Here is a 115,343-nt window from a genome sequence, read left to right as displayed (position 1 = left end):
AGATGAAATTGGCCGGCTTACTACCACATTCAACAAGCTGCTCGACCGGATAGAGACTGCGTTTCAAATGCAGAAAATATTTGTTGCAAATGTCTCGCACGAACTAAAAAACCCATTGACCAAAATTCGTTCGCAACTGGAAGTCAGCATGTTGAAAGAACGAAATACGGCGGATTATCAGGTAACGATACGATCGGTGCTGGAAGACATCGAGGAACTTGCGCAGCTATCGAATACACTGCTCGAACTTGCGAAAGTGAGCGAAGACCAGCGCGATCTACTGACAGAGACAGTCCGTGTAGACGAGCTACTGCTGGACTGCCGACAAAACCTGGCCGTCGCAAATCCTACCTATAACATACTATTGAATTTTGACGAGCTGCCCGAAGACGATACCTGGCTGGAACTTATCGGCAACTCTACACTGCTGAAAACTGCATTTCTGAACCTGATGGACAATGCATGCAAATTTTCGGATGATCATTTGGTGAGTGTGAGCCTGCACCCGACACGCGGGCAGTTATCTCTGGCTTTTTCGGACAATGGGAAAGGCATTCCGAAGGACGATCAGAGCCTGGTTTTCCAGCCGTTTTACAGAAGTGATAACACGGCGAGCATCAAAGGATATGGAATTGGACTATCGCTCGTGGAGCGGATTGTGAAGCTGCATAATGGGAATATTGTCATTCAATCAAATATTCCCAAAGGCACTACATTCCGGATCAATTTCTCGCGACTCTAAGCAAATTTTAACTTGATATTAACGCCATTTTAAGTATTACATGATTTATTTGTATTGTCGCAACAGAGAAGTCAGCGACTCTTCAAATAGATTTCATTTTTTGTGGTGTTAATAAGCAAACTTGGCAGGCGTTTTTCACGTCTGCCAAAGTTTTTTAGGGGGTAGCTTTCAACCTGTAAAGCTTCAAACGTAAAAAGCCTTCGACTGTAAAAAGCCCTTCGACTGCGCTCAGGGTGACAAAGGTGGTTGTCATCCTGAGCGCAGTCGAAGGGCTCTCATTAACAAGGCCTATGCCTTGTTAAACCTTCTTCCGTATCTCAATAATCTTCAACTTATTCAGCAGCTTGATTACCGGGTAGGTGGGATCAACCTCGTACCATCTTGAACCGAAGTTGATTGAATTGGGCCTTTTATGGTGATTATTCTGAAAAAGCTCCCCCATCATCAAAAAGTCGAATATCAGGGAATTTTTAGATTTGTCAGAGTTGTCGAAATTCTGATATCCGTATTTGTGTCCGCTCCAGTTTACAATTGCACCATGGATCGGGCCCATTAACAAATGGATTGGCAATAAGAAGAAGAAAACCCAGTGCATATCGAGGTAAACGTACGCCAGCACATAGAATGCAATGTACAGTAGTCCCCAACCTACTCTCGAAACCCACGAATCACCCAGTTTTTCTACGAAATTCCATTCCGGATAGTTGCGCTCGAAGCGGGTCTCTATCGCTCTCTTGCGACTCAACACGGCATTATAAATATTCTTGGTTTCCCACATCATCGTGAAGACGTTTTTGGTATGATGCGGAGAATGCGGATCCTTCTCGGTGTCGCTGAAAGCGTGGTGCATCCGGTGAAGGATTGCATATGCACGGGGGCTCAAATAAGAAGATCCCTGCGAAAGATAAGTAAGCAAATAAAAGAACCTCTCCCATGGCTTGCTCATTATGAACATCTTATGAGCAGAATAGCGGTGCAGGAAAAAGGTTTGACAGAATAAAGATAAATACCAATGTACTAAAAATACAATGAGAACAATATACATGGAACGTGGTAAATTTTAATAAAATAATTTGTACAAAAGTAAGCTCGAAAGCTTAGAAATCCGAAACTTGATAACCCAAATTTAGAAGATATTTAAATAGCGAAATTTTCACATATATACGCAAATACCGCATTACTGGATCATAAACGCATAGCTAAGCAAATTGGCACCCATTTGTAATGCCTTCCTTCTCATCTCTTCTGGATCATTGTAAACACTCTGATCTTCCCATCCGTTTCCAAGGTCGGTTTCGTAACTATAGTAACAAACCAGCCGCCCCTGCCAGATCAAACCGAAACCTTGCGGCTGCTTGCCATCGTGCTCGTGAACTTTGGGCAGCCCTTCCGGAAACACGTATTTAACACGGTAAATCTGATGGTCAAATGGCAGTTCGACGAAAGTGAGTTCAGGAAAAACTTTTTTCATTTCCCTGCGGATAAACTGATCAAGCCCATAGTTATCGTCCACATGTAAAAATCCCCCTGAGAGTAAATAATTCCTCAGGTTTTGCGCCTCGGCATCAGTGAACACCACATTTCCGTGGCCTGTCATGTGTACAAAAGGATAGGTAAAAATATCCGGGCTACCCACTTCCACCACATCCTCAGCCGGGTTGATATTCATTTTCAACTCTGTGTTACAGAACTTGATCAGGTTTGGCAAGGATGTCTTGTTTGCGTACCAATCGCCCCCGCCGCCATATTTCAACTTTGCGATTTTAAGCGAAGATTGTCCGTAAACACCGCCTGCCGCACCTAGAAGTACTAATATGAAAATCCGGAAACTCAAATAAATTCGGGGCATGTTCAAGATGATGTTTAAATTATTTGCGCCAGATTGATCGCGTGGCAACCTGCAACCGCGGCAGTTTCTGTTCGTAACCTGGTCGGACCCAGTGAAACAGACGTGAAACCATGCTCGAATGCGGTCGTTACTTCCTTCTCACTAAAGTCTCCCTCGGGGCCGATCAGCAACAAAGTACTGCTGCCTTTTTTAACCTGATTAAAAACATGTTCCACCCGGTTATGGTCCGGAACATAAGCAATCAATTTAACACTTTCGGGCGCGTTTTTTATAAACGGAACATACTTATTATTCACTGTGATCTCCGGCTTATAAAATTGCTGGGATTGTTTCATCGCGGCGGCGGCAATCCGGTTTAACCTGCCAAGATTTACGACCCGGTTAATGGTATCTGTATTTGTGTGTTCGGTAACCAGAAAATCAATCCGCTCCACCCCGATCTCCGTCATTTTCTCAACCATCCATTCATTTCGCTCGGCCTTGCGGGTGGGAGCAACCGCAATGGCTACCTGGAATTTTCTAGGCTCAATAAATGTGGTTTCGACCACCTCATAACCTACTTTTCGACCCTGCATATTAAGGATGCATTTCTGCAACCTCCCCTTCCCGTTCGTGACGTGAATAACATCGCCTGTGCCCAATCTCAAAACTTTGGAGGTGTGCCTGGCCTCTTCTTCATCCAGTTCAAAAAGGTGATCGTCGGGCTGATAAAATAAATGCATTGATATGAAAAATAAGTTCGACAAACGAAACCGTTTGCGTCAATCAAGATAGAATTAAACTGCAATTAATTCAAAATCCTGCTGCATTTACACCCCGGATAATGCAAATTGCAGAAAAACGCATTTTATAGAATTATTAAACGAAAACTTATGGTTATAGTGATTTTTTAAACCTGATTTTCACTAATTACACCGTTTTTATCCGTTTTTGGCAAAAGTTGAACCTTAACCATTTTATAAGAAAAATACATTTTTTACTGACAATACTACCACAGACACAATATTATTCTGCTGAACGTTAATTTTTATTATGTTTTATTTTTGGGAAATACATTTTTGCACTAATATTGTGCCGTTATATTAATTCGTCACCACTTTATCTAGTACTATTATGTCAAAATCCAAGCTGGAATACATTTGGTTAGATGGCTACAAGCCGACCCAAAGTTTACGCAGCAAAACCAAAATTGAAAACGATTTTAGTGGAAAATTGGAAGATTGCGCAATGTGGTCGTTTGATGGTTCATCCACTGAGCAGGCTCCGGGCGGTTCTTCTGACTGTTTGTTAAAACCTGTTTATATCATTACAGATCCACAGCGCAAGAATGGATATCTGGTAATGTGCGAGGTATTGAATGCAGACGGAACTCCACACGAATCAAATGGCCGTGCTACAATTGAAGACGGCGACAACGATTTCTGGTTCGGATTTGAGCAAGAATATTTCCTTTGGGATAATGAAACAAACAAACCGCTAGGCTTCCCAGCAAATGGTTACCCGGCGCCACAAGGCCCATACTATTGCTCGGTTGGAGCAGCTAACGCCTACGGAAGAGACATCGTGGAAGAACACCTCGATGCTTGCCTGGAAGCTGGCCTGAACGTAGAAGGTATCAATGCAGAAGTAGCAGCAGGTCAGTGGGAATTCCAGATCTTCGCAAAAGGTGCGCAAGAAGCTGGTGACCAGATCTGGCTTGGCCGTTACCTTCTTGAAAGGATCGGAGAGAAATATGGTGTATCCATCAACTGGCACTGCAAGCCACTTGGCGCGCTTGACTGGAACGGTAGCGGAATGCATGCTAACTTCTCAAACTCAACTTTGAGAACTGCCGGCAGCAAAGAAACTTTCGACAAAATCTGCGAATCTTTCCGCCCGGTTGTAAAAGAGCACATCGAAGTATATGGTGCCGACAACCACCTGCGTCTGACTGGAAAGCACGAAACTGCTTCTATCCATGATTTCAGCTACGGGGTTTCTGACCGCGGTGCTTCTATCCGTATCCCCGTAACGGTTCCTGCAAAAGGATGGAACGGATACCTGGAAGATCGTCGTCCAAACTCTGCTGCTGATCCTTACAAAGTGGCAGCTCGCATTATCAAGACTGTTAAATCTGCTATCTAATTGCAGATTTGATTATAAAACCAACAAAAAAACCACCTTCCGGTGGTTTTTTTGTTTCTATATCATTTGAGATTCAACTCAATCCTGTTCCTCACTTCCGGTGAACGAATACAAGGTCGGATCGAGCTGCACTCGGCCTGCATTGAAAACCGCTATAAATTCGTCAATTACCTTATCTGTGATTTCGGTTTTATTCAGCCCTACTTCCAGGCCGACTCCATATTCAAATTTATCGTCGGTTTCAACGTGTTCCCGGACGGTGATTTCCTCATTTTCTTCAATCTCTTCAATGAATTCCGTGAGCAGCATTTCCGCATCCTCTTCATCTTCGGGACTAATCGTATAATTTTCGGGGCGTTCGTCCTGGGAGATGTAGTGAGGCATTTCCTTTTTCAATCTTTCCAAAGCTTCGTCATAAACCAGCGTAGAATGATGTAGTCTCAGCGTGTAAATCAACGCATCGTAAATGACCTCAGCGTTCTTGTAAACACCTACAAACTGAACATGGGCATGTTCGTTGTTTTCTTCCTCGTCTTCAAATTCATCCTCGACGTGGATAAAATTTGCCCGCTCTGCTTTGCATTCCCGTCTTAGTTGTGCAATTTCTTCTGGATCGAATCCCGGATTCATAGTCTTGTTAGTTGATACCAAGCGTTAAAATGTAAAAATTATTCCAAAAATAGCATTTCGCGATATTTTGCCAAAGGCCAATCTTCATCATCGATCAGTAATTCAAGCTTATCTACGTGATATCTGATCTCATCGAAGAAATACTTCACATTTGAACCATAATACTTGGCTTTTTCAAACAGATCATCAATGTTATTTGCGGTTTTCCGGCTTTCGGTCATTTCGTGCACCAGCCTTTTGATAACCACCACATGCGACGAGATATCCCGGATGATTTCCTTAATGGGCTCGGCTTCTTCCAGCATTTCCAGGTCCGTCAGAGACCGGGCAGTTTGTGCCAGTTTGAATTGATACTTGACCACAGTCGAAACAATGTGGTTTAATGCAAGATCGCTGATCACCCGCGATTCGATCTGGATCTTCTTGACATAATTTTCCAGCTCGATCTCATAACGTGCATGCAGTTCCCTGGAATTGAGAACGCCGGTTCTTTCAAAAACAGAAATCGTTTTGTCTGTCTTATAGGCATAAAGTGCATCGTAAGTCGTGCGAATGTTGGACAATCCGCGTTCCTTGGCGAGTTCAATCCATTCTTCCGAATACCCGTTCCCTTCAAACAGGATGTTTTTGGATTCGGTAAAATACCTTTTTAAAATCTCGACGGTAGCCACTTTTTTCTCTTCTCCGGAAGCGAGCCGCTCGTCCATTTCTCTTTTGAAATCCATCAGCTGATTGGCCACAATGGTATTTAAAATGATCATGGGCGAAGCGCTGTTTTGAGAGCTTCCTACCGCGCGGTACTCAAACTTATTTCCTGTAAAACAGAAAGGCGATGTGCGGTTACGGTCGGTATTGTCCCGCTGCAAGTTTGGAATGCGTGTCAGGCCCAGCTTATAGTAGAAGTTCTCTCCTTTTTCAAGCGTGATCTCACCCTTATTTACCAGTTCTTCCAGCATAGAGGTCAAGTCATTTCCTAAAAAAACCGATACAATGGACGGCGGCGCCTCATTTGCCCCCAACCGATGCTCGTTACCAGCCGATGAAATGGACGCACGCAGCAGGTCCGCGTGATCATGCACCGCTTTCACCACATTCATTAAAAACGTCAGGAAACGCAGATTTTCCTTTGGTTTGGAAGTCGGCGCGAGCAGGTTAATGCCCGTGTCCGTCGATAACGACCAGTTGTTGTGTTTTCCACTTCCATTAATCCCGGCAAACGGTTTTTCATGAAACAGAACCTGGAAATTATGTTTGTCACCTACTTTTTGCATTAAGTCCATCAGCAATGCATTATGGTCGATGGCAAGGTTGACTTCCTCAAAAGTCGGGGCGCATTCAAACTGTCCGGGAGCTACCTCATTATGTCGCGTACGAACCGGGATACCCAGTTTTAATGCCTCAAACTCAAAATCCACCATGAATGTGTTAACCCGGGGCGAGATCGATCCGAAGTAATGGTCATCGAGCTGCTGGCCACGCGCCGGGCTGTGCCCAAAAACGGTCCGGCCAGCCATTAAAAGATCTGGTCGTGCGTAATACAATGCTTTATCGACCAAAAAATATTCCTGCTCAATGCCCAAAGTCGGCGTTACTTTGTTTACGTCACGGTTAAAAAACTGACATACGCTGGTAGCAGCTTTGTCCAGCATCACCAGCGACCTGAGCAACGGCGCTTTATAGTCGAGCGCCTCTCCATTATACGAAATAAAGACTGACGGAATGCATAGGGTTTTCCCGCCGGCACCATTATCCATTAAGAATGCAGGTGAACTGGGGTCCCAGCCGGTATAGCCGCGGGCTTCGAACGTTGCACGCAGGCCACCACTCGGAAAAGAAGAAGCATCCGGCTCCTGCTGGACCAATGCGCTTCCTTTGAATTTCTCTACGGCACGACCATCAATTGTGAGGTCGAAAAAGGAATCATGTTTTTCTGCCGTGGTGCCATTGAGCGGCTGGAACCAGTGCGTATAATGCGTCGCACCCTTCGATATCGCCCACGATTTCATAGCTGCCGAAACTTCATCCGCCACTTCGATGTCAATCGTGGACCCCGAACGGATTGCATTGGAAACTTTGGTGTATGCTTCTGCGGAAAGCAGGGTTTTCATCACATCATCACTGAATGTGTTAATGCCGTACAAGTCGGCAACCTTTTCTGCGGGAGGGGTTAAAACAGGTGAAACGCGGCTCTGGGCAATTTCAAAAGCCTTGGAACGAAAAGTCATTATTTAATCATTTATATTAATTCTCTCCAAAATTATTTATTAAAGCATAGTAACCACAATTCCACCTCACATTTTCGACATTACTTTCGTACTTAAATCGCTTCTTCACGCATTTTTCGGAACTTAGCAGCTTGCTGCTGACACCAATGCGTAAACGTTTTGATTTTATTGCCCTCCTGGCGTTAGGCTGGATTCTCATATTCCAGTTCTTCAGATTGATTTTTTTGGCATACCATTTTGATAAAGCCCGCGAACTCTCACCTTATATGTGGGTTCAAAGTGCGATGCATGGGTTACAAATGGACATTTCCTTTGCCGCATACATCAGTGTAATACCGAGTCTACTGCTGATTTTCACAGCCAAAAACTGGATTTGGTACCGAAAAACACTTCTAGTTTACAGCTGGATCATCGTCTTTCTGATTGTCGTGCTGGTGACGGTGGACCTGGAATTATTCCGGGCCTGGGGTTTCAGGATCGACGGCACATTACTTCAATATCTTACAACCCCGACCGAGGCGCTGGCTTCAATGGGTGCAGCCCCGGTAGTCCCGCTCTTATTGCTTTTTGTGGCTTTGTTTTTTTTAACAGGTAAAATCTTCGAAACAATCATTCGCAGAGGCATTGCCGCTTTCCAAAAGACGACATTTGTTTATACAATTCCCGCATTTCTAATCCTGACTGGAAGTCTGATCATTCCGATCCGCGGGGGTTTCCAGCTGGCCCCGATGAATGAGAGCGCGGTTTTTTTCAGTGACAAAAGCTTTGCCAACTATGCGGCCGTGAATGTCCCCTGGAACTATATGAGCTCCATTATCAATGCGAGCTATTCCAAAAAGAATCCATACCTCTATTTTCCCGAGAAAGATGCGCAAAAGCTCGTGTCTGACCTTTATAACCACTCGGGAACTACAAACCAACTGGCGGATTCTGCCACAAAGATCAATGTGGTTGTCATTATCTGGGAAAGTTTTACGGCAAAAGTGGCGGGCAGTTTGAGAGGTGTCGAAAACATAACCCCGCAATTTGATGGTCTGACGAAGGAAGGGATTCTTTTTACGAATATGTATGCGAGCGGCAACCGGAGCGACAAGGGTGTCGTGGCAATTTTGAGTGGCTACCCGGCGCAACCCACCAATTCGATTATCAAAATCCCTAAGAAAACAGCCTCGTTACCTTCCATTCCAAAAGAACTTCACAAAAACGGTTATCATACTGCTTTTTACTACGGAGGCGAAACTGAGTTCGCAAATATGAAATCCTACCTTTTGCAGCAGGATTTTGATAAGATTGTTGACAAAAATGATTTTGGTAAAAAAGACATGAATTCCAAATGGGGTGCGCATGATCACATTGTCCTCAACAGATTGATAAAAGATCTTGATAATCAGAAAGAACCATTTTTTTCAACCCTGTTTACATTAAGCAGCCACGAACCTTTCGAGGTGCCGATGGAAACGTTTATAAAAGGCAGTGATCCGGAACATTTGTTTATGAATGCCCACCATTATACCGACGCGTCGATTGGCGAATTTGTAAAAAAAGCGAAAACCAAACCCTGGTGGGATAATACATTGATCATCATTCTCGCAGACCACGGACATCCCCTGCCTTACACAGAGAAAACCAAACCGTCTGAATTTCATATGCCGATGCTTTGGCTCGGTGGTGTTTTGAAGAATAACAATGTGAATATCAACGCGCTGTGTTCACAAACTGACCTCGCTGCCACACTTTTGGGCCAGCTCCATTTGCCATCCAATGCATTTGAATGGAGTAATGATATTTTTGCCCCCAATCGGAAACAGTTTGCCTATTTTGCTTTTAATAATGGGTTTGGCTGGATAAAACCGGAATGCTTTTTGGTACGCGATAACCTGGGCGGCAACATCATCGAAAGACATGGAGTGTTGCAATCCGAAGAAGAAACTCTGGGAAAAGCCTATTTGCAGGCTTCGTTTACAGATTATTTGAGAAGGTGACATCGGCAGCCGGCTATCAGCAGTCTGCAAGGGTTAGCTCTAATGTTTGATATCGCACTTTATTTGACGGTACATTGCTGACGGCCGATAGCCGATAGCCTGCCAAAATTTCTTATTTTTGCGGGATATTTTGAAAAAATGAAAAAGGTCGCTTTTTATACATTAGGATGTAAACTGAACTACTCGGAAAGTTCTTCCATTGCCCGTATGTTCGAGGCAAAAGGACATTCGCGGGTTGAGTTCAATGAGAATCCTGACATATTCATCATCAACACCTGTTCCGTCACTGAAAATGCGGACAAAAAATGCCGCAAGATTGTCCGCGAGGCGCAAAAGATCAATCCGGATGGATTTGTGGCCATTATTGGTTGCTACGCACAACTGAAACCGCAGGAAATCTCTGAAATACCCGGTGTGGACGCAGTACTCGGCGCAGCAGAAAAGTTCAGGCTGGTTGACCTCATTGATACATTTGAAAAGACGCAAACCGGCCAGTTCGCGCAGGTGATCGCCTCGCATATTGACCAGGCTGTTGAGTACCATACATCTTATTCGCTGAATGACCGCACGCGTACGTTTCTGAAAGTTCAGGATGGGTGCGACTATCCGTGCGCATACTGTACCATTCCATTGGCGAGAGGTAAAAGCCGCTCAGATACCATCGCTAACATTGTAAAAGCTGCACATGAGATCGCGGCGCGGGACGTCAAAGAAATCGTTTTGACGGGCGTTAATATCGGCGACTTTGGTTTGCAAAATGGGGAAAGAAACGAAACATTTCTCGATCTGGTCAAAGCATTAGATGAAGTAGAAGGCATTTCCAGGTTCCGGATTTCGTCCATTGAGCCAAATCTGCTGACCGACGAGATCATTGAGTTTGTATCACGATCAAAAAGGTTTGTCCCACATTTTCATATTCCTCTTCAATCCGGTTCCAATAAGGTTTTAGGATTGATGAAAAGAAGGTATAAAAGAGAATTATACGCCGAAAGGGTCGCAAAAATCAAATCTTTGATGCCCGATTGCTGTATCGGCGTGGATGTAATTGTCGGACATCCGGGCGAAACGAGAGCGCTTTTTGAAGAAAGTTACCAGTTTTTAAACGAGCTGGACATTTCGTACCTGCACGTATTTACATACTCCGAAAGAGAAAATACAACCGCGCTGGCAATCAGGCCGGTTGTCCCAAAAAGCGAACGGGCAGAACGCTCTAAAATGCTGCATATTCTTTCAGAGAAGAAGAAAAGGTCTTTTTATGAGGCACAAATTGGTAAAACAGAGACTGTGCTTTTTGAAGATGAAATTCAAAACGGCCAAATGCTTGGTTTTACAGAAAACTACATTCGCGTCGCTGTCAAATACGATCCCCTGTTAATCAACGAAACAAAAGAAATCCGTTACGATCATATTAATGAAGCCGGATTTATGGAAGTAACGGAACTGGAAGAAATACTTTACGTTCACTGATCTTGCTTGGTGGGGAGGGTGTCGTTGGTGTTGTCACCAACGACGGCACAGGGTCGTTGGTGACAACACCAACGACGGCACCGAATACAAGAAAGCCCCGGAAAATTTCCGGGGCTTTCTGTTTATATATAACGTTGAGCAAATTAAGCCTCAACCAGGAATTCATCGTGCTGACTTACATCAAGACCAGCAGCCTCGTCCGACTCAGACACGCGAAGTGGCAGGATAAGGTCGGTAACCTTAAGAAGCAGGAACGAACCAGCGAAAGCAAATACAGATACACCTATCAGCGCAATCACATGGTTGATGAACAAGGTAGTTTCTCCGAATGCAAGACCTTGATCCACTACCAGTGAGTTAACACCGCTTGTAGCGAAGATACCGGTCATTAACATACCTACCATACCACCTACGCCGTGGCAAGGGAATACGTCAAGTGTATCGTCCAAAGTAGAACGGGTGCGAAGATGTGCTACGTAGTTAGAGATAATGGAAGCGACGGTTCCAATGAAAAGAGCAGCAGGGACGGTTACGAAACCGGCAGCAGGCGTAATGGCTACAAGACCTACAACCGCACCGATACAAAATCCTAATGCAGATACTTTTTTACCTTTGGCAGCGTCGAAAAGAACCCAAGCAAGACCGGCAGCACCGGCAGCCGTGTTGGTAGTAGCAAATGCAGAAACCGCGAGTGGATTGGCTGCAAGCGCAGAACCCGCATTAAATCCAAACCATCCGAACCAAAGTAAACCTGTTCCCAGAAGAACGAAAGGAATGTTTGCAGGCGGCAATACATGATCTTGCAAAAGCGACTTGCGTCTTTTCAGATAAAGGGCACCAGCAAGTGCAGCCCATCCCGCAGACATGTGAACCACCGTTCCGCCGGCAAAGTCAAGTACACCCATTTTGAAAAGGATACCGTCTGCATGCCATGTCATGTGCGCCAAAGGTGCGTAGATGAAGATGCAGAAAAGGATGATAAACAATACGTATGAACGGAAATTGACGCGCTCGGCCATTGAACCTGTAACGAGGGCCGGCGTAATCACCGCGAATTTCATTTGGAACATGGCAAATAGAGCGAAAGGAATCGTTCCCCAAAGCGGACCGTCCAATACGCCTTTGAACATAAAGTGCGTCATCGGATTTCCGATAAACCCACCGATATCGTCACCAAATGCGATACTAAAACCTACAACAACCCACAATACGCTGATCACACCCATTGCGATAAAGCTCTGGAGCATCGTGGAAATTACATTTTTGTTGTTAACCATACCCCCGTAAAAATAGGCAAGGCCCGGAGTCATCAATAGAACCAATGCAGAAGCGACAAGCAGCCACGCCGTGTCTCCTCCATTCACACCTTCAGTGACGATTTGTGTTGGTACGTTTGGAATAAAGGCGCCGAGGATGCTGATCACCAGAAGGATAATCAGTGGGATGAAATTACGTTTTTCCATTGTAGTAATTGTTATTTATAGATTAAGAAGGTATTGGTGATGTAATTAGAATTTGTAAATAAATGCTACTCCGAAAGTGGTCTGGCTGTTTTTAGTCCAGCCGCCTTCTGAATCCTGGAACTGCTGCTCCTCGCCCACTCCTGAAACTTTTGGATAAGCATCCAGGCGAAACTCCGGTTTAACCAGGATATGTCCGTCGGCCAGGCTGATGTTACCTGTAAGTGTCACAGAGTTCACTTTCGTGCCCATACCTGCCCGGGTCAGCAAGCCACGTACACCGTTATCGTTATTGAAATATTCGTAACGCGCCCCGATTCCGAAGTTGTCGGTCAAAGCAGTATTTGCATACACTGCAACTCCGCTCCATGATTCCGAATCCACCGGTCCGCCAGCTCCCTGATAATCTCCTTTTTGGCTTCCGTATGCGGCGTTAAGTCCGAGAAGAAATTTCTCAGTAATCTGAAAGCTGGTAGTAAGGTCAAAAACCTGGTAAAGTCCTTCCGGCTGTTTTCCTAAACTGTCCGTATTTGCTTCATTGCTTCCAATATAATTCAGATACACGTTCCAGTTAGAAACCGGCTGGAAGTACAACTGGCTGATGATCCCTTTCGCGCGGTTGTTATCACCCAATCCATCCACGTTGTTGACAACACCTACCATTAAGGAAGCTTTGTCCGAGAACGCGTAAGTTCCTTTCAAACCGGCGTGGTAAAATGGACCGTTGTTAAAAAGGTTGGATAACGAATAGTTGAAGTTGGCCGGGGCGTCGATCACCTCGTAACCGATATTGGTTCCGAACTGGCCTGCGGTCATTGAAAACTTATCTGTGAAGTTGTAAGTGAAGTAAGCTTGTTTAATAGCAAGTGCGGTGCTGAACAATGCGTTTCCGTAATTCCCCATGTTGGCGTTGGGGCCGAATGTCAAATCTACTACTGCTTCGGATTTACTGTTGGTGTAAACCACTTTTGTCTGAACCAAGCCCAATGAAAACTGTCCTGACTTCTGATCAAATACCCGCGCATTGGATGCACCCATGTTCGAACGGGATACAGGCTTGTTGAAATTGGCCATGTAATAGGAATCAAGATAACCGGAAAAGGCAAAAGCACCCTTTGCATCATCGTCATCAGCTTCCATAACAATTGTCGTATCAGCTTTAACGGCCTTTTTCTCCTCGCCAGACTTCGCAAAACCCAAAAAAGGAACCATCAAAGATAATACTGTGTAATAGACTTTTTTCATAATTATATTCTGTTTAAGTTTATATTACTCTCCGGCAGGAATTATGAGTCAAATATGATTCTAAAATTATATTTATCAAATATAATCCTAAGAATTTATATGAAAAAATCCAATATTCGTTCTTTTGTACTCTTTTTTATTAGATTTTAAACATAAAAACGAGCAAATGTGAATATTTGAATCAAAATTTAAATTCTGCATTAGTTAGCTTTAACAAAATATTCTATTTATATGTTAAATGTTGCTGTGAAGGAATTTATTATTATAATGACATTTTTAGTAAGGTTGGGCACAAAAAAAGCCCCGCTTTCGCAGGGCTTCAAAATCTTATTTGGTAAGCAGCTCTTATTCGCCGTGCATCCAGGCTTTCTTAGCTAACAATGTTTCTTCTTCTTCCTCGTTTTCCGGATCAGGAACGCAGCAATCTACCGGGCAAACTGCCGCACATTGAGGTTCCTCATGAAAGCCTACACATTCGGTGCATTTGTCCGATACGATATAGTAAAATTCGTCTGAAACGGGTGACTGTTTTTCTTTCCCGCTAACGACGGTACCATCACCAAAATCGACCTCGTCCAGGCTTGTTCCATCACCCCAGGTCCATTCCACCCCTCCTTCATAAATTGCAGTATTCGGGCATTCTGGCTCGCATGCCCCACAATTTATGCATTCATCGGTTATCATTATAGCCATAGTCGCCGGATTGTTTATATTTGTTGCTATTCTTCTGTTTAGAGTAACAAATATAACTATTTATAGTTTCCCGACAATCAGAAAAATAATAAGGACAGTGTTGTTATACGATATATAGTTGATTAAGAATGATATCAAGGATCCAGCGGGTTGATGCTTTTATAAATCTTGGCAAATTTATCACTGACCTTCAAAATAAGGAAGTAATCCAGGAATGGGTAGAACTGGCCAACAGCCGGAACAATTGGTTTACTCCAGAAAACGTAAGAAAATCGCTGGATGCAATCGCAACCGTATTTTTGGACCCAGCCAATCTCCGTAATTGGGCGGATCACTATCCAGAACCTCTACTGCCTAAAAAGATCGGCGTAGTAATGGCAGGCAACATTCCGGCGGTCGGTTTTCAGGATGCGATGAGTGTGCTCATGAGCGGGCATATCTTACTTGCAAAACCCAGTTCCGATGATCAGGTGCTGATTTCTGCATTATTAAAAGAGTTAGTAAACATTGAACCCGGATTCGCCTCTAGCATTCAGTTTGTGGACCGTCTCAATGATGCTGACGCCTACATCGCCACAGGAAGTGATAATACTGCACGTTATTTTCATTATTATTTTGCCAAAAAACCGAACATTATCCGTAAAAACCGGACATCCGTTGCCGTACTGACAGGCAATGAATCCGCAGAAGAACTGATGGGGCTGGGCACCGATGTACTCCAGTATTTTGGGCTTGGCTGCCGGAATGTTTCAAAGGTTTTCGTCCCGGCCGGATATGATTTTACCAAGTTCTACGAATCCATTCAGTTCATGGACACGCGTTTTTTGCATAACCACAAATACTTCAATAACTACGAGTACAATAAGTCCATTTTTCTGATTAACCGCGTCCCGCACTTCGATAATGGATTTCTGATGATCACGGAAAGTCCGGCACTTGTGTCACCGATCAGTGTACTGCATTATGAAACCTATACGGATTCAGAAGCGCTGCAAACGCAACTGGAAGCTAATGCAGAAAAGATCCAGTGTGTGATCTCCGGAGAGGGGCAAGTACCTGGCTCACTTTCTTTTGGCGAGGCTCAGAAACCGGGGCTTTTTGATTATGCGGATGGGGTGGACACCATGCAATTTCTTGCAAATCTCGATCAATAAGTCTTTCAGGAGACTTTTGAAGCCCATTTCAGGAATTCGGGAAGAATAGCGGACCAGGTTTCAGGATTGTGATGACCGTTAGGTATTTCGGTGTAAAATACATCTTTTCCCCACCCATATCCTTTTCGCTCCAGTGCGGAAATACATTCCAGCGTATCCTGAATGGAGTCGATCACACCGTCGCCATCCCGGTCGTCGTGCTCGTCGAGCGTACCACATTGAAACCAGAATTTCAGCCCGGGCTTTGCATCTGAATTCCGGATCTGGTTATGCATAATGCGATCGGAATCGCTGTAACCGTCTGTCAACGCTTTCTGCCTCCACCACAATGCACCTGAAAACACACCTGCATTTGTAAAAATCTGAGGATGGTTCCAAACCACATCCAGCGCCATTAACCCACCCAAAGAAAAACCCGCAAACGTAATGCCCGTAGTAGCCACATGGTATTCCTGCTTTAAAAATGGCAGCAATTCTCTCAACACAAATGCAGTGGTTGCATGTGCTTTGTCGCCACGCCCGGCATAGTCAGGCTTGGCTGCCACGCCATATTCAGAGATCCTGTCGGAGTTGGCGTGAATGCCTACCACCACGGCCTGAGCGATCTGCTGAGTCGACTGTAAAGTTTTTAATGTATCAGCAAGCATTAATGCGTCAAAGTCCTGACCGTCATTGAAAAGCTGCAAAGGATAGGTTTCGGAGGGATTGTAATCGATTGGAAGCAAAACAGATAATGTGACTTCCCGGTGCAGAAATGCGGATAAAATGGACCTGATCAAACTCACTTGCCTGTTGATTTTCTGAAATTCAACCCGCAAGTTATTAATTTGCTTCCTATGAATTGTTTTGTATATTTCATTTATCAAATAAAACCGCCTCCATTGGAAGAGAACCATATAAAATATTATTCTCATCACCTCGATCGGGACATTGACTTGTTGGTTTTTGGTAACTGGGGCTACCCTATCCTGCTCTTCCCGACCACGCTTGGACATTACTATCAGGCTAAGGATATGGGACTAATGGAATCCATCCGCGGTCTCGTCGAATCGGGTAAATACAAAGTCTATTGTGTGGATTCCATTGATGCCGAGTCGTGGTATGCAAAGCACATGAACCCGCAATACCGCGTGCTGAACCATATTCAGTATGACAAATTCCTGAATAACGAATTGGTACCATTTATAAGGAATGAATGCAATGTGGGCAAAATAGGCGTGGCGGGATGCAGCTTCGGCGGGTTTCACGCAACGAATTTTGCATTTAAACATCCTGAACAAGTCGCATACCTGGTCAGCATGAGCGGCGCTTTCGACATCCGGAGTTTTACCGATGGCTTTTACGACGATACGGTGTATTTCAATAACCCGATCGACTACATGCCGAACGAACAAGCCTGGCGTTTCGGTCACATGAAAATCGTCTTGGGGACTTCCGAATGGGACATTTGCCTGGACAGTAATGTAAAGATGTCGGACATTTTGAATACAAAAGGAATCGATCACTGGCTCGATATTCGCGGATGGGAAAAACACGACTGGCCGCTCTGGACCAAAATGTTCCCGGACTACCTTTCCAGAATTTTATAAACTAAAAACAAAGCGAAAACTTCAACATGAAAAAAATCGGGATTTTGTTTGGGATGGAAAATACCTTCCCGAATGCATTTATAGAGCGTGTTAACAGTAAAGGCATCGACGGAATTATAGCCGAAGCTGTCAGCATAGATAAAGTAGTGCAAGCTGCTCCTACCGAATATGCCGTCATTATTGACCGCATTTCGCAGGATGTCCCTTTTTACAGGGCATTTCTTAAAAACGCCGCGTTATCCGGCACGGCGGTAATCAATAACCCATTCTGGTGGAGTGCCGATGAAAAGTTTTTCAACAATGCATTGGCTGAAAAAATCGGAGTCCCAGTCCCAAAAACAGTTTTACTACCATCAAAAGAACGTCCTGAAAATACCTCGGAAACTTCTTTCCGGAACCTTGCTTTTCCAATGGCCTGGGAGGAAATTTTTGAATACATCGGTTTTCCGGCATACATGAAACCACATGATGGTGGCGGGTGGAAAAGTGTTTATAAGGTGGTTAATCCGCAGGATATGTGGTACAAACACGAAGAAACGGGCCAATTGGTGATGATGCTGCAGGAAGAAATCGAATTCGATGATTACGTTCGCTGCTATTGCATTGGCCAAAAAGATGTGCTGATCATGCCATATGAGCCCCGCAACCCACACCATTTGCGTTACGCCTCCGAGCTGAAAGCGACCGGCGAGGAGCGAGAAAAGTTATTGGAGACTATCAAAGATTACACTTTGAAACTGAATGTAGCGCTGGGCTACGACTTCAATACGGTTGAATTTGCAGTTCGTGACGGCATTCCGATAGCAATCGATTTTTGTAACCCGGCCCCGGACGCGGACATTTATTCAGTGGGTCGCGACAATTTTGAGTGGGTCGTGGAAGCGGCGGCAAATATGGCAATAGAACGGGCTCAAAAACAGGTTCCGGGACAAGTCAACCTGACCTGGGGTACATTTATAAACAATGCAATAGCCGCATCCGCCGCAGGCGCCCCATCGCCGCCGATCGAAACTCCGGTCGCTGCCACGCCGGCAGATCCGGCAAAAGAGGTGAAGGTAAAAGTGGTGGCACCGAAAAAAGCTGCGAAGCCGGTTGAAGCGAAGGCCCCAGTCGCTGAACCGGAACCGGTGATCCCGACCAATAAAGCGGCAGTAACCAAAGCGCCTGCCAAGAACTCCAAAATCAAAAAATCTTAACAAATCCTGATTAGCACTCACTATATGGCCACTTTCACACTTGGGATAGAGGAAGAATTTCAAACCATCGATCCCGTTACCCGCAATCTCCGCTCGCACATGTCGAAGCTTGTCGAAGATGGGAAAATTACATTAAAAGAACGTGTAAAGGCCGAAATGCACCAGGCTGTGGTGGAAGTAGGTACGAATATCTGCCATAATATTCAGGAGGCGCGGGAGGAAGTAACCTACCTTCGAAAAATGATCCTGGACCTGGCCGAAAAGCAGGATTTACAAGTCGCTGCCGCCGGGACCCATCCATTTGCGGACTGGGTGGACCAGCTCATAACGCCCGATCCGCGTTACGACGAAATTATAGACGAAATGCGTGACGTGGCGCGGGGTAACCTGATTTTTGGTCTACATGTGCATGTAGGCATCGAAAACCGGAATGAGGGAATCGAGATCATGAATGCAGTGCGCTACTTTTTGCCGCATATCTATGCATTATCAACAAATTCACCTTTCTGGTGCGGTCGGAATACCGGTTTTAAGTCATATCGGTCCAAAGTTTTTGACAAATTTCCAAGAACAGGAATCCCCGATTTCTTCTCCAGTGCGTCTGAGTACGACGAATATGTGGCGCTTTTGGTTAAGACTAAATGCATTGATAATGGGAAGAAAATCTGGTGGGACATTCGTGTTCACCCGTTTTTTAACACCATCGAGTTCCGCATGTGCGACGTACCGATGCGCACCGACGAGACGATCTGCCTCGCCGCCATTATGCAAGCATTGGTCGCCAAGATCCACAAACTGCATCGGAGCAATCTGAGTTTCAGGCCCTACCACCGCATGTTGATCAATGAAAACAAATGGCGCGCCGCACGTTATGGCATTCAGGGAAAGCTCATTGATTTTGGAAAACAAGAAGAAGTCGAATACAAATTGCTTGTAGCTGAACTACTTGAATTTATCGACGACGTGGTCGATGAACTGGATAGCCGGAAAGAGATCGACTACATTCACCAGATCCTGGAAATGGGCTCGGGCGCTGATCGCCAGCTCGCTGTTTTCGAACAAACCGGCAGTTTGAGCGCCGTGGTGGATTACATTGTACAAGAAACCAAAATCGGTCTTTAAAAAAGCAATCGCCAAAACGATCGTCTCAGAACAGAACTATTAGAGACTGAGGTTGTTATTAAACTACCTACTAATTAAAAAAGCGGAAAGCCGAAGGCTGACAGCTAAAAGCAAAAGAAAATGACACCTAACTTCAGACATTTCCGGATTGCCATTCTGGACATGTACGACGGTCTCGACAACGAAGGAATGCGTTGCATTAAGAAGATCATCACCAACTTTGGCGAAAACGAATCCGTCACCGTTGATCTCACCGTTTTTGACGTCCGTCAAAAGCTGGAAGTTCCCCGACTGGATGATTTCGACGCATATATCTCAACCGGCGGCCCCGGAAATCCTTCACCCGTTGGAGAACCGTGGGAGAAAAAGTTTTTCGGGTTTCTCGACCAGGTATTGAAGTTTAATGCAAATCGTCAGAACCGTACGAAAAAGCATTTGTTCCTGATATGCCATTCCTTTCAAATGGCCTGTATTCACTGGCAACTGGCCGGTGTGAGCAAAAGACGAAAAACCTCTTTCGGTACATTTCCTGTCCACAAGACAAGCCTGGGACGCAAAGATCCTGTGCTGGCTGCATTGAGCGATCCATTCTGGATTGTAGATTCCAGAGACTTTCAGGTAACTCAGCCTAACCAGTACATGTTTGATCAGTTGGGCGCTAAACTGCTTTGCCTCGAAAAAATACGGCCACATGTGCCTTTGGAGAGAGCTGTAATGGCGATCCGGTTTTCGAATGAAGTTATCGGTACACAATTTCATCCCGAGGCTGATGCGGAAGGCATGCTTCGATATTTTTTGCGTGAGGATAAAAAAACCAGCATCATCGCGGCACACGGAGAAGCGAAATACAATGATATGATCGCGCATTTGAACGATCCGGATAAAATCTCCATGACCGAACTGACGATTATTCCGACATTTCTAAAAACCGCTTTGAATAAAACGTTCCCTTTGGCCTATGCATAAGCAAGCCCGCGAAGCTTTCAATCAGTCATTTACAGAGGAGAAATACCAGGAATTTGTGACCTCCATGCAGCACACTTTTCCTGGTCAGCTGGATTTTCGGGTCGCAGAAACGCCGGTTTTTGTTCCAAAGGAGTTGATTACCAAAATTGCGCAGGCGTCCGGGGAGATTATTTCCACATTACTTTCACCGGATTTTAAAGAAAAAACGGAGCGCGCTGTCCCTGCCGGCCAGAACGTACCGGGGGAAAATGCTCATTCGTCTTTTCTGGCGATTGATTTTGCGATCTGTAAGGATGAAACCGGCGAACTGATACCCCAGTTAATTGAATTACAAGGTTTTCCATCCGTATTCGGTTACCAGTCTTTTCTTTCCGAATCCTTCAAAAAGTACTTTCACATTCTCGATGGATTTGAATATGTGCTGGACGGCGGAAGTGAAGCCGGCTACATCGAGAAGTTGAAGAAACTGATTCTGGCCGGTGAAGATCCCGAACAGGTAATTTTGCTGGAAATATATCCCGAGCTCCAAAAGACGAGAATTGACTTTGCCGTAACAGAAGCAATGCTGGGCGTGAAGGCGGTGTGTTACACGAAATTGATACGCGAAGGAAAAAAGCTTTTTTATGAAAAAGATGGTCGAAGAATTCAGGTTAAACGAATATATAACCGACTGATCTTTGACGATTTACAAAATTATCCGGATCTGAAAACGAGCTATCGTTTTACCGACGAAGTGGATGTTGCCTGGGTTGGTCATCCCAACTGGTTTTTCAGGATAAGTAAATTTTCAATGCCTTTTTTGAAAAGCCGGTACGTTCCGGAGACACGTTTCGTGAGCGAGTACGACGGAATGTTCCCCGCAGATCTGGAAAACTACGTTTTAAAACCACTTTTCTCCTTTGCCGGCTCGGGCGTGCAGTTAAATATTCAGGAATCTGATCTCCAAAGTTTGAAGGATCCCGAAAATTACATTCTGCAACGAAAAGTAAAATACGAACCGGTGATTCTGGCACCCGACGGACTTATCAAATGCGAGATCAGGATGATGTATGGCTGGGAGGATAATGCGGCTGAACCGGAACTGCTGATCAGTTTGAGCAGATTGAGCCGCGGCGAGATGATTGGGGTACGCTTCAACAAAGATTTTACGTGGGTCGGTGGTAGTGCCGGCTTCTTCGAGATTTAACAGATTTTTTACTTTTAATTTTAATAATACTTTTAGTTAGTATTAAATATTTAGAATGCACATTTCTCATCGGCAACATTTCTTTGACCATTTAGCTCAAACCTCTGATTACCCGCTCGCCCTGGAAATTGAAAGGGCCGAGGGCGTTTACATGTATGGCCCCGATGGGAAAACCTACATGGATTTAATTTCCGGAATCGCTGTCAGTAATGTTGGTCACCGCCACCCAAAAGTGCTCGCCGCCATTCATGAACAGCTGGAAAAACACATGCATTTGCTTGTTTACGGGGAATATGTACAGGGTAGTCAGGTAAAACTGGCGAAAGCACTGTCGCAAACCCTGGATTTGGCCTCGGCAAATCCTTCTCCCTATGGCCGTATCAACAATATTTATTTTACGAACTCCGGGACTGAGGCGGTTGAAGGTTCAATGAAACTGGCGAAAAGATTTACGGGCAGAAACGAGTTTATTTCCTGTTTTAATGCCTATCATGGAGCTACCCAAGGTGCATTGAGCCTGGCCGGTGCAGAGTTTTTTAAGAGAAATTTTCGGCCGTTACTGCCCGGAATTCAGCATATTAATCATGGATCCATTCCTGATCTTGAAAGAATTACAAATAAAACGGCTGCGGTCTTTATTGAAGTAATTGGTGGCGAATCCGGCGTTCGGGTTCCCTCGGGAGATTACCTTGTCGCATTGCGGAAACGTTGCACGGAAACCGGCGCATTGTTAATCATCGATGAAATCCAGACGGGTTTTGGGCGTACCGGAAGTTTCTGGGCGTTTGAGCAGTTCGGGATTTATCCTGATGTGTTGCTGAGTGCAAAAGGGATGGGAGGCGGAATGCCAATCGGCGCATTTATGGCTCCTCACGAACTTATGCAGGTGCTAAAATCCAACCCGATTTTGGGCCATATTACCACTTTTGGCGGCCATCCTGTAAGTTGTGCATCCGCATTTGCTACTTTGAATGTAATTATTGAGGAAAATCTGGCTGCAAAGTCGATCGAGAAAGGTAACTTGTTCAAGTCGCTGCTCGTTCATCCGGCCATTAAAGAAGTGAGAGGCGCGGGCCTCATGCTTGCCGCGGAAATGGAGTCTTTTGAAAAATTGAAAGACACCATTGACCGCTGCATTGAAAAAGGCGTGGTCACCGACTGGTTTTTGTTTTGCGACAATGCCATGCGCATTGCTCCTCCCCTGACCATTACCGAAGATCAAATTCACGAAGCTTGTTCAACCATTCTGGAAGTCCTAAATTCTTAATTATGTACCATTCGATCCAAAATGAATATCTGAAAATTTCCGTAAACGAAACCGGAGCGGAACTGTCCCGGATTCAATCCACTGTTACTGGCAAAGATTACCTGTGGGACGCGGACCCCGATGTTTGGGCCAGTCATGCACCCGTATTATTTCCAGTTATTGGCGCTATCAAAAATGGTTTTGTCAAGTATAATGGAAATGAGTATGCAGTTCCGCGTCACGGGATCGTACGGAATAATGCAAATGTGAAGCTAACTGATCAAACGGAATCCAGTCTCAGTTTTGGTTTGAAATACAGTGAGGAAACGTTGGCGATTTACCCGTTTCAGTTTGAGTTCCTGATCACGTATCAGCTTGACGGCCAACACATTCGCGTAAGTCACGAGGTGATCAATCATGGTTCGGAAGAAATGCTGTTTTCACTCGGCGCACATCCGGCTTTCAGATGTCCGCTTCATGAAGGTGAAGTTTATGAGGACTATTATCTTGAATTTGAGGCACTTGAAAACGACGCCACCTGGCTTTTGTCCAAAGACGGTTTGGTAACCAGCGAAACGCGACCTGTTCTGGAACATACGAATATCCTCCATTTGCACTCGCATCTTTTTGAAAATGATGCATTGATATTCAAACATTTAGTATCGAAACAAGTAAGTTTACGAAGTACAAAATCAGGTCAGGTTACCACTGTGCATTACCAGGATTTTCCTTATTTGGGAATTTGGGCAAAACCAAATGCACACTATGTTTGCATTGAACCTTGGCTTGGAATTGCTGATTCGGCCGATTCTGATCAGAATTTTGAAACTAAGGAAGGGATACTGAAATTAATACCCGGTGGAAAATTCAATGCCGGTTATTCGATTGAAATCCACGAATAGCCGGAGCATTTTTGAAAAGTGTATACAGATGACAGCTACACATTTTTCGAAGGCACGCACAAAAAAAGTCCCGTTTCCGGGACTTTTCAATTCTAATTATCTATCGGAGCTTTACTTAAACAGTCGCTTCAATCTGCGCATTCAATTTATCTTCCAAAGTTGTTTTAGGCACAACACCCACTACTTTGTCAACCAATTGTCCTCCTTTAAAGATCATCAATGTCGGGATGCTGCGGATACCGAATTTGGCTGGGACAGATGAATTCATATCAACATCCATTTTACCAATTACTGCTTTTCCCTCGTATTCACCAGCCAATTGCTCTACAACCGGTCCGATCATTTTACAAGGCCCACACCACTCTGCCCAAAAATCTACAAGTACCGGTTTATCGCCTTGGATAAGTTCCTCGAAGGTGCTATCGGTTATTTCAACTGCTTTTCCCATGTTAGAAAGTGTCTAATGTTGTTTTATAAATCTGAAATAATAAGGAAAATTCACATCTAAAAGTTCCGGAAAAGAGCTAATACCAATCAGTTTAAGGAGAATTTTACCCCGTGAAATCCGCTCAATACTTTAAACAGTTCATTTGTAGGTGCAACCCGGTAGCCACGCGAAAGCATTTCAACTTCTAGATGGGTTTCGGGATCAATTACCGTCATATTCACCGAGCAAGCCCCCGGGTGGCTACTGAATGTATCATTCAGTAAATGAATGAATTGTGCGTCAATCTGATCCAATGTGAGGTTAATCTTAATTTTCCGGCACATCTTCTCGCGCACTTCTGTCAATAGTGAAATCTGGCTGATCTTAAATTCAAACTGATCTTCCTGCTTCCACCTGTTCTGTACTTTTCCTTTAATATACAAAAACTGGCCGACCTGCAGGTAGTTTTTAAAACGGATATAATCCTCACCTCCCAACAACATTTCCATATTTCCCTGATAATCTTCAATTTTGAAGATCATGAAACTGCTGCCATTTCTGGACATCCGTTCCTGGGCACTGGTCACAATCCCGGCTACTGTGATCTCTTTTCCAAAATATCTTGGCGCGCGTTCACCTTCCGCAATTTCCATTACCTTTTCCAAGGTACAGTTACAAAAGTTGTCAAGCTCGACCCGGAACGTATCCAGCGGATGCCCGGAAATGTAGAACCCGACTACTTCCTGCTCATAACGCAGCTTTGCAAGATCGTCCCACGGCAAGATGTCGGCTGCTTTGGGCTTGGCTAATGTGGAATCACCTCCACTGGCCGAGCCAAATAACGATGCCTGCGCCGATGATTTTTCAGCATGATAATTATTGGCATACCGGATGAGCTTTTCGATAAAAGTTCCCTGCTCACCCTGCTCCGCTGTAAAATATTGCGCGCGATGATATTCAGTAAAACAGTCAAAACCACCCGCGTACCCCAAACTCTCCAGCGTCTTTTTATTAACAGTGCGGAGGTTAACTCGGGTCATGAAATCGAAAATGTCTTTAAATGGTCCACCGGAATTTCTCTCTTCAATAATGGATTCTACCGCCGCATCGCCACTTCCTTTTACACCCGCCAGCCCGAACCGGATCTCGCCTTTTTTATTTACGTTAAATTGCCTGTCGGATTCATTAATATCCGGGCCTAAAACGGTTATTCCCAGATTTTTACATTCCTCCATAAAGAATGTAATCTTATCGATGTTACCCAGCGAGCTCGTCAATACCGCCGCCATGTATTCGCCCGGATAATGTGCTTTCAAGTAGGCCGTCTGATAGGCTACAAATGCGTAACAGGTTGAGTGTGATTTATTAAAGGCGTAAGATGCAAATGCCTCCCAGTCTGTCCAGATTTTCTCGAGTTTTTTGGCATCCAGACCCTTTTCCGTGCCGCCTTTCATGAAATCGCCTTTCAGCTTGTTCAGCGTTTCGATCTGCTTCTTACCCATTGCCTTACGCAATGTATCGGCCTGACCTTTTGTGAAGCCGGCCAGCTTTTGTGAAAGAAGCATTACCTGTTCTTGATACACCGTAATCCCATAGGTATCAGCGAGATATTCTTCCAGCTCAGGCAAATCGTAGGTAATGTCTTCCAGACCATTCTTTCTTCGGATAAAGTTTGGAATGTAGGCAATCGGGCCCGGGCGGTACAATGCATTCATGGCGATAAGGTGCTCAAACCGGTCGGGAATGAGGTCGCGCATGTGCTTTTTCATCCCATCGGATTCGAATTGGAAAATCGCATTCGTGTCTCCACGTTGGAACAATTCAAAAACCTTCGGATCATCCAGCGGCACATCGTCGATCACAATGTCAATGTCATGATTTTGTTTGATCAACCGCAAGGCTTCCTTAATAATGGTCAGGTTTCGAAGCCCCAGAAAGTCCATTTTAATAACCCCGGCATCCTCAATGATCTTTCCCTGATACTGGGTGATCAAAAACTCGGAGTCTTTGGAAGTACTTACCGGAATGATTTCCGTCAAATCACTTGGCGCAATGATGATCCCGGCCGCATGTATACCGGTATTTCTCACCGTACCTTCCAGCCGCCTTGCCTCCTGTAAAACACTGGCCTGCAAATCCTTACCCAATGCGATTGCGCGCATTTTCTTCACATTATCCAGTTCTTCCGGGGCAATTCCTTCCTTTTTCATCAAACTCCCCTCACCTTCCAGCGGCGCCGTGAAAATCCGGTTGAGGGTCATGTTATAAGTTGGCTTATCGGGCACCAGCTTGGCGAGCATATTGGCATCGGAAAGTGGCAGGTCCATTACGCGGGCAACGTCTTTAATCGCTGATTTAGCCGCCATCGTACCATACGTAACGATCTGAGCTACCTGGTTATACCCATACTTTTTAACAACATAATCAATCACTTTCTGTCTTCCCTCGTCATCGAAATCCGTATCAATATCAGGAAGTGAAATACGGTCAGGATTCAGGAAACGCTCGAAAAGCAGATCGTACTTGATCGGGTCAATATTGGTGATCCCTGTCGCATAAGCTACCACGGAACCAGCCGCCGAACCACGCCCGGGGCCAATAAAAACGCCCATTTCTCTGCCAGCTTCGATAAAATCGGCGACGATCAGGAAGTAACCGGGGAAACCCATATTCCGGATCACATTCAGCTCAAAGTTCAGACGGTCCTCGACTTCTGCCGTGATCGTACCATATTTTTTCTTTGCACCTACAAATGAAAGGTGTTTCAAATATTCCCACTGGTTCAAGACATCGGCCGTCAACTCCTTTTTACCCGCCATTTCGGACAAAGTATGCGTTTTGAATTCGTCAGGAATCGGAAAATTGGGAAGCAGGATATCTTTTCTTAAATCCAGCGTTTTGATCTTATCAACAATTTCGTTCGTGTTGTCCAGCGATTCGGGCAAATCATGGAACAACTGCATCATTTCGCTGGTCTTCTTGAAATAAAACTGATCGTTATAAAAGGCAAACCGTGATCCTTTCGGGATACCTTTATCGTCGTCAAAATCTTTTGAGGAAGGTGTACTTTGTTTATCCCCGGTATTGATACACAGCAGGATATCATGTGCATTCCAATCCTCCTGATCCACATAATGCGAGTCATTTGAACAAATAACCTTTACATTATATTTCCTCGCAAACTTCAACAATGCCTCATTTACAATATATTGATCGCGGATGTCATGACGTTGCAGTTCAACATAAAAATCGTCGCCGAACAGATCAAGCCACCATTTAAATTCCCGCTCGCCGGCTTCTTCACCTTGCCTTAAAATTGTCTTCGGAACGGTAGCACCGATGCAGCAGGTTGTAGCGATCAATCCCTGATGATACTTGACAATCAGTTCTTTATCAATACGCGGATACTTACCATACATGCCTTCCATGTAGCCCAGCGAGCACATTTTAATCAGGTTTTTATACCCGATCTCATCTTTGGCAAGAAGCAGCTGGTGAAAACGGACATCCTTTTTGTCTTTGGTAAATTGACGTACGTGCCTGTCTTCCACCACATAAAACTCGCAGCCGACAATCGGTTTAATGCCTTGCTTGTTACCTTCCGCAACAAACTCAAACACTCCGAACATATTGCCGTGATCTGTGATCGCAACCGCCGGCATATTGTCTTCCTTGGCTTTTTTGAAAAGCTTTTTAATGTCGGCAGCACCGTCGAGAAGTGAAAATTGCGTGTGACAGTGCAGATGAGAAAATTGCATAGGGAAATTTTAAATAGGATATCCTGACTTATTTAGAAACTGAAAACACCTTACTCCTCAGTCACCTGTTCATATAGTACATAATTCATATAATCGGTAAAAGGTTTGAGCAGCTGGATACCTTTTAAAACCATTTTTCCAAAGTCTTTGGATGCCACTTCCTTATCTGTGTAGCGATGTATAAAAAAAAGCTGTTTTCGTTTCAAAAGCTCGATCTCCGGATGTTCTTTTGAATATCCTTTCGGCACTGTTTTCAGAGTATCCCCACTAATTTCAGGATAGTACCCGCGAAATTCCTTGTCTTGGATGATGGCTTTCAGTTCGTCTGCATTATAATCGATCTCCTGACGGAACCTCGCGATTTGTTCTGAAGTAGTTTCCCACATTCCACCTCCCAGAAATGTCTGATCATTTGGTTGAATATGGAGGTAGTAGTCTATTTTTCCCGAGCTTTTACCTCCCGGGCCGATTCCCGCGCTGAGGTGATTTTTATACGGAGCCTTATTTTTAGAGAACCGGATATCCCGGTTGATGCGAAGCAAACACTCTTTTACCTGCAAATTTCCCAAATCCTGAAACTTTCCTACTTCCGCAATCAGGTAACCGACCAGGCTTTCCATATCTGCTTTTGCCGCGTCATAAAGTTTTCTGTTTTCCTGGAACCAGTCCCTGTTATTATTTTCCGCTAATTGACTGAGAAAGTGAAGTGTTTTGAAATCCATTACGTTTTCTTGAAGCTATAAATATCAAATTTACTACGATTTGTGATTCAATTTAACGAATTTTGGGGATACACAGAGAAGAAAACAGCTTATAAAAGATAATAGACTGAATGTTATGAACCTACAATTCTTATCGAACGAAAAGGGCAAAAAAACCGCTGTGATAATTCCCATTGAGGATTGGAAAGAGATTCAAGCCAGGCTAAAAAAAGAAACACACGCTGACTCGCTAAGGCAATCGATTAAAGAGCTAAAACTAATGAAATCCGGAAAATTGCCTGAGCCTGATATTAACGAACTCTTTAATGATTAAAATTACTACACACCAGAATTTATGAAAGAATATAAACGCTTGTGCAAAAATTCCCGTCCCTGCCTTCCGACATTCAGCTATTAATTGTGGAGCTATCTCACAAACCTGATATGGGTCAATCTCTTGGATCACAGGCATATAAAATCCGATGGCAGGTCAAGAGCAAAGGAAAAGGAAGAAGCGGAGGAATTCGGGTAATCACTTATTATTTATCAGCAGATAACAAACTCTATTTGCTAAGTCTTTATGATAAATCGGAGAAAGAATCTATACCTTCAAAGGAATTGCGTTTGTTAATTGAGTCCATACATAACTAATTAAAAGTAGCCGAAATCCATTCGGCGTCGTATAAATGGCCAGAATTCTTACAGGCATTCAAAGTAGTGGAAGACCACATTTGGGCAACATTCTCGGGGCGATTGTACCCGGAATTGCGCTTTCTAAACAACCCGGAAATGAATCTTTCTTTTTCATAGCAGACCTCCATTCTCTTGTTTCGCTGAAAGACGGACAGGAAAGGGAAAAATTTGTGCGTGCGATCGCGGCAGCCTGGCTTGCATTCGGCTTTGATTATAAAAAAAATGTATTCTGGCGACAATCCAGGGTGCAGGAACATGCCGAGCTGGCGTGGTACCTGAACTGTTTCACACCATTCCCGATGTTGTCCAATGCGACTTCATTTAAGGAAAAGTCCGAGAAACTAGCGGATGTGAATGCGGGATTATTTACGTATCCTGTGCTGCAGGCAGCTGACATTCTGCTTTACAATGCCAACATCATCCCGGTAGGAAAAGATCAGAAGCAACATCTGGAAATGACGAAAGACATTGCCAGTCGCTTCAACTTGCTCGCCGGCGAAGACATACTAGTGCTTCCAGAGCCGCAAATAGATGAAAAGGTAATGACCATACCCGGTGTCGACGGCCAGAAAATGAGTAAATCGTATCACAACTACATTGATATTTTTCTGCCTGAGAATGAATTAAAAAAGGTAGTTAAAAAGATCGTCTCGGACTCGACGCCCCTCGAAGAGCCCAAAGACCCCGAAAGCGATATTACCTTCAAGTTGTATAGTCTCATTGCCTCAGCGGCCGAGATCGAAACCATGCGCAACAATTATCTGAACGGAGGTTACGGCTACGGTCACGCCAAACAGGCTTTGCTGGAATGCATCCTGGAAAAATTTGCGGAACCACGCCGCATTTTCAATTACTATATGGAAAACAATGCTGAGTTGGAATCCATTTTGGTTGAAGGCGAGACAAAAGCGCGCGAAATTGCACAGGAAACGATTGCGAAAGTTCGTAAAGTCCTTGGATTCAGCTCATGACCGAAACCATTGATACGCTGATCCATTCCGACCAGGAGCTTTTTCTTAGTCTGAACGGGTGGCATTATCCCTGGCTGGATACCGTCATGTACTGGATCACGTATAAATACACATGGGTACCGATGTACCTGGTTTTAATTTTTCTTTCCATTAAGCCCAATGCGAAAAAGGGACTTGGAATTCTTGTTACGGTCATTATCGCCGTGGTAATAGCCGATAAAATCACCTCGGGCATTATGAAACCCTACTTCATCCGTTTCCGGCCTTGTCATGAACCTGACCTCAAAGGAATGGTGCATCAGGTGACGGGCTGCGGGGGTTTATATGGATTTGCTTCCTCACACGCGTCTACCAGCTTTGCGGTGGCAATGACCTGGTTTGCATTACTTCGTGGCCAGGTGCGGTACATTGGAATACTCTTCTTCTGGGCCGCATTATATTCGTACAGCAGGGTTTACGTGGGCGTACATTATCCTGCGGATATCTTTGTCGGGGCTTTGGTCGGTCTGCTGACAGGCGTGATTTGCACCCAGGCTTATTACTTTTTTTTAAGAAGGTATAGTCATAATTGATTGATTTTATTTAATTTTGCGGAAATTTTAGTCTGGCCATGGGTTCATTTAATACAGTAAAAATATTCTCGGGAAGTCAGTCCGAGTATTTGGCCAAAGACATTGCCAGGTATTATGGCAAAGAGTTAGGCGGGTATACATTACGTAAGTTTAGTGACGGAGAATTATCCCCCAGCTTTGAGGAATCCATTCGCGGATGTGACGTTTTTTTGATCCAGTCCACCATGCCGCCGGCTGATAATCTTCTCGAATTGCTTTTAATGGTTGACGCGGCCCGCCGTGCCTCCGCACACTATGTTACCGTCGTACTTCCTTATTTTGGATATGCCAGACAAGATCGGAAAGACAAACCGCGTGTAGCCATTGCAGCGAAAGTAGTGGCGAACCTGCTTACATCAGTCGGAGTCGACCGTTTAATGACAATCGATTTGCACGCCGGACAGATTCAGGGCTTTTTCGACTTACCGGTTGACCATTTGGAAGGAACATCTATTTTCGTCCCTTACATCAAATCGTTAAATCTTGAAAACCTGCTCATCGCATCCCCGGATATGGGTGGCGCGGCCCGGGCCCGGAACTTTGCGAAGTTCCTGAACGTGGATATGATCCTGTGCGATAAACATAGAAAAAGAGCCAATGAGATCGCCAGCATGCAGGTAATCGGAGACGTGGAGGGAATGGATGTGGTGTTGGTCGATGACCTGATCGATACCGGCGGAACGCTTTGCAAAGCTGCGGAGTTGATATTAGATAAAGGTGCAAATACCGTTCGCGCGATCAGTACCCACGCGATTATGTCCGGTAAGGCACATGAAAACATTGCAAATTCTGTTTTGGAAGAATTAATCGTAACAGATACGATTCCTTTAAAGCAACACAATCCAAAAATTCGCGTATTGTCGGTTGCCGAGCTGTTCGCAAAAGCAATTGGCCGTATCCGTGACCATGAATCTATTAGTTCATTATTTATAAATTATCAGTAAATTTTATTTTTTTTAACTTTATTAATAAATATTCTTATGAAAACGCATGAGATTGTAGGGTTTAAAAGAGCGAATCTCGGCAAGACGGAAGCCCAGGAACTACGTTCACAAGGTTATGTTCCGTCTGTGCTGTACGGTGGAAGCGAGCAGGTACATTTTTATGCACCGGCTATGTTGTTCCGCGAATTGCTTTTCACACCGGATATTTTTAACGTTACCCTTAATATCGAGGGTACTTTATATAATGCCATCCTTCAGGAAAGACAGTTCCATCCTGTTAATGACTCGTTGATCCACGCGGATTTCCTGCAGATCATTGATGGTAAGGAAGTGAAAGTTGACGTACCGGTTAAATTGACAGGCACATCAACAGGAGTAATGAAAGGTGGTAAAATGAACCAAAAATTGCGTAAATTGCGTTTACAAGGTTTGGCTGAGAATATTCCAGACTACGTAGATGTGGACGTTACTGAACTAGATTTAGGAAAATCTGTGAAAGTAGGTGCAGTAAAGGCTGAAAATTTTGTTATATTAACAGCCGCAAGCAACCCGATTGCTTCAGTTGAGATCCCACGTGCACTTCGTGGTACTCTTAAATAAGTATTTTATTTTTCATGGCTAATAGATGCAAACGTGCCGACCTTTGGTCGGCATATTTGTTTTATAACCATTCTGAAATTTGCTGAACCAGCACTTCGTTAATGCGGACATAACTCTCATGTGTCCAGCCGCCGATATGCGGCGTCAAAACAACTTTATCTGAAGACTTTAAGTAATCGAATGACTCCTGCTGAGACGGTGTGAGCTTATTGATCTTTTCATTTTCGAGCACATCCAGGCACGCACCTTTGATCTTACCGCTTTTCAGCCCGTTTACCACGTCGGCCAGCTTCACAATCTCGCCGCGTGACAGGTTGACCAGATAAAAAGGTTTTTTAAAACCATTAATAAAATCCTCGTTGATCCATGAACGACTAGCCTCTGTTAATGGAATGTGAAGACTCATGATATCTGCTTCATTGACAATGCGTTCGAGCGTTGACTCTTCTGCAAAATCATCTCCATAGTTGTCACGGTATTTATCATACGCAAGCACTTTACAGCCAAAACCACTCAACCTTCTGGCGGTCGCAGAACCATTATTTCCGTAGCCGATCAAACCAACCGTTTTACCCATCAACTCCACTCCCCTGTTCCCTTCCCGGTTCCAAACACCATTCCTTACTTCCCGGTCGGCCTTCAAAATATTGTTGAATAATCCCAAAAGCATTCCAAGTACATGTTCCGCGACAGCATCCCGGTTTCCGGTTCCTGCATGAAAAACCTCGATTCCCAATTCCCTGGCAACTTCCAGATCAATCAGGTCCAGTCCCGCTCCTGCTCTGGCGATGAATTTTAACTTTCCGGGTTCTGGAAGCATTTCACGATCCAGATACGTTTTGCTGCGGATGATCAGCCCGTCGAAATAAGGGAGTTCAAATTTGATTTCCTGGCGGTTATATTCGGGATGATAGTCGAACTTCCAGCCCCGCTCGTCCAGCATGGTGAAAAGAGAAGGATGCATGGAGTCTGCAATCAGGATTTTCATGTGAGCAAAGGATTTTTTGTAACTTGCCGGTCAAACGTTTCGTCAAAAGTAATATAGAATTACTGAGAAGAACAGGTTCAACAGCATTTTACTACATGAGCGATCAACATAGCGATAAACCCGTAATAGGGATTACAATCGGCGATTACAATGGCATTGGGCCGGAAGTTATACTTAAAGCATTAGAAGGAAATCAGTTAGCAAAACTTTGTACGCCGATCATTTACGGTTCACTCCGGGTCCTCAATCACTACCGGAACCAGCTGGAAATGAAAGAATGGACTCTGCACGGAATCCAGAAAGCAGATCAGGTGAATCACAAATTGACCAACGTCATCACATGCTGGCATGATCATCAGACTGAGGTTGAACCCGGAAAGGTCACTGCAGAAGCCGGTCAGGGTTCTCTTGCCGCATTGAAACGCGCGGTTGAAGATTTAAAAGAAGGAAAAATCCAGGCACTTGTAACCGGGCCAATTAACAAGGATAACATTCAAAGTGAAGCATTTACATTCCCCGGGCATACGGAGTTCCTGGCTCAGGCTTTTGGAAAAGAGGATGCGCTTATGTTTATGGTTGCAGGGGAATTAAGGGTTGGAGTTTTGACCGGACACATTCCTCTGGAACAAGTACGATCACAGATCACAGCAGAAAAGCTCACCGCCAAGATCCAGCAGATATTGCAGTCGTTAAAAGGTGATTTTGGAATAAAAAAACCACGTTTAGCCGTTCTGGGGCTAAATCCGCACGCCGGGGAAAATGGTCTGCTCGGAACGGAAGAAATTGACATCATCCAGCCGGTTATCAAGACATTTAAAGAAAAGGGAAATCTGGTTGTCGGGCCTTTCCCGGCTGACGGCTTTTTTGCAGCTCAAACTTACAAGAAATATGATGCTGTGCTCGCCATGTACCACGATCAGGGGCTTATTCCATTTAAAACGCTGGCTTTCAACGAAGGTGTGAATTTTACGGCAGGACTTTCAGTCGTGCGTACCTCTCCCGACCACGGAACAGCTTATAATATTGCAGGCAAAAATCAGGCTGAGCCGGGCTCATTGTTACAAGCGATTTACCTGGCCTGTGACATTTCCCGGTTCCGGATCTTTAATGCGGAAATGGACAAAAATGCATTGGTATCCAAACCTCAGCAGTCTGAAAGTCAGCATCCGGCTAAATCGGGCGGTAAACAACGTTTCAATTAGGATAAGTTGACGATAGACCATTGACGCCGACCCTCGTCTACGATCATGGCCAATGGTCAGAAACATTCAATCAAGGAATTAAATAACATCCTCATGCTAAAATCAATGACCGGATACGGTGTATCCAACATCGAATCCGAATCAATTAATGTCACCGTTGAGATCAAGACCTTAAACTCCAAATTTCTCGACATTTATTGCCGTATTCCCCGCCAGTTCTCGGAACGGGAAATTGAAATCCGGAACCTGATCACTCAGTCGCTCGAACGCGGGAAAGTAGAATTTACATTAACTGTCCAACCGGTGGGCAAAACCGTTGCTTCCACATCCGTCAACCGGCTTTTGGTCTCCGCCTACTACCAGGACCTGGCTGCAACCGCGGCAGAACTTGCTATGGAGCCGGACAAAACCGAGTTACTGCGTATCGCATTGCAAATGCCAAATGCGTATAACAATGAAACCATTGACGACTCGGGCAAGGAAAATGACTGGTCGCAGATTAAGGTCGCGGTTATGGAAGCGTTGCGGAAGTGTACGGTTTTCAGGGAGCAGGAAGGAAAAATGACTTCTGATAAGTTTGAAGAATACATTCGTACCATTCAAACACATTTGGATGCGGTTTCAGAACAAGACAAATTGCGCATTCCGGCTGTCCGTGAAAGACTTGAAAAACAAGTCCGTGAGCTCCTTTCCGACGACAATTTCGACCCTAACCGTTTTGAGCAGGAGTTGATCTACTATGTAGAAAAATTTGATATTTCGGAGGAAAAAATACGTTTGGCAAATCACCTTACCTATTTTCTTGAAACCATGAAAACGGCTGAGAGTAATGGCAAGAAACTGAATTTTATTGCGCAGGAAATCGGTCGGGAAATCAACACGATTGGCTCGAAGGCGAATGACGTCGCCATTCAGCATCTGGTGGTGCAGATGAAAGATGAGTTGGAGAAAATCAAAGAACAAACGATGAACATCATCTGACCGAATGCCGTCACACACACTTCCAGCTTCCTTTTTTCAGCAGTACGATACAAAAACACTGGCGCAGAAGCTCCTGGGCTGCGAACTCGTTCACGATAGTCCCGATGGCGCCACCAGCGGGATTATTGTTGAAACGGAGGCTTATCTGCAGGACGATCCCGCCTGCCACGCCTACAACAAAAGGACTACAAGAACCGAACCTATGTACGGACCGCCGGGTACGATCTACATTTATCTCATTTATGGAATGTATGAATGCTTCAACATTGTCAGTAACAGAGAAGATGTGGGCGAAGCGGTCCTGATCCGGGCATTGCAGCCCACCTCGGGCACTGAACTGATGGAACAGCGCCGGCTACTCATTCCCGGAAAAGTGGAGCGGTTGAGTGTAAATAAAAAAGTCAGCCTGAAAGACCTCTGCCGCGGCCCCGGTAAACTGGTCAGGGCGATGGGGATTAACCGTGCCCAACACAATAGCCTTCATTTATCAAACAGCCCCGTTTATATAACCCCGCCGGTCGTCAGTGACTTCGAAATTGTCACTACTACGCGCATTGGCATTAATGTTGGAACCGATTTGCAGTACCGCTACTACATCAAAAACAACCTATTTGTAAGTAAGCTGGGTTAAAGGTATTTAGGTATCAGAAAAATCCATTTCCATGTTAAATAACGAACATGAATTAGAATCAATTTTTTATATTTGAACTGCATAACCCCGAATTTAACGGTACCATAAAATGTGACAATGCTTTCTGAATCTCCGGAAAGATTTCGCTCTGGTATTAACGTGATGATATGAGCGACCTCATCAAGCTTCTTTCTATTATCATCCTTGGAACTTTCCTTTCCGGCAGCCAGTGTACCTCGCCTAATCTGACTCAGTACCCTAATGACTTTGTCGAAGCCGTGCCAGGTGACGACTTCGCGGAAGACACCGTGCTCATTCTTAAATACTATCGCTACGGTGCCTCGTATCTTTTTGTAGATGCGGAAAAGTCTATGTTTTACTCCAAACATGTACTGCGACTTTCTCAAAAACATCAATGGGCAAAAGGTAAAATACTGGCATACAACCTTTTAAGTACTTATTACCTGCTTGATGGAAGTTACGATGTACTGCGGGAGCTTTCAAACGAGACCATGACTTTGTCCAAAAAGCTGAACCTGCCATTATATACAGCACATGCGAAGCGATTCATGGCAGAGAGTTATTCCGAGTACAGGCAATGGGATTCGGCGAGGATTAATTATGATCAGGCTATCGCCATTTTCACTGCGTTGGGAGCTGATAGTGCAAAAGCATTGACACTCGAAAACCTGGCCAATTCCTATCGCGAGAAAAGGAAATATGACGAAGCCAAACGATACTATGACCAATCCTATCAGATATTCACAAAACTGCATTCAGATTGGGGACGCGCTGCTGTTTTGCAGAGCCGCGGATATATGAGCGTCATATTAAACCAGTTTGCAGAAGCGGAAAAGTTTTTCGGCCAAAGTCTTGAACTTTCACGGAAGGTTAACAGCCGGTATGGCGAACTGAATACACTCAACGACCTCAGTAACACCTACCTCAAACAAGAAAAACTCGATAAATCGATTGAGGCCGGGCTGAAAGCGTTTGAATACTCCAAGATTTACCATTCCACGCAGCAGACCAACTGGGCGTTAACGACGCTTTCCAGGGCATACAAAGCTAAAAATATGCCGTTGGTTGCGCTGGAATACAATGAGCAGATTAATCACAACCGGCGGATGGTACATGATGAATACGTGAAACGCCAGTATACCATGTACCAATTGATGTACGATAACCAATTGATGGATACGGAGATACAGCAAAAAATCATTGACGAACAAAAGACGATACAAAGTTTCCTGATCGGGTTTTCTTGTCTGATCATCGCATTTGCTGCTTTTCTGTGGTTTAATAACAAAAAACTGAGACGTAAAAATGCCGAAATCGGAGAAGCATTGATACAGGGGCAAACCATTGAACGCAAACGCGTTGCAGCAGAGCTTCATGACCATTTGGGTGGAACGCTCGCATCTTTGAACTGGTATTTATATGGGATTGATAAAAAAGTCCTTTCCGAAGAAGAACGCAAGATCTACAATAGTGTCCATCAGATGGTTGGCTCGGCATATCGGGAAGTGAGGAGTCTTTCACACAACCTGATGCCCGCGGAATTGGAAGAAGATGGGCTGATTGTTGCATTAAATCGTCTGATAAGCAAATTGAATGAAAATAAAGACATTGATTTTCAGTTCAATCTCTCGGGCCTGAACAACCGGCTCAATAGTAAGATCGAATTCGAGCTTTACAGCATCGTCCTGGAACTGACCAATAACATCATCAAGCATTCGGGTGCAACAATGGCCACGGTGGATCTCAAAGAGAATCTTAAAACGATAAGTTTGGTTGTAAGTGATAATGGTAACGGCATGATCGATCCTTCAAAAGAAGGAATTGGCCTGCGGAATGTAAAAAACAGGGTCGGAAGCATTCACGGCAAAATCCACATTACCAATCAGGAACAGGAAGGTACACGGGTTGAAATGGAAATCCCGAAGAACAATATAAAGTAACAATGGATCACAGCGAAAAAGCACAGGAATTTATAACCTCATTTGAAAATTCACTTCAAGACAACACCTTCACCAAATTATCGCTCGGCAATTACAAAGGCACGGAAGCTCAGCTTAAGAATATTTATCTGAAACGGATCCTGATCAAAAAGGAGGAAAAGCTGAGTTTTACATACCGTTACAAAACCAGGGATATTGTTAAAAATTACAGTTATTCCGAAGCAAAAAATTTACTGGTTGAGCTGATTGGGAAGGATTTCCATGTAGCAACATTACAAACCGTGTCTTTTGAACTTCAATTTGAGATACATAACGGTCAGCGTATCACACTGAAAAAGAGAGAAACCGGATCGCGGGAAGCACCTTCAATGGAGCATGATAAGGTCAAAAAACGACTAATCTCTTCCAAAAATAAACGGTATCTGCACGATTTACAGATCACCGACGAATCGGGCGAAGTTTACAAAAATGCGCAGGACAAGTACCGTCAGATCAACCACTACATTGAGATCCTGAGCGGTCTGATCAAAGAAATTCCGGCACATGAAAATTTGAAAGTGGCCGATATGGGTTCAGGAAAGGGTTATCTGACATTCGCTCTTTACGATTATATACAAAATGTGCTCAATCAGCAGGTCTCCGTAACCGGCGTGGAATTCAGACCCGATCTGGTAAACTTGTGTAATGCATTTGCCGAAAATTCCGGTTTCACAGGTCTGCATTTCGAAGAAGGTACTATTGAAGATTTTGACAGTACCGGCACCGACATCCTTATCGCGCTGCATGCATGTGATACTGCAACAGACGACGCCATTTTCAAAGGCATTCAAGCCGGATCGGACCTGATCGTGGTCGCCCCCTGCTGTCACAAGCAGATCCGTCGCGAAATGGAAAAGCACAAAGTGGGAAATGACATCCAGTTTCTGACCCGGCACGGAATTTTTCTGGAAAGACAGGCAGAAATGGTTACCGATGGAATACGGGCTATGGTCCTGGAATATTTCGGTTACAAGACCAAAATATTCGAATTCATTTCGGATGCGCACACTCCTAAAAACGTCATGATCGTGGGTAGCAAGGATACGAGGAACAAAACTTCACAGTTGGAAATCCTTGAAAAGATCAAGAATGCGAAGGATTATTTTGGCATTGAATATCATCACCTTGAAAGAAAAATGGGCATTTAATTTGGTTATAAACCCTTTTTCCTCACACGGTATCTATATTTGCAACTTTTTGTGTACCCTGAATAACTGAATATGTGGAACAAAATAGCAACGTACATTATCCGTTACCGGCTGATGTGGGTTGCATTGGTGTTAGTCTCAACGGTCTTCATGGCATTCGAAGCCAGCAAAATCGAACTTTCCTACAACTTCGCGAGAATACTTCCTTCTAACGACCCCGTCGAAAAAGAATACCAGGATTTCCGAAAACTTTTTGGAGAAGATGGGAGCGTAATGGTTATCGGATGGCAGGATCCCAACCTTTTCGAAATCAATAAATTCCGCGACTGGTGCAAGCTCTCGCAAGAAATCAAGCAATCCCCGGGCATTAAAAATGTACTTTCGCTGGCTAATGTAAACCGGATCCTCCGCAACGACAGCCTTACTCAATTCGACTTCGAACCTGTTATCAAACAAATACCCGCTACCCAGGCCGAAGCCGACAGCATTAAAAAAGAAATTGCGAACCTGCCCATTTATGAGGGCCTGGTTATAAACAGCAAGACCAATGCGACACTGATCGTGGTCACTTTTAACGACAAAGAACTCAACTCAAAACGCAGACTGACGATCGTCGAGGACATTGAAAAGATGTCCCAGAAATTTGCAGAAAAATATAACACAGACCTGCATTACTCGGGTATGCCGTACATCCGGACGGTCAATATGAAGAAGATCTCGGGTGAAATGGAACTGTTCATGGGCCTCGCGGTTTTTGTGACCTTGCTTATCTTGTGGGCATTCTTTAAGTCTTTGAGGTTAACACTCTTATCTATCGTAGTAGTACTAATCGGCGTGGTGTTTTCAGTCGGGATATTGCATTTATTTGACTACAAAATCACCGCGCTCACAGGCTTGATCCCGCCTTTGCTCATTGTGATCGGCGTGCCAAACTGTGTGTTTCTGATCAACAAATACCAATCGGAGCTGATTTTGCACAACAATAAAGACGAGGCGTTACGAGAAATGATCCGGCAAATTGGTCTCTCGACATTTCTCGCAAACATGACTACTGCGATTGGTTTCGGGGTATTTTACTTTACCAATAGTATCCTTCTGGTAGAATTCGGGATTGTCGCGGCGATCAGCGTCATGGTAACTTATGTACTGTGTTTGCTATTGCTGCCGATCACGCTGCATTACATGAGCGTTCCGAAAGCCAGGCATTTGAAACACCTGGAAGGTCGCTGGGCCACTGGATTTTTAAGAAAAATAGATTACCTCGTCCACAACCGTCGCCGCGAGATTTATATGGTAATGGTTTTAATGATCATCGTTTCCGCATTTGGAATGACGAAGATCAAAACCATTGGCTACGTAGTGGACGACCTTCCAAAAAAAGATATCGTTTACACAGACCTTCGCTTTTTTGAGAAAAATTTCAATGGCGTATTGCCTTTTGAAGTAATGATCAATACCGGCAAACCAAATGGCATTTTCGCCGATCAGGCTGAGGCATTGTATAAAATAAAAGCCTTTCAGACCGAAATGGCGAAGTTTCCCGAATTCTCAAAGCCGATTTCGGTGGTGGAAGCTTCCAAATTCCTGTATCAAAGCTATCGCGGCGGAGATGCGAAATACTATGCTTTACCCGGTGTTTTGGAATTGAATAAACTCACGAATTACATTCAGGGTAAACAAGGTGCTACCGCGCAGATCAATGCATTCTTGAATGAAGATAAAAGTGTCACCCGCGTCAGCTTTCAAATGGCAGACGTTGGTTCTGAACGCATTAAGGATCTCATGAAACAGATCCGGCCCAAAGTCGACTCTATTTTTAGTCCTGAAAAATACAAAGTGAGTTTAACCGGTCACAGTCTCGTATTCCTTAAAAGCAACGATTACCTGCTGGGCAATTTGTACGAAAGCCTTTTAATCGCAATCCTCCTGATCGCCGTGGTCGGAATGGTGCTTTTCCGATCCATTCCGATTATCCTGCTATCCAAACTCCCCTGCTTGATCCCGCTGGCATTGACCGCCGGCATTATGGGATATTTTGATATTTATTTCAAACCTACTACCATCCTGATATTCAGCATTACATTCGGTATCGCCTCGGACGGCACGGTGTACTTTTTGACGCGTTACCGGGAAGAATTGCATAAAAACGGCCTCACTCCGTCACAAGCAATAACAGCTTCCCTGTTTGGCACCGGGCTAAGTATGATTTACACCGCTATCATTCTTTTCTGCGGGTTCTCCATATTCTCTGCTTCCAGCTTTGGCGGCACGGCCGCGATGGGCGTGATGGTTTCCATTACCTTGCTGGTCGCGATGTGTACCAACCTCATACTACTGCCCGCATTGCTGTTGTCCATTGCCAAAAGACAGGGAAAAAATGTAAAACCGACCTAAACAGGTTTACATTTGCCATTATCATATTCTTGTCAATTCATGAAACAATTGTTACCACTCCTGTCCCTGGGATTCCTGGGATTTGCCGCTCCTGTTTTCGCCCAAAACGACTATCAGGCAGATTCCATTTTTATCCGCAAAATATTCAATACCTCACTTTCGGAGGGTAAATCCTACGAGTGGCTCCGGCACCTCACGCAAAATGTGGGTTCCCGGCTGAGTGGCTCGGAAGGTGCTGCCAAAGCGGTAGCTTACACGAAATCGGTGATGGAGCAGGAAAAATTCAATCAGGTTTTTCTGCAAAATGTGATGGTGCCGCATTGGGTACGTGGTGCAAAAGAAAAAGCCGCCATTTACAGCAACAAAGTGAAAACAGTAGTCCCGATTGCTGCATTGGGCGGCTCGGTCGCAACTCCGAAAGGCGGGATCCGGGCAAAAGTAATTGAAGTAAAAAGCTTCCAGGAACTGCGCGAACTGGGTACTGAAAAAGTAAAAGGCAAAATCGTTTTCTTCAACCGCCCCATGGATCCTACGAAGCTTAACACATTCGAGGCTTATGCGGGCGCCGTGGAGCAGCGTGGTGCCGGTGCGAGCGAAGCGGCGAAGTTAGGCGCAGTCGGGTCGCTGGTGAGATCTATGACAACCAGGCTCGATGATGTGCCCCATACCGGCAGTATGCGATATGCAAGTGGCGCTCCTATTATACCGGCCGCGGCGATCACGACCAATGGAGCGGAACTACTAAGCAAAACCCTGAAGGAGAATCCGGATACTGAATTTTATTTTGAACAAAGCTGCGAAACGTTGCCGGACGCACCCTCTCACAACGTAATCGGAGAATTGAAAGGCTCCAAAAATCCAGCAAAATACATCGCGGTCGGCGGACATCTCGATTCCTGGGACTTCGCCCAGGGGGCGCACGACGACGGATCGGGCTGCGTGCAATCCATTGAAGCGGTCCGCATTCTGAAAACTCTGGGTTACCAGCCGAACAACACGCTCCGGGCTGTGATGTTTATGAATGAAGAAAATGGACTGAAAGGCGGCATTGCGTATGCCGATTCGGCAAAGTCAAAAAAAGAAATGCACATTGCCGCCATTGAATCCGATCGGGGTGGATTTACACCACTGGGTTTCGGTATTGTTGGCAATGCTGCGCAGAAAGCAAAGATCCAGCAATGGCAAAAGTTGTTTGCAACATACGGAATCCACGAGCTTGGGCCGGGAGGCGGCGGCGCGGACATTGGCCCACTTGCTCAGCAGGGAACAGTGTTACTTGGCCTCATCCCCGATTCGCAACGTTACTTTGACTACCACCATGCTTCCAATGATTCATTCGAGGCAGTAAGTAAACGAGAGTTGGAACTGGGTGCGGCGGCGATGGCTTCCATGTTGTACCTGATCGATAAATATGGCCTGGATTAACCAGAAACAATAACAAATGGGGCCGCTGAAAATTTTCAGCGGCCCCATTTGTTATTCCGGCGCGACGGCCGGGATTTTATCAAAAGTCTGATCCATCCATTCTTCGGGGATGTCATCTAACGCCTGTTTGAGCTTATCAGCCCATAATTGAGCGATCTGCTGCAGATCTTCCCGTTCGTAACGGTGTTCAACAATTGAGAAACTGTTCTTTTTATATAAAACCACATCAATCGGGAAGTCGACGTCATTGTTACTGACCCGCGTAGAATCAAAAGACAAAAAGCCGGCTTTCAAAGCCTGTTTCATCGTGGAGTTATCATTCAAAACCCGGTTCAGAATCGCTTTGCCCTGACCCGAATTCCCAATGATCACATACGGAGAACCTTCGTCCAGCTCCACCCAATTGCCTTCCGAATACAATAAGAAAAGCTTGTGATCGGTATCATCTTTCAGCTGCCCACCGACGATTGTATTGAGATTAAACTTAAAACCGGAACGTTCCAGGTTGGCTTTATCTTCCTCTGCCACCCGTTTGATCTGCTCGCCAAATGCATTTACAGCCTTATAAAGCTTGTTATACACCACACCTTCGCTGATCATGTCTTCAAAATAATGTACCGCTTTATCCCTCACCGAACGCAGGCCGCTCGTCATGATGAACATCGAATAGTTATCCTTTTGGGTCACATACATTTTCCTTTTTACAGTAGTACTTGTGCCTGCGGTGATCCGGGTGTCGGCAATGGCGACCAAGCCTTCTTTTACTTTTATTCCTAAACAATAAGTCATTTTTTCTTCTTTTGATAACACCGGGAAAGTGCCTGTTAAGCGCTCATTTTGACCCGATACCTACTTAAACTAGCCTCAAAAGTACCAAATCAGGCAATGAAGAAGTTAAAAAAGTCCGTTTTTCGTGATTAATTTTTAAAATTGCGTTTTGCCAAAATGACTTTTCATGACCAATACCATTCCTATTTTCCCCATTCTGGATCAGAAACTCATCACGCTTCTGAAATCGCTTGAACCAGGAGATTGGAATAAACCGACCGTGGCCAGGCAGTGGACTGTGAAAGATGTCGCGTCACATCTGCTGGATGGGAATATGCGGACGATTTCGCTTTACAGGGACCGTCACAGTATGCCTCCCGACCGCGAAATCCACTCGTATGCGGACCTCGTGGCATTTCTGAACCAGTATAATGCGGATTGGGTAAAAGCTACGAAACGATTAAGTACGGCTTTACTTATTGAGCTGCTGGAATCAACCGGCAAACAGTATTCCGAAATCATGGCCGGGCAGGATTTGCATTCGCAGGCGATTTTTCCCGTTTCGTGGGCGGGTGAAGAAACCTCTGAAAACTGGTTTCACATTGCCCGCGAATACACCGAAAAATGGCACCATCAGCAACAGATCCGTGAGGCAGTCGGCCGGCCGGGCATCATGGAACGCACACTGTATTATCCTTTCATCGAGACCTTATTGCGGGGTTTGCCCCATACTTACCGAAATACGGATGCCAAAACAGGTACCTGTATTGAAATTGGCATTAGTCTCCAAAACGAGCAACTCAATTGGTACCTGATAAAAAACCAAAGTGGCTGGCAGATTGAAAAAGCTCCGTTAGCCGGACCGAATGCAGGAATCCTCATTCCGGCGGAGATCGCATGGAAGCTTTTCACAAAAGCAATAACTTCCACGGAAGCATTCGAAACATCCAAATTGACCGGCGACCAGCAGCTTGCCCTGGTTTCTTTAAACCTGATTGCGGTCATGGCGTAAGTCGTCAGATCATTTGTCTGTTACGACGAATTGCATCTTCGATTCCAATAATTCGACATTGATTTCCAACGGTTCTTCTGACTTCATACGTTCATCGTCAGCGTGAAATTCTTTGAATTCGCAGGTTATTGTAATGTTCCTGGCTTGAATGGCGGTGAAGTCAAACTCATGTTTCTCCCCATTTGCAAGGGCCTGTAAGTAAGACTCGAACCTCGGGCGTTGCGATTCGGCAACCATTGCCACATTAAACCAGCCATCCCCGGGATCAGCATGCGGCGCGAGAACGAGATTCGGCCCGATAGACCTGATATTCATAATCTCCACCATCAGGTAATTGTCCGAATACTCTTTCCCATCGGCGACGATCCGGCAAGGTCTGGCTTCGAAGTCACCGGCAAGATCAGCGAGTTTTATCCTTGCCGTTTTAAGCTTTTCCTCCACGGTGGTACCAATGTCTTCCTCCCTCATTTTATCCATTACCTTCATCAGACGCGGGAAAATCCCATAACCAAAACCCTCCAGAAAGAAAAGGTCACCCTCCGCTCCCCGTATTTTTCCGATGTCAAACGGTTTGAGATGATGATGGTGCCACTTCTTCACGATATCTCTTACCTCGCCTCCGATTCCGAGAGCAGCAGCGATGTTGTTTGCAGTCCCGTGCGGCAGCAGCGCAACAGGAAATTGCTTATCCAAAACCCGCCTTCTCATCAATGCTTTGGCGATTCGCCGAACGGTACCATCTCCTCCCGCTACGACCAGGAAATCCGTCTCATCATTAAAATTGTCCCAACCCTCTTCCTTTACTGATGCGTAGGAGCATTCAAAACCTTCTTCTTTAATCAGCTTCGCCAATTCTTTCTTTGTAAAATCATTATCCCCCGCTGTGGGGTTGTGCAACAGGTTGACTTTTTTCATAGAAGATAACTAGGATTAAAGCGGGTGAACAAAAAACATACCAGGCATAATTTTATTAGGGTTTTCAAAAAAATTGCACAGCTTATGAAAATCCTGGTAACAAACGACGATGGAATATATAGTCCTGGAATTGCTGCACTGGCGAAAATTGCAGCAAGGTTCGGGGAAGTAAAAATTGTCGCTCCTGACGTAGAGCAATCCTCCATGGGGCACGCGATAACAGCATCCAGACCATTATCTTATAAAAAATCCCCTGTCGATTTCGGCGGAATTGAAGCATACCGGGTAAATGGGACGCCGGCCGATTGTGTTGCATTGGGGCAACATTTGTGGGACAAACCGGATGTAGTTCTTTCGGGGATCAACATGGGACCGAATCTGGGTAATGCCATGTGGCACTCCGGAACGCTTGCCGCTGCGAAACAGGCTGTTCTTTTTGGGTTAAAAGGAATTGCATTAAGCACGCCGACGGACATTGAGCCTGATTTCGACGCGCTGGATCCGTTTGTCGAAAAGACGTTGCATCTGCTTTTCAATAACCCGCATTTAAATCTCATCAATGTGAATTTCCCGCATAACCCGCAAGGTGTGCGCTGGACCCGCCAGTCGGTGAGGCTTTATGATAACAACATCGTCCCCGGCCTCGACCCCATGGGAAGGAAGCATTACTGGTTTACCGTGATCCCGCTGGAACCCGCCGAAGAAGGAACGGACCGGTGGGCAATTGAAAACCATTTTGTATCCATCACTCCGCTTCGTTTGGATCTTACCAATGAAGCTGAGCTGCTGAAAGCCCAACTGGCCTACCCGATTGAGAGTGTGACGCCACAAAACGTTAGTTGATCTAAAAAGCTAACATACCGCACTATACGAATACCGGAATCCTGTCGCACATCGGCAGGATTCTTTTTTATTGAAGTCTTTGTAGTTCAATTAAGGGGTAGAACGGCCAAAAAACAGTCTTACATGCAGACAGTCATTTTTTTCATTCCCTGAATCCAAGAAATCAGTTTATCCTCATTATGGAACAACCCAAAATTGGTAACTACCGCTGGCTTATTTGTGCATTACTCTTCTTTGCAACCACAATCAATTACATCGACAGACAGATTCTCGGATTGTTAAAACCCACACTTGAAACCGAATTTAACTGGACGGAAACCGACTACGCCAATATCGTGATGATCTTCGCGGGTTTTTACGCTGCAGGATACATCGTTTTTGGTAATATCATTGATAAAATAGGCTCGAAAATGGGCTATGCAGTATCCATTGTAATATGGAGCATTGCAGCTGTTTTACACGCATTTGTTGGCAGCACGGCAGGTTTTGCTGCGGTGAGGGCACTTTTGGGCTTAGGCGAAGCAGGTAACTTTCCGGCTGCTGTAAAAGCAACCGCCGAATGGTTCCCGAGACAGCAGCGTGCGCTCGCGACGGGTATATTCAACTCCGGCACCAGCATTGGAGCGGTTGCTGCACCCATTCTGGTTCCCTGGCTGCTCGGTGCATATGGATGGAAAGAAGCGTTTCTGATCACCGGTGCGCTGGGCTTTATCTGGCTGGTTTTCTGGTGGATATTCTATGAAATCCCGTCCCGTCATAAAAAGATCACCGCGGAAGAGTTCGCGTTTATCCATAGCGATGACGAAGATGTGGCTACCACGGACCAAACGCCGATTCACTGGACCAAGTTGCTGACCCTACGTCAATCCTGGGTTTTCATCGTTGGTAAATTCCTGACCGATCCGGTTTGGTGGTTTTTCCTATTCTGGCTGCCATCTTATTTCGCGACCACTTTTTCATTGGATCTCAAAAAGCCGAGTCTGCATTTGGCGATCGTTTATACCGCTACTACCATCGGCAGTATCGCCGGCGGGTATCTGTCATCTCACCTTATTAAAAAAGGATGGGCACCTTTGCGTGCCAGAAAAACAACCTTACTCATCGTTGCATTCGCGGTTTTACCGATCATTCTTGCCCAGTTTGCAACGGATATCTGGGTTGTAGTGGGGATTATCAGTATTGCCACCGCCGCTCACCAGGCTTGGAGCGCCAACATTTTCACCATCGTTTCCGATCTTTTTCCAAAAAGAGCGGTGAGTTCTGTGGTAGGAATCGGCGGAATGGCCGGATCTCTGGGCTCCACATTTTTCCCATTGCTCGTCGGGGCTTTGCTTGACCATTACAAACTGTTGGGTAACATTGGTGCCGGGTATAACATTTTATTCATTATCTGCGGATTAGCTTATATGGTAGCCTGGTTGATCATACATTTCCTCACCACCAATATGAAACCAGTCGAAGAATCGTTAAAGTTGAAATAATACGCGATAAATGAAAAAGTACAGTTATCCTTTCCTATTCCTTTCCATTTCGTTTACACTTTTTTATTGTAAAACAAATAAGCAAACCGTTACCAACCAGTCAACGGCTGCCGAAGTTGCTAAACAAGAAGATGCGCCAGCTGCTGCACCTGGATTATCGCCTTTTATAAAACCGGAAAACACCATTGCCAAAATGCAGGTGGAAGCAGGTTTTGAGGTGAAACTTGTCGCTTCGGAACCTCTGGTCAGCTCTCCGGTGGCTATGCAGTTTGATGACAAAGCCAGAATGTGGGTGGTAGAAATGACCGGCTACATGCCTGATACCATTGGTACGGGTGAAGAAATTCCGAACGGCAACATCGTGATCCTGGAAGACAAAAATCAGGATGGCGTTTACGACGACCGGAAAGTAATCATCGACTCATTGACACTTCCTCGCGCCATATGCCTGATTGACAACGGGATACTGGTTGCCGAACCGACCAATCTCTGGTTTTACGAAATTAAAAATGACAAGGTAGGTAAAAGAGTTTTGGTCGATCCTAAATATACCGAAGGTGGAAACGTCGAACACCAGCCAAATGGCCTTTTGCGCGCCATGGATAACTGGATTTACAATGCAAAATCAGACAAACGCTATCGCAAAGTGAGTGGCAAATGGGTGATCGAGCATACGCATTTCCGCGGACAGTGGGGAATTTGCCAGGACAATTACGGCAGACTTTACTATAATAATAATTCACAGAACCTGCTCGGCGACTATTTCCCGGCCGGTCTCGGAGCCTGGAATAAAAATCAAAGAGGTGTTGCGGGTTACAACGAGAAAGCAGTCGCCAACAACAAAGTATATCCGCTGCACCCCACGCCAGGCGTGAACCGCGGCTATATGAAAAATATCCTTGACGATAGCCTGCGTCTCAATGATTTCACAGCAGCGGCGGGCCCCGTGGTTTACAGAGGAGACTTGTTCGACAAATCGTTCCAGTTCAATGCATTTGTCCCCGAACCTTCCGCAAACCTGATCAAACGCAATATTCTTGCTGAAAACGGGTATGTGGTTAAAGGTCAGCAGGCTTACAAAGGCAGAGAGTTCCTGGCCAGTACCGATGAGCGTTTCCGCCCGGTGAGTCTTTACAATGCACCCGACGGCGCCATGTACATCCTCGATATGTACCGCGGAATTATCCAGCATAAAACCTACCTGACACCATACCTCAAAGACCAGATCGGGAAACGTGACCTTACTCAGCCACTTTCCGCCGGTCGGATTTACAAGGTTGTTCCAAAAAATACCTCTGCAAAACCAGTGCTGATCCCGGACGATGCGAATAAGCTCGTCGCCTTGCTCGGACATGCAAATGGCTGGGTCCGCGACCGAGCGCAGCAAAAGCTGGTGGATGGAAAATACAATCAAACGGTACCCGCATTGCGCGAGGCGATTAAGCAAACTGCCAATCCATTGCTGGCAATTCATGCATTGTGGACCTTAGAAGGCTTAAATTCATTGAAACCGGAAGAGGTAATGGCATGGATCGGGCAATCGTCCTGGGTTTACAAAATGCAGGGATTATCGGCCACCCCGGCAGTATTGACGCCCGGTTCGTACAAGCAATTCGCATCTGCATTTGACGGCCTGATCGACAATAACGATACGCTGGCGGCTCCATATATTGCTTTTATCAGCAAACGCATTGAGGCGATAGATACCACGGCATCGAAGAATCTACTAACCAAACTAGCGGCGAAATATCCGAACAACCGGTATGTGGCCGATGCGGTAATCAGTAATTTACAAGATCGTGAAGAACCATTTCAGAGCGAGCTACTTGCCTCGGCAGGTGACCCGAATTCCCTCCTGAACAAACAGCTGACACGCGTTGTAACAGCAGTAAAAAGTGCACAGAATAACCGGAATCCGGAGGTATTGAAAAAAGAATTTCCAAAAGGCGAAGCATTGTTCACGTCCATTTGTCAGACGTGCCATGGTCCGGACGGTGGCGGCGTGAAATCACTCGCTCCCCCATTGAACCAGTCGGAGTGGGTAACCGGCAATAAAGACAAGCTGATCTCCATTGTACTTTTTGGTCTTACCGGGCCGGTTAAAGTAAACGGTCATGTGTACCAAACCCCCGAAGTGAGTGGTGATATGCCCGGGATCGGTTATGATAAGGATATGCCCAGCGAGGACATTGCGCAGTTGCTGAGCTTCATCAGGAAATCGTGGAGAAACAATGCGGACAAGGTCACCACGGAGGAAGTTGTTAAAATGCGCACGAAACTGACCGGCAGGGAAAAGGCATTTACAGAAGCCGAGTTAAACGGCATCTGATACTGGACAGGAAATCAAAGGTAGGGGAATGTCTCACATCCGAGACACTCCCCTACCTTTGTTATAACCGGTTATGAAAGACACAGTACTCAGGGCCAGCACCACCATGTTCCGCGGAATTGCGACTGTAGTTGCCACAGGAGCCCGGGCCGGGGCGATGTTGAATATAGAGATGATTTTTGAGGGGTGAGGTGGTTTTACTCTAATCTATCCTCAATATCACCAGGAAGCAGTTGTCCAAACGTCTCCATATAAATATGATTCATTGTGGCGTACATGCCTTCTTTTCTATTTCCTACATAATTAGTTAGGTCATCAATCGTGGAATAGTGCATAGAGTTATGAAAGAAACTTCTCCAATCCTCAACTGCTTTATAGACCAATAAAAGTTGTTTGAGATTTACTTCAATTGTTTCCGTTTCTGAAATTAAATCCAATTCGATTTCTATTTCCCGGACTAGCTTTGCTCTCATAATTGTTAATTGCGTTTAAAAAATTTAGCACTTTCGTCTAGTTTCACGTTTCCGTTCAAAATATATTCGATTACGCCGGTCTGAGCATTCTTATTAGTACTTAACCTGTTAAAAGGGACTCTGAACTCTACGTAATTTCTTGCGCTGCCTTTTTTTATACCGTACTTGTCAGCCGCATCAGACGCTGATAGTGGTTTTCCATTAGCCCTTTCTGCAAATACTTTATTCTGGTAACCTTGCTCCCGTATTGATGATCGCATGTTTCGCATCAAAGAGGCAGTCGTTACCAATCTTGCAATCATAATACCGTCTCGACAGATCAATATACCCGGTCCCGACCTGCGTTTCTTTTTTCAGGAAATTATACCGGTTTGCACCATTTCTGGCTGCCTGCGCCTGAACCGGGGCATTCCGATCAATTTCCAGCACAAACGGATAATAATCCGTGTTCTGCAGAATGCGGCCGCGCTCGTCGAAAACCACCCTGACGTTCCCGATATGGTCTTTCAGATAGTAATCAAAACGAATAGTATCTTTCCTGAAAACGGCCTGACCTTCGCTTAATGCCAGTCGTTTGAACGCATTGGCCTGATTATATTCGAAAGCCCCCGCGTATTTAACCATCAGCGTATCAGCAATACGAATGTCTCACATCCGAGACACTCCCCTACCTTTGTTATAACCGGTTATTAAAGACACAATACTCACGGCCAGCACCACCATGTTCCGCGGAATTGTGACTGTAGTTGCCACAGGAGCGCGGGCCGGGGCGATGTTGAATATAGAGATGATTTTTGAGAGGTGAGGTGTTGGGTGTTAGATGTTGGATGATCTGGACGTATTTGTTCAAGGTTGAACGTTTTTTGCTATTTAAATCAGGTTTTTTCGTGTTTCCCTCACCAGAGGCTTTTTGAGCTATTTTTCGTAAATCTCAATCTCTAAATATTTAACCCCACGCTCCTCATAAAAATCCAGGACAATTTCTTTTAATAAATCTTCCTGCGTAAAAGTAATAACGCCAGATAGTAAGGCATCGAAGGAAAAATCAAAATTGAAATCATCGAAGGAGTCCAACAATAGAGATCCACAATCTTTCGAAAGTTTGGTAAATAAGTAGTACTTGGCACCCGATACCTCATTGGCTGTAATAATTTTTCTAAGCTTATCTTTTTCTTCGAATAATATTTTCGCCGAGAATTTTAAATTTTTTGCTAAATTCTTCTGGCGTATCTCGTCTGATACTTCGATAGATAATAAATCGGTAGGATCAACACGAATCACCAAGATTTTATTAAGCTCTGTCACGTACGAGGGTATGTCCTGCTTGTCAAATAGCCTCCTTCGTTTTTGCTCAAACTTTTCCATTAGTAGTCAACTTTTGATTTATCATTACCCAATCTGGGTCTACCATAATTATTCATTTTCACCTTTCCGTCGGCATCTCTTCTTACTGTACCCGCTTCCCAATGGTTTTCATTTGGATGGCTTCTATCCATGGACTGTTGTTGAACTGACTTCAATTCCTTGCCGCCTCATTTTTTAAAAATATCATAGCGATACTCGCTGCCAGACGCATTTTTCGATTGCAAATATGGCTGTTGGCTTGTTAGAATTCCTGCATCTCTCATAGCTTGACGTCTTGCCGCTCGCGATGTTTCTGCAACAAGCTCTCTCCCTGCTTTAACAAACTGCGACTCCGCACTCGAAACCACCCTGACGTTCCCGATATGGTCTTTCAGATAGTAATCAAATCGAATAGTATCTTTCCTGAAAACGGCCTGACCTTCGCTTAATGCCAGTCGTTTGAACGCATTGGCCTGATTGTATTCGAAAGCCCCGGCGTATTTAACCGTCAGCGTATCAGCAACATACGAATGTCTCACATCCGAGACACTCCCCTACCTTTGTTATAACCGGTTATGAAAGACACAATACTCACGGCCAGCACCACCATGTTCCGCAGAATTGCGACTGTAGTTGCCACAGGAGCGCGGGCCGGGGCGATGTTGAATATGGGGATGATTTTTGAGGGGTGAGGTGTGATACGCTTTTTCTATCCTTCAAAAAGCGTATCTACCAATCCTTGCAATATTTTACCTTCTTTTGTTAGATCATAATTAATGTCGAATCCAATTCTTTGCAACTCATCCATTGCCCATTCATGCACCTCGTCCACGATTTCCTTGCTTACCTCAACAAAGAAAAAGCTACCTCTCGCGCTAAATTGCAGTTTTGAATAAAGATCTTCATTCTCTGTCAAGAGACTGTTACTCAGATAATCAAACTCCTCCTTTTTAAGCTTAACTGTCATTGTTCTAATTTCTTTAAAAGATTAATTGCCCTCTTCGTTGAAGTAGGATTAGCAGAAACAATTTTGCCTGTCTGAGGATTAATAACGATCTCTCCAAATTGTCCTACAAATCTCTGACTTTGTCTCCCGGTTGCATCTGTTGCTACTCGGCCAGTTTTCAAAGGGCTTTTTAAGGCATCTAAAATAGCATTTGGTGTCACCCCCCGTTCTAATACCCGATTTATACCATGTCTAGTAAAACCAGTAACTTTCGAGCCGGTAGCGGTTTTTATTCCTTTTGTTACCTCATTGGCTATTTCCTTTCCTACTTTAACAACCTGCGACTCCGCACTCGTCTTCGAAAGCAGATTCCCCGCATTAACAGACCCCGAGCTGATACCTGCGACCAAAGCCGCGTCGCCGATTGCATTTGCCGCTTCTTGGGCTACTCCTGTGACCGAATTGTCAGCAACTTGTCTGTTAATTTGCGTCTCGAAAACTTGTTGTCCATCCTCGACCCTGTATCCAGCCCGGATATTAGAACCCAGTAGCCTTGCTCCCGTATTGATGATCGCATGTTTCGCATCAAAGAAAGCAGTCGTTACCAATCTTGCAATCAGAAAACCGTCTTTGTCCCGGCTATCCGGATACGCGCCATTTGGGTCACTCAGCAAAATCGGATTATTCCATCCGTATTGATAAACCGACTGACTTTCCTGTGATTCGGTAACCGGATCGACCTGCATAAACCTCCCCACCGCCGGATCATAGAACCGTCTCGACAGATCAATATACCCGGTCCCGACCTGCGTTTCTTTTCCCAGGAAGTTATACCGGTTCACTCCATTCCTCGCAGCCTGCGTCTGAACCGGGGCATTCCGGTCTATTTCCAGCCCAAACGGATAATAATCCGTGTTTTGCAGAATGCGGCCGCGCTCGTCGAAAACCACCCTGACGTTCCCGATATGGTCTTTCAGATAGTAATCAAAACGAATAGTATCTTTCCTGAAAACGGCCTGACCTTCGCTTAATGCCAGTCGTTTGAATGCATTGGCCTGATTGTATTCGAAAGCCCCCGCGTATTTAACCGTCAGCGTATCAGCAACATACTTGTGCTTCGTCCCGCCGGCGTCGTAATCGTAGATCAGCGTTTTACCGGCGATCGTGACGGTTTTTGGCAAATTAAGATAATTGTAAGTGAGTACCGCGCCCCGGTTGCCATCACTTGTCACATTTCCATTTGCATCGTAGCTGTAACTGTTAATCCCGCTTTTGACGCCGGTATTATTTCCGGAAGCATCCGTGACAGCCGAAAGCTGATTGCCGATATACGCATATGTCAGATTATCCACGGCGATGCCATTTCGCAGCATGGATCTGATATTTCCATTTTTGTCATAACTGATCCCGCTCTCGGTTTCCTTGTAATTGTTCAGCCCGGCGGAGGTCAACAAACGGTTAGCGCCATCATATAGAAATACCAACCCTTTCTTATATATATTTTCCGCCTTTCCACTCCACTGAATTTCACTGATATTGCCATTGGTGTAGTTGCCTCCACTTGCATACAAAAGTCCAAATGCATAGAACGATGAATCCGGCTCATTTTCCTTGGTTTTGTAATGGGTCCGGCCTTGCGTCAGCCAGTTGCGGATGTTATTTGTATAGGTTGTTCTCCGCCGGAAATTCTTCCCGTCTTCCGAATGAAACCATTTCTGTTGCAGCTCCCCCAACGCATTGTAACGTTGCGCCAACGTCACTGCGGCATGCGATTTGCCGCCGTGATCCAATTTTTCCAGCACATTCAGCAGCCGGTCGGCATGGTCATATTCGAAGGTTTTTGTAAATACGCTCGTCCCGGTAGAAACGGTTTGTTCCGTTTTTTCCTGGGCGACCACAGCGGCCAGATCGTATTTATAATTTGTAGAAACCCGCTCGATCGCGCCAGCTCCCAGATCGTGCAACTCGCGAACCATTTGAATGGGTCTGTATTCCGCATCGTAATAATGCGCGCTGGTCAGCCACATCCCTGCTGCGGTAAGCATTCTTGTGCGGGTCCCGGTTGGCAGATTTTTGGCGGAGACCAGTGCATTGGTTCCGTACGTGTTCAAATAAACCAGATTGGCCGGTTTTGGAAAGGTGTAATCATCATAGTAACTCACAACCAATGCATTGCTTTCGGCAATATTGGGCAATGTATTATTTAAACTGTATCCGATTCCCCCGGCAGTTTTGTCCTCATGATGCACCTGACTTGCATTAAAACTGGCCTGCCATGCCGCTCTCGAAGATGCGGACGTAACTTCACCTGTGAATGCTTCGCGGTTTAAAGCATCGTATTTAGTCAATCCCCACACACCTCTCGCAAGCTGCCCCGCATCCTGGGACATTACCTGCCTGTCGAAGTTGTCGTAGACGAAATTGACAACTCCGAAGCCAGGAAGCTTTTTTGCTACCATTCGCCCGCGATTATCATATTCATTTAAAAAAGCGAAATCAGCGACACTTGCATTGTCCTGATATTGAGGTTGTAGCACCGCACGGAGCTGACTATAATCGTCATAGACAAAGTAAGTGGCCAGGATTTCATTGGCCGAGGCCATTGCTTTCCGACAAACGAGCCTCCCCTGCATATCCGTAAAATCAATGCTAACCTTTCCGTTTTCATCCGTTGTTTGAATTCGGTTCAGCTTCCCCGCTGCATGATCGCCATTTGCGTTGATTGTGAGGAGGATATTGGCATTGGCGGTGTAATTGTAAAGCTTCACTTCCCCGCCAGCATTCACACCATAGCTCAGATTGGCAACGGCGCTTTTGTTGCCGGCAGCTCTTTGCGTCAAGGGCCGGTTTAATGCGGAAAGCTCAAAACCCGTTTCCGAAAACGGTCTCGCAAGATCGGTCGCATCGAGCCCGGCGGAGTTAGCAGTGAAAAAACCGGCCTGTGCGGCGACAGCACCAGCCTGAAACGCACCATTGCTTCCAGTCTCATATGGCAAAAATTGAAATGTCTGCCGCCCAAATGCATCATATGCGATGGGTTGCACCATATCAGATCCGGACGGACTTTGCCCGACCGCAACATGTTGCAGCGGCCTGCCCAGACCGTCGAGGTATTGCACCTGGATATTGACTTTACTTACATCATGCGGACTGGCGCCGGTTTGTTTGAAATTACGGGAAAGAATGTAGTTTTTGCTGCCAGTTTGCCCCAGGCAATAGATGCCCGAAAGGATTAGAAAAAGGGATAAAATATACTTCATGTAGCGTGTCGGTTTTGGATGAATAAATAAATGGCGAGTCAGCAGACTAGTTTTTTACGATCCGGTGTGTGCTCACGGAACCGTTGGACGCATTAATCTGAATGAGGTAACTGCCTGATTTCAAATGCGCGACATCCACAAACCCATTTTCCGCATTGCCCGAAAACCGGACATTGCCTTTCAGATCGTAAATCGTTACCCGACTGACCTTTTCGCCGGATTTGATATATAGCTTATCGCCGGCTACCGGATTTGGATAAACCTGAAGATCATGCTTAAAATGAAGATTTTCAATGCGGCTGTACGCAAAAGTCCCATCCGAATCGACCATTTTGAGCCGATACAAATTTTCGCCGGACATCGGGCTGAGATCTCTGAATGAATAAAGTTCAGCGTCACTGCTCTTGCCGGGGGCGGCCCCGCCGCGGGCAGCAACACTTCCTAGCCGTGTCCAGGATTTCCCGTTACTACTATGCTCAATGTCAAACCGTTCGCTGTTGGTTTCAGAAGAAGTTGACCAGTTTAAAAGCGTGGTTTGCTCGTCTTTGATCGCGACAAAACGGACGAGCGTGACAGGTAATGCGCCACCTTTTGTATCCGGTAAAAGAAAGAGGGCCGGCGGATTGACAATGCCTGTGGCTGCAATTAACTGACAGTCAACTGCCTGTCCCGCGTAATTGTAGCAGTACGAAGCGCGAACCGGGCCATTTACACTGCCCGACCGGACGTTTTTCAACCTGTTCAGTGCATCATAATCGTAGAATGTGGCTTTGCCGTCCGCGTCAGTTACGCTTTTGATACCAACCAGTGGCACATATTGAAACGACCGGGTCTGAGGCATACTCGAATTCAAACCCGTCGTTTCCGACGATACTAGATTCGCATTGCCTCCGCTGGTAAACCAGTCCAGTCCGGTAAGGATGCCATTGCGCGATGTGTGTTGCGTCAGATATCCCCGATTATTATATGCATTAAATGTGGTTTCCGTAAAAACCGGCCCGGCGACATTATTTTCAATTCTTTGCGAGGAAATGACCGACGGCACATAGATGCACGGATTCGAGATCCCCCATGTTCCCGACGCACACCCATAATCCGTTTTCGTCGCCTCAGCCGCATTTCCTTCTTTCACCGTCTGCAAAATAACGGGGCTAATGATATTCGCATTGGTCATAGTGGCGTACGCCGGAAAGTCGAACGGATAGGCGAATGTCGTTTCAACAGACTGCCCCTCGCTGTTTGTGAAAATCTTTGATTTTGGAAATAGATAATCGGCCGGATACTGATAAGTTTCAGTGGTGGAAATGCCGCCACCAGCATTTACATTTTTCACTACTTGCTTCTGTTTCAGCAGCGTCGAGCCGGTTTTGATTGTATAATCAAAAAGCTTGAAGGCATCTTTGGTGTGGCCGCAAACGAGGTGGGCAAAGGAAGGTTCACCCGAGTCTGCATCCGTTGCGAAAGGCTCGATGTATTGCGCCTGCAACGAATCCCGGAGGATCTGATCGTACTGATAGGTTTCCTTTTCAATGGTCGTGTAGTTTCCAGCAATGAAAGCCTGCGGTTCTTTGGACAGCAAATGCGAGCCTTTCCAGAAATCCACATTGGATAAATACCTCAGAACCGGATCGTTGGCAAAGGTCAGACTCGGCGTATCATACGTAAAAACCGTTTTACCCTGATTCGCATTTACATCCCCGACGTATTCGGTCGCATTCGTGTAAAGCACCGGACTGGTTTCAAAATGCGCCGAACCGTCGACGATATCCGAAGAAACTTTGACCACAAACGTGTTCTCAGCTTCGCATCCGCTAAAAATCGGAACGTGTTTATTGGCATAACCCAATGTCCAGAAACTCTCCGTCTGAAATGGATTGAGCCGGATAAAGCCGCACCCGGCACATTGCTCGCCACCGTATTGATAGCTCTTTATCTCCTGCTGCCCCTCGACCTGGTGAATGATCCGTTTCACCCGCAATCCGCCTGCATTAACAGCCGCCCCACCCCACCAGGCTTTGTTACCTTCAAATTCAAACTCGGTAGAACCCGTGGTCGGATACGTAATTTTCTTGATCACATAGTATTTTGTAGCCGTTTCATTTGCCTCGCGATTCGCCGTGCCGGAAGAATATGTGGTCTGCCCACCATTTTTAGCCGAAACCAACACTTTGAAATTGCCGGGGATCAGGCTCGCATTTGCATTCAATCCATTGTAATAGCCCCAATAATCGATGCCTTTCAGGTCCACCGGACTAATGGGAGCCGGTTGCGGAGGTTCGTTGTATTCAAAACTGTGTGTTTCAGAAATCGCACCGGCTGGCACAGCGACCCGCTCGACTTTGGTCAACTTGTAACGTTTCGTATCTCCGGCATACTGCGCCTGCGAAAACGCATGTTTTTGCACGAGGTTGTTGCTAATGTCAAACACCTCCATGGTTTTCAGCTTCGTTCCTTCGTAGGCATTCGGTATGTTTCCATTTTCGTACGTAAAAGCCACTTTTCCATTTTCCCATTCGATGGATTTCAGCAGCGAGACGTAATGCACCGAGGTTACAATGCCCTGATAAATAGTAATTTGAGGAAATGCACTTGCACCGGGCGTTACAAAACCATTCACCGACTGCGGACCATTTCCCAGGTCAAAGCTGCTGATCTTGCCCAGGTCTGTCCGTGATGCGCTCGTGTGATAAATGCCCGTGGCGTATTTCAATTCAATGTGTTCCTTCCCGCCTTGCGAAATGATGTCCGTCAGTAACCAACTGGTGGTGAATGACCTGCCTGCATTTTTCTGATCGGGAATGGTGGTTTCGATCACGTCCGTATTCGCAATCGAGCGTCCGTACCGATAGGTAACCCCTTCTTCATCCACGATTTCGAGGTGCGTCAATGTCGTGTTGAAGGATGCGGAATTGGAGGAGATCTTAACCGGCCGGTATGGGACCGTCACCGGCTTATTTGTTCCGGTGTATGTTCCATTTGCTTCAAAAAGGTTTTTGAGCAAAAATTTCCCGCCACTCGCCGGCATACTGTAATAGAAGATGTCCGGCTGCAAATCCGAGCCCGAAGCCGTTTCGTCGGCAGCGAGCTGTAATTGATAAAATCGTTTGTCCGCATCTGAGGCATTCACGGTGGTGCCGCCGAGCTGGGCGGCCGGAATGAACTTCGCCGGCGTTAATGCAAGCTCGTCCGGATCGCCCACTACCGTTCTCGAAATGCGTCCACCCGCATTCAGCGACCAGCCCAAACCGAGAATTCCGCTGTTTTCTCTCGGTTTAAATCCCGATGCATGGTATGAGATGGAGATTGGCAGTTTCAATTTCCCTGTATTCACCAGGTACAGCGGGACCGAAATGTCGGGTACGCCCGTCACATGCCCGACCGGATAATCACCATATCGCTGGAACGACGCGGATTGCGGCGAAGGCGGCGTGACCTTGGTAAAACCACTTTCCGCCTGGATCGCATTCTGTGGAGATTGCGGACGGTTGGGGATTTGGGATAATGCGGTAAAAGAAGCCGCGACGAATAGAAAGCAAAAAACAATCGGTAAACATTTTGTCATCATCAGCCTGTGGTTTACGTTAAAAATAGAATCCGCGCACATTCCGGAACCGATTTACGGTGACCGGAAATGGCGTCTGTTATTTAGACGTCAAAGGTTCGGAATGGTAACAGAAAATTTCAATGCGGCTTTTTAACGGTAATTCAGTTAACTAACGGTCGGTTTCATGCGATGTCCGGCAACAAGATCGCCGGTGAATAAGCGAGGAGCTTTTAGCTATTAGCTGTTAGCTTTTGGCTTTTACCGATTAGCTTTGTCAGAATTACTGGCAGTCGGCTATCTGCAGTCGGCTATCAGCGGTCGGTATTTGCCGTAAGCCAGATCATTCATTTTAAATCATTAAAGGCTAAAAGCTAACAGCTAAAAGCCAACAGCCAATTCCCCATGTCATTCTACCAAACCGAAGCCCCGATCACCATTACCTGCAACAAACGTCTTGCTCCGATGCTGGAAAAAGAAGTTGCTGATCTTGGGTTTAAAATTCTTGAAACGTTTGTAACCGGCGTTCGTTTGCGCGGCACCATGAACGACTGCATTCGACTCAATCTGAACCTGTACTGTGCAAGTCAGGTACTTTACAGTCTCGGGACTTTTCGCGCGCAGAATGCCAACGATGTCTACCGTTTTCTTTCAGGAATGACCTGGGAGGATATTTTGCCCGACGATGGATATTTCTCGGTGACCAGCAATGTGCAGAATGAGACGATCAACAACAACATGTTCGCCAATGTGAAGGTAAAAGACGCCATTGTCGATCGCATCCGCGATAAAAAGGGCATTCGCCCAGCCACCGGGCCGAGGCAGGATGCAGCGGTCGTACACTTGTACTGGAAAGATGAAAATGCCGAAATCTTCATCGATACATCGGGTGAATCGCTCGCGCGTCACGGCTACCGGAAGATTCCCGGCGCAGCCCCGATGCTTGAAGCGTTAGCCTCGGCCACGATCCTTTCCAGCAGGTGGGACAGGAATTCCGCATTCGTCAATCCGATGTGCGGCTCGGGTACACTCGCCATTGAGGCTGCATTGATCGCCACCAACAGCCGCCCCGGACTTTTCCGTGATAACTTCTCATTTATGCATTTCCAGGGTTATGAGGCTGATTTTTACGATACTGAGCAGATAAAACTGGAAGAGCAGATAAAGGATGTGCCTGATTTACGGATCATTGCAACCGACCACAGCGAGGAAGCGATCGTAAATGCACGCAAAAATGCAATCGCGGCTGGCGTTGCCAAAATGATCGATTTTGAGGTTTGCGATTTTACGGGAACAGAAATTCCAAAAGATCATAAAGGTGTGTTCTTCGTAAATCCTGAATACGGCGAGCGGCTGGGCGACGAGACTGAACTGGAAGAAACATACGCCCGGATCGGCGATTTTATGAAACAAAAATGTGGCGGCTATTACGGTTACATCTTCACAGGAAACCTCGATCTGGCCAAAAAAATCGGTTTGAAACCCAAACGCAGAATCGAGTTTTATACCGGTAAAATTGACTGTCGACTACTAGAGTATGAGCTTTACGAGGGTACAAGGCGGGAATTTACTCCGTTGCCCTTCCCCGAAGGCTGATCCTGTTATGTTTTCTGAAAATTCAATTTTCCGGACCTCCATTCGTTCATTACCTGGTTATCCCAACTCAACTTCCCCTGACAGTCCGGATGAAATGTTCGATTTTGCTTCTGCTTCTTATGACGGTTTGTGCTTCCTGTGATTGGCTTGGGAATAGCCCCAGCTTCGGGGACGACTTCATTACATACACGATCCGCGCCGGCGAACACGAAGTTCAAAATAACCTTAATGCGCCTTTTACGAGCAGTTCAATGCGTTTTCAGGCGCTTTTCGACAGCAGCTGCATTTACCAAAACAAACTTCCGGAAAACCAGAACGACATTAACAAGCTCTACGGCTTTTCCGATTGCAGTTCGCAGCATCAGCAAAACAGTGCACGGTTTGGATGGAATTGGCGGGAAGGCGCATTGCGCATTTACGCTTACATATATGTAAATGGACAGCGTACGGAAAAAGAATTGGGTACCGCAGAATTGAATGAGCCGACTAGCTTCAAAATCGCACTTCAGGATAACAACTACCTCTTCACTTTTCGCGGCGTAGAAACTGCAATGCCACGCCACTGTTCAGGCGGCGTGGGAATTGCATACAAGCTTCTGCCTTATTTTGGCGGCGATGAGCCAGCACCGAAAGAGATTAAAATCAAGATCCGGAATTTGTGATATTGGTATAGATCACAAAAGATTCCGGTGCTACGTGCAACGCCCCGGAGTCGATTTGCCCGGGAAGCGTTTTCTCTCCTTTCCATGTTTCATCCGAAGATGCAATCAACTTATGCCAGACGAGATGGTCGGACGGTAATGCTACTTCCTGACTGGTTTTCGAGAAATTAAGAACCGCAAAAATGTGCTGCTCACCCGAAACCCGTTGAATGCTGATCATTTGCTTTTCTTCAAAAGCTTCGACGCTCAGGGCTTCACGGTCGGTGCTATGTAATGCAGGCTGGCTTTTCCGGAGGCCAATCAGCGTTTTGTAATAAAGTAACATGGTACTATGCGGGTCCTGGTCCAGCAATTCCCATTGCACTTTTGATTCGTTGAACGTCTTTTCAGACATCGGGTCCGGCGCTTCTCCTTCCAAATGGAATGCAGCAAACTCCTGCTTTCTGCCCTTTCGCACTGCATCTGCCAGCTCGTCGTCGGTATGGCTCACGAAATACTGAAACGGATTCGGCTCAGCCCACTCCTCTCCCATAAATAGCATCGGCAGATAGGGACTTGCCAGAACTGCTCCGGCCAACAATTTCTGCATTTCAAAACTGACCAGCTGACTGGTACGCTCACCCAGCATGCGGTTTCCGACATGGTCATGATTTTGGGAAAAAACAATAAACTGCTCTCCGGGATGGCCGTCGGCTTTCACACCGAATTTGCGTTTGCGATGCTCGGAGTAGATCCCATCGAACACATACGCATCTTTATAGGATTTAGCCAGCGATGTGATCGGCTCAAAATCGGAATAATACCCGCTTCTCTGCTGTCCCGACGACACGCGCAGTGCATGGTGAAACTCGTCGATCCATTGCGCATCCATTCCATAACCACCTTTTGAAACCGGATTGATAAACCGCGTGTCGTTCAAATCCATTTCAACGATGAGGTAATGCGTCGTACCGATCTGCCGGGAAAGTGCATCGAGCCGCGTTCGGATTTCCTGCAGCAAATGTACCGGGCTGAAATCTTTGATGGCATGGACCGCATCCATCCGCAATCCGTCGATGTGAAAATCGCGGAACCACATCAGCGCGTTTTCCACGAAATACTGGCGAACACCGTCGCACCACAGATCATCGAAATTGAGCGCGTCGCCCCAGGGCGTGTGATACTTTTCTGTAAAATACGGCCCGTATTCCGCCAGGATATTGCCTTCCGGCCCCATATGATTGTAAACGACATCCAAAATCACGGCGATGCCTTTTTCATGACATGCATCTACGAGTTGCTGTAAACCTTTTGGGCCGCCGTAGGAATCCTGCACGCCATAAGGAAATACACCGTCGTATCCCCAGTTTCTCGAACCTGCAAATTGTGAAACCGGCATAATTTCGATGGCATTGATCCCCAGATCAACCAGGTAGTCCAGCTTTCCGATTACCGCCTCAAACGTACCTTCCGGGGTAAATGTACCGACGTGCAGCTCGTAAAGGATATATTCTTCAAGCGCCGGATTTTGCCAGTTTTTATCCGACCAGGAAAAGTCCCGAAGATCGACCGCCGCAGACGGACCATGAACACCGTCGGGCTGCGACAGCGACGCCGGATCTGGCAGCTTTTTATCTTTGTCAATGACATATTGGTACAAATCTCCCGGCTTCACTTCTTGCGAAGCCAGGTACCAGTAGCCGTAAAACTCCTTGTTGAGCGGCAGTTTTTTATTTTGATCTACCAAAAGTATCTCTACTTCTTCTGCCTCCGGTGCCCACACAAGAATCTGTGCTTCACCGAATTCATTAAACCTTATGCCTGGCAGCCGATGCTGTGGCAGCCGATGCTGCGCCAGCCGATGCTGCGGCAGCCGATGCTGCGGATCTTCGATGTTCATATCTTTTGTTCTTCCAGATTATGCTTAAAAACCATTATCGAGCGGCTCTCTACCCGAACGGATTCGCCGGCTTTATAAGCCTGTCCTTTTTCGCTTACCATTCCACTCGCAGTATCAATAACCTGAATCCATTTGCTTCCGTATTTTTCCGGCGGCAGAGTGTATTGCAAAGGTTCATAATGCGCATTGAAAACCATGTAGAAGCTGTCGTCGTAGATCGGCTCACCTTTGGGGTTCATATGCCGGATCCCTTTCCCATTCAGAAATACGCCCAGTGACTTGGCAAAATCGTGACTCCAGCTTTCCTCCGGCATTTCCTGACCTTCGGGTAAAAACCACGCGATGTCTTCCAGGCCGGCTCCTTTAATGGGCACGCCCCTAAACCAATGTTTGCGTCGGAACGTCGCGTGGGCTTTACAGAATGCAATCAGTTTTTGAGTGAATCCAAGCAGATCATGATCCGCCTGGTCCCAGTTGAGCCACGAGATTTCATTATCCTGGCAATAAGCATTGTTATTTCCTCCCTGCGATCTCCCCCACTCGTCGCCGGCCACCAGCATGGGCACGCCTTGTGATAAAAACAGGGTAGTCAGGAAATTGCGCTTCTGCTTATTTCTCAGCTCAATGATCTCCGGCTCGTCCGTCGGGCCTTCCGCCCCGCAGTTCCACGACCGGTTATGATCGTCGCCATCCATGTTACTTTCATTGTTGGCGAAGTTACGCTTTTCATTATACGTGACCAGGTCATTCAATGTAAAGCCGTCATGAGCGGTAATGAAATTGATGCTGGCAGTCGGATTGCGATCTTCTCCTTTATATAAATCAGAACTTCCTGTGAAACGCTCGGCGAACTCGGCAAGCATACTGTCCGCGCCCCGCCAGTAATCTCGCATGCAATCGCGGTAACGGCCGTTCCATTCAGCCCAGCCGATTGGAAACTTACCTACCTGATAGCCGTCGTCACCGATATCCCAAGGTTCGGCAATGAGTTTTACCTGCGATATGACGGGATCCTGGTGGATGATATCAAAAAAGGCACTCAGCCTGTCCACCGCGTGGAGTTCTCTTGCCAGCGTGGAGGCCAGGTCAAACCGGAAACCATCTACATGCATTTCGGTAATCCAGTAACGCAGACTGTCCATGATCAGGCGAAGAACACTTGGAAGCCTGGCATTGAGCGTATTACCTGTACCGGTGTAATCCATATAGTACCTTCCGTCCATCAGGCGGTAATATGCCATGTTGTCTACCCCCCGAAACGAGAGCGTCGGGCCCATGTGATTGCCTTCGCCGGTGTGATTGTACACGACGTCGAGGATCACTTCAATGCCCGCCTTGTGCATTTCCTTTACCATATTTTTGAATTCCTTCACCTGCTCTCCATGAGTACCCGAGCTGGAATACCGTGCATCCGGCGCGAAGAAACCAATGGAGTTGTAGCCCCAGTAATTGGTCAGGTTATTTTCTTTCAAATGCCGGTCTGCGACAAAGTGATGTACCGGCATCAGCTCAACCGCATTTATGCCAAGCTTTTTCAGATAGTTAATGGACGCAGGATGCGCCATACCGGCAAATGTACCTCTGATTTCCTCCGGAATATCGGGATGGAGATTAGTAAAACCCTTTACATGCGTCTCGTAAATGATGGTATCGTGATATGGAATCTCAGGTGCCTGCACACCTTCCCAGTCAAATTCATGATCAACGACGACGGACTTCGGAATGTAGTTGGCGCTATCCAGTTCACTGAAACTCAGGTCTTCCTCGGGATCGCCGATCACATAGCCGAACAATGCGTCATGCCACTGGATCGTCCCTGAAATCGATTTCGCATAAGGATCGATCAGTAATTTGTTATGATTGAACCGCAGACCGACGCTGGGTTCAAATGGACCATAAACACGGTAGCCATAAAGCTGGCCCGGTTTCAAACCTGGTACATACACGTGCCACACATGGTGTGAGACTTCCCGGATCTGTATTTTGACATTCTCTGTAACACTGTCCGGACTATCAAACAGACATAACTCCACACCCGTCGCATTCTCTGAGTACAGGGCAAAATTCACCCCTTTTTTATCCCAGGTGGCTCCCAATGGGTACGGCTCTCCCGGGTAAACAACGATGTTATCAAGTTTTGACTGATCTACAATTTTCTTATTGGCAATTTTTTTCATACATCCATTAATTAGTTCTCAATACCCTTTTCGCCAGCTAAAACCCTCGTTTTTGGTTTAGCTTAAAACCATTTTTACTCCCCCAAACTGGCATGAGCACACTATTTTATATAAAATTGTGCCAAACAACTTCCTCCTAAACAGGGACGCTTTTCCCGGGACTTAAGAAAAACCCCATTCCAGTAGCTTTATATGGATCATGACCTGCTTTTGAAAATTTACGCACTTCTTGAAAGAACGGAAGAAACCAATGAGAACACCGAATACGATCCTGCGGACGATCCGCTCGTGGAATCGCTCATCTCGCTGGTGAAAGCGAAAGGAAAAACCTCTATTTCAGAAGATTTTGAGACGCCGTATATTCATCCGATGATCACTGTGCAAAAGTGGGCGGCAGAGTTGAAGCAGATTGTCAGCGACTCGCTGAATGAGTACGGGCCAAGGAATTAAAACAGCCTAAATGCGCCAAAATCAGCGTTTCGGGCACGATTTTTATAGTATATTGTTCGATTTAAACGCTTTTCCTACCGGATAGTAGCCTTATTTTTAGGCGTATCTACATCCTGGTTTTACCCTACTTGCATGATTTTAATTGTAGATGACAGGCCGGAGAATATCCTTCCCTTAAAGAGAATCCTGGAACTGCATGGATTTGAGACTGATAGCGCGGAGTCTGGCGAAGAAGCACTGAAAAAAGTATTGAAAACCAATTACTCCGTAATTATTCTGGACGTGCAGATGCCCGGAATGGACGGTTTCGAGGTAGCCGAAGCGATCGGCGGTTTTAGTAAAGCAAAAGACACTCCTATCCTATTTTTATCCGCCGTTAATACCGAAAAACGGTTTATCACGAAAGGGTACAGTTCCGGCGGGATCGATTACCTCACCAAGCCCGTCGACCCGGATATACTTCTTTTAAAAGTACAGACCTTTTACAGGCTATATGAGCAGCAGCAGGAACTTCGGGTGATCCAGGAATCGCTGCGTCAGGAAATTGAGATCAGAAAACGTGCACAAGTGGAACTCGACGGCCGCATTCAGGAACTCCGGTTTATTCTTGAATCACTTCCGCAAATCGCATTTACAGTAAAAACCGATGGCCGGCTTGAATATGTGAATGAACACTGGTTCCAATATTCGGAAGATGCTGAGACATTTCCCCAGGCCCATCCCGACGATCTGGTTTTTGATCGATGGGAAGAGCATTTCAGGGAAGGTGTTGAGTTCTCCATTGAGACCAGGCTGAAACATCTGGGAACGCAGGATTACAAATATTTTCTGCTTAAAGTCATTCCGATCCTGCAAAACAATGTCATTGTTCGCTGGGTTGGCACTTTTACCGACATTCACCAGCAGAAAATGGCCCACGAGCTGCTGGAACATAAGGTCGAGATCAGGACACGAGAGCTTTTGCATAAAAACTCGGAGCTGGAAACGACCAACCACGAGTTACAGCAATTTGCCTGGGTGGTATCTCACGATCTGAAAGAACCGCTACGTAAAATCCAGACGTTCAGCCATCTGATCAAAGAAAAATATTTAAGTCAAAATGAGGAGGCCATTTCCTACCTCAACCGTTCCATTAATTCTTCGGCCAGAATGTCGAGGCTGATCAGCGATCTGCTGGATTATTCACGCTTGTCGGTGAAGGCGGATTTCCAGCCCACCGACCTGAATGCTATGATCGACGAACTTCTGGTTGACTTTGATGAAACGATCCGCGAGAAAAACGCGGTGATTACCGTTGACAAACTCCCGCTGATCGACACAATCCCGAGCCAGATCCGCCAGGTGTTCCAGAATCTGATCAGCAATGCATTGAAATTTTCCAAATCCGACGTTCCGCCGCGGATCACCATTTCGCATGAAATAGTCGACCAGAAAACCCTGACCGGAGGTTCTTCCGCAGATGGTACTTTCTGCCGGATCACGATTTCGGATAATGGGATTGGTTTTGATGAAAAATTCCTGGACCGGATTTTCGTCATTTTCCAGCGTCTCAACAACATCAGTAACTACGAAGGCACGGGGATCGGGCTGGCGATCGCGAAAAAAATAATGGACAAACATAATGGCTTAATTTCTGCACAAAGCGAGGAAAACCAGGGTACGCGGTTTATTCTGGTCTTACCTTTGGCGCAGGAAAAAATCGAAAACGAAACTCAATCTGAAAATCAGTACAACCAAGACCTATGAATAAACCTTCTAACTCGATTATACAGCAGTTACAGATCGTCTTTTCCTTCTCCATTCTACTACTTATTTTCAGCTTGCTGGCGTCGTACTACAGTGCGCAGAAGCTTATCAACAATTCGGAACTCGTAAATCACACCAACGAGGTACTGATCGAGGCGGAAAGCATCATGTCTTATATGAAAGATGCAGAAACCGGTCAGCGCGGCTTTCTGATCACAGCAGACCCCGCCTTTCTGGATCCGTACAATAATGCGTATTCAAAAACCACGACGAGCTTTAACAATCTTTCAATGCTGACGGCGGATAATCCGGCCCAGCAAAAATACCTGCGCGAGATCAAGGCATTGTACGAAGCAAAATTCGGACAAATGCAGAATATCATCGACATGTCGAAAAGAGATCCGGAGTTCAGCGGTAATACGGGAGCAAGGCTTCGTGAAATGATCCGGGGAAAAAAAATAATGGACGACCTGCGCCTGATTGTGCAGAGTGTGAAAGATGAGGAAAATGCCATTTTGGCGGCGCGCCTGGAACAGCAGCAGATCTACATTAAATATACGCCGATCCTCCTGGTTATCGCCGCGCTCGTTTCCATTCTGATCACCGTTTTCGCTTATGTCCGCATTAAGAATGACATGGATAAGCGAATTTTGCAGCAAAATCTCGAAGCCGAGAAATATGCAGAAACCGGAAAAAGAATTCTGCACATTGAACAAGTTACCCAACTTGTCGCAGACGGAGATTATTCTGTTCAGAGCCAGGACGATAAGGATGATGAGCTGGGCAGGATTTCCATCGCACTGAATTCCATGACCAAGTCCCTGGAACAAACGTTCACGGATCTTAACAATAAAAACTGGCTGCAAACCGGAAGTGTGCAGATCAGCGATGCGATCCGCGGCGAGCGGGTCCTGAAAAAGCTGGCGACGAATCTGATGGATACCATTACCGGTTACTCCGGTGCCCAACTGGGTGCCGTTTACATTCTCGACAACGATTGGAATTTTAGACTGACTGCCGCCCACGCCATTCAGGATGCGCCGGAATATTTGCTGAGCGGCGAAGGTCTGGCCGGGCAGGTGATTGAAAGTAAAAAGGTAACTGTCGTACAGGATATACCTGATAATTATCTGACTATCAAATCTTCATTGGGTGAAAGTCGTCCGCGATCGATCGTAATTTTACCTCTGACGTATGCTTATGAATGCATCGGGATCATCGAGCTGGCGTTTCTGAAAGTGCCGGACGAACTGACCATGAAATTCCTCGAGAACAACCTCGAAGCAATAGCTACCGGAGTCAATTCCGCATTGGATTACCTCAAACTTCAGAACTTCCTGGAAGAAACGCAGACGCAATCCGAAGAACTACAGACGCAGCATAATGAGCTTGAAAACCTGAATGCCGAGCTGGAAGCGCAATCTCAGAAGTTACAGGCCTCCGAGGAAGAGTTGCGGGTGCAGCAGGAAGAACTGCAGCAAACCAATGAAGAGCTGGAAGAGCGAAGCGGCTTACTGGAAGAAAAGAACATTGAGATACAAAAAAAAGCAGAAGAACTGGAACTGACCACGCGGTACAAGTCCGAGTTCCTGGCGAATATGTCGCACGAACTTCGCACGCCGCTCAATTCGATCCTGCTGCTGAGCCGGTTGCTTTCGGAAAACGACGAAAAGAACCTCAGTGAAGAGCAGATTGAATATGCTACGGTGATCCAGTCGTCGGGTAATGGGTTACTCGGCTTGATTGATGAGATCCTGGATCTTTCTAAAATCGAGGCGGGTAAAATGGAGCTGGATTATGTCAGCGTTTCGGTTAAAGAAATTGCGGAAGATATCAAATCGTTGTTTTCGCCGGTTGCACGAGAAAAAGGGCTGGAATACGGAATTGATATCCAGAAAGGTGTGCCGCCTGTTATCGAAACGGATAAAATGCGATTGGAACAAATTCTTAAAAATTTGATTTCAAATGCATTGAAATTCACCTCGCAGGGTTCGGTGAAAATTGATATCAAAATGCAGGAGGGTAATGATCGTGTGTTGTGCTTTGCGGTGCGGGATACGGGAATTGGCGTTGCGCCGGACAAACAGCAGCACATTTTCGAGGCATTTCAACAAGCCGACGGCTCCACCAAACGCAAATACGGAGGTACCGGACTGGGACTTTCCATCAGCCGCGAGCTGGTGAAATTATTGGGTGGCGAGCTCTCGCTGACCAGCGTTGTGAACGAAGGAAGTGAGTTCACTTTGTTCCTGCCCATATCCGCCGACGGTGTGGTAAGCGAGCCGGAAACCCGGAATTTTTTCAACAGCCGCCCAGAGGAAACGGAGCCGAAAAAGGAGTCAGAAACGAATCCTAAATACCTCAGCACCAACGTTCCGGAAAGCATTCCCGATGATCGCAACGAGGTGAGCGAAGGCGACAAAGCGATCCTGATCGTTGAAGATGATACGTTGTTTGCCAAAGCACTGCTCGATTACACCCGGAAACAAGGTTATAAAGGAATCGTTTCCGTTCGCGGGGACGAAGGCCTGGAACTGGCCGGAACTTACAAACCTATGGGAATTTTGCTCGATCTGCAATTACCCGTCATGAGTGGCTGGGAGGTCATCGACCGGTTGAAAGCCAACCCGGCAACGCGGCATATTCCGGTCCACATGATGTCGTCACACCGGGTAAAAAACGAGAGCCTGATGAAAGGTGCGATCGATTTTATCGACAAACCAATGGCCGCAGACAAGATGCAGGAAATTTTCAGGAAGATCGAATATGTGATCAGCAAGCAATCCAAAAAAGTGCTGATACTGGAAGATAACTCCATGCATGCTAAGGCATTGGCTTATTACCTGGGCACCTATAATATCAACTCCGAACTGAAAAGCGATATCGTTGCCGGCATCGATGCATTAAACCAGAATGAGGTGGATTGTGTGATCCTGGACATGGGTATCCCGGATAAAAAGGCTTATGAAATGCTGGAAGAGGCGAAAAAGAATCCCGGATTTGAGAATATCCCCATTATCATTTTTACGGGCAAGAGTCTTTCGATGTCGGAAGAACTTCGGATCAAGCAATATGCCGACTCCATTATCGTGAAAACGGCCCACTCCTACCAACGAATGCTCGACGAAGTGTCTTTGTTTTTGCACGTGGTAGAGGAAAACAAAAGGAATACTAATCGTCCCGAACTGAAAAAACTTGGGGGGCTGAGCGAGATCCTGAACAATAAGACGGTGTTGATCGCGGATGATGATGTGCGCAACATTTTCTCACTTTCGAAGTCATTGGAAAACTTCAAAATGAATGTGGTGACTGCATTAGACGGAAAAGAAGCATTGCAGAAGCTGGAAGAAAACCCGGAAGTGGATGTGGTACTGCTCGACATGATGATGCCCCATATGGATGGTTATGAAACGGCAAAACGCATTCGTACCAATCCCAAATGGCGTCATCTGCCGGTAATTGCCGTTACGGCAAAAGCGATGACCGGCGACCGGGAAAAATGCATCAACGCCGGCGCATCCGACTACATTACTAAGCCGGTTGACATCGATCAGCTGATGTCGCTGCTGCGCGTGTGGCTTTATGAGAAATTTTGATTTGTAAGCTAGAATATAACCACCTCGATGAGCAAGAAAAAGATCCTGATTATTGATGACGATTCAAGAAATATTTTCGCTTTAAAGGCTACCCTGAAAGCAAAGGGATTCGATTGTCTTTCCTGCCTGGGCGCGCCGGAGGCACTGGCCCTGCTCGAAACGGGGGAAGGTGTTGATGCCGTACTGATCGACATGATGATGCCGGAAATGGACGGCTACGAAGCGATTCCCAGAATTAAGGAACTGGAAAACAGGAAATACCTGCCGGTGATTGCGGTTACTGCGCAGGCTATGGTGGGTGACAAAGAAAAATGCCTCAGGGCAGGCGCAGATGATTATATTTCCAAGCCTATCGACGTTGAAAAATTACTTCGGTTATTGCATGCTATCTAGAAAAAACAATGGTTGAAGATGAAGATATCGACTTGTTACTGAATGACTTATTCGAGATTTACGGATATGATTTCACCAGCTACTCGCGCGCCTCGCTCAAACGGCGCATTGTGCGGCTATGCTCGCTCGATAAATTCCCCAGCTTTGTGGAATTGCGTTATAAGGTTCGGTCGGACCCGGATTATCTGAAGCGTTTTGTAGAAGAAATCACGGTAAATGTGACTGAAATGTTCCGTGACCCTTCTTTTTACAAATCGTTGCGTGAAGATATTCTTCCGATCCTGGGTACCAAGCCATTTATCCGCATCTGGCATGCAGGCTGTTCTACCGGCGAGGAAGTTTATTCCATGGCGATTTTATTAAAAGAGGCGAACCTGCTGAAAAAGTCTCTGCTATATGCCACTGATTTGAATCCCAGCGTATTGGAAAAAGTGCGGAAAGGTATTTTTCCGTTAAACCAGATCAAGCAATATTCCGAGAGCTACATTGCGTCAGGCGGTCGGCTGGATTTTTCTACTTACTATACCGCCAATTACGGACAAGCGAAATTTGACCAGGAACTGTCTGAGAAGATCATCATTTCTACCCATAACCTGGTGTCGGACAGCTCGTTCAATGAGTTTGACCTGATCCTTTGCCGGAATGTGCTGATTTATTTTGACAAGGATCTGCAGGACCGGGTTTTAAAATTGTTCGATGCGAGTTTGGGTACTTTGGGATATCTGGCTCTCGGGACGAAGGAAACGCTGAAATTTTCTGCGATCCAGAACAAATACAAGCAACTGAACCGCGAGAAGATATGGAAGAAAATCCAGTAAAAAATCATTGCGAAATGCTGCTGATCGGTGGTTCGGCAGGTAGTCTTGAAGTGTTGTTCAAGCTGCTTCCCATGCTCGATGCGGATCTGCCTTTTCCGCTGGTAATTGTGCTGCACCGCCGCAGTTCGGGCGATTCTTCCCTTTCGGACCTGCTATCTACCAAAACCCTCATTCCGACGCGCGAAGTAGAAGACAAAGATCCCATTGCAGCTACAAACCTGTACCTGGCACCCGCAGATTACCATTTACTGATTGAGAAAAAACAGTTCTTTTCACTCGACGACTCGGAGAAAATCAATTTCAGCCGCCCCAGTATAGACGTAACGTTTGAGTCTGCATCGGAAATTTACAAATCCGGCGTGGTGGCGATCCTGCTTTCGGGCGCGAATGAAGACGGTACCAAGGGTTTGTTATCCATTAAAAAAGCTGGTGGCCGCACCGCTGCTCAGGATCCGCAAACGGCGCAAATGCAATTCATGCCGCATTATGCGATCACTCACCATGCGGTAGACCTGATTTTAAACATTCAACAAATGGCTGAATTCATCAATCAGCTGGAATGAAATTGGTAATCGTTGATTAGTACCACAAAAGGCATTTTTGCTCCTTCCTTTTCACGCTTATTCTGGGCAACTTTGTGTAGTAAATTTCCCTGTCGGGAAAATCAGACTTCAGCACTTATCCGATTTATATCATGGCAAAGCCAAATAGATTATACAGCGTTTTATTTAATAAATGTCCGAGATGCGGCGTAGGTGATTTCTTCATTTCCAAAAGCGCATACAACTTGAAGAATTTTGATAAAATGCACAAACGCTGCCCGCATTGCGGTGAAAACCTGGTGCCCGAGCCGGGATTTTACCAGGGTGCATTATATATGAGCTACTCGTTCTATGTAGCTTTTATGGTTATTTACTTTTTGATCTTCGTTAATTTCTTCGAAGAATATCTGGACTACTTCCTGATCAGCATTATCCCGGTGTTGATCATTCTTACGCCTCTTTTTTACCGTTTGGCAAGAAGGTCCTGGCTGGCGCTTTTCATCAAGCCGGTTTCAAACGAAACGTTATCCTGACTGACGGGATTTCACGGTAGCTTTCCGTCGGAACTCCTCGGGAGTTTCGCCGGTTTCTTTGCGGAAGAACCTGGTAAAGTAAGAATTGTCGCTAAAATTCAACCGATAGGCAATCTGGGAAACACTCAGGTCCAGATTAATAAGTAACCTTTTGATTTCCAGTGCCAGCCGGTTCCGGATCACCTGACCCGCCTGTAATCCCAAATGCTCTTTACATAATGCATTGAGGTGATTCCGGGTTATATTCAATTCTTCCGCATAGTCTCCCGGAGATCGCACGGTTTCGAATTTCTGATCAACGAGTTTTTGAAATTTGGTGACAATGTTGTTCGGAACATGTACGGGATGTTCGCCGACCGATGAAGTGCTTTGCTTTAAAATGAGGAATATCTGGAGTAAGATCACTTTTATCAAATCTTTGTCCGACTGATCATTATGCAGGTTTCGATTCAGTATTCGCTCAAAAAGTGAAACAATCTCTTCCCGGTTGTTTTCCCTGATATTCAAAACACATTTGGTACCGTCTCCGCGGAAAAACGCGAACGTATCCAGGTAATCGGGCTGCAACAGAAATGACCGGAAGAATGATTCTGAAAAATTAACGACGTAACCTTCGGGAATACCTTCGAAATTCCAATCATGGACCTGGCCCGGCGCCATGAAATAAATCTGAAACGGCTCGACTGAAAAATGGGTGAAGTCAATGGTGTGGGTTCCGGCACCTTCTGTAAAAAGCACCAGATGGTAAAAGCTGTGACGATGGGGAAAAACCAGGTTTTGATGTTCCTCCAAATAATTCGAGAACCGGCTCAGCATGACTTCATCCTTACGGTAGGCTGAGAGCGGCCCGATGTCCAGTCTGGGAAAATTTGAGTGCATATTTTGAGAGTCATTCAATCGGAAACGGCAATTTAACACCTTCCCCGTAACCGGCCACTTATCTATACAATTATACCTAACTATATCTACACGGATAACAGCCGATAAATCAGTGGCTGGTTGCCGATTGCTAATGTATTGTGGCTTTTGCTGGACGGATTAGGTAGTTTAGGAATATATACTTCCCTCCGATGAACAGTGGGCTACACCTGCCTCCTCTTTTTTGAATCCCGGTAACGCATTCCAAAACCTGATGAACGAAAGCTTTGACACAACACCCTATTTACGACGCTTTCTTGCGACGAAGCGCGAGGATCAGGTATACATATCATGGAGTACACAATCGGAAAAACACATCGGATTTTTTGAACTCCAGCATAGTATCAATGGTCGAAACTGGGAACAGTTAGACCGTTTTCGATCCGACGGCGGTAAGGCTAAGGAACATAGCTTTACGCATTTGAACCCCTCGGAGGCTGACAATTTTTATCGTTTAAAACTAATCTATCATGATAAGTCCAATGGTTTCAGCCACATTGCGCACATCCATATCGAATGCGTGTCTGAGGATAATGTATATCCAAATCCGGTGGCAGACAAGCTTTTTATCCGGAATGAAGACTGGATAGGTGTTGAGAAAATAGAAATTTTACATCCTTCCGGCGAGCTGTTTTCCAATCCGCCCTACACTCAAACCATTAATCCGGTAATTCGCGAATACGACTTCCGCTACTTTTCGGAAGGCATGTACCGGGTACGCACCTTTACAACCAACGGTCAGGTCAAGACCGTCAAGGTATTGAAAAGGTAGTTTCCGGGCCCCGGTTTACTCTCTTACAAACCGCTGTATTTCAGTCTGTCCCGCAGAATTGGTGATGTGAATGGCGTAAAGTCCCGCCGATAAATGCCCCGCATCAAAACTGTATTGCCCGTCATTTGCAGAAACCGCACCTTTGGAAGAAATTAATTGCCCAAGAATGTTATAAACCTGCACCTTCCTGACCGCATTACCATCTGCCATTTTTATCGTTAAGGTACTCGAAACCGGATTGGGGTAAATAGTTATGTATCTTAGACCATCGATCTTCACACTACGGATCCTGCTGAAAGCATACGTACCATCCAGGTCCGTCATTTTCAACCGATATAAATTCTCCCCCGCTGCGGGGCTGATGTGGTTGAAACTGTAATTCCTGACTTCATCACTTTCTTTGGCTGCGCTCATGCGACCGATCACTTTCCAGGACTTACCTTCATTAAAACTATGTTCAATTTCAAAATAACTGCTGTTGATTTCGCTGCTGGTAGACCACTGGATTGCAACAAACCGTTCCTTTTTTTGAGCCATAAAACTCACTAACGTAACGGGAAGCTGAATGCAGGAAACCTCCACTTCTTCTTCGGAATTGCATCCCGTGCTATTCCCCGAAATATCTACCAGATCCGGATCGTTCGTTTTGAGGTAATTGCATATTCCAGTCACCGCACACGTTTCAAGTGCCAGATTATCCACAATGGTGAGCATCCCGCCCATTGAACTCAGTTCACTTAAACCATCCAGATTTGGCAGTAACTCATTTTCAACGATGGTTAGGCCTGCGCCAATTGTGCTCAGATTATGCAGACCATGTAACGATAACAGTGCATAATTTCCGGAAATAGACACAGAATCAGCCACCGAGGTGATGTTATCCAGGCCCGATAGATCAGTAAGCAGCTCATTTCCCTCAACGAATAAGCTGCCAACGGTTTCCAGTTTTTCCAACCCATTCAGGTTTTCCAATGAAAAGTTACCTACAACAACCAAAAGCCCGGCCGCGCCAATCGTTTCGAGATTGCCTAAACCCGCCAGGCTGGTAAGAAAGGGATTTATCAGGATTTGCAGATCACCGTCGATCGAAGTCAGGGAAGAAAGCGCTGAAATATCTTCCAATGCAAAATTGCCGGCCAGCGTAAGTCCAGGTCCACCGATAGAAGCAACGGCATTTAAGCCTTCCAAACTGACTAATCCTTCGTTAAAGAATATGTAGACACTATTTGTGATCGTGGTAACCCCGTTCAACCCCGACAAGTCCGAAAGTAATGGATTGAGAGCAAGGGTAATACTGCCAATGGAGGTCAATTTTGAGAGAGCCGTAATGCTGGTCAGACTTTCGTGCTCGATAATTACTAACCCGTCGGAGAGCGTGGCGAGATTTTCAAGGCCCGTCAAGCTTTCGAGACTGTAATTGTAATCCAGATATAGCTCGCCTTCGATGCTTTCGAGTGCATTTAACCCATTCAGCGTCACTAAGTTATCATTGGCGTAGATAGAAACGGAGTCCCCGACCGAAGTCAAACCATCCAGGCCAGTGAGATCCATAAGTCCGATATTACTGGCAATTTCCAGTTCCCCAGGCAGGGTAACGATGTTATGAAGCCCATTCAGATCGGTGAGTAAATCACAGTAACCAATACGCAACGATCCGCCGATCGTGTTGATAGTCAGCTTATTCAGCGAAGTAAGTGCATCGTTCGCGCCAATGATCAGATCGCGACCGACCGATTGCAACTGCGACAAGCCGGCGAGGGTAACCAATGCGTCGTTGTTGTCGATAATGAGATCCTGCGGCACAGTGGTAACTCCTGAGAGACCTTCGAGGCTGGATAATAACTCATTGTCATAAATCTGGATGTCGGCCCCTATAAATACGATATTTTCCAGGCCGGCGAGATTGGGTAATAATGGGTTGTCGATGATAAAAACAGATCCGCCTACGCTGGTAAGGGTACTCAATGAACTCAGGTCCGTGATATCGGCTCCTTCAATGGTCAGATCTCCCGTGAGAGCCAGGCAATCCGGATGATCCGTTAAAAAAGAATTTAAGCTGGCTTGATCTGAAAAAGTAAGATCGGTGGGGCATTCTGCGGTTGCAGCTAACGGCAAAAGTAATGCAAAGAAGCAGTAGAGTTTTTTCACAAAGAGAAAGGGTTGAGTAAACAGGAAATCTGAATAATCCAAAATTTCCTGGTAAATGTCAAACCCTTATCTCTGTAAATTTAGTTCCTGATCCTGGAAGTAATTACTCCTAAACTACATTCGCTTTCTGACCCGGTCTTTTTAAGATCAAAGCGCAGATCAGCGAAACGAGAATACCGACAGGAAGGATTTCGAAATAAGTAAAAAGAATCACCATGACCGGGTTTTTGTACATTTCCTTGTAACTCCCCATTTCAGCTACCTTTTCCTGCATTTCTGCTTCCGACGCGCCAGCTTCCTGAGCTTGCTTCAGAACGGAACTTGCGTATTTATCCATGAAATCCGGAATGAAAAAGTAATAGTCGACCAACCATACCAGCATATACACGGTTGAGGCGACCAATGCAATGTAAAGTCCGACTTTGAACGCCTGCCAGAATGTGATGAATCCGTTGTTGTACTTGTCGCGAAAGTTTTTGACACCCACAAAAATCAGGGAAAATGCCAGGATCATCGACGCATATCCGAGCACAATACTCCCATCGAAGGTCCCGCTCTGGTAACAATACGCGATTGAAAACAGCATGAATGTGGACACGATGGCACCGGAAATCAATCCGCAGATCATTATTATTCTGGTCATAGAAAAGTGAAAGGTGAAAGGTGAAAAGTGAGATGTGGAGGAAGTTTTTTGACCAGTGACCCTGGTTGATTGTCAATCGGTGATGGTCCGTCGTCGTTTAATTAGAAAGGTTAGTGGAGTAATGGCTCAAATTTGATGTTTTGGCTGCATTTCGGATTCATACTTTCGGGTGATTTCGTTTTTAATGATCGTTTTTCATACGAAAGTACCAGCCAGTCAGCGGATCAGACTCAGCCGTTTTGCTTTCTCGACGGCTTGCGTGCGGCTTTTCACTTCCAGTTTTTCAAACAACCGGGACGAATGCGTTTTAACCGTATTCAAAGAAACAAATAACCGGGATGCGATATCCTGGTTGCTGAGTCCCGCCGCGATCAGTTCCAGGACTTCCAGTTCACGTTTACTCAATCCGAACCGGGACATTTCAGCCTCATTTACACTGAAATTCCCGTCGGACATTACGCGTACTTCCTTTTCCACGATCACGGTTTTGACCTCCGGCTTAATGAGTTTCACAGCCAGCCAGATGCCGAGGCCGGTAAAGATGAGCGCCAGGACACCCGTGTAAATTTCGACGATATGATTTATGACCAGAAAGCGTAGTTCGAGCCACTTTAAAAGGAATAATAGCATCGCCAGGGAAACGCCGTAAAGCATTATCTGCCTGTTTTTTGAGAAGAAGCCGGCAACCGTTTGGATCATTGTCATGTAGTAACAGAACCAAAATTACACCTTTTTAAGTAGGTGACACACTTACTTTTTAGGATTAACTATCCTGTTAAGATCTTCACACATTTTCTTAATTCTGAAATAAGATGCAGTATTGTTTTCAGTTTTATCCAGCTCAATGATCAGTTCTCCGGGCGAAGATTCGTAATGGAACTTGGTTTTGTCGTTCAAAATGGTCGTCACGTCGAGATCACTATCTGACTTGATGTAAGTCGGTGCGATCCGGTTGTTGATAAACCGCTCTACCGCGTGGCTTTTATTCCGGGGGAATTTCGCCGAGTATTTATAAAGGTCTTCGTTGTCGACAACCTTTATACTAATGTTGTCAGAATCCCGGCAGGATTGTAGTGAGGAAAAAAGTAAGAAGCTGATCGCGATAGTTTTGATGAATTTCATGGCTAATAAATGTTTAACAAGGTACTATGCAATATACAGTAGCTACGTAGTTTTTTGGTTTACAGGATACATGAGCGGCGTAATGGCAGGATGGAGACGGTCAGACTTACCAAGTTTTGAAAACTTGGTAAGTCTGACCGTCCGATTCGTATACAAAATCGGCCGGTTCGTATAATCCTGGCGAAATCCCAAATCACCAACTTTGTATTGTTAATCGACAACAATCAAACAGAATCATGACAAGTGTATCAAAAACAAAATTAGGCAGCCAGGGCCTGGAAGTACCTCTGGAAGGATTGGGGTGCATGGGAATGACAACCCTAGCAGGAGGAAACATATACGGCACGGCCGACGAAACAGAATCCATAAAAACCATTCACCGGGCTCTCGAACTGGGCGTAAACTTCCTGGACACCGCGGACCTCTACGGCCCGCTACTCAACGAGAGACTAATCAGTAAAGCGATTGCAGGTACCCGCAACCAGTACATTATCGCCACGAAATTTGGTTTCGAAGTGAATGACGAGGAGCAATTGACCTGGCGCATTAACGGTCGGCCGGAGTATGTAAAAAAGGCCATTGACCGCTCACTTAAAAACCTCGGTACCGACTACATTGACCTGTATTATCTGCACCGCGTTGATCCGGAAACACCCATTGAAGATACCGTAGGTGCGATGTCCGAACTTGTACAATCCGGAAAAGTAAAGTACATCGGCTTATCAGAAGTTTCTGCACAAACGTTACGAAAAGCGCATGCAATTCACCCCATTACTGCTGTTCAAACCGAGTATTCGCTGTTTGAGAGAGGCGCAGAAACAAACGGCGTCGTTGACGCTTTGCACGAACTAGGCATTGGTTTTGTTTCCTATTCTCCGCTGGGCCGTGGCTTTCTGACCGGTGATATCAAATCACCGGACGATTTCGAAGCGAATGATTTTCGCAGGAACATCCCGCGTTTTCAGGGAGCTAATTTTTACAAAAACCTTGAACTGGTCAGTGAAATTCAAAAACTTGCGGCGGAAAAAGGTCTGACGCCTTCCCAACTGGCCATTGCGTGGACGATTGCGAAAGGGACGGTTCCGATACCGGGAACAAAAAGGGTTAAGTACCTGGAAGACAATGTGGCAGCTGCCAGCATTGTATTGACAACCGCGGAAATGGACCATCTCGACTCCATTGTTCCGGCAGGAACAATTTCAGGTGACCGATATGACGAAACTTCCATGGCCGGTGTAAACCTTTAATAATTAAAAAAATGAAAAAGACATCCCCAGGTCCGCTGATCATTAATTCGTTGTCGGAATATCACAAGATCATGAAATTGCCGCAGCCTGAGCACCCGCTGATCAGTGTCATCGGAATCGAATGCGCATCGGAGTTCCCGGATCTTCCAGACGACAAACTGATCCATAATTTTTACTCCATCTTCCTGAAAAAGAACATCGAAGGTTCTATTGGTTATGGACGCAAGTATTATGATTTCAGCAATGGGGTAATGGGTTTTTCATTGCCAAAACATGTCTTCGTCCTCAACCGGGACATGGACTATTCAACGATTTCGGGGTGGATGCTACTTATCCACCCCGATTTTATCCGGAATTATCCGCTCGCAAAACGCATTGCCGAGTACGGATTCTTCTCCTATGATATGAGTGAAGCGTTGCATTTGTCCGAAAAAGAGGAGACGATGATCGAACGCATCATGGAGGATATCCGCTCGGAATACCAGATGTCGATCGATGCATTCAGCCAGGATGTGATCGTTTCGCATATCGAAGTTCTCCTCAATTACTGTAATCGTTTCTACAACCGTCAATTCATTACAAGACGCCCTGCCGAGCAGGAACCGGTTGCCCGTTTCGAGGAAATTGTCTCGCAAATATTTAATAATGACGAGATTACGCACATTCCGGGCGTGAATGAAATCGCTGCGCAGATGAACGTTTCCACGCATTATCTGAGTGATATGCTGCGCTCGCTGACGGGCATGAATGCGCAACAACACATCCACAACAAACTTATAGACAAAGCCAAAGAACTTCTGCTGACGACAAACTTATCAGTCAACGAAACCGCCTACAATCTGGGTTTCGAATATCCCCAGTATTTCAACCGGTTGTTTAAAAGTAAAACGGGACTTACACCCGCCGCATTTCGGAAGGACTTTAGTGAGAATTGAGTTTTATGTTTAAATTGGCATAACAACTTGAAAAGAGCCCACTTGAAGACTTTCTTTTACGCTTTTAACGAAAAAATCCTTTCAGGCAAATTACGATGGCTAGCTCCGTTGTTTTTTGCCTTTTTGATTCATAATCAATCTCTTGCGCAGACCAAAGTCTACGAGGACTCACTTTACATTCGTGAGCATTATACTAAAATCGAGCGGATGGTGGCGATGCGTGATGGCGTGAAACTGTTTACCTCCATTTATCTACCAAAAGATATTTCAGCTTCAAAAACGTATCCCATTTTGCTGGACCGGACACCTTATAGCGTCGCACCTTACGGCGAACAGCTTTACAAAACGTCTCTCGGGCCGAGCATGCATTTCGCCAGGGATGGTTATATCATTGCTTATCAGGATGTTAGGGGAAAATATATGTCCGAAGGTGAATTTGAGGCCAACCGGCCGTTTATTCCAAATAAAAAAACGACGGCGGACATTGACGAGAGTTCGGATACTTACGATACGATTGAATGGCTGTTAAAAAATATCGACGGAAACAATGGAAAAGTAGGCAGCTGGGGTATTTCCGCACCTGGTTTCTACACCACGATGACCGCCATTGACGCGCATCCCGCATTGAAAGTAGCATCCCCGCAGGCTCCGGTTACGGACTGGTTTATGGGCGACGACAGGCATCATAATGGGGCGTTTTTCCTGATGGGCACATTCTCATTTTTATCCTCATACGGCGCGCCGCGTCCCGTTCCATCCTCCAAAGGAGCAGCTGGGTTTTCGGGATATGGAACGCCGGATTCGTATGAGTTTTACAAGAACCTGGGTCCGCTCAAAAATGTGAATGAGAAGATTTTCAAGAATCAAAACCGGATCTGGAACCAGATGATGGAAAATGAGACTTACAACGATTTTTGGAAAGCCAGAACGCCGGTACCGCACTTGAAAAACATCAAACCGGCCATGCTGGTTGTGGGTGGCTGGTTTGATCAGGAAGATTTATACGGGCCGCTGAAAACATATGCCGGAATTGAAAACAACAGTCCGAAATCCCCGAATATCCTCGTAATGGGACCATGGATTCATGGCGGCTGGGCGCGCGGAACGGGCGAGTCACTTGGAAATATTCGGTTCGGGGCGAAAACAAGCAGTTTTTACCAAAAAGACATTGAGTTTCCGTTTTTCAGTCACTACCTGAAAGACCAGCCCAATCCATCGCTACCAAAAGCGTTTATTTTCGAAACCGGCTCGAATCAATGGAAAAAATACGATCAGTGGCCGCCTAAAAATACGGTAGAAAAGAAATTGTACCTCCACCCCGACGGAACGCTCTCCTTTTCATCAACCATGACAACCATGCAAGCCGGTGCCAAACCTGATTTTCATGAGTACACGAGCGATCCGGCGAAACCTGTGCCATTTACTTCCGAGATCCGCAGTGTCCGCGGTAGTGATTTTATGTATGAAGATCAGCGTTTTGCAGCCAGCAGGCCAGATGTTCTGGTATATCAGTCAGAAGTTTTGCAGGAGGATGTGACGATTTCGGGAAATGTTTTTGCCAATTTATTCGTGTCCACAACGGGAACTGATGCTGATTTTGTGGTAAAGCTGATCGATGTGTATCCAGGCGACGCCCCGAATGACAGTCCCATTAATCCAAACATGAAAATGGGTGGATTTCAGCTGCTGATCCGTGGAGAAGTGATGCGTGCAAAATTCAGAAAAAGCTTCACAAAGCCAGAACCGCTGGTTCCCGGCAAAATCGAGCAGGTAAAATTCGATATGCAGGATGCGGCGCATTGCTTCAAAAAAGGCCATAAAATCATGGTGCAGGTACAGAGTTCATGGTTTCCGCTCGTCGACCGCAATCCGCAGAAATTCGTTAATATCTACAAAGCGGCGGAAAATGATTTCCAGATCGCCAAACACCGGATCTATTTATCGCGTGAAGCTTCGTCTTATATCGGTGTCAGAGTGGTGGAGTGACCGGCATAAATGCAAAGCAGCAAATACCGCCACACGCTACATGTAACTGTTTGGATGCAGGCAGCATTGCCAGTATTCGTAAATGACCCTGAACCTGTTTTTGAGCTCTGTAAAGCTGTTTTCCTTTTTAAAGAAACCCTGAATGGTGGACGAGTATGCAGTGTCAATAATGAGCGGATTGTCTGCGGTGGTCAGAAAAACGAAGGGAATGGATTTCCGTTTGAGGTAGTCATTTTTTTCAATGCGTTCGCGCAGTTCCAGTCCATTCATCACCGGCATATTAATATCACAAAGAATAACAAATGGCTGCTCTTTGGTTGTTTCGAGAAAAAGTAATGCTTCCAAACCATTTCCAAAAAACAAAAGCTTATTCGGAATATTCAGTTCCTCTACCACGCTCCTAATCAAAAATTGATCGTCGGCATCATCTTCAATGGAAATAATAGGCCCTTTTAGTGACATTAACTGACTTGTTGTTGAATACTGAACAAATATCGGATTAATTCACTCCAATACCAATCCGCGCCAACCGGCAGAAAATCCGTATCACGTATGTTTTATTCCTTTTTGCGTAGGCTCCCCCAGCCTTCGGCCGGCTAGCTTTGTGTCAAGTTTAAAGCCATGTTAACTAAAATAGAAATGAAAACAGTTACTTCAATGCTCACAAAAGTCAGGATCATCGCATTCATCGCATTATCCATCACACTATGGAATTGTACGGATCACGAAATGGAAACGACGCAATTTCAACTGGACGGCACGTCTGTCGCAGAATGGAAAGGTTATTTGAAAACGGGGTATTTCAATGAAGGTTCCATTGCCGTAAAAAGCGAAAGTCTGGTAATCCGGGATGGAAAGGTTCAGAGTGGTTCGTTCACGATCCCCGTTTCCTCGATTATCAATTTCAATCTGCCGACAGACGAAGTAAAACATCAGCTGGTGCACCACCTGCAAAGTCCCGATTTCTTTAATATGGTGCTCCATCCGAATGTAACATTCGAAATTTCATCCGTAGCCCCATTTTCAGGAACCGGCGAAAACGTGGTCCCAGGAGCGAATTATCAGGTGACCGGAATTCTGACGTTGTTAGGAAAATCAAATGTGATCATTTTCCCGGCAAAGATCGATGTCATCGGAGATTCGTTCAAACTGGACGGACTGGCACCATTCGACCGCACATTGTTTGGAATGAACTACGCTACCGAGCCCAATCTGCCGGATGACGCTGCTATCAAACCGGTGATCGATGTGCATTTGAAATTGTCGGGGAAGAGGAAGTGATTTGACTTGTCACCCTGACTTACTTACGTGTCACCCTGAGCGCAGTCGAAGGGGGCGTTATCCATCCGGAATAGCGCCCCTTCGACTGCGCTCAGGGTGACAAAGAAGTTACAAATTCATCCCTCCTGAAACCTCTATACGCTGCGCATTCACCCAACCCGCTTCCGGAGAACACAGGAATGCCACTACCCCGCCAATGTCGTCGGGCATTCCGACGCGGCCTAGTGCGGTAATTGAATTTATTTGTTCCTCCATTCCAGGCCGGTTGTCAAATGATGATTTTGTAAAATCGGTATGAATGATTCCTGGGGCAACTACATTCACTGTTATTCCTCTGCCACCCAACTCCTTCGCCATATACCGGCTCAGCACCTCAATACCGCCTTTCATAGCAGCATACGCGGCGTAACCCGGGGTTGTGAAACGCGCCAATCCCGTAGAAAGGTTGATGATCCGGCCCTGGTCGGCAATGTGGGGTAATGCTTTTTGAGTCAGGAAAAACACACCTTTGAAATGAATGTTCATCAGTTCGTCAAATGCATCCGCACTTGTTTCCGCGAAAGAGGCGTGAATGCCGACTCCCGCATTATTGATCAGAAAATCGAAGGTACTGCGGCCCCATTTGTCTTCCAGGCTGGTTGTTAATGTGGAGAAAAATGAGTCGAAGGATCTGACGTCCGAAGTGTCAAGTTGCAATGCGATCGCTTTCTGTCCCATTGCCTCAATTTCCGAAACGACTTCATTTGCTTCCTGTTCTTTGCTGCGGTAAATCACAATCACGTCAGTCCCTTTTCTGGCAAGTGTAAGTGCCATATTTTTGCCAAGACCTCGGCTCGATCCTGTAATTAATGCGATTTTGCTAGTTGCTTCCATCTTTTTTGTTTGTTTAAAATTGATGAAACAAAGGTATACGCTACTGTCCGACTACATTTGCCGGTTTCAAATGAAAACTTACGAAATTCAAATCTACACGCGAAATGCGCGCGGACTGAGCGACGTGTGCTTTTTGAAAAGGTTATTGAAATGAGATGGTTCGTCAAATCCAAGACTATATGCGATCTCGGATACATTCCAGTCCGTGTGTTTCAAAAGGATCTTGGATTCTTTGACAATCCGCTCGGTAATGAGTTCCGTGGTGGTTTTGCCAGTGATTTCCTTCAACACTTTATTGAGGTAGTTCACGTGGATAGACAGCTGATCGGCGTAATCTTTCGCAGACCGGAAATTCAGTTTCTGGTGCGGCGGCTCAATGGGGAATTGTCTTTCGAGCAGCTCGATGAAAAGCGAAGAAACACGCTTGTATGCGTTCGTTTCAGTAAAAAGCGAGGTCGCCGGCTGCAATTTTTGCCCGAAATGGATGAGTTCGATCACATAATTCCGGAGCAAATCATATTTATACGCATAATCGGAGTTGATCTCACGGAACATTTTATCAAATATGTGCCTGATATCGTCGATCTGCGCCGCATCCAGAAAGAAAATCGGTGTGCCGCCCGGTTTGAAAACGGGAAGTTCTTTGAGCTTGACGCCGCTGTTATCCTGGGTCAGAAAATCTTCGGAGAAAATACAGAACACGCCGGACTGATCAGAGTCCAGCGGTTCGTAATGATAGGGGATCTGCGGAGTCGCGAATAAAAGTGCATTGTGTTCAATATCAATCACCTTATCCGCATATTCCGCCCGGTTTTTACCTATTATCAGACTGATCTTATAATAAGCGCGCCGGTTATATGGCATTGTTTTCGGTTTACCATTTCGCAACAGTTCTTCCATTTTAAACAAATTAAAATGGCCGATCTCTTTCTGAACAGGCTCAGGAATAAGCTGAGAGATCTCTTTATAAAACTCCGGGACTGTGGTGATCTTCTGCATTCCGGAAAGTTACGAAATTCAATACAATACCAAATACCTGCTAGGTATATCGTACAAATGCTTCGTCTTCATAACACCATAACCAATTTTCGCCCGGCTCAGCCGAGATCACCACAGGATGACCCGTCTGATTAAAATGCTGGGTCATGTGTTTTGCTGGCGAAGTATCGCAGCATAACGTTGTGCCACAGGTCTGGCAGGTGCGCAAATGCACCCACCTTCCTCCTACTTTCGAGCATTCTTCACACACATACTCAACGGGCGTTTTCAATTCCGTTATTTCACTTATGTGTTTACAAACTTCATCCATTACACTTCACTTAAATATTGATGAACAAAACTGATTGACATGGAGCCTTCCCCCACTGCGGAAGTTACTCGGTTCATTGCGCCCGCGCGCACATCGCCTGCCGCAAAAATACCCGGTGAGCTGGTTTCCAGCAAATACGGGTCCCGGTCCACTTTCCAGATCTGCTTAAAATTGTTGTAGCCTTTCATATCGCGGCCGGTTTCGATAAAGCCTTTGCCGTTTTTAATGATTTCGAGTCCAACCCAATCCGTATACGGTTTTGCGCCGATAAAAATAAACAATGCATCCGCGGGTACCGTGCGTTCCTCGCTGGTATTGAGGTCCACTAGCCGGAGTGATTCCAAATGGTCGCTCCCCGAAGCCTCCAAAATTTCGGTACAGCCCAGGATCGTGATGTTATCGGTTCCTTTGATCTGGTCGATCAGGTAAGACGACATGGAAGAACTGAGGTCATTTTTACGGACGACTACATATACGTTTCTTGCAAATTTGGATAAATACATGGCGGCCTGCCCGGCAGAATTGCCTCCTCCGAGAACGTAAGCATCTTTGTTTCCGCAAGAAGAAGCCTCGGTACTGGCTGCGCCATAATAAATTCCTTTGCCCGTAAAATCGCTGATCCCTTTTGTTTCAAGCTTGCGGTAATCGACACCCGTCGTGATCACGACCGCTTTCGCATTGATCTCACTGTCGTCTCCTAGCACGATGGTTTTGTACTTGTCTTTGAGCTTGATCTCCTTCACGATTTGAGGCGAAACTACTTCGGTACCGAAACGCGTGGTCTGAGTGAGCGCGCGCCGGGTCAATTCTGCGCCGCTCAGCCCGGATGGAAAGCCGAGGTAATTCTCAATGCGGGAACTTGTACCAGCCTGTCCGCCAGGCGCTTTGCGCTCGATCAATAAAGTACTTAATCCTTCCGACGCGCCATAAACCGACGCGGCAAGTCCGGCTGGTCCGGCACCGATAATCACTACGTCGTAGATCTGCTGCTTGGTTTTGGCATTCAAACCGATCCTCGATGCGATATCAATCAGTGAAGGTGTTTTTAATAATGTCCCATCTTCAAAAATAACCACGGGAAAGTCGACCGGACACAAATTGTTGGTTGAAGAGATCTGCTTTCCAACCTCGCTCGATTCCACATCCAGCCAGGAATAGGGCATCAGGTTGCTTGCCAGAAAATCCTTGATTTCATGGGATTTGGGAGAAAATTGATACCCAATTATTTTAATACCTTTAAAATCCGGGCGATAATTAGCCTGCCAGTCGTGCAGAAGGTCGTCGATAGCCGGATACAATTTTTCCTCTGGCGGGTCCCAGGGTTTCATCAGGTAATAATCCAGCTTCACATCATTGATCGCCTTGATTGCGGCATCGGTGTCCGAATAAGCGGTGAGCAAGACCCGTTTTGCAAATGGGAAAAGCAGCATCGCTTTTTCCAAAAATTCGACACCCTGCATTTCGGGCATTCGCTGATCGGAAACGAAAATGGCGACTTCCTCACCTTTATTCTGAAGTTCGAGCAGACTTTCCAGCGCCTCGGCTACGGAAGTGGTGCTGAGTACCTTGTATTTATCTCGGTAATAAGATTTAAGATCGCGGCTGATCGCGCGCAAAACCTGGGGATCGTCGTCAATTGAAAATATAATGGGCAAACCCATAGAAGGAATGTGTTAAGAGTTTTAAATCAATTTAACCATTAATAGGGAAACAAACCAGAAATTCCGTTTTTCCCGGCTCAGTGTGGAGCGATACCGAGCCATTATGCTGTTTTACAATTCGCATAACTACATCGAGGCCAAGTCCGGTTCCTTTTCCGATTGCCTTCGTTGTAAAGAACGGGTCGAAGATTTTGGAACGGATCGCCTCCGGAATGCCCGGGCCATTGTCGCAAATAGAGACTTTCACAAAGTCCCGGTCGAGATAAGTACCAATCGTAAGTTCGGGGGAAGGCTGATTTTCAAGCGCATCAATCGCATTATCGATCAGGTTCGTCCAGACCTGGTTCAACTCGCCGACCATCGCTTTGATGTGAGGCAGGCTGAGGTCAAACTCTTCCTTTACCTTGATATTTCCTTTTTTCAGTTTATAATTGAGCATAGTGAGCGTGTTCCGGATGCCGTTGTGAATGTCGATCACTTCTTTTTCACCGCCTCTGTCCATGTGGGTAAAGGTTTTCACAGAACCGACCAGGTCCGCAATCCGTTTCGACGCTTCCTGAATGTCCGCCACCATGCGCTCGGTAGTGAGGCTGTTATTGATCCAGAGCAGGATCGGCGAAAAGTCATTTTTGTTGATCTTCGTTTTCAGGTCTTCGAGGTCATCTTCGGTTACGCCAAATTCCACCAGATTATCCGCAATGTCGTCGCAGCCATTCACATTGTGATCGTCAAGCCAGTCCAGGATTTCATCTTCCCGTTCCGACCTTTTCATCATTGTCAGCACCGGGCGATCGGTGTTGCTCAGGATACTGGCCATTTTATTGTTGATCAGATCTATTTCTTCGGGCGATAAGTGAATGGATATCAGCTTTTTGAAATCTTCGGGCTGCATTAATAAATGCTTTTTCAGCGAGTCCGAACCTCTCACAATGGCCGCTGCCGGATTGTTCAATTCATGCGCAAGCCCTGCTGATAGTTTCCCGAGCGCCATCATTTTCTCGTTCTGCTGTTCCAGTTCGGTAAACTCCCGGACGCGTGAAGTCATCACGATCACGAGTGCCTGGGTAAGCTCATAATGCGAAATGATGAGGTCGCGCATCTTTTCTTTCGGGAAAGTCATCAGCTGCGTAAGCTCGGTACATTGACCAAATGCCACGCCGATTTTACCCCGTGAAAAAGGAAGCATTCCTGTCACATATCCTGTATGGAATTCGGCGATTGAAAGCTTGGTATTGTTCTGGATCCGGTAAAGTTCGATTTTACCGCGGATGATTACGTGTGTGCCAGTGAGCGGGTCGCCCGGCTTTGACATGTATTCACCTTCCTGCAACTCGTAATGCGAACTTTGGTCGATCATCCATTGCAGCTGATCCTCAGGCACATCCTGAAAAACCTTGATCGCCTTCAAGTCTTTGGCACTGATATCTTTCATGAAAAGTAAAGGTTATCATTAACTCAAAACCCTAATTTCTCAAATTTTAGAGGATAATGGAGATTTTTCTGACCGAAGCTGAATAAGACGGGACTGAAGTGGCGGAAACAAACCGCAATAAACCTCAGGCTCATTGTTACAACGCCGATGGATAGATCCAAAGCTCACGGGGCTGGTTAAAGGTTAAGTTTGTTTTTGAACAATGTAATTAACGTAAAAACAAAAACTTCAACATGAAAAAACTGGTCCTACTTCTCACACTTACTGCGTTTCAGCAAGGTCTTTTCGCCCAGGGCGTGGGGATTAACACGACATCCCCTGATCCCAGCGCAGCACTGGACATTCAAAGTACGAATAAAGGGATTCTGATCCCGAAAGTCGAATTAAAGGATCTCACGGATAAAACGACGATTGCGAATCCGGCGAACGCATTAATGGTTTTCAACACCAACGCTGCTCTCAAATATGGGATCGGATATTACTACAATGGAGGAACAGCAGCCTCACCGGACTGGAAAGCGGTATCTGATATTCCAATGCCGTATAACTATGGTGGAAGCAGTACAAAACCCTTATTTCAAATCGACAATTACAATAATACAAACGTAGGCCTAATTGCGATAAAAGGTTACGGTGCCGGTAACAATACTGGAGTTTATGCTAAAAGTGATAGCCGTTTTGCACTGGAGGCTGATGGAAGAATTAAGATTTTCGGTAATGGACAAAATCCTGGCCAAGGTAAGGTATTGACAAGTAATGGGTCTGGCGAGGCTACTTGGCAAGGCGCAGTTGGATTTAGTGCTACTGGTGTACAGGGCGGCGGCCCTGAGAGTGTTCCTAGCAACACTCATTATACAGTTCCGTTTAGTTCCGTCAGATATAATTTAGACGGAAATTACAGCTTGGCGAATAGTAAATTTACAGCATCAGTAGATGGAATTTATCATTTTGACTCCCAATTAACATTATCAACGGGTGCATATAACGCCGAACTAAATCTCGTAAAGGAACGAAATGGAGAATTAACTTCTTTGGCCAGAAATTTGAATCGTAAGGAGGGATTCACAACCAGCCTTACTTTTTCTTGTGAAGTAGAATTACAGCAAGGAGATTTGATATATCTTACGATCAGACACGATTACAGCGGTTCGATTTTATTAGGCCAGCCTACCAATGAATCCTTTTTTAATGGACGGTTAGTAATTAAGTTATAGTCGGCAATATCAAGCCGCAGTCCCCGTCACCACCCGACTATAAATCTTATACTCCGGGATCACATTACCTTCTGATTCCAAACTAATTTCAACCCAATCCCGATTCATTTGATGTATGAATGCGCCGTTGCAGGATGGATATAGCGCTTTTAAAATGTCGAGTGAGTCGGGGTCGAGGTTGATTTCTTCGTGGCCCAGATCGCTTGCAAGATAATGTCCCCGGCACAAGCCAGCAGAGGTTTCGAATTCTATTTTGATTAAACTGCCGGAAATCTCCGGCTGCATTACTTCTACTACAATTTCTTCACGGAGATCTTCCGCAGTCCCCAAAGTTTCTTCCTGATCTCCCAGGATATCGATGACGGTCATTTTTATATGGGTTAAGTTTGACGTAAGCGATTAGCTGTTAGCTGTTAGCTGTTAGCTTTTTTGGCCTTTTTAGCTTTAAGCTATTTGATCCACCTATTTTGTGAAAATTAGGATAAAAACCGTTCCCGATCAGTGTTAAATGGGTTGTGATTAAAGCGGTATGATTATTTTATCTGCTCTGTTTTTATGAAAAACAATGGCAAACGGAAAAATCCATATCGGCACTTCTGGGTGGAGTTATAAGCATTGGAGGGATATTTTTTATCCAGCCGAGGTGAAGCCTGCAGACTATCTCAGCTACTATGCCGATCGATTCAAAGTTTCCGAACTAAATACCAGCTTCTACCGGCTCCCGCTGAAAAGTACCGTTACAAAATGGATCACCATGGTTCCGGAAGGCTTTTTGTTCTGCCCCAAAATGAGCAGGTACCTCAGCCATTTGAAAAAACTGCACGATCCCGAGGAACCGCTGCAACGCTTTTTTGACATTTTCGACCCGATAGAAAAACATCTGGGGCCGATCCTGGTCCAGTTACCGGCAAGTCTTCGGTTTAATCCGGAAATTATTGAGCATCTGTACCAGGTTTTTAGCGAAAAATATGCTTCGTACCGCTTCGCCATGGAGGTAAGACATGATTCCTGGTTTTCCGAAGAAAGCCTAAGTCTGATGAAAAAACACAAGGTCACACTCGTTTTCGCGCAATCCGAGCGATTTCCGTATCTGGAAGAGGTGACTGCCAAAGATATCTTTTTTCGTTTCCACGGCCCCACAGATCTTTACAGCTCTTCCTACCCGGATAGCGCCCTCGAAGAATATGCCCGGAAATTCTTCGATTGGAGTAACGAGGGACACACAATATGGGCATTTTTTAACAACGATGTAAATGGCCACGCTTTCCGCAACGCAGCAAAATTGCAGGAATACATAGACAAGTTGGCCTGAAAAAACTCATTTCAACAAACTAAATCCCAAAACCCATGAGCCTCAGTAAATACAACGAAAAACGAAAATTTGATAATACCCCTGAACCCGAAGGCGGAGAAGCAAAATCGGACGCTTTAATCTTCGTCATTCAAAAACACGACGCAAGCCGGCTGCATTACGACTTCCGCCTGGAAATGGATGGGGTGCTTAAAAGCTGGGCGGTACCAAAAGGCCCGTCTACCGATCCGTCCGTGAAACGGCTGGCGATGATGGTGGAAGATCACCCATACGATTACAAGGATTTCGAAGGCATTATTCCAGAAGGCAATTATGGTGCCGGAACGGTAATGGTTTGGGATTATGGAACTTACGAGCCTCTTGAAAAAGCGGATTCTAAAGAAGACATGGAAAAAATGCTGCTGAAAGAGCTGAAATCCGGCTCGATAAAAATCAGGTTGCATGGAAAAAAGCTTCATGGTGAATTTGCATTGGTGAAAACCCATATGGAGGAAAATTCGTGGCTGCTGATTAAGCATCGCGACAAATACGCAGACGAATCGGACATTACGGAGAAAGACCGGTCGGTTATTTCCAAAAAAACACTGAGTGGCATCGAGAAGAATCCCGAAAACATCTACGGCAAGAAAACCATTGAGCCGGGAACCACGGAAAAGGATAAAAAGGGAAGTAAGCAGCCAAAGAGTACTGCGAAAGCGAATGAAGTTTTAGAAGAAGAAGCGGAACAGAAAACCGAAGGAGACACTAAAAAAAAAACGGCGGACATCTTAAAAAAAGCAAAAAAGAGTAAGTTTCCAGAAACGCTCGTGCCGATGCTGGCAACGCTGGTCAATGAGCCTTTCGACGATCCTGGGTGGGAATATGAAGTTAAATGGGACGGTTACCGGGCGGTTGCTTACATGAATAAGGGTGAAGTTGAGATTAAATCAAGAAACAAAAAATCCTTTAATGACAAGTTCTATCCGGTCTTTCAGGATTTGTCTAAATGGGAAATAAATGCAGTTTTTGACGGCGAAATCGTAGTGATCAACGACAAGGGACATTCCGATTTTAATGCATTGCAGAATTGGCGCAGCGAGGCAGACGGACAACTCGTTTACTACGTTTTCGATATTTTGTGGTTTGACGGAAAGGACCTCACCGAACTTCCGTTGAGTGAACGAAAAGCCATTTTGCAAAGCGTGGTGACCGAGGAAAGTCCTGTGAAACTCGGATATAGCATTGCGGCCGAAGGCTCTGCGTTTTTCGACGCTGCACGCGATATGGGTCTTGAAGGTATTATTGCTAAGAAATCCGACAGTATTTATTCTCCGGGAATACGGTCGAAGGATTGGCTTAAAATAAAAATAAATAAACGGCAGGAAGTAATCGTTGTCGGTTACACCCAAAATGCCGGTTCTTCAAAACTTTTCAGCGCACTTCTGTTGGGAGCATACGATCACGGTGTGCTTCAATATGTTGGTAAAGTGGGTACAGGTTTTAAGGACAAGCAACAAAAAGAAATGCTCGCCCAGTTTAAGCCGTTCATTACCGAAAAAAGTCCGTTTGAAGAAGTGCCGGATTATAATAAACCGTCAAGGTTCCGGCCAAATCCGCCGAAAGCAAATGCGACCTGGCTGAAACCGGAACTGGTTTGTGAAGTGAGTTTTGCGGAGATCACTTCGGATGGGGTTTTTCGCCATCCGTCTTTTGAGGGAATGCGCGAGGATAAGGCTGCAAGAGATGTAGTCCGCGAAGTGGCGGCTTCTACGGAGGAGGTTATTGAGGAAACCGCGGAGGTGGTGGAAGATGTGGAAAATAGCGCAGTGAAGAAAAATGAAGTCATTAAGAAACCTTCAAAAACGAAACGCAAAACACTTCTCAACCCAAAAGAAGAAACGCAGGCGAGGAAACTGAATGGACAGGAAGTCAAATTTTCAAACCTTAGCAAAGTATATTGGCCCGACGAAAAAATCACGAAAAGGGATTTAGTCAATTACTACTATCAGGTTGCTCCATTTATGCTGCCGTACCTGGTAAAGCGGCCACTGTCGCTGAACCGTTTCCCAAATGGAATTAATGGGAAAAGCTTTTATCAAAAAGACGTTACCGGAAAAGTGCCTTCATGGATCGATACGTTCCCATATACCTCAAACGACGAGGAACAAGAAAAAAACTTCATGGTTTGCAATGATGAAGCCGGTTTGCTTTATATGGCAAACCTCGGCTGCATTGACGTAAATCCTTGGAATAGCACCACCGAAAACCCGGACAATCCCGACTGGTGCCTCCTCGATCTAGACCCCGATACAAGCAACACATTTGAGCAGGTAATCACCACCGCACAGGCGATCAAGCAGTTGCTGGATTCCATTCAGGTGGAAAGTCATTGCAAAACTTCCGGTTCTACCGGCTTGCATATTTACATCCCGCTCGGGGCGAAATACAGTTATGACCAGTGCCAGATGTTTGCGCAATGGGTTGCCAGTCAGGTACAACAGGAGCTTCCGAAGTTTACCAGCATTGAGCGGATGACGAAAAACCGGAAAGGGAAATTATACATCGATTATCTGCAAAACCGGCCAAAAGCGACGCTCGCAGCACCTTATTCGGTGAGACCAAAGCCAGGAGCGACGGTTTCGATGCCTTTGTATTGGGAAGAAGTCAAAGAAGGGTTGCAGCTGAGGGATTTCACTATCCACAATGCAATCGACCGGATTCAAGAGACGGGAGATCTGTTCAAGCCCGTGCTCGGAAAAGGAATTGACCTTGAAAAGGTAATTGCAAAAATCGATGGGATGCAGCAAGAACCTGCATGAAACCGCAGAATAACTGAATTCCACCATTAAATCACGCACTTTGTAAATACTGCTGAATAGTATTTGGTTTGTACCGGCTTAATGAAGCAGGTCAGCACACACTATACATTTTGACCTATACACACACTTACTTTTATTCCGGCTCCCCCAATTACCAATTTCCTTTTTATCTTTGAAAGCGCTCGTCTTTCAGTTCACTGATAAAACAGATTAAGCCTACATCGATTCCAATTACAACTTTTAATGCCGACATCTCAAAAAATGTTTGCTGGTATTCTGTGGCTCACTTTAATCGCAGTAATTACCTTCTTCTGGTTCTCAGTCTTTCGTTTCTCTTATAACTTCCCATACTACGACGATTTCGAAAATATCGTCAAATTCATTCACGATTACAGTCAGACGGCGAACATCCGGGCTAAGCTGGCTTTGCTATTTGAGCAGAATTTTGAGCACCGGGTTATCTTTTCCAAGTCTGTGACCTTATTACAATACTTCACGACCGGCCAGGTAAATATCAAATGGCTTATCATTCTGGGAGACCTGAGTTTGATTGGTATATTATGTTTTTTCATTCAATATCATTTCAAAAAGCAGTTATCGTTGCCTGCATTGCTCACTGTTACCTGTCTGCTTTTTCAGGTTCAACATTATGAAGACTCCATTTCCTGGGCCACTTGCGCATTGCAACACGCGCCGTGCATATTCTTTTCGCTCTGGAGCTTTTATCTCGCATTGAACCGCCGTAATCTGTATTTGAGTGGTAGCCTGGCACTTCTGGCACTTTTCACAAGTGCAAATGGATTGTCCAGCATTGCAATCTGGCTCATTATCGTCTTAGTCAATACTGCGGATCGCAGGAAAGTAGCATTACCTGCATTGCTGCTCACGGTCGTTACGCTGGTTCATATACTTACCCTGACCATTTACTCAGGTTCCGTTTTAAAGCACGCCACCAGCGACATCGGTCCAAAGTTCATATTCTTTTTATCGTTTGCCGGACAAATCGCGGATCCTAACATGATTGGCTCCATGTATCCGAGTGTCTTTCTGGGGGCATTATTTACGCTGCCGATTGTGATTGCAGGCATTGCAATTCTAACTAAAAAAACCAGGTCCATTACTTCTGTACAATGGTTTTGCGCCGCCGGTATCCTTACCTTAATGTTCGTGGATTTCCTGATTGTATTTGCCCGCGGGACCGACGCTGATGCTTATGGCTATCGAATGGACCGGTATAAAATTTACGCTGCTTTTTTTGCTGCACTGTCTATCGGTTTTTATGATGGATACTTGAACTCGCTCAAATACAGCATGCTGCCTCGCCTGGGCATTGCCGCATCGGCATTTGTATTCTGTTTGTGCTCATATTACATATATTATGGAAGCATGGTCAGCTACCAGAAAACGATCGAGGCGAATCATTATAATTTTTTGTGGAGCAAAACCATTTATTACCCGGCAATTTATTGGGATGGAGCAACCGGTGAATATATGCCTGATGCGAGCAGCACATATTTAAAGAATGCGGTTAATGCGCAAGATTTAAATCCGGCTGGCATGGAATGGGACAATCTATCCGATTCAGTAAAGGTGACGGCTTCGGAGAATAGCTCCTATATTTCACTCTCCAATGCAGACTGGCAGTCACAATACGCCCCGGAAAAGTTGTACGCGATTGCGATTGAGTCGGGCTCGCGGCAGCCACGGTATCTTTTTTCAGTGGAAAGCGAGTATCAGCGTGCGGTTAAAATATTTGTTACGACGCTTAACAAGCCACTTTCTCCGGGATTCAACTGCCGTATTTATAAAACAAAATTGAAACCCGGCAACTACGATATTTATCTTTTGCCCATAAAAAAAGGCCGGATAATCCGGCCTTATAAACTTCGAAGAATTACTGTTTAGATCAGGTTTTCTGCCATTTGCAAAAATATCACCCGTTTATAATACCCGGGATCGTACTTCACAAGTACCTGGCTTCCCTGCCTCATTGAATCGTATTTAGAATAAGATAATACCTCAGTCATTTCGGCTTCAAAATGCTCACCAGCTTCGGGTTTGATCTGAACTTTCACCTGAAACTCGGGAAGATTATTTAAATATTCCCCGGTTGGTTTGATGTTTAGAACAGTGGCACTGGCTTCAACGCCTTCTTCCAGAATTCTTTTCTTACGTTTCTCTTTTACCGTTTTTCTGATAGTTGAGAAAACCCAAAACGTAATCATGCAAATGAGGATGATTGTGACTCCGAGCGCTCTGTTATTGCTTTCCACGGTGCTGTTGTGTTTAATGTGCTCTCAAAATAAGGCAACTCAATTAGTTAAAGTGACACATCAGTTATCAAACGGTTTATAATCTTAGTGAGTGGAAATTCGGTATCCATTCCAGGCGCGATTTTTTACATTGATCGACTCAAAATAAAAGGAAGCATATGATCGAGCAGGCAAGCACTGAAACACTTTCTGAAAACAGAACTCTCTGGTGGCAGCACGGGGTGGTTTACCAAATATATCCCAGATCTTTTCAGGACTCTAATGGCGACGGAATCGGAGATCTAAAAGGCATTATCAGCAGGTTGGATTACCTGCAATGGCTCGGAATCGATTGTGTATGGCTTTCGCCCGTATATCCTTCTCCCATGGCGGATTTTGGTTATGATATTTCTGACTACCAGGGTATTCACCCATTGTTCGGAAATATGGATGATTTTGATGAACTGCTGTCGGAAGTACATAGCCGTGGAATGAAATTGCTTCTCGACCTGGTACCCAATCATACGTCCGACCAGCATCCGTGGTTTCTCGAGAGCCGGTCGTCTCGCAGTAACCCGAAACGTGACTGGTATATCTGGCAGGACGCCCGTGAAGACGGGACTTTGCCAAACAACTGGTTGAGTGTTTTTGGGGGTAATGCATGGGAATGGGACGAAATCACCGGGCAATATTACTACCATGCCTTCCTGAAAGAACAGCCGGACCTCAACTGGCGGAATCCGGAAGTACAGCAGGCAATGCTGGATGTGATGCGGTTTTGGCTGGATAAAGGTATAGATGGGTTCCGGGTGGATGTCATGTGGCATATGATCAAAGACTTACAGCTCCGCGATAATCCCCCGTCGCCGGACTCAAAATTCAATCCCGAGGATTTGATCTACGACCATTATATACCTGTTTATTCGACCGATCAACCTGAGGTTCACGACATTGTACGGATGATGAGGGATCTGACGGATGAATATGACGAACGTGTGCTGATTGGTGAAATTTATCTGCCGATCGAAAAACTGGTCACCTACTACGGTCAAGACAATCGGGGCGCACATCTGCCTTTTAACTTTCAATTGTTGACCCTGCCATGGCAGTCGCAGCAGATAGCGTTGGCGATTGATCAATACGAAGCCGCATTGCCGGCGCAGGGCTGGCCCAATTGGGTGTTGGGAAACCACGATAAGCCTCGCATTGCGAGCCGGATCGGAAAATCTCAGGCAAAAGTGGCTGCGATGATGCTTTTAACATTACGGGGAACGCCTACCATTTATTACGGGGATGAAATCGGCATGCGCGATGTGCCTATTCCAATGAATGAAATTGTTGATCCGCAAGGCCTTAATATGCCGGAACTTAATGTGAGCCGGGACCCGTCACGGACACCCATGCAATGGAGCAGTGAGATCAACGGAGGATTTTCACAGTACAAACCATGGCTTCGGCTACCTTATAACTCAGGGCGTGTGAATGTAGAAGTTCAAAAGCAGGATCCGCATTCAATGCTTCGTTTTTATACTAAGTTAATCGCATTAAGAAAGGAACATGCTGCATTGAATATCGGCACGTATACCCCGGAATATTCGGACGAGCAGCTGATCTCATATGTGAGAGAACATAGCGACAGCAAGTTTCTGGTCATCCTGAATCTCAGTCACAGACCGGGTTATTTCAGGCCGCGGAACGGAAATTATAAGGGTACCGTGGTTTTGAGTACCGAGTCGGAGCGAAATGGAATGCAGGTTGAAGACATCATCGCACTCGGCGGCGACGAAGCTCTTTTGATTAAATTAAGTTGACTAATCTCTCAGTTTTAATACATACTTATTATGCCTTCACAACTAGTTATTTCTTGTAGCCACGCATTGGCTGAGCGCAGCCTGACCGTAGCCTTCGTAGAAAGTGCGACAGCCGGCAGGATTTCCGCTGAATTTTCATTGTGTGAGGATTCAGGGAAAGTGCTGAAAGGTGGCCTCGTATGCTACGATGCCTCATTGAAAGAAAGTATCCTGCGGGTGCCGCGGGAAATGCTGGAGCGTTTTACGCCCGAAAGCGCGGAGGTTACTCAGGAACTCGCCGACAGGCTTCAGACATTCATCCCAGCCGATGTCCATATTGCATTGACCGGACTTACCACTCCCGGCGGAAGCGAAACCGAAGAAAAGCCGGTAGGAACAATATTTATCCATGCGTTTTTGAAAGGGAAATCAGTGCCCGTGCGGGAGGTGTTTACGGGGTCTGCGGAAGAAATCGTGTTAAAATCCGTAGACCGGGCGGCTCAACTGATCCTGGACGAAATTCCCTTCGGAAGGCTCATTCAGGAGGAGAGCTCCATTAACGAATGAACGTGTCTTTTCGATTTATCTTTTTCAATCAACAAACAAATTAACTAATTATGAAAAGTCTCAAAATCACCGCAAGCATCCTGGCTTTGTCGATCGGCCTGTCACTGGCGTCGTGCGGAACAGAAAAAAATGATATGGAGGGCAGTGCAGGTTCTGGAAGCGAATCTCAAACTACCCCAAATGACAGCAGCAGCGCGTCAAGCAGAACTGCAGACGGAATAGGTGAAGACAATCAGAACGATAGCCTTGGTTATCCTCCGAACCAGTCAAACCTGAATGCCGATTCAACGCGCCAGAAGCATGATAACTAGCCCAAAACGGGTTTTTGGCATATGAAAAAGGCGACCGTTTGGTCGCCTTTTTGCTTGTTGATGAAGTTGTATTTCTAATGTTGCGTATTCCAGACATCACGGAGACGCTTACATGACTATCTCATGATTGATTGTGCATGAACAATGGAAAATATTGTTCCATACCGTAAAACGCAATGCAATGAATGCGATGCCAAATTCTTGGGGAGGTTTTTGCGCCGTATAGTCGGTGCAGTACTAAACTTGAATGGGCTAACCGGTGCTCAGTTTTTTCCTTACTTTACTCAGGAATTCAGGAGAAAAGCCCAGATATGACGCGATGTAATGTTGAGCTACCCGCTGTGGAATGGTGGGATAACGGTTGAGAAAGTCCAGGTATTTTTCCACGGCTGTCGTGGAAATAGTCCGAAAAAGTCGCTCCTGCGTATGTGCCAGGTTTCTCTGGACCATGAGACGAAACATTCTTTCAAATCCCGGAACATTTGCCAATAATTGCTCTTTGCTCTCCGGGGTGAGCATGAGGAGCTCACAATCTTCAAGCGTTTCAATGTACAAATGGCTGGGCTTCTGATCCTGAAAACTGATGATATCGCTCACCCACCAGTCTTCAATCGCAAATTGCATGGTTACTTCGGCGCCGGTCCCGTCAATGAAGTAGGTGCGTATGCATCCTTTCAGGATATATGCCTCAAATTTGCATATTTCTCCTTCCAGAAGCAGAAACGTCTTTTTGGGTATTTTTTTAAATTGAAGAATTGAATTAAAAAAAGAGAGGTCGTCGGGCGCAAAATACATGCAGCGCAATGCATAATCGTTGATTTTTTCAAACATACTACCTGTCGGGTCAAATTAAGGAGCGTGGTCGCGGGATAAAATTATCCATTTTCACAATCCAGCCCGACAGAGTTACAAAGAAAAGTCTGGCCCCGTACGAGGCCAGACTTCATTTTATTTTAATATGTGGCTATTTGCCAGCTTGATTTCCTCCGACGAAATGGTATGCTGCCGGCCGGGATAAATGGCATACGTGACAAAGGCATTCATTCTTTCCAGCGTCGCAATGCTTTCTTTTACCCGTGAAACCGGAACATGTGGATCGGGGTCGCCCGTCGAGATAAACACTGGAGTACCATTGAAATCACCATCGTAATTTTTAAGGTCGGGCTCCTGCCCTATCAGTCCGCCCGTAAATGCGATGACTCCGCCATACCGTTTCGCATTTCGGGTTGTGTATTCCAAAGTGAGACAGGCTCCTTGTGAAAACCCGGCGAAATAAATATCCTTTGCATGAATTCCGGCGTATTCTATATCCGCAACAACCTGACCGATGAGGTCCAACGCAGAATCGAGCGCGGGTTGATTTTCCTGAACGGGAGCCATAAAACTGTAAGGATACCAGCTATTATTCGTGGCCTGCGGCGCAACGATCGCCATACCTCTCAGATTCAAAACCCGCTGCAATGAAACAATATCATCGGCAGAGCCTCCGCGGCCATGAAGCATCACAATTGCCTTTTTGGCTTCGGCAACCGGCGTCCCGCCGGTTATAACCTTTTTGCTATGTACATACATTGGTAAACCAATTTAAAGTGATATCTCACGATTTCAGTTCTAAAACCGGACTTAGCTTAGAACCGGAAGCACTTTTTCGATTTGCGCCCTGCGTGGTTCATATTGCGGCGGCAACATTAAACCCGAACCCAATGTTTCTACTGTTTCGTCGGTGGCAAATCCGGGATTGTCACTTGCTATTTCAAACAACACACCGCCTGGCTCACGGAAATACAAAGAATAAAAGTAATTCCGGTCGATTTTATCGGTAATCTGGTGTCCGGCTTCTGCCACTCTTTTACGGAACTCCATTAAGATATCGTCGTTCGCAACGCGGAATGCAACATGGTGAACGGAACCGCCGGCCACATGCCCGGCCCTTTCGCCCGGAACTTCCACCAGATCAACGATCGCGGCCGTTTCCACCGCATCGGTAACAAACCTGAACCGGTTAACCTGTTGCTCCACCAACCGATATCCGAATATATCTGTCAGGATTTTAGCTGTTTCCTCAATTTTATTACTGGTAATGGTGATGTGGTGAAACCCACGTGTCGCATTCTCAGCCGTTACCTCACTGGTTTCCCAGGGCGTGCGATTGTCAGCGGTTTTCGGAACAGTCAGCTCAAATTTCAGGCCGTCGCGGTCCAGGAAAGTCAGATATTCCTCGCCAAATTTTTCGGATGCTTTATTATAGGTGACCCCATTTGCTTCAAACCTTTTCAACCAAAAATCGAGACTGCCTTCTGGTACCGAGTAACCGATTTCAGTCACTTGCCTGGTACCTCTCCTGCCAGCGGGGATCTGACCTCCCCAGGGGAAAAAAGTCAGTATTGTTCCGGGGGTGCCTACTCCATCGCCGTAGTAAAAGTGATAAGTATTAGGATCATCGAAATTGACGGTTTTTTTAACCATTCTCAAACCTAATATACGGGTGTAGAAATCGTAATTTCTTTTTGCGTCACCAGCGATGGCAGTAATGTGGTGAATCCCGTTGATTGTATTTTCCATGTTCTTATCTGTTTGGTTTTTCGCTTTAACTGATACAAATGTACAGGCAGCGGATACCTCAAAGCATTGAACTAGGACAAGAAAAAGCCAAATAAAGAAATCTTACCAAATCAGAATTTTTTAAAGTAGTCGATGGGTGGACCGACTCTTTTAAAATCGTGCAATTCCCTGAAATCATCCTGCTCTTTTTCAGATTTTCCTTTCATTGCTCCTTCGGATATCGCCATAAAAAACGCTTCCATTTTGCCCGCCGGCTGAAATGTAATGATCATGCTGCCAATGCTTTCTCCCCGAAGGCATACAAATCGCCATTGGTGTCTTTGGACGAGATTTTGGTATAAAAAGTATCCCCTTCGAGTAGCGAGATACTTTTGTCGAACCGGTCTTTCCCATTGCCGACATTAAATCCCTTTTTAAGTCTGTCCGCACGCAATAATCGTCTCTCTCCGAGCAGGTTGGCGGAAAATGGGACTAGCAGCGACAGTTTCAAAAAATGAGCTCTATTCATAACAATTAGTTCGGTTGGAATTGGCTGGATGAATTTTTGATGTACTGATACGGAGAGGGGGCTGATCTAAATATAATATGCAAATGCAATGGAGACAAACTACTCTTAGTTCCCGGTATTCGCCTAAATCAGAGTTTGTTAAGCCTACTATATGCCCTTTTGACGCGACGCTGGTTTCCAGATAAGACACTTTGGCACGAAAAGAAGCCTGGATAACTTTTTGCTCCGGAAACCAAAAGCAAAACGCAATCGCTATGGATACCTTTTCGACCATGATCATCGACGCCGTTGACAAGATCAAAAACGCCGTCGTCAAAATAGATGTATATAAAACAGTGAATGGTAAAATGCGACCGGCAGGCTCTGGTTCCGGTTTTATCTTCTCGTCCGACGGATTCATTTTCACCAACAGCCACGTCGTGGACGGAGCTGAGAAAATCATGGTCAGTCTTTTGAATGAGAATGAAATTGAGGCGACATTGGTTGGGAAAGATCCGGATACCGACGTCGCGATCCTTAAAATCTATGCGCACGGATATTCCGTTGCAAAACTCGGAGATACCAGTCAGCTGCAGATCGGCCAGTTCGTTATCGCAATCGGAAACCCTTATGGTTACCAGCACACCGTTACAACCGGCGTGGTGAGTGCATTAGGCCGCACGTTGCAAACGCAGTCTGGCAGGATGGTGGACAATGTGATACAATCCGACGCAGCTTTGAACCCGGGCAATTCGGGTGGACCGATGATCAATACCGATGGCGAGGTGATCGGCGTGAATACGGCTGTGATCCAGGGCGCACAAGGTCTGAGCTTTTCGGTTGATATTAATACGGCAAAAGAAATCGCGGTTCAGATCATCCGCGACGGGAAAGTTTTCAAAGCGTATCTCGGACTTCAGTTGCAGGATGTTCCCATAAACGAAAAAGTTCGGCAGCATCACAAATTAAGCAACCGCGCAGGTATTTTCATCACGCGGATCGAACCTGACACACCTGCGTCGCGATCGCAGTTAATGGAGGGCGATATCATCGTGTCATTTAACAACAAGCCTGTCAGCAACTCCAATGAGCTGTTTAAAGTGCTTACCCACAAAGACATTTTGACCATTACTAACATTTCGGTTGTAAGACATACCGAGCTGCTGAACTTCATTATTGTACCAACTGAAAAGAAAAACTAGCCTGCTAACCGCCGCATTTAAACCCGGAATCGACATTCAAACGAAGGCAGGTTACGGATTTTATAAAGGATCGTGGAATGAAAACGGCATGAAATGGTGTTCCTTTTACAGTTTAGTACAAACCTGCTTTTATTTCTCAACAAGATGAACTGGATTACAATCAATAGTGAAGAGGACGTGGAGGAAATTTACAAATCGTCGGACTACGCCATTATTTACAAACATAGTCCGCGTTGCATGACCAGCCTGATGGCATATCGTCAGCTAAAATCCGATGTAAATGCAGTTCCTGAGGTTGATGTTCCATTGTACATCGTAGACGTCATTAATAACCGCAGCGAATCCATGGCCATTGCCAATAGCTTCCAGGTCCAGCATCAATCCCCGCAAATACTGGTCGTAAAAAACGGTGAATGCATTTACGATGCTTCTCACGAAGCGATATCACTGCGGAATACGTTAAGTGTTCTCTCCGAATAACTTTTAGATTTTAATTAACTAATTACTTGCTGATAACCAGCGAGGTAGAATTCTTTACAAATTTTTACATGGATTATATCCAAATTAATGGATTAATTCCATACATTTGAATAATCTCTTAACTACTCGGATATGGAAAATCTTCACAGTGCGATCGTTTCCAATGATATGGTTTGGTTGTGGTACTATGATGAATTCGGCGGCAAACACATCCGTGAATTGCTGGAAAAAGATGCGAGGGATTACATTGAAAATAGAAAAATCCTAACACCGGCCCCACCGGTTGAAATTGAGACTACACTCGGATCGGCGGGCAGCAATCAATAATGGGTCGTAATTGGTTCAAACTTTAACACTTCATCAGACTCAAAACGCAAACGGGCAGCCATTGGCTGCTCGTTTTGTTAATCTCAGGTTACGGTCCGTGTCGCGCATTTTGAACTCATTACCTTCGACAGTAGCCCGCATTCACACATATTGAATTCACCTTTAAGCGATCTATTCAGCCAGTTGCCTCCTTGCTCAATGGCAAGCACATACTTGCCGGTACTTAAAAAGAATCCGATTACCGCATCGGGTTTAGGATATGAGGTTTTTTAAGGACGTCTTGATTAAATATAGAAACTTGGACAAAAATTTTGGACAGATTAATAGCATTTCTACTTAGAACTTAAGTAATCACCATATTATATTTGTCAAAAGTAAAAATCCTCCGTCTTGCCTTCTAGAACTTACTTCTACAAACTATGGGTAAAACTTTCCGGCGACCCCTCGGAATTCCCATTAAATGTCAGAATTTTTCACTCGATATGCCTGATATCGATTTTTGCGCTCAGCTACAACATACCATTTAATTACCTCATTGGCCTGCCTCATATCGCGTGGGCCAGTATGGTGGTGTTGGTACTTGCCTTTCTGCTCTACTACTTTTCGAGGTACAGAAACCAGGGAGCCCGCAGTGTCCATATCACGAATGTGATCGGGTTGTGTCTTTTCACAATCAACTATTTCCTTAACTCCGGCCTCGAGGGACCCACCGACCTATTTTTTCTGCTATTCCTGCTCGTGAGCATCGGCATTAGCCCGGTTGATGAATACAAATTCTGGATTCCCGTCAACATCGGGATATTTCTTCTTTTATGCATGTTTGAATATTTCAGCCCGGAGACTTTTCCTAGTACCTACAACACCCGGTTCAGCAGGTTCATTGATCACATGTCCGCATACGTTGTCGTGGCCGCGATCACCTACTTCTGTATCGACTACATCCGGGTAGGCTATGAAAAAGAAAGAAAATCCGCTGCCGAAAAGTCGAGGGCGATTAAAGAACAGAATGAACAGATCACCAAACAAAACCAGGAACTGGAGAACCTGAATGCGGAAAAAAACAAACTAATGTCCATTGTAGCCCATGATCTGCGCTCACCGTTGGGAAGCATTCAGAATTTTCTTGAATTACTGACGCAACACGAACTGGATCCGGGACAAAAGATGGAAATAGAGAATGAGCTGCTCAATGCCACGAAAAACACGACCGCTATGCTCACCAAACTGCTGGATTGGTCCAAGTCGCAGCTTCATGGCGTCACAGCATATCCTAAACTTCTCAACCTGGCAAAACTGCTTGAACCCACGTTACAGCTGGAGAAAAACAATGCGGCCCGGAAAGACGTCACGCTGGATTATGAGTTCGATCCCTCTTTTAGCATCTATGCCGACGGTGACATGATGCAGCTGGTCATCCGGAATATCGTCGGCAATGCGATCAAATTCACGAATGCGGGCGGAAAGGTAGTGGTCAGGTCACAAGTCTCTGACAATCTATGTGTCATTAGTATTAAGGACAATGGTATCGGTATCTCTCCGGAAAAACAGGAAGCCATCTTTTCGATGAATGTACAATCTACCTATGGTACCAGAAACGAGAAAGGTGTAGGCTTGGGTCTGTTGCTATGTCTCGAATTCATTCAGGCACAAAATGGCAATATCTGGTTTGAAAGTAACAGAGATGAAGGAACCTGCTTTTTTATTTCCATTCCGACTACAGACGAAAACACTTCCCCCAGAACACTTCTCTAGATTTCTGATTAATGCTGATTATTTTTGATCAAATTAATCAATAACATGAACTTTCAGGAACGAAAGAGAGAAATACTTAATGCCATTTACAATGCAGGCAGCTTGTCCGTATTCGAGCTGGCCGATATTTTAAATGCATCCGCCGCGACGATCCGCCGCGATTTGCATGAAATTTCAGAAGAAGGATTATTGGTGCGAACGCATGGCGGCGCAATGAAACCGGAAAATACGGTATTGACCAGTTTCACCGGAAAAGCAACCGTCAACAACACACAAAAAGAAAGTATCGCCGTAAAAGCCGCAGAAACGGTCAATGACGGCGATACATTGTTTCTGGATTGCGGAAGTACGGTGTTCCTGATGTGCCGTTATTTAAAACAAAAACAAAACCTGCGAGTTATCACCAATTCCCTGCCCATTCTGGCTGAGCTGATCGACACTGCCTCCATTCAAATCAATCTGATTGGCGGCGAGCTGGACAAAACCAGAAAAGCAATTCACGGCGAAAAAGCGGTTCAGCATATCGACGGCTATCATGCGCATAAAGCTTTCATCGGCGTCGATGGGATTTCAGCAGAAAATGGTCTTACCGCCCACAGCGAACACGAATCCAGCATTACCACCGCTTTTATACGTAATGCGGGCCAGGTAGTTTTATTATGCGATTCTACCAAGATAGGAAAAGACAGCTACATCAAATTCGCCCAGCTCTCAGAAATATCGTATCTCATAACTGACCAGGATATCAGTAAAGACTACGAAAAGAAACTTTTGAAAGGTGGGTTGAAAAAGATCATTACGGCTTGAACCGTTACCTCGACTGATTCTCCGGCATTCACGCTAGATTCAACAATCTAAATGGCACAGCATACGATTTGGATTTGATAGACTATCAGCCTAAAACCCCCATTCACATCTCACATCTCACATCTCACATCTCACATCTCACATCTCACATCTCACATCTCACACCTTACCTCTCACTCAATATCCTCATATTTCCCCTGACTCAAGTCCCCCGTTTCAAAGCCTTTTTTGAACCAGTACATACGTTGTTTGGAAGTACCGTGGGTGAACGCATCCGGGACGATCCTGCCCTGCGATTCTTGCTGTAATTTATCATCACCAATGGCATTGGCTGCATTCAGAGCAGATTCTAGATCTCCCGGTTCAAGGATCTTGCTCATTTCCTGCGCGTGGTTTGCCCACACTCCTGCAAGAAAATCAGCCTGCAATTCAAGTTTGACGGACAGCTTGTTATATTCCGCTTCGCTCATTCTGCCACGTTGCTGCTGCATTTTTTCACTAAGCCCCATCAGGTTCTGAACGTGGTGACCTACTTCGTGTGCTACTACATAGGCTACCGCAAAATCACCGGGTGCATTAAACCGCTCGCGCAACTCCTCGCAAAAAGAAAGATCGATGTAAACCTTGTGATCGGCGGGACAGTAAAAAGGCCCCATCGCTGAGGATGCGCCGCCACAACCGCTTTGGGTAGCATTTTCAAAAATCTGCAATTTCGGTTTTTCGTACTGTGCGTCATTCGCCGCGTAAATATTCGTCCAAACATCCTCGGTACTACCCAGCACTGCAGAAACAAAATCAGCCGTTTTATCATCCGGGCGCGGGCCGGGAGCTCGCGTTTGAGCCTGTTCGGTGGTTTGAGAACCCTGAAGATTGTCGAGTATCACGGCCGGATCCTGACCGGTGAGTAATCCAATGGCAAGCACAATGATGGTACCAATGCCTCCCAATGCAATTTTACCGCCCCCGGACATACCGCGACGATCTTCCACATTACTACTCCTCCGTAAATCCTGCCAACGCATAGATCAGAATGTTTAGGTTTAAAAAACGTTTCTTAAACTAATATGCGAATAACATGCCACAACTAATAAACTCCCGCCGAATTATCTCAGAAATGTTACCTGTTGGATTATTTATACAAAATCTTAAATTATATTTCTGTTAAAGTGACTTATGTTTAAATGACACGGAATCCATTTTTTCTCTTTCTCATTTTTGCGTCGCTGCTTTTCTCCGCCTGCTCGCCCGAACTCCCGGAAGAGGTGGAAGTGGCGATGAGGGAACTGCCTGAAAAACTGGATTACAACCAGCACGTCAAGCCGGTACTTTCGGATAAATGCTTTGCCTGTCACGGGCCGGATAAGGCCAAACAAAAAGCCGGTTTGCGACTGGATTTGGCTGAATCTGCATTTGTAAAACAGTCAAAAGAATCGGGACGGAATGCCATTGATCCCGGAGATCTGGCTGATAGTGAGTTCTTTCACCGCATTATTTCGTCCGACCCGGAATACATGATGCCGACACCCGAATCACATCTCACACTTTCGGCACGAGAAAAAGCTATCCTCATCAAATGGATTCAGGACGGGGCAGAATACAAACCACACTGGGCATTTGTGAAACCCGGAATGATTGAGATTCCGGACATTTCACATAGCAATCTGGCCATTAATCCCATTGACCATTTTGTCTTCAAAAAGCTTGAAGATGAAAAGCTGCAACCGTCCGCACAAGCTGAAAAGGACGTTTTGCTGCGAAGACTGTCGCTGGATCTGACCGGCTTACCACCCACACTGGAAGAAACAGATGCATTCATAAAAGACAATTCCCCAAAAGCCTATGAGAAGCAGGTCGACCGCCTGCTGAACTCTCCCCATTATGGTGAAAAAATGGCCGTCGATTGGCTGGACCTTGCCCGTTTTGCAGACTCTCATGGCTATACGGTCGATCGTCTGAGGGACATGTCGCCATTTCGCGACTGGGTGATTCAGGCATTTAATAAAAATATGCGTTACGATCAGTTCGTACACTGGCAGCTTGCGGGCGATTTAATGCCAAAACCGACACGCGATATGATCATCGCGACGGCATTTAACCGCAATCACCAGCAAAATATGGAAGGTGGTATCATTGAGGAGGAGTTTCAGACCGAATATGTGGTGGATCGCACCAATACCTTTGGGGATGCGTTTCTGGGTTTGTCGGTGGGCTGCGCCAAATGTCATGATCATAAATACGATCCGGTTTCGCAAAAAAATTACTATGAGCTTTTCAGTTTTTTTAACAATGTAAAAGAAGCCGGACAAATTTCCTGGAACGATGCATTGCCTACGCCCACGCTGATGCTACCGACTGCCGCTCAGGAAAAAATGCTGGATTACATTCAGTCAAAGATCAAGTATCAGGAGAACGAATTGATTGTTACCAGGAAAAGTGCGCTGCCAGCTTTTAATCAATGGCTTAAATTCGGGAAATATCAATTTCTGACAAAACAAAACCTGCCTCAAACCGGACTTCAGGCCCATTTCACATTTGACAAAGGTTCGCTGAAAAATGCTGTAAATCCGAAACAAGGCGGCGCGATGAAACGCGAATCCGGGCAAGCTGGTGGAGAACCGGTGTTTGAAAAGTCAGATCGCGGCAACGTCATGCATTTGAACGGCGACGTTTTCCTCGACCTTTCACCCGCCGGCATTTTCAGAAAATCAGAACCTTTCACAATCGGGATTTGGGTAAATATTCCAGGTCAACTGAAAGAAGGTGTGATCCTTCATAAAAGCATTGCGGAGCGGCTTTACAATTTCAGAGGATATCATGTATACCTCAAAAATGACCGGCTGGAACTGAATATGGCGCATACCTCGCCCTCTAATGCCATTACGCGGGTTACGAAGCAACCGGTTCCAAGAAATCAATGGACACATATGACGATTTCGTACGACGGCTCCTCCAAAGCCAATGGATTTAAGTTATATCTCAATGGCAGTGAGGCTGCTATGGAAACGACTATGGATCAGCTCACGAAAGATATTCTCTTCCACACACCGTCTGAACCGGGATTACAGATCGGCGGCTGGTGGCGTGGGTTGGGTTTTAAAGACGGTAAAACCGACGATATCTCGATTTACAACCGGTTGCTAACAAATTTTGAGATCGGAATCCTGGCGGGAACGAAAACCTGGAATGCCATTGCTGACAAAGAACCCGGGCAACTTTCTCCGGCAGAAACAAGCATTTTAAAAGATTTCTATTTTTCCGCGATCGATACAAATGTTTCGAAAGTCAGGTCGGAGCTGCAAAAAATAAGAACCATACAGAGTGATTCTACGGAGCATATCCGTGAACTGATGGTCATGCAGGAAATGCCAAAACCCAAACAGGCGCATTTGCTGATCAGGGGTAATTATGATGCATTGGGCGAGAAAGTCTTTCCCGCCACGCCGGCTTCGATTCTGGCATTTCCGAAAAATCTTCCTAAAAACCGTTACGGACTTGCCCAGTGGCTTACTCATCCCGGGAACCCGCTCACAGCCCGTGTACAGGTAAACCGTTTGTGGCAAAATTTCTTCGGCACCGGCCTCGTCAAAACGACGGAAGACTTTGGAAATCAGGGAGAAATGCCCAGCCATCCCGAACTGCTCGATTGGCTGGCAGTAACTTTCAGGGAATCGGGTTGGGATATTAAAAAAATGAACAAGCTGATCGTAATGTCCGCGACGTACCGACAGGATTCCCGGACGAGCAAAGATGTACGAGACCGTGACCCTGAAAACAGGTTGTATGCACGAGGCCCGGCCAACCGGATGTCTGCGGAAATGATACGGGATAATGTATTGATGGCGAGCGGATTATTAAATAGAAAGCTGGGAGGTAAAAGTATTAAACCGTATCAACCGGATGGTCTGTGGTCGATCAATAGTAGTACTTACGTACCCGATTCCGGCGATGCCGTTTACCGTAGGAGTCTTTACATTCTTGCCAAAAGATCCGTCCCCAACCCTACCCTCTCCACTTTTGACGCTGCTTCCCGCAGTTTCTGCGTTGTTCGCAGGCAGAAAACCAATACGCCATTACAAGCTTTGGTAACATTAAATGATCCCACTTTTGTGGAAGCAGCCAAAGTCTTAGGCGAACAAATGACCCGGATAGCCGATCCAAAATCAGCAATAACGCTGGCATACCGAAAGCTGACCGGCAAAAAACCATCAGCCAAAGAGTTGGATCTGCTGGTTGATCTACAAAAAATTGAAAAAGAAAAATTTTCCAGATTTCCGGAGAAAACGCGCGGCTGGCTTTCCAGTGGTCAGTACAAAGTGACATTGAAACTGGATCCGGCACTGGTGGCCGCCAACAGTGTAGTAGCAAGTACCATTCTCAATTCAGACGCTGGTTTAACCAAAAGATAGGCTATGTCACACCATCACAACGAAGAGTTCCGGCTGCATACCCCTGAATTCAACGAGCTTCACAAAAAGCTTGACCGCCGGAGGTTTTTAACCAAAACTTCCCTGGGACTTGGTGCATTGGCAATAGGTTCATTGCTTGGTGTTGATAAAATTTATGGCTCCGCTTCCCGGCAGGCACAGCCGTCGGGCGACCTGGAAGCCGATATTTTGAAAGCTTTGCCGCACATTGCGCCAAAGGCCAAACGCGTGGTTTATCTGTTCATGGCTGGCGGGCCCTCGCAATTTGAAACATTCGACTATAAACCTAAACTGGTTAACCTGGCTGGTCAAAACCTGCCTGATTCGGTCAGGAAGGGGCAGCGGCTGACGGGAATGAGCGCCAATCAGAGCGCGCTTCCGATGGTTCCGTCCATTTATAAATTCGGCCGGCATGGGAAAAGTCAGACCTGGGTGAGTGAGCTATTACCTTACACGTCCAGCGTGGTGGACGACTTGTGCATTGTCAAATCCATTTACTCAGAAGCGATCAACCATGATCCCGCGATTACGTTTTTCCAGACCGGCAATCAGCTTCCCGGAAGACCTGCAATCGGTTCCTGGGTGAGCTACGGGTTGGGTACGGATAATAATAACCTGCCGACATTCATTGTGTTGGTTTCAAAAAATGCGCCGAGAGATCAGCCACTTTATGCCAGATTGTGGGGAAATGGCTTTTTGGAATCAAGGCATCAGGGTGTCCAGTTTCGTTCCGGCAAAGATCCCGTTTTGTTCCTGAACAATCCCGAAGGTTACGACGGTGCCGACCGGAAGGAAATGCTGCAATACCTGGCCAAACTGAACCAGCTGCAAAACGATTCGTATGGAGATCCGGAAATTGATAACCGCATTGCACAATATGAAATGGCGTTCCGGATGCAAACTTCCGTGCCGGAGGTGATCGATACTTCCGATGAGCCTGATGAAGTTTTTGAATTATATGGACCGGAAAGTCGCGACGCAGGTACTTATGCGGCCAATTGTCTGCTGGCTAGAAAGTTGCTCGAAAAAGATGTCAAATTTGTTCAGCTTTATCACCAGGGCTGGGACCAGCATGGCGGGTTGCCCAAAGGCATTGCGAATCAATGCAAACAAACCGACCAGGCAACTGCCGCACTGGTTATGGATTTGAAAAGAAGAGGTTTGCTCGATGATACCCTGGTGATTTGGGGAGGAGAATTTGGCCGGACCGTTTACTCGCAAGGTAAACTTACTGCTGACGATTATGGCCGCGATCACCATCCGAGATGCTTTACCATGTGGATGGCGGGGGCTGGCGTAAAAGCTGGTATCAGCTACGGCGAAACCGACGATTTCAGTTACAATATTGTGAGAGATCCGGTTCACGTCCACGATTTCCATGCGACGTTAATGCATTTAATGGGCGTCGATCACGAACGACTGACTTACAAATTCCAGGGCCGCCGGTTCCGGTTGACCGATGTGCATGGAAAAGTGGTAAAAGACATTCTGATCTAAACGACATTTTAACTTCATTTCGCGGGTATCGCCAGCAATTCCGCGTCTTTGTATCTGGCAAACACATCCGACGTTATTTTCGGTTTAATGCTTTCGCGAACCATGAGCCTATTCAAATTTTGCATTCCATTGTATCTGATCGCTTTGCCGGGCGGGCTGCTATTCGCGCAGCAGGCAAATGTGAATCTGGACTTTAATCCACAAAAAAATACACAAAATCTTTTTCCATACGGTGGAAATGTGATCTCTCCCGAGGTACGCGACGACCACACCGTCACATTCCGGCTCAAAGCCCCGGATGCACATAAAGTGGAATTAACCGGCGGCCCAATATTGCTCGCATTAAAAGCAAAAGATCCGCTGCCGTTTGTAAAAGCATCTGACGGAATGTGGTCATTGACAGTGGGACCATTGAAGCCGGATATTTACGTGTACCGATTTTTACTCGATGGAGTTCCAGTAGTAGATCCGAACAATACATTTACAGGAACCTCGAACCAGCCGGGATACAGCAACCTCATTATCCATGAGAGCAAACCAGCCTATTACGATGCTCAAAATGTCCCGCACGGAAGCATTACCCGGCACATTTACCACTCCGATGTATTAAATGGCGAGCGGGAAATGTTCGTGTATACACCGCCCGGCTACAATCCAAAAAACAAATATCCGGTACTG

General features: G+C 45.7%; 101 protein-coding genes (2 of these 101 running past the window's edge). 58 read left to right on the top strand and 43 right to left on the bottom strand.

Annotated elements, in window-relative coordinates; all coding sequences use genetic code 11:
* Nucleotides 1–742: the 3' portion of a HAMP domain-containing sensor histidine kinase gene (locus LZG72_RS02265; RefSeq protein ID WP_233867000.1), read on the top strand. Its footprint begins 641 nt before the window's first position; the window shows 742 of its 1,383 coding nt (coding positions 642–1,383); the start codon falls outside the window, past its left edge; the stop codon is at nt 740–742.
* A gap of 298 nt (nt 743–1,040) precedes the next feature.
* Here LZG72_RS02265 and LZG72_RS02260 read toward each other — a convergent pair whose 3' ends face one another.
* The 3 genes from LZG72_RS02260 to LZG72_RS02250 form a co-directional block, all read right to left on the bottom strand.
* Entirely contained in the window at nt 1,041–1,787 is a 747-nt protein-coding gene (locus LZG72_RS02260; protein ID WP_233866997.1) for an acyl-CoA desaturase, read from the bottom strand.
* Between the two features lie 132 nt (nt 1,788–1,919).
* Nucleotides 1,920–2,591, bottom strand: coding sequence for a DUF4159 domain-containing protein (locus LZG72_RS02255; protein WP_409017646.1), 672 nt, complete (start codon nt 2,589–2,591; stop codon nt 1,920–1,922).
* Nucleotides 2,592–2,605: 14 nt separating this feature from the next.
* Nucleotides 2,606–3,313 carry a 16S rRNA (uracil(1498)-N(3))-methyltransferase gene (locus tag LZG72_RS02250; protein WP_233866994.1) on the bottom strand — a complete coding sequence of 236 codons (708 nt, stop codon included), beginning with the start codon at nt 3,311–3,313 and terminating at the stop codon, nt 2,606–2,608.
* A gap of 391 nt (nt 3,314–3,704) precedes the next feature.
* Here LZG72_RS02250 and LZG72_RS02245 point away from each other — a divergent pair, with 391 nt between their 5' ends.
* Complete coding sequence (locus LZG72_RS02245; RefSeq protein ID WP_233866991.1) at nt 3,705–4,715, top strand: glutamine synthetase beta-grasp domain-containing protein; 1,011 nt, start codon at nt 3,705–3,707, stop codon at nt 4,713–4,715.
* 78 nt (nt 4,716–4,793) lie between these two features.
* On the opposite strand, the gene LZG72_RS02240 is transcribed toward LZG72_RS02245, so the two are convergent.
* Both LZG72_RS02240 and LZG72_RS02235 read right to left on the bottom strand, forming a co-directional pair.
* Complete coding sequence (locus LZG72_RS02240; RefSeq protein ID WP_233866988.1) at nt 4,794–5,345, bottom strand: hypothetical protein; 552 nt, start codon at nt 5,343–5,345, stop codon at nt 4,794–4,796.
* Between the two features lie 38 nt (nt 5,346–5,383).
* Nucleotides 5,384–7,570 (bottom strand): glutamine synthetase III, encoded by a 2,187-nt coding sequence (locus LZG72_RS02235; protein ID WP_233866986.1) that lies wholly within the window; start codon nt 7,568–7,570, stop codon nt 5,384–5,386.
* 146 nt (nt 7,571–7,716) lie between these two features.
* Between LZG72_RS02235 and LZG72_RS02230 the strand changes: the two genes are divergently transcribed.
* Together LZG72_RS02230 and mtaB are read left to right on the top strand one after the other, a co-directional pair.
* Nucleotides 7,717–9,552 carry an LTA synthase family protein gene (locus tag LZG72_RS02230; protein ID WP_233866984.1) on the top strand — a complete coding sequence of 612 codons (1,836 nt, stop codon included), beginning with the start codon at nt 7,717–7,719 and terminating at the stop codon, nt 9,550–9,552.
* Between the two features lie 138 nt (nt 9,553–9,690).
* Entirely contained in the window at nt 9,691–11,019 is a 1,329-nt protein-coding gene (gene mtaB / locus LZG72_RS02225; protein ID WP_233866983.1) for a tRNA (N(6)-L-threonylcarbamoyladenosine(37)-C(2))-methylthiotransferase MtaB, read from the top strand.
* 143 nt (nt 11,020–11,162) lie between these two features.
* Here the strand turns inward: mtaB and LZG72_RS02220 are convergent, their stop codons facing one another.
* The 3 genes from LZG72_RS02220 to LZG72_RS02210 all read right to left on the bottom strand — a co-directional run bounded on the left by LZG72_RS02220 (nt 11,163) and on the right by LZG72_RS02210 (nt 14,417).
* Complete coding sequence (locus LZG72_RS02220) at nt 11,163–12,482, bottom strand: ammonium transporter (protein WP_233866982.1); 1,320 nt, start codon at nt 12,480–12,482, stop codon at nt 11,163–11,165.
* Between the two features lie 45 nt (nt 12,483–12,527).
* Complete coding sequence (locus LZG72_RS02215) at nt 12,528–13,724, bottom strand: porin (RefSeq protein WP_409017645.1); 1,197 nt, start codon at nt 13,722–13,724, stop codon at nt 12,528–12,530.
* 345 nt (nt 13,725–14,069) lie between these two features.
* Complete coding sequence (locus LZG72_RS02210; protein WP_233866981.1) at nt 14,070–14,417, bottom strand: 4Fe-4S binding protein; 348 nt, start codon at nt 14,415–14,417, stop codon at nt 14,070–14,072.
* A gap of 128 nt (nt 14,418–14,545) precedes the next feature.
* On the opposite strand from LZG72_RS02210, the gene LZG72_RS02205 reads away from it, so the two are divergent.
* Nucleotides 14,546–15,571, top strand: coding sequence for an acyl-CoA reductase (locus LZG72_RS02205; protein WP_233866980.1), 1,026 nt, complete (start codon nt 14,546–14,548; stop codon nt 15,569–15,571).
* 5 nt (nt 15,572–15,576) lie between these two features.
* Here LZG72_RS02205 and LZG72_RS02200 read toward each other — a convergent pair whose 3' ends face one another.
* On the bottom strand, nt 15,577–16,356 hold the full coding sequence (locus LZG72_RS02200; protein ID WP_233866978.1) for an esterase family protein: 780 nt from the start codon (nt 16,354–16,356) through the stop codon (nt 15,577–15,579).
* 96 nt (nt 16,357–16,452) lie between these two features.
* Here LZG72_RS02200 and LZG72_RS02195 point away from each other — a divergent pair, with 96 nt between their 5' ends.
* The 7 genes from LZG72_RS02195 (at nt 16,453) to LZG72_RS02165 (ending at nt 23,778) form a co-directional block, all read left to right on the top strand.
* Entirely contained in the window at nt 16,453–17,160 is a 708-nt protein-coding gene (locus tag LZG72_RS02195; RefSeq protein WP_233866976.1) for an esterase family protein, read from the top strand.
* A 26-nt stretch (nt 17,161–17,186) separates the two neighbouring features.
* A complete protein-coding gene (locus LZG72_RS02190; protein ID WP_233866974.1) occupies nt 17,187–18,356 on the top strand; it encodes a RimK family alpha-L-glutamate ligase in 1,170 nt (389 codons plus the stop codon).
* 24 nt (nt 18,357–18,380) lie between these two features.
* Complete coding sequence (locus LZG72_RS02185; RefSeq protein WP_233866972.1) at nt 18,381–19,478, top strand: carboxylate-amine ligase; 1,098 nt, start codon at nt 18,381–18,383, stop codon at nt 19,476–19,478.
* A gap of 120 nt (nt 19,479–19,598) precedes the next feature.
* Nucleotides 19,599–20,444 carry a type 1 glutamine amidotransferase gene (locus LZG72_RS02180; RefSeq protein ID WP_233866970.1) on the top strand — a complete coding sequence of 282 codons (846 nt, stop codon included), beginning with the start codon at nt 19,599–19,601 and terminating at the stop codon, nt 20,442–20,444.
* Nucleotides 20,437–21,630, top strand: coding sequence for a hypothetical protein (locus tag LZG72_RS02175; RefSeq protein ID WP_233866968.1), 1,194 nt, complete (start codon nt 20,437–20,439; stop codon nt 21,628–21,630). Before LZG72_RS02180 ends, LZG72_RS02175 begins: the two co-directional genes overlap by 8 nt.
* 55 nt (nt 21,631–21,685) lie before the next feature.
* Nucleotides 21,686–22,897, top strand: coding sequence for an aspartate aminotransferase family protein (locus tag LZG72_RS02170; RefSeq protein WP_233866966.1), 1,212 nt, complete (start codon nt 21,686–21,688; stop codon nt 22,895–22,897).
* Between the two features lie 2 nt (nt 22,898–22,899).
* Nucleotides 22,900–23,778 (top strand): aldose 1-epimerase family protein, encoded by an 879-nt coding sequence (locus LZG72_RS02165; RefSeq protein WP_233866964.1) that lies wholly within the window; start codon nt 22,900–22,902, stop codon nt 23,776–23,778.
* 115 nt (nt 23,779–23,893) lie between these two features.
* On the opposite strand, the gene trxA is transcribed toward LZG72_RS02165, so the two are convergent.
* From trxA to LZG72_RS02150, 3 genes are all read right to left on the bottom strand, one after another.
* The gene (gene trxA, locus LZG72_RS02160; protein WP_233866963.1) at nt 23,894–24,226 is read right to left on the bottom strand and encodes a thioredoxin; all 333 of its coding nucleotides are present in this window, start codon (nt 24,224–24,226) and stop codon (nt 23,894–23,896) included.
* 86 nt (nt 24,227–24,312) lie between these two features.
* Complete coding sequence (gene dnaE, locus LZG72_RS02155) at nt 24,313–27,963, bottom strand: DNA polymerase III subunit alpha (protein WP_233866961.1); 3,651 nt, start codon at nt 27,961–27,963, stop codon at nt 24,313–24,315.
* A gap of 50 nt (nt 27,964–28,013) precedes the next feature.
* Entirely contained in the window at nt 28,014–28,685 is a 672-nt protein-coding gene (locus tag LZG72_RS02150; protein ID WP_233866959.1) for a DUF2461 domain-containing protein, read from the bottom strand.
* A gap of 115 nt (nt 28,686–28,800) precedes the next feature.
* Between LZG72_RS02150 and LZG72_RS02145 the strand changes: the two genes are divergently transcribed.
* From LZG72_RS02145 to LZG72_RS02120, 6 genes are all read left to right on the top strand, one after another.
* A complete protein-coding gene (locus LZG72_RS02145) occupies nt 28,801–28,998 on the top strand; it encodes a hypothetical protein (RefSeq protein ID WP_233866957.1) in 198 nt (65 codons plus the stop codon).
* A 110-nt stretch (nt 28,999–29,108) separates the two neighbouring features.
* Nucleotides 29,109–29,315: a type II toxin-antitoxin system RelE/ParE family toxin gene (locus LZG72_RS02140; protein ID WP_233867492.1), complete on the top strand. Its 207-nt coding sequence runs from the start codon at nt 29,109–29,111 to the stop codon at nt 29,313–29,315.
* Nucleotides 29,316–29,350: 35 nt separating this feature from the next.
* Nucleotides 29,351–30,328 carry a tryptophan--tRNA ligase gene (trpS, locus tag LZG72_RS02135; RefSeq protein WP_233866955.1) on the top strand — a complete coding sequence of 326 codons (978 nt, stop codon included), beginning with the start codon at nt 29,351–29,353 and terminating at the stop codon, nt 30,326–30,328.
* Nucleotides 30,325–30,900, top strand: a complete 576-nt coding sequence (locus LZG72_RS02130) for a phosphatase PAP2 family protein (RefSeq protein ID WP_233866952.1) — start codon at nt 30,325–30,327, stop codon at nt 30,898–30,900. The genes trpS and LZG72_RS02130 overlap by 4 nt, the downstream gene beginning before the upstream one ends.
* 38 nt (nt 30,901–30,938) lie before the next feature.
* Entirely contained in the window at nt 30,939–31,883 is a 945-nt protein-coding gene (locus LZG72_RS02125) for a ribose-phosphate pyrophosphokinase (protein WP_233866950.1), read from the top strand.
* Between the two features lie 36 nt (nt 31,884–31,919).
* Nucleotides 31,920–32,483 carry a 50S ribosomal protein L25/general stress protein Ctc gene (locus tag LZG72_RS02120; RefSeq protein WP_233866948.1) on the top strand — a complete coding sequence of 188 codons (564 nt, stop codon included), beginning with the start codon at nt 31,920–31,922 and terminating at the stop codon, nt 32,481–32,483.
* 61 nt (nt 32,484–32,544) lie between these two features.
* Here the strand turns inward: LZG72_RS02120 and LZG72_RS02115 are convergent, their stop codons facing one another.
* On the bottom strand, nt 32,545–33,471 hold the full coding sequence (locus LZG72_RS02115; protein ID WP_233866946.1) for a 2-hydroxyacid dehydrogenase: 927 nt from the start codon (nt 33,469–33,471) through the stop codon (nt 32,545–32,547).
* Between the two features lie 95 nt (nt 33,472–33,566).
* Here LZG72_RS02115 and pdxA point away from each other — a divergent pair, with 95 nt between their 5' ends.
* From pdxA to LZG72_RS02080, 7 genes are all read left to right on the top strand, one after another.
* Entirely contained in the window at nt 33,567–34,673 is a 1,107-nt protein-coding gene (gene pdxA, locus LZG72_RS02110) for a 4-hydroxythreonine-4-phosphate dehydrogenase PdxA (RefSeq protein WP_233866944.1), read from the top strand.
* Between the two features lie 93 nt (nt 34,674–34,766).
* Nucleotides 34,767–35,654 carry a YicC/YloC family endoribonuclease gene (locus tag LZG72_RS02105; RefSeq protein WP_233866942.1) on the top strand — a complete coding sequence of 296 codons (888 nt, stop codon included), beginning with the start codon at nt 34,767–34,769 and terminating at the stop codon, nt 35,652–35,654.
* 4 nt (nt 35,655–35,658) lie between these two features.
* A complete protein-coding gene (locus tag LZG72_RS02100) occupies nt 35,659–36,285 on the top strand; it encodes a DNA-3-methyladenine glycosylase (protein ID WP_233866940.1) in 627 nt (208 codons plus the stop codon).
* Nucleotides 36,286–36,452: 167 nt separating this feature from the next.
* The gene (locus LZG72_RS02095) at nt 36,453–38,246 is read left to right on the top strand and encodes a sensor histidine kinase (RefSeq protein ID WP_233866938.1); all 1,794 of its coding nucleotides are present in this window, start codon (nt 36,453–36,455) and stop codon (nt 38,244–38,246) included.
* A gap of 2 nt (nt 38,247–38,248) precedes the next feature.
* Nucleotides 38,249–39,433: an SAM-dependent methyltransferase gene (locus tag LZG72_RS02090; RefSeq protein WP_233866936.1), complete on the top strand. Its 1,185-nt coding sequence runs from the start codon at nt 38,249–38,251 to the stop codon at nt 39,431–39,433.
* Between the two features lie 72 nt (nt 39,434–39,505).
* The gene (locus LZG72_RS02085) at nt 39,506–41,827 is read left to right on the top strand and encodes an RND family transporter (RefSeq protein WP_233866933.1); all 2,322 of its coding nucleotides are present in this window, start codon (nt 39,506–39,508) and stop codon (nt 41,825–41,827) included.
* 39 nt (nt 41,828–41,866) lie between these two features.
* Nucleotides 41,867–43,252 (top strand): M28 family peptidase, encoded by a 1,386-nt coding sequence (locus LZG72_RS02080; protein ID WP_233866930.1) that lies wholly within the window; start codon nt 41,867–41,869, stop codon nt 43,250–43,252.
* 51 nt (nt 43,253–43,303) lie between these two features.
* Here LZG72_RS02080 and LZG72_RS02075 read toward each other — a convergent pair whose 3' ends face one another.
* On the bottom strand, nt 43,304–44,041 hold the full coding sequence (locus tag LZG72_RS02075; RefSeq protein ID WP_233866927.1) for a peptidase: 738 nt from the start codon (nt 44,039–44,041) through the stop codon (nt 43,304–43,306).
* Between the two features lie 166 nt (nt 44,042–44,207).
* Between LZG72_RS02075 and LZG72_RS02070 the strand changes: the two genes are divergently transcribed.
* Nucleotides 44,208–45,032 carry a maleylpyruvate isomerase N-terminal domain-containing protein gene (locus LZG72_RS02070; protein WP_233866925.1) on the top strand — a complete coding sequence of 275 codons (825 nt, stop codon included), beginning with the start codon at nt 44,208–44,210 and terminating at the stop codon, nt 45,030–45,032.
* Between the two features lie 9 nt (nt 45,033–45,041).
* Here LZG72_RS02070 and LZG72_RS02065 read toward each other — a convergent pair whose 3' ends face one another.
* A complete protein-coding gene (locus LZG72_RS02065; protein WP_233866922.1) occupies nt 45,042–45,947 on the bottom strand; it encodes a diacylglycerol kinase family protein in 906 nt (301 codons plus the stop codon).
* Between the two features lie 84 nt (nt 45,948–46,031).
* Here LZG72_RS02065 and surE point away from each other — a divergent pair, with 84 nt between their 5' ends.
* The 3 genes from surE to LZG72_RS02050 all read left to right on the top strand — a co-directional run bounded on the left by surE (nt 46,032) and on the right by LZG72_RS02050 (nt 50,600).
* A complete protein-coding gene (gene surE / locus LZG72_RS02060) occupies nt 46,032–46,790 on the top strand; it encodes a 5'/3'-nucleotidase SurE (protein WP_233866919.1) in 759 nt (252 codons plus the stop codon).
* A 179-nt stretch (nt 46,791–46,969) separates the two neighbouring features.
* Nucleotides 46,970–48,271, top strand: coding sequence for an MFS transporter (locus LZG72_RS02055; RefSeq protein ID WP_233866917.1), 1,302 nt, complete (start codon nt 46,970–46,972; stop codon nt 48,269–48,271).
* Between the two features lie 10 nt (nt 48,272–48,281).
* Complete coding sequence (locus LZG72_RS02050; RefSeq protein WP_233866914.1) at nt 48,282–50,600, top strand: c-type cytochrome; 2,319 nt, start codon at nt 48,282–48,284, stop codon at nt 50,598–50,600.
* Between the two features lie 197 nt (nt 50,601–50,797).
* Here LZG72_RS02050 and LZG72_RS02045 read toward each other — a convergent pair whose 3' ends face one another.
* From LZG72_RS02045 to LZG72_RS02015, 7 genes are all read right to left on the bottom strand, one after another.
* The gene (locus LZG72_RS02045; RefSeq protein ID WP_233866911.1) at nt 50,798–51,073 is read right to left on the bottom strand and encodes a hypothetical protein; all 276 of its coding nucleotides are present in this window, start codon (nt 51,071–51,073) and stop codon (nt 50,798–50,800) included.
* Between the two features lie 222 nt (nt 51,074–51,295).
* Nucleotides 51,296–51,697: a hypothetical protein gene (locus tag LZG72_RS02040; protein ID WP_233866908.1), complete on the bottom strand. Its 402-nt coding sequence runs from the start codon at nt 51,695–51,697 to the stop codon at nt 51,296–51,298.
* A gap of 291 nt (nt 51,698–51,988) precedes the next feature.
* A complete protein-coding gene (locus tag LZG72_RS02035; protein WP_233866905.1) occupies nt 51,989–52,438 on the bottom strand; it encodes a hypothetical protein in 450 nt (149 codons plus the stop codon).
* A 167-nt stretch (nt 52,439–52,605) separates the two neighbouring features.
* Complete coding sequence (locus tag LZG72_RS02030) at nt 52,606–52,956, bottom strand: hypothetical protein (RefSeq protein WP_233866902.1); 351 nt, start codon at nt 52,954–52,956, stop codon at nt 52,606–52,608.
* Nucleotides 52,957–53,126: 170 nt separating this feature from the next.
* Nucleotides 53,127–53,384: a hypothetical protein gene (locus LZG72_RS02025; protein ID WP_233866899.1), complete on the bottom strand. Its 258-nt coding sequence runs from the start codon at nt 53,382–53,384 to the stop codon at nt 53,127–53,129.
* Nucleotides 53,381–56,623 (bottom strand): DUF6443 domain-containing protein, encoded by a 3,243-nt coding sequence (locus LZG72_RS02020; protein WP_233866896.1) that lies wholly within the window; start codon nt 56,621–56,623, stop codon nt 53,381–53,383. The genes LZG72_RS02025 and LZG72_RS02020 overlap by 4 nt, the downstream gene beginning before the upstream one ends.
* Nucleotides 56,624–56,669: 46 nt before the next feature.
* Nucleotides 56,670–60,188 carry a T9SS type A sorting domain-containing protein gene (locus LZG72_RS02015; RefSeq protein WP_233866893.1) on the bottom strand — a complete coding sequence of 1,173 codons (3,519 nt, stop codon included), beginning with the start codon at nt 60,186–60,188 and terminating at the stop codon, nt 56,670–56,672.
* Between the two features lie 381 nt (nt 60,189–60,569).
* Between LZG72_RS02015 and LZG72_RS02010 the strand changes: the two genes are divergently transcribed.
* Together LZG72_RS02010 and LZG72_RS02005 are read left to right on the top strand one after the other, a co-directional pair.
* Nucleotides 60,570–61,760 carry a class I SAM-dependent RNA methyltransferase gene (locus tag LZG72_RS02010; RefSeq protein WP_233866890.1) on the top strand — a complete coding sequence of 397 codons (1,191 nt, stop codon included), beginning with the start codon at nt 60,570–60,572 and terminating at the stop codon, nt 61,758–61,760.
* Between the two features lie 104 nt (nt 61,761–61,864).
* Nucleotides 61,865–62,422, top strand: a complete 558-nt coding sequence (locus LZG72_RS02005; RefSeq protein ID WP_233866887.1) for a hypothetical protein — start codon at nt 61,865–61,867, stop codon at nt 62,420–62,422.
* On the opposite strand, the gene treZ is transcribed toward LZG72_RS02005, so the two are convergent.
* The gene (gene treZ, locus LZG72_RS02000; RefSeq protein ID WP_233866885.1) at nt 62,403–64,301 is read right to left on the bottom strand and encodes a malto-oligosyltrehalose trehalohydrolase; all 1,899 of its coding nucleotides are present in this window, start codon (nt 64,299–64,301) and stop codon (nt 62,403–62,405) included. The genes LZG72_RS02005 and treZ overlap by 20 nt on opposite strands.
* A complete protein-coding gene (gene glgX, locus LZG72_RS01995; RefSeq protein WP_233866883.1) occupies nt 64,298–66,478 on the bottom strand; it encodes a glycogen debranching protein GlgX in 2,181 nt (726 codons plus the stop codon). Before glgX ends, treZ begins: the two co-directional genes overlap by 4 nt.
* 192 nt (nt 66,479–66,670) lie before the next feature.
* Between glgX and LZG72_RS01990 the strand changes: the two genes are divergently transcribed.
* The 7 genes from LZG72_RS01990 to LZG72_RS01960 all read left to right on the top strand — a co-directional run bounded on the left by LZG72_RS01990 (nt 66,671) and on the right by LZG72_RS01960 (nt 74,556).
* Nucleotides 66,671–66,928: a hypothetical protein gene (locus LZG72_RS01990; protein ID WP_233866881.1), complete on the top strand. Its 258-nt coding sequence runs from the start codon at nt 66,671–66,673 to the stop codon at nt 66,926–66,928.
* A gap of 132 nt (nt 66,929–67,060) precedes the next feature.
* Nucleotides 67,061–68,674 (top strand): response regulator, encoded by a 1,614-nt coding sequence (locus LZG72_RS01985; RefSeq protein WP_233866879.1) that lies wholly within the window; start codon nt 67,061–67,063, stop codon nt 68,672–68,674.
* Nucleotides 68,671–72,270 carry a response regulator gene (locus tag LZG72_RS01980; RefSeq protein ID WP_233866877.1) on the top strand — a complete coding sequence of 1,200 codons (3,600 nt, stop codon included), beginning with the start codon at nt 68,671–68,673 and terminating at the stop codon, nt 72,268–72,270. The genes LZG72_RS01985 and LZG72_RS01980 overlap by 4 nt, the downstream gene beginning before the upstream one ends.
* A 27-nt stretch (nt 72,271–72,297) precedes the next feature.
* Nucleotides 72,298–72,663, top strand: coding sequence for a response regulator (locus LZG72_RS01975; protein ID WP_233866875.1), 366 nt, complete (start codon nt 72,298–72,300; stop codon nt 72,661–72,663).
* 8 nt (nt 72,664–72,671) lie between these two features.
* Complete coding sequence (locus LZG72_RS01970; RefSeq protein ID WP_233866873.1) at nt 72,672–73,481, top strand: protein-glutamate O-methyltransferase CheR; 810 nt, start codon at nt 72,672–72,674, stop codon at nt 73,479–73,481.
* Nucleotides 73,463–74,044 carry a chemotaxis protein CheB gene (locus tag LZG72_RS01965; RefSeq protein WP_233866870.1) on the top strand — a complete coding sequence of 194 codons (582 nt, stop codon included), beginning with the start codon at nt 73,463–73,465 and terminating at the stop codon, nt 74,042–74,044. Before LZG72_RS01970 ends, LZG72_RS01965 begins: the two co-directional genes overlap by 19 nt.
* 131 nt (nt 74,045–74,175) lie before the next feature.
* Nucleotides 74,176–74,556: a DUF983 domain-containing protein gene (locus tag LZG72_RS01960; protein ID WP_233866867.1), complete on the top strand. Its 381-nt coding sequence runs from the start codon at nt 74,176–74,178 to the stop codon at nt 74,554–74,556.
* On the opposite strand, the gene LZG72_RS01955 is transcribed toward LZG72_RS01960, so the two are convergent.
* A complete protein-coding gene (locus LZG72_RS01955; protein ID WP_233866864.1) occupies nt 74,548–75,435 on the bottom strand; it encodes a helix-turn-helix transcriptional regulator in 888 nt (295 codons plus the stop codon). The two genes, LZG72_RS01960 and LZG72_RS01955, sit on opposite strands and share 9 nt — an antisense overlap.
* A 253-nt stretch (nt 75,436–75,688) precedes the next feature.
* Between LZG72_RS01955 and LZG72_RS01950 the strand changes: the two genes are divergently transcribed.
* The gene (locus LZG72_RS01950) at nt 75,689–76,246 is read left to right on the top strand and encodes a T9SS type A sorting domain-containing protein (RefSeq protein ID WP_233866863.1); all 558 of its coding nucleotides are present in this window, start codon (nt 75,689–75,691) and stop codon (nt 76,244–76,246) included.
* Between the two features lie 15 nt (nt 76,247–76,261).
* Here the strand turns inward: LZG72_RS01950 and LZG72_RS29310 are convergent, their stop codons facing one another.
* The 4 genes from LZG72_RS29310 to LZG72_RS01930 form a co-directional block, all read right to left on the bottom strand.
* Nucleotides 76,262–78,394: a T9SS type A sorting domain-containing protein gene (locus tag LZG72_RS29310; RefSeq protein ID WP_233866862.1), complete on the bottom strand. Its 2,133-nt coding sequence runs from the start codon at nt 78,392–78,394 to the stop codon at nt 76,262–76,264.
* 109 nt (nt 78,395–78,503) lie between these two features.
* Nucleotides 78,504–79,037, bottom strand: a complete 534-nt coding sequence (locus LZG72_RS01940; RefSeq protein WP_233866861.1) for a DUF4199 domain-containing protein — start codon at nt 79,035–79,037, stop codon at nt 78,504–78,506.
* A 216-nt stretch (nt 79,038–79,253) separates the two neighbouring features.
* Nucleotides 79,254–79,736, bottom strand: a complete 483-nt coding sequence (locus LZG72_RS01935; protein WP_233866860.1) for a response regulator transcription factor — start codon at nt 79,734–79,736, stop codon at nt 79,254–79,256.
* Between the two features lie 51 nt (nt 79,737–79,787).
* The gene (locus LZG72_RS01930; RefSeq protein WP_233866859.1) at nt 79,788–80,159 is read right to left on the bottom strand and encodes a hypothetical protein; all 372 of its coding nucleotides are present in this window, start codon (nt 80,157–80,159) and stop codon (nt 79,788–79,790) included.
* A gap of 236 nt (nt 80,160–80,395) precedes the next feature.
* Here LZG72_RS01930 and LZG72_RS01925 point away from each other — a divergent pair, with 236 nt between their 5' ends.
* Genes LZG72_RS01925 through LZG72_RS01915 form a run of 3 tightly spaced genes read left to right on the top strand, consistent with a single transcriptional unit; the run spans nt 80,396 to nt 84,327 of the window.
* On the top strand, nt 80,396–81,406 hold the full coding sequence (locus LZG72_RS01925; protein ID WP_233866858.1) for an aldo/keto reductase: 1,011 nt from the start codon (nt 80,396–80,398) through the stop codon (nt 81,404–81,406).
* An 11-nt stretch (nt 81,407–81,417) separates the two neighbouring features.
* The gene (locus LZG72_RS01920) at nt 81,418–82,341 is read left to right on the top strand and encodes an AraC family transcriptional regulator (RefSeq protein WP_233866857.1); all 924 of its coding nucleotides are present in this window, start codon (nt 81,418–81,420) and stop codon (nt 82,339–82,341) included.
* Between the two features lie 27 nt (nt 82,342–82,368).
* Entirely contained in the window at nt 82,369–84,327 is a 1,959-nt protein-coding gene (locus LZG72_RS01915; protein WP_233866854.1) for a CocE/NonD family hydrolase, read from the top strand.
* A 36-nt stretch (nt 84,328–84,363) separates the two neighbouring features.
* Here the strand turns inward: LZG72_RS01915 and LZG72_RS01910 are convergent, their stop codons facing one another.
* Nucleotides 84,364–84,789: a response regulator gene (locus tag LZG72_RS01910; protein ID WP_233866851.1), complete on the bottom strand. Its 426-nt coding sequence runs from the start codon at nt 84,787–84,789 to the stop codon at nt 84,364–84,366.
* Nucleotides 84,790–84,966: 177 nt separating this feature from the next.
* Between LZG72_RS01910 and LZG72_RS01905 the strand changes: the two genes are divergently transcribed.
* Nucleotides 84,967–85,608 (top strand): YceI family protein, encoded by a 642-nt coding sequence (locus tag LZG72_RS01905; RefSeq protein ID WP_233866848.1) that lies wholly within the window; start codon nt 84,967–84,969, stop codon nt 85,606–85,608.
* Nucleotides 85,609–85,716: 108 nt separating this feature from the next.
* Here LZG72_RS01905 and LZG72_RS01900 read toward each other — a convergent pair whose 3' ends face one another.
* From LZG72_RS01900 to LZG72_RS01880, 5 genes are all read right to left on the bottom strand, one after another.
* Nucleotides 85,717–86,481, bottom strand: coding sequence for an SDR family NAD(P)-dependent oxidoreductase (locus tag LZG72_RS01900; protein WP_233866846.1), 765 nt, complete (start codon nt 86,479–86,481; stop codon nt 85,717–85,719).
* A 93-nt stretch (nt 86,482–86,574) separates the two neighbouring features.
* Complete coding sequence (locus LZG72_RS01895) at nt 86,575–87,480, bottom strand: AraC family transcriptional regulator (RefSeq protein ID WP_233866843.1); 906 nt, start codon at nt 87,478–87,480, stop codon at nt 86,575–86,577.
* 40 nt (nt 87,481–87,520) lie between these two features.
* Nucleotides 87,521–87,790, bottom strand: a complete 270-nt coding sequence (locus LZG72_RS01890; protein WP_233866840.1) for a UBP-type zinc finger domain-containing protein — start codon at nt 87,788–87,790, stop codon at nt 87,521–87,523.
* Entirely contained in the window at nt 87,790–89,451 is a 1,662-nt protein-coding gene (locus tag LZG72_RS01885; RefSeq protein ID WP_233866837.1) for a response regulator, read from the bottom strand. The genes LZG72_RS01890 and LZG72_RS01885 overlap by 1 nt, the downstream gene beginning before the upstream one ends.
* Nucleotides 89,452–89,482: 31 nt before the next feature.
* The gene (locus tag LZG72_RS01880; protein WP_233866834.1) at nt 89,483–90,883 is read right to left on the bottom strand and encodes an ATP-binding protein; all 1,401 of its coding nucleotides are present in this window, start codon (nt 90,881–90,883) and stop codon (nt 89,483–89,485) included.
* 233 nt (nt 90,884–91,116) lie between these two features.
* On the opposite strand from LZG72_RS01880, the gene LZG72_RS01875 reads away from it, so the two are divergent.
* Nucleotides 91,117–92,097, top strand: a complete 981-nt coding sequence (locus LZG72_RS01875) for a complement C1q domain-containing protein (protein ID WP_233866831.1) — start codon at nt 91,117–91,119, stop codon at nt 92,095–92,097.
* Nucleotides 92,098–92,106: 9 nt separating this feature from the next.
* On the opposite strand, the gene LZG72_RS01870 is transcribed toward LZG72_RS01875, so the two are convergent.
* Nucleotides 92,107–92,466: a hypothetical protein gene (locus LZG72_RS01870; RefSeq protein ID WP_233866829.1), complete on the bottom strand. Its 360-nt coding sequence runs from the start codon at nt 92,464–92,466 to the stop codon at nt 92,107–92,109.
* Nucleotides 92,467–92,662: 196 nt separating this feature from the next.
* Between LZG72_RS01870 and LZG72_RS01865 the strand changes: the two genes are divergently transcribed.
* The 3 genes from LZG72_RS01865 to LZG72_RS01855 all read left to right on the top strand — a co-directional run bounded on the left by LZG72_RS01865 (nt 92,663) and on the right by LZG72_RS01855 (nt 98,112).
* Nucleotides 92,663–93,409, top strand: coding sequence for a DUF72 domain-containing protein (locus LZG72_RS01865; protein ID WP_233866827.1), 747 nt, complete (start codon nt 92,663–92,665; stop codon nt 93,407–93,409).
* A 35-nt stretch (nt 93,410–93,444) separates the two neighbouring features.
* On the top strand, nt 93,445–96,207 hold the full coding sequence (ligD, locus tag LZG72_RS01860) for a DNA ligase D (RefSeq protein WP_233866824.1): 2,763 nt from the start codon (nt 93,445–93,447) through the stop codon (nt 96,205–96,207).
* A gap of 261 nt (nt 96,208–96,468) precedes the next feature.
* On the top strand, nt 96,469–98,112 hold the full coding sequence (locus LZG72_RS01855) for a hypothetical protein (RefSeq protein ID WP_233866821.1): 1,644 nt from the start codon (nt 96,469–96,471) through the stop codon (nt 98,110–98,112).
* On the opposite strand, the gene LZG72_RS01850 is transcribed toward LZG72_RS01855, so the two are convergent.
* The gene (locus LZG72_RS01850; RefSeq protein ID WP_233866818.1) at nt 98,109–98,480 is read right to left on the bottom strand and encodes a DUF3592 domain-containing protein; all 372 of its coding nucleotides are present in this window, start codon (nt 98,478–98,480) and stop codon (nt 98,109–98,111) included. The two genes, LZG72_RS01855 and LZG72_RS01850, sit on opposite strands and share 4 nt — an antisense overlap.
* 158 nt (nt 98,481–98,638) lie before the next feature.
* On the opposite strand from LZG72_RS01850, the gene LZG72_RS01845 reads away from it, so the two are divergent.
* Genes LZG72_RS01845 through LZG72_RS01835 form a run of 3 tightly spaced genes read left to right on the top strand, consistent with a single transcriptional unit; the run spans nt 98,639 to nt 101,127 of the window.
* Nucleotides 98,639–100,270, top strand: a complete 1,632-nt coding sequence (locus LZG72_RS01845; RefSeq protein ID WP_233866815.1) for an alpha-amylase family glycosyl hydrolase — start codon at nt 98,639–98,641, stop codon at nt 100,268–100,270.
* 30 nt (nt 100,271–100,300) lie between these two features.
* Complete coding sequence (locus LZG72_RS01840) at nt 100,301–100,816, top strand: CinA family protein (protein WP_233866812.1); 516 nt, start codon at nt 100,301–100,303, stop codon at nt 100,814–100,816.
* 50 nt (nt 100,817–100,866) lie between these two features.
* The gene (locus LZG72_RS01835; RefSeq protein WP_233866810.1) at nt 100,867–101,127 is read left to right on the top strand and encodes a hypothetical protein; all 261 of its coding nucleotides are present in this window, start codon (nt 100,867–100,869) and stop codon (nt 101,125–101,127) included.
* 252 nt (nt 101,128–101,379) lie between these two features.
* Here LZG72_RS01835 and LZG72_RS01830 read toward each other — a convergent pair whose 3' ends face one another.
* The 5 genes from LZG72_RS01830 to LZG72_RS01810 all read right to left on the bottom strand — a co-directional run bounded on the left by LZG72_RS01830 (nt 101,380) and on the right by LZG72_RS01810 (nt 104,197).
* Nucleotides 101,380–101,958 (bottom strand): Crp/Fnr family transcriptional regulator, encoded by a 579-nt coding sequence (locus LZG72_RS01830; protein WP_233866808.1) that lies wholly within the window; start codon nt 101,956–101,958, stop codon nt 101,380–101,382.
* Nucleotides 101,959–102,075: 117 nt separating this feature from the next.
* Nucleotides 102,076–102,699 carry an alpha/beta hydrolase gene (locus LZG72_RS01825; RefSeq protein ID WP_233866806.1) on the bottom strand — a complete coding sequence of 208 codons (624 nt, stop codon included), beginning with the start codon at nt 102,697–102,699 and terminating at the stop codon, nt 102,076–102,078.
* Between the two features lie 51 nt (nt 102,700–102,750).
* Nucleotides 102,751–103,689, bottom strand: a complete 939-nt coding sequence (locus tag LZG72_RS01820) for a ring-cleaving dioxygenase (RefSeq protein WP_233866804.1) — start codon at nt 103,687–103,689, stop codon at nt 102,751–102,753.
* 110 nt (nt 103,690–103,799) lie between these two features.
* Nucleotides 103,800–103,961, bottom strand: a complete 162-nt coding sequence (locus LZG72_RS01815; RefSeq protein ID WP_233866803.1) for a hypothetical protein — start codon at nt 103,959–103,961, stop codon at nt 103,800–103,802.
* Entirely contained in the window at nt 103,958–104,197 is a 240-nt protein-coding gene (locus tag LZG72_RS01810; protein WP_233866802.1) for a hypothetical protein, read from the bottom strand. Before LZG72_RS01810 ends, LZG72_RS01815 begins: the two co-directional genes overlap by 4 nt.
* Before the next feature lie 254 nt (nt 104,198–104,451).
* Between LZG72_RS01810 and LZG72_RS01805 the strand changes: the two genes are divergently transcribed.
* From LZG72_RS01805 to LZG72_RS01785, 5 genes are all read left to right on the top strand, one after another.
* A complete protein-coding gene (locus LZG72_RS01805; protein ID WP_233866800.1) occupies nt 104,452–105,378 on the top strand; it encodes a S1C family serine protease in 927 nt (308 codons plus the stop codon).
* A gap of 144 nt (nt 105,379–105,522) precedes the next feature.
* On the top strand, nt 105,523–105,858 hold the full coding sequence (gene ytxJ / locus LZG72_RS01800; protein WP_233866798.1) for a bacillithiol system redox-active protein YtxJ: 336 nt from the start codon (nt 105,523–105,525) through the stop codon (nt 105,856–105,858).
* 132 nt (nt 105,859–105,990) lie between these two features.
* A complete protein-coding gene (locus LZG72_RS01795; protein ID WP_233866796.1) occupies nt 105,991–106,185 on the top strand; it encodes a hypothetical protein in 195 nt (64 codons plus the stop codon).
* A gap of 390 nt (nt 106,186–106,575) precedes the next feature.
* Entirely contained in the window at nt 106,576–107,937 is a 1,362-nt protein-coding gene (locus tag LZG72_RS01790; RefSeq protein WP_233866794.1) for a sensor histidine kinase KdpD, read from the top strand.
* Between the two features lie 45 nt (nt 107,938–107,982).
* Nucleotides 107,983–108,744 (top strand): DeoR/GlpR family DNA-binding transcription regulator, encoded by a 762-nt coding sequence (locus LZG72_RS01785; RefSeq protein WP_233866792.1) that lies wholly within the window; start codon nt 107,983–107,985, stop codon nt 108,742–108,744.
* A 173-nt stretch (nt 108,745–108,917) separates the two neighbouring features.
* On the opposite strand, the gene LZG72_RS01780 is transcribed toward LZG72_RS01785, so the two are convergent.
* Nucleotides 108,918–109,766, bottom strand: a complete 849-nt coding sequence (locus tag LZG72_RS01780) for a neutral zinc metallopeptidase (protein WP_233866790.1) — start codon at nt 109,764–109,766, stop codon at nt 108,918–108,920.
* A 159-nt stretch (nt 109,767–109,925) separates the two neighbouring features.
* On the opposite strand from LZG72_RS01780, the gene LZG72_RS01775 reads away from it, so the two are divergent.
* From LZG72_RS01775 to LZG72_RS01765, 3 genes are all read left to right on the top strand, one after another.
* Complete coding sequence (locus LZG72_RS01775) at nt 109,926–113,150, top strand: DUF1553 domain-containing protein (RefSeq protein WP_233866787.1); 3,225 nt, start codon at nt 109,926–109,928, stop codon at nt 113,148–113,150.
* 3 nt (nt 113,151–113,153) lie between these two features.
* Complete coding sequence (locus LZG72_RS01770; protein ID WP_233866784.1) at nt 113,154–114,665, top strand: DUF1501 domain-containing protein; 1,512 nt, start codon at nt 113,154–113,156, stop codon at nt 114,663–114,665.
* A 102-nt stretch (nt 114,666–114,767) separates the two neighbouring features.
* Nucleotides 114,768–115,343 carry the 5' portion of an esterase gene (locus LZG72_RS01765; protein ID WP_233866782.1) on the top strand. 609 nt of this gene lie beyond the right edge of the window, so 576 of the gene's 1,185 nt are visible here — the first part of the coding sequence; it begins with the start codon at nt 114,768–114,770; the stop codon falls past the right edge of the window.

The sequence above is a fragment of the Dyadobacter sp. CY323 genome (assembly GCF_021390245.1).
GTDB lineage: Bacteria > Bacteroidota > Bacteroidia > Cytophagales > Spirosomataceae > Dyadobacter.
Note: the sequence above shows the minus strand (reverse complement) of the source record. Positions and strands in the feature narration are given on the sequence as shown.

Coding starts and splice junctions, on each gene's coding strand:
- LZG72_RS01770 (WP_233866784.1), top strand. CDS start 113,154: ATGTCACACCATCACAACGAAGAGTTCCGGCTGCATACCCCTGAATTC.
- LZG72_RS01965 (WP_233866870.1), top strand. CDS start 73,463: ATGGAAGAAAATCCAGTAAAAAATCATTGCGAAATGCTGCTGATCGGT.
- LZG72_RS01890 (WP_233866840.1), bottom strand. CDS start 87,790: ATGGATGAAGTTTGTAAACACATAAGTGAAATAACGGAATTGAAAACG.
- trxA (WP_233866963.1), bottom strand. CDS start 24,226: ATGGGAAAAGCAGTTGAAATAACCGATAGCACCTTCGAGGAACTTATC.
- LZG72_RS02035 (WP_233866905.1), bottom strand. CDS start 52,438: ATGGAAAAGTTTGAGCAAAAACGAAGGAGGCTATTTGACAAGCAGGAC.
- LZG72_RS01975 (WP_233866875.1), top strand. CDS start 72,298: ATGAGCAAGAAAAAGATCCTGATTATTGATGACGATTCAAGAAATATT.
- LZG72_RS01855 (WP_233866821.1), top strand. CDS start 96,469: ATGTTTGCTGGTATTCTGTGGCTCACTTTAATCGCAGTAATTACCTTC.
- LZG72_RS01895 (WP_233866843.1), bottom strand. CDS start 87,480: ATGCAGAAGATCACCACAGTCCCGGAGTTTTATAAAGAGATCTCTCAG.
- LZG72_RS02045 (WP_233866911.1), bottom strand. CDS start 51,073: ATGAGAGCAAAGCTAGTCCGGGAAATAGAAATCGAATTGGATTTAATT.
- LZG72_RS02235 (WP_233866986.1), bottom strand. CDS start 7,570: ATGACTTTTCGTTCCAAGGCTTTTGAAATTGCCCAGAGCCGCGTTTCA.
- LZG72_RS02220 (WP_233866982.1), bottom strand. CDS start 12,482: ATGGAAAAACGTAATTTCATCCCACTGATTATCCTTCTGGTGATCAGC.
- LZG72_RS02025 (WP_233866899.1), bottom strand. CDS start 53,384: ATGACAGTTAAGCTTAAAAAGGAGGAGTTTGATTATCTGAGTAACAGT.
- LZG72_RS02215 (WP_409017645.1), bottom strand. CDS start 13,724: ATGAAAAAAGTCTATTACACAGTATTATCTTTGATGGTTCCTTTTTTG.
- glgX (WP_233866883.1), bottom strand. CDS start 66,478: ATGAAAAAAATTGCCAATAAGAAAATTGTAGATCAGTCAAAACTTGAT.
- dnaE (WP_233866961.1), bottom strand. CDS start 27,963: ATGCAATTTTCTCATCTGCACTGTCACACGCAATTTTCACTTCTCGAC.
- LZG72_RS01835 (WP_233866810.1), top strand. CDS start 100,867: ATGAAAAGTCTCAAAATCACCGCAAGCATCCTGGCTTTGTCGATCGGC.
- trpS (WP_233866955.1), top strand. CDS start 29,351: ATGGCCAGAATTCTTACAGGCATTCAAAGTAGTGGAAGACCACATTTG.
- LZG72_RS01920 (WP_233866857.1), top strand. CDS start 81,418: ATGAAAAAGACATCCCCAGGTCCGCTGATCATTAATTCGTTGTCGGAA.
- LZG72_RS02260 (WP_233866997.1), bottom strand. CDS start 1,787: ATGTATATTGTTCTCATTGTATTTTTAGTACATTGGTATTTATCTTTA.
- LZG72_RS02185 (WP_233866972.1), top strand. CDS start 18,381: ATGGCCACTTTCACACTTGGGATAGAGGAAGAATTTCAAACCATCGAT.
- LZG72_RS01910 (WP_233866851.1), bottom strand. CDS start 84,789: ATGTCACTAAAAGGGCCTATTATTTCCATTGAAGATGATGCCGACGAT.
- LZG72_RS01805 (WP_233866800.1), top strand. CDS start 104,452: ATGGATACCTTTTCGACCATGATCATCGACGCCGTTGACAAGATCAAA.
- ligD (WP_233866824.1), top strand. CDS start 93,445: ATGAGCCTCAGTAAATACAACGAAAAACGAAAATTTGATAATACCCCT.
- LZG72_RS02175 (WP_233866968.1), top strand. CDS start 20,437: ATGCATAAGCAAGCCCGCGAAGCTTTCAATCAGTCATTTACAGAGGAG.
- LZG72_RS01830 (WP_233866808.1), bottom strand. CDS start 101,958: ATGTTTGAAAAAATCAACGATTATGCATTGCGCTGCATGTATTTTGCG.
- LZG72_RS02250 (WP_233866994.1), bottom strand. CDS start 3,313: ATGCATTTATTTTATCAGCCCGACGATCACCTTTTTGAACTGGATGAA.
- LZG72_RS01955 (WP_233866864.1), bottom strand. CDS start 75,435: ATGCACTCAAATTTTCCCAGACTGGACATCGGGCCGCTCTCAGCCTAC.
- LZG72_RS02245 (WP_233866991.1), top strand. CDS start 3,705: ATGTCAAAATCCAAGCTGGAATACATTTGGTTAGATGGCTACAAGCCG.
- LZG72_RS01840 (WP_233866812.1), top strand. CDS start 100,301: ATGCCTTCACAACTAGTTATTTCTTGTAGCCACGCATTGGCTGAGCGC.
- LZG72_RS01935 (WP_233866860.1), bottom strand. CDS start 79,736: ATGATCCAAACGGTTGCCGGCTTCTTCTCAAAAAACAGGCAGATAATG.
- LZG72_RS02090 (WP_233866936.1), top strand. CDS start 38,249: ATGGATCACAGCGAAAAAGCACAGGAATTTATAACCTCATTTGAAAAT.
- LZG72_RS01950 (WP_233866863.1), top strand. CDS start 75,689: ATGAACGAAAGCTTTGACACAACACCCTATTTACGACGCTTTCTTGCG.
- LZG72_RS02255 (WP_409017646.1), bottom strand. CDS start 2,591: ATGCCCCGAATTTATTTGAGTTTCCGGATTTTCATATTAGTACTTCTA.
- LZG72_RS01940 (WP_233866861.1), bottom strand. CDS start 79,037: ATGACCAGAATAATAATGATCTGCGGATTGATTTCCGGTGCCATCGTG.
- LZG72_RS02210 (WP_233866981.1), bottom strand. CDS start 14,417: ATGGCTATAATGATAACCGATGAATGCATAAATTGTGGGGCATGCGAG.
- LZG72_RS01845 (WP_233866815.1), top strand. CDS start 98,639: ATGATCGAGCAGGCAAGCACTGAAACACTTTCTGAAAACAGAACTCTC.
- LZG72_RS02145 (WP_233866957.1), top strand. CDS start 28,801: ATGAACCTACAATTCTTATCGAACGAAAAGGGCAAAAAAACCGCTGTG.
- LZG72_RS02180 (WP_233866970.1), top strand. CDS start 19,599: ATGACACCTAACTTCAGACATTTCCGGATTGCCATTCTGGACATGTAC.
- LZG72_RS01865 (WP_233866827.1), top strand. CDS start 92,663: ATGGCAAACGGAAAAATCCATATCGGCACTTCTGGGTGGAGTTATAAG.
- LZG72_RS02015 (WP_233866893.1), bottom strand. CDS start 60,188: ATGATGACAAAATGTTTACCGATTGTTTTTTGCTTTCTATTCGTCGCG.
- LZG72_RS01785 (WP_233866792.1), top strand. CDS start 107,983: ATGAACTTTCAGGAACGAAAGAGAGAAATACTTAATGCCATTTACAAT.
- LZG72_RS02095 (WP_233866938.1), top strand. CDS start 36,453: ATGAGCGACCTCATCAAGCTTCTTTCTATTATCATCCTTGGAACTTTC.
- LZG72_RS01925 (WP_233866858.1), top strand. CDS start 80,396: ATGACAAGTGTATCAAAAACAAAATTAGGCAGCCAGGGCCTGGAAGTA.
- LZG72_RS02055 (WP_233866917.1), top strand. CDS start 46,970: ATGGAACAACCCAAAATTGGTAACTACCGCTGGCTTATTTGTGCATTA.
- LZG72_RS02085 (WP_233866933.1), top strand. CDS start 39,506: ATGTGGAACAAAATAGCAACGTACATTATCCGTTACCGGCTGATGTGG.
- LZG72_RS02170 (WP_233866966.1), top strand. CDS start 21,686: ATGCACATTTCTCATCGGCAACATTTCTTTGACCATTTAGCTCAAACC.
- LZG72_RS02140 (WP_233867492.1), top strand. CDS start 29,109: ATGGGTCAATCTCTTGGATCACAGGCATATAAAATCCGATGGCAGGTC.
- ytxJ (WP_233866798.1), top strand. CDS start 105,523: ATGAACTGGATTACAATCAATAGTGAAGAGGACGTGGAGGAAATTTAC.
- LZG72_RS01810 (WP_233866802.1), bottom strand. CDS start 104,197: ATGAATAGAGCTCATTTTTTGAAACTGTCGCTGCTAGTCCCATTTTCC.
- LZG72_RS02240 (WP_233866988.1), bottom strand. CDS start 5,345: ATGAATCCGGGATTCGATCCAGAAGAAATTGCACAACTAAGACGGGAA.
- LZG72_RS01885 (WP_233866837.1), bottom strand. CDS start 89,451: ATGGGTTTGCCCATTATATTTTCAATTGACGACGATCCCCAGGTTTTG.
- LZG72_RS02105 (WP_233866942.1), top strand. CDS start 34,767: ATGCTAAAATCAATGACCGGATACGGTGTATCCAACATCGAATCCGAA.
- pdxA (WP_233866944.1), top strand. CDS start 33,567: ATGAGCGATCAACATAGCGATAAACCCGTAATAGGGATTACAATCGGC.
- LZG72_RS02115 (WP_233866946.1), bottom strand. CDS start 33,471: ATGAAAATCCTGATTGCAGACTCCATGCATCCTTCTCTTTTCACCATG.
- LZG72_RS02125 (WP_233866950.1), top strand. CDS start 30,939: ATGGGTTCATTTAATACAGTAAAAATATTCTCGGGAAGTCAGTCCGAG.
- LZG72_RS02070 (WP_233866925.1), top strand. CDS start 44,208: ATGACCAATACCATTCCTATTTTCCCCATTCTGGATCAGAAACTCATC.
- LZG72_RS02050 (WP_233866914.1), top strand. CDS start 48,282: ATGAAAAAGTACAGTTATCCTTTCCTATTCCTTTCCATTTCGTTTACA.
- LZG72_RS02205 (WP_233866980.1), top strand. CDS start 14,546: ATGATATCAAGGATCCAGCGGGTTGATGCTTTTATAAATCTTGGCAAA.
- LZG72_RS01780 (WP_233866790.1), bottom strand. CDS start 109,766: ATGCGTTGGCAGGATTTACGGAGGAGTAGTAATGTGGAAGATCGTCGC.
- LZG72_RS01970 (WP_233866873.1), top strand. CDS start 72,672: ATGGTTGAAGATGAAGATATCGACTTGTTACTGAATGACTTATTCGAG.
- LZG72_RS02080 (WP_233866930.1), top strand. CDS start 41,867: ATGAAACAATTGTTACCACTCCTGTCCCTGGGATTCCTGGGATTTGCC.
- LZG72_RS01870 (WP_233866829.1), bottom strand. CDS start 92,466: ATGACCGTCATCGATATCCTGGGAGATCAGGAAGAAACTTTGGGGACT.
- LZG72_RS01795 (WP_233866796.1), top strand. CDS start 105,991: ATGGAAAATCTTCACAGTGCGATCGTTTCCAATGATATGGTTTGGTTG.
- LZG72_RS02010 (WP_233866890.1), top strand. CDS start 60,570: ATGTCATTCTACCAAACCGAAGCCCCGATCACCATTACCTGCAACAAA.
- LZG72_RS02040 (WP_233866908.1), bottom strand. CDS start 51,697: ATGGTTAAATACGCGGGGGCTTTCGAATATAATCAGGCCAATGCGTTC.
- LZG72_RS01825 (WP_233866806.1), bottom strand. CDS start 102,699: ATGTATGTACATAGCAAAAAGGTTATAACCGGCGGGACGCCGGTTGCC.
- LZG72_RS01990 (WP_233866881.1), top strand. CDS start 66,671: ATGGATCATGACCTGCTTTTGAAAATTTACGCACTTCTTGAAAGAACG.
- LZG72_RS02065 (WP_233866922.1), bottom strand. CDS start 45,947: ATGAAAAAAGTCAACCTGTTGCACAACCCCACAGCGGGGGATAATGAT.
- LZG72_RS02150 (WP_233866959.1), bottom strand. CDS start 28,685: ATGGATTTCAAAACACTTCACTTTCTCAGTCAATTAGCGGAAAATAAT.
- LZG72_RS01815 (WP_233866803.1), bottom strand. CDS start 103,961: ATGATCATTACATTTCAGCCGGCGGGCAAAATGGAAGCGTTTTTTATG.
- LZG72_RS02020 (WP_233866896.1), bottom strand. CDS start 56,623: ATGAAGTATATTTTATCCCTTTTTCTAATCCTTTCGGGCATCTATTGC.
- LZG72_RS01775 (WP_233866787.1), top strand. CDS start 109,926: ATGACACGGAATCCATTTTTTCTCTTTCTCATTTTTGCGTCGCTGCTT.
- LZG72_RS01980 (WP_233866877.1), top strand. CDS start 68,671: ATGAATAAACCTTCTAACTCGATTATACAGCAGTTACAGATCGTCTTT.
- LZG72_RS02190 (WP_233866974.1), top strand. CDS start 17,187: ATGAAAAAAATCGGGATTTTGTTTGGGATGGAAAATACCTTCCCGAAT.
- LZG72_RS02165 (WP_233866964.1), top strand. CDS start 22,900: ATGTACCATTCGATCCAAAATGAATATCTGAAAATTTCCGTAAACGAA.
- LZG72_RS01960 (WP_233866867.1), top strand. CDS start 74,176: ATGGCAAAGCCAAATAGATTATACAGCGTTTTATTTAATAAATGTCCG.
- LZG72_RS01905 (WP_233866848.1), top strand. CDS start 84,967: ATGAAAACAGTTACTTCAATGCTCACAAAAGTCAGGATCATCGCATTC.
- treZ (WP_233866885.1), bottom strand. CDS start 64,301: ATGAACATCGAAGATCCGCAGCATCGGCTGCCGCAGCATCGGCTGGCG.
- LZG72_RS01820 (WP_233866804.1), bottom strand. CDS start 103,689: ATGGAAAATACAATCAACGGGATTCACCACATTACTGCCATCGCTGGT.
- LZG72_RS01930 (WP_233866859.1), bottom strand. CDS start 80,159: ATGAAATTCATCAAAACTATCGCGATCAGCTTCTTACTTTTTTCCTCA.
- LZG72_RS02075 (WP_233866927.1), bottom strand. CDS start 44,041: ATGACTTATTGTTTAGGAATAAAAGTAAAAGAAGGCTTGGTCGCCATT.
- LZG72_RS01880 (WP_233866834.1), bottom strand. CDS start 90,883: ATGAAAGATATCAGTGCCAAAGACTTGAAGGCGATCAAGGTTTTTCAG.
- mtaB (WP_233866983.1), top strand. CDS start 9,691: ATGAAAAAGGTCGCTTTTTATACATTAGGATGTAAACTGAACTACTCG.
- LZG72_RS01985 (WP_233866879.1), top strand. CDS start 67,061: ATGATTTTAATTGTAGATGACAGGCCGGAGAATATCCTTCCCTTAAAG.
- surE (WP_233866919.1), top strand. CDS start 46,032: ATGAAAATCCTGGTAACAAACGACGATGGAATATATAGTCCTGGAATT.
- LZG72_RS01875 (WP_233866831.1), top strand. CDS start 91,117: ATGAAAAAACTGGTCCTACTTCTCACACTTACTGCGTTTCAGCAAGGT.
- LZG72_RS02230 (WP_233866984.1), top strand. CDS start 7,717: ATGCGTAAACGTTTTGATTTTATTGCCCTCCTGGCGTTAGGCTGGATT.
- LZG72_RS02130 (WP_233866952.1), top strand. CDS start 30,325: ATGACCGAAACCATTGATACGCTGATCCATTCCGACCAGGAGCTTTTT.
- LZG72_RS01900 (WP_233866846.1), bottom strand. CDS start 86,481: ATGGAAGCAACTAGCAAAATCGCATTAATTACAGGATCGAGCCGAGGT.
- LZG72_RS02100 (WP_233866940.1), top strand. CDS start 35,659: ATGCCGTCACACACACTTCCAGCTTCCTTTTTTCAGCAGTACGATACA.
- LZG72_RS02120 (WP_233866948.1), top strand. CDS start 31,920: ATGAAAACGCATGAGATTGTAGGGTTTAAAAGAGCGAATCTCGGCAAG.